This window comes from Caulobacter sp. GW822-FHT07D08 (genome assembly GCF_058798735.1).
In genome coordinates, this window is the sequence record NZ_JBXAKU010000005.1 from 283,549 (window position 1) to 371,849 (window position 88,301).

At 68.3% G+C, this 88,301-nt stretch carries 76 protein-coding genes and 1 tRNA gene (1 of these 77 running past the window's edge); 44 read left to right on the plus strand and 33 right to left on the minus strand.

The window, feature by feature from the left end:
• Nucleotides 1-657 carry the start of a cytochrome ubiquinol oxidase subunit I gene (locus tag AC1RJ9_RS12265; protein WP_492837161.1) on the minus strand. Its footprint begins 909 nt before the window's first position, so only the first 657 of its 1,566 coding nucleotides appear in the window; the start codon lies at nt 655-657; the stop codon falls past the left edge of the window.
• Nucleotides 658-780: 123 nt separating this feature from the next.
• On the opposite strand from AC1RJ9_RS12265, the gene cydD reads away from it, so the two are divergent.
• The 4 genes from cydD (at nt 781) to fixJ (ending at nt 6,424) form a co-directional block, all read left to right on the plus strand.
• Nucleotides 781-2,406: a thiol reductant ABC exporter subunit CydD gene (gene cydD / locus AC1RJ9_RS12270; RefSeq protein WP_492837162.1), complete on the plus strand. Its 1,626-nt coding sequence runs from the start codon at nt 781-783 to the stop codon at nt 2,404-2,406.
• Entirely contained in the window at nt 2,403-3,998 is a 1,596-nt protein-coding gene (locus AC1RJ9_RS12275; RefSeq protein WP_492837163.1) for an amino acid ABC transporter ATP-binding/permease protein, read from the plus strand. The genes cydD and AC1RJ9_RS12275 overlap by 4 nt, the downstream gene beginning before the upstream one ends.
• A 325-nt stretch (nt 3,999-4,323) precedes the next feature.
• On the plus strand, nt 4,324-5,802 hold the full coding sequence (locus AC1RJ9_RS12280; RefSeq protein ID WP_492837164.1) for a PAS domain S-box protein: 1,479 nt from the start codon (nt 4,324-4,326) through the stop codon (nt 5,800-5,802).
• Nucleotides 5,795-6,424, plus strand: a complete 630-nt coding sequence (gene fixJ / locus AC1RJ9_RS12285) for a response regulator FixJ (protein ID WP_492837165.1) — start codon at nt 5,795-5,797, stop codon at nt 6,422-6,424. Before AC1RJ9_RS12280 ends, fixJ begins: the two co-directional genes overlap by 8 nt.
• A gap of 65 nt (nt 6,425-6,489) precedes the next feature.
• Here the strand turns inward: fixJ and fixT are convergent, their stop codons facing one another.
• Nucleotides 6,490-6,816, minus strand: a complete 327-nt coding sequence (fixT, locus tag AC1RJ9_RS12290; protein ID WP_492837166.1) for an oxygen-responsive sensory/signaling system negative regulator FixT — start codon at nt 6,814-6,816, stop codon at nt 6,490-6,492.
• 155 nt (nt 6,817-6,971) lie between these two features.
• Between fixT and fixK the strand changes: the two genes are divergently transcribed.
• The gene (fixK, locus tag AC1RJ9_RS12295) at nt 6,972-7,616 is read left to right on the plus strand and encodes a transcriptional regulator FixK (RefSeq protein ID WP_492837167.1); all 645 of its coding nucleotides are present in this window, start codon (nt 6,972-6,974) and stop codon (nt 7,614-7,616) included.
• A gap of 37 nt (nt 7,617-7,653) precedes the next feature.
• Here fixK and AC1RJ9_RS12300 read toward each other — a convergent pair whose 3' ends face one another.
• Nucleotides 7,654-8,967: an MFS transporter gene (locus AC1RJ9_RS12300; RefSeq protein ID WP_492837168.1), complete on the minus strand. Its 1,314-nt coding sequence runs from the start codon at nt 8,965-8,967 to the stop codon at nt 7,654-7,656.
• 179 nt (nt 8,968-9,146) lie between these two features.
• Here AC1RJ9_RS12300 and motA point away from each other — a divergent pair, with 179 nt between their 5' ends.
• The 3 genes from motA to mnmC2 all read left to right on the plus strand — a co-directional run bounded on the left by motA (nt 9,147) and on the right by mnmC2 (nt 12,454).
• A complete protein-coding gene (motA, locus tag AC1RJ9_RS12305; protein WP_492837169.1) occupies nt 9,147-10,013 on the plus strand; it encodes a flagellar motor stator protein MotA in 867 nt (288 codons plus the stop codon).
• A gap of 130 nt (nt 10,014-10,143) precedes the next feature.
• The gene (locus AC1RJ9_RS12310) at nt 10,144-10,491 is read left to right on the plus strand and encodes a hypothetical protein (protein ID WP_492837170.1); all 348 of its coding nucleotides are present in this window, start codon (nt 10,144-10,146) and stop codon (nt 10,489-10,491) included.
• A 202-nt stretch (nt 10,492-10,693) separates the two neighbouring features.
• Nucleotides 10,694-12,454, plus strand: coding sequence for a tRNA (5-methylaminomethyl-2-thiouridine)(34)-methyltransferase MnmC2 (gene mnmC2 / locus AC1RJ9_RS12315; protein ID WP_492837236.1), 1,761 nt, complete (start codon nt 10,694-10,696; stop codon nt 12,452-12,454).
• Nucleotides 12,455-12,729: 275 nt separating this feature from the next.
• Here mnmC2 and AC1RJ9_RS12320 read toward each other — a convergent pair whose 3' ends face one another.
• Complete coding sequence (locus AC1RJ9_RS12320; RefSeq protein WP_492837171.1) at nt 12,730-13,944, minus strand: OmpA family protein; 1,215 nt, start codon at nt 13,942-13,944, stop codon at nt 12,730-12,732.
• A 259-nt stretch (nt 13,945-14,203) separates the two neighbouring features.
• Here AC1RJ9_RS12320 and sapA point away from each other — a divergent pair, with 259 nt between their 5' ends.
• The 6 genes from sapA to AC1RJ9_RS12350 all read left to right on the plus strand — a co-directional run bounded on the left by sapA (nt 14,204) and on the right by AC1RJ9_RS12350 (nt 18,555).
• The gene (sapA, locus tag AC1RJ9_RS12325) at nt 14,204-16,204 is read left to right on the plus strand and encodes a protease SapA (protein WP_492837172.1); all 2,001 of its coding nucleotides are present in this window, start codon (nt 14,204-14,206) and stop codon (nt 16,202-16,204) included.
• A gap of 123 nt (nt 16,205-16,327) precedes the next feature.
• Nucleotides 16,328-16,564, plus strand: a complete 237-nt coding sequence (locus AC1RJ9_RS12330; RefSeq protein ID WP_492837173.1) for a DUF5961 family protein — start codon at nt 16,328-16,330, stop codon at nt 16,562-16,564.
• 85 nt (nt 16,565-16,649) lie between these two features.
• A complete protein-coding gene (locus tag AC1RJ9_RS12335; protein WP_492837174.1) occupies nt 16,650-17,081 on the plus strand; it encodes an OsmC family protein in 432 nt (143 codons plus the stop codon).
• Between the two features lie 64 nt (nt 17,082-17,145).
• A complete protein-coding gene (locus tag AC1RJ9_RS12340; protein ID WP_492837175.1) occupies nt 17,146-17,769 on the plus strand; it encodes a pyridoxamine 5'-phosphate oxidase family protein in 624 nt (207 codons plus the stop codon).
• Between the two features lie 87 nt (nt 17,770-17,856).
• The gene (locus AC1RJ9_RS12345; RefSeq protein ID WP_125155443.1) at nt 17,857-18,048 is read left to right on the plus strand and encodes a hypothetical protein; all 192 of its coding nucleotides are present in this window, start codon (nt 17,857-17,859) and stop codon (nt 18,046-18,048) included.
• Nucleotides 18,049-18,162: 114 nt separating this feature from the next.
• Nucleotides 18,163-18,555 (plus strand): YybH family protein, encoded by a 393-nt coding sequence (locus AC1RJ9_RS12350; protein WP_492837176.1) that lies wholly within the window; start codon nt 18,163-18,165, stop codon nt 18,553-18,555.
• Nucleotides 18,556-18,650: 95 nt separating this feature from the next.
• Here the strand turns inward: AC1RJ9_RS12350 and AC1RJ9_RS12355 are convergent, their stop codons facing one another.
• Complete coding sequence (locus tag AC1RJ9_RS12355; RefSeq protein ID WP_492837177.1) at nt 18,651-19,256, minus strand: helix-turn-helix transcriptional regulator; 606 nt, start codon at nt 19,254-19,256, stop codon at nt 18,651-18,653.
• Between the two features lie 492 nt (nt 19,257-19,748).
• Here AC1RJ9_RS12355 and AC1RJ9_RS12360 point away from each other — a divergent pair, with 492 nt between their 5' ends.
• Nucleotides 19,749-21,497, plus strand: coding sequence for an ATP-binding protein (locus AC1RJ9_RS12360; RefSeq protein WP_492837178.1), 1,749 nt, complete (start codon nt 19,749-19,751; stop codon nt 21,495-21,497).
• A gap of 119 nt (nt 21,498-21,616) precedes the next feature.
• On the opposite strand, the gene AC1RJ9_RS12365 is transcribed toward AC1RJ9_RS12360, so the two are convergent.
• The 5 genes from AC1RJ9_RS12365 to AC1RJ9_RS12385 all read right to left on the minus strand — a co-directional run bounded on the left by AC1RJ9_RS12365 (nt 21,617) and on the right by AC1RJ9_RS12385 (nt 29,012).
• The gene (locus tag AC1RJ9_RS12365) at nt 21,617-23,203 is read right to left on the minus strand and encodes an alkaline phosphatase D family protein (RefSeq protein WP_492837179.1); all 1,587 of its coding nucleotides are present in this window, start codon (nt 23,201-23,203) and stop codon (nt 21,617-21,619) included.
• Between the two features lie 10 nt (nt 23,204-23,213).
• Nucleotides 23,214-26,495, minus strand: coding sequence for a TonB-dependent receptor (locus AC1RJ9_RS12370; RefSeq protein ID WP_492837180.1), 3,282 nt, complete (start codon nt 26,493-26,495; stop codon nt 23,214-23,216).
• Between the two features lie 88 nt (nt 26,496-26,583).
• Nucleotides 26,584-27,573, minus strand: a complete 990-nt coding sequence (locus tag AC1RJ9_RS12375) for a FecR family protein (protein WP_492837181.1) — start codon at nt 27,571-27,573, stop codon at nt 26,584-26,586.
• Nucleotides 27,542-28,105, minus strand: a complete 564-nt coding sequence (locus tag AC1RJ9_RS12380) for an RNA polymerase sigma factor (protein WP_492837182.1) — start codon at nt 28,103-28,105, stop codon at nt 27,542-27,544. The genes AC1RJ9_RS12375 and AC1RJ9_RS12380 overlap by 32 nt, the downstream gene beginning before the upstream one ends.
• 106 nt (nt 28,106-28,211) lie before the next feature.
• A complete protein-coding gene (locus AC1RJ9_RS12385) occupies nt 28,212-29,012 on the minus strand; it encodes a universal stress protein (protein WP_492837183.1) in 801 nt (266 codons plus the stop codon).
• A 187-nt stretch (nt 29,013-29,199) separates the two neighbouring features.
• Here AC1RJ9_RS12385 and AC1RJ9_RS12390 point away from each other — a divergent pair, with 187 nt between their 5' ends.
• Nucleotides 29,200-29,586, plus strand: a complete 387-nt coding sequence (locus tag AC1RJ9_RS12390) for a c-type cytochrome (RefSeq protein ID WP_492837184.1) — start codon at nt 29,200-29,202, stop codon at nt 29,584-29,586.
• Nucleotides 29,587-29,699: 113 nt separating this feature from the next.
• On the plus strand, nt 29,700-30,170 hold the full coding sequence (locus AC1RJ9_RS12395; RefSeq protein ID WP_492837185.1) for a pyridoxamine 5'-phosphate oxidase family protein: 471 nt from the start codon (nt 29,700-29,702) through the stop codon (nt 30,168-30,170).
• Between the two features lie 150 nt (nt 30,171-30,320).
• Here the strand turns inward: AC1RJ9_RS12395 and AC1RJ9_RS12400 are convergent.
• Nucleotides 30,321-30,395, minus strand: a tRNA-Val gene (locus AC1RJ9_RS12400).
• A gap of 121 nt (nt 30,396-30,516) precedes the next feature.
• Nucleotides 30,517-30,873 carry a cell cycle two-component system response regulator CpdR gene (gene cpdR, locus AC1RJ9_RS12405; RefSeq protein ID WP_004616083.1) on the minus strand — a complete coding sequence of 119 codons (357 nt, stop codon included), beginning with the start codon at nt 30,871-30,873 and terminating at the stop codon, nt 30,517-30,519.
• A 157-nt stretch (nt 30,874-31,030) separates the two neighbouring features.
• Between cpdR and AC1RJ9_RS12410 the strand changes: the two genes are divergently transcribed.
• From AC1RJ9_RS12410 to AC1RJ9_RS12420, 3 genes are all read left to right on the plus strand, one after another.
• Nucleotides 31,031-31,972 (plus strand): N-formylglutamate amidohydrolase, encoded by a 942-nt coding sequence (locus AC1RJ9_RS12410; RefSeq protein ID WP_492837186.1) that lies wholly within the window; start codon nt 31,031-31,033, stop codon nt 31,970-31,972.
• Between the two features lie 538 nt (nt 31,973-32,510).
• On the plus strand, nt 32,511-34,346 hold the full coding sequence (typA, locus tag AC1RJ9_RS12415) for a translational GTPase TypA (RefSeq protein ID WP_492837187.1): 1,836 nt from the start codon (nt 32,511-32,513) through the stop codon (nt 34,344-34,346).
• 225 nt (nt 34,347-34,571) lie between these two features.
• On the plus strand, nt 34,572-37,010 hold the full coding sequence (locus AC1RJ9_RS12420) for a putative bifunctional diguanylate cyclase/phosphodiesterase (RefSeq protein WP_492837188.1): 2,439 nt from the start codon (nt 34,572-34,574) through the stop codon (nt 37,008-37,010).
• 35 nt (nt 37,011-37,045) lie between these two features.
• Here the strand turns inward: AC1RJ9_RS12420 and AC1RJ9_RS12425 are convergent, their stop codons facing one another.
• Complete coding sequence (locus AC1RJ9_RS12425; RefSeq protein WP_492837237.1) at nt 37,046-37,294, minus strand: GlsB/YeaQ/YmgE family stress response membrane protein; 249 nt, start codon at nt 37,292-37,294, stop codon at nt 37,046-37,048.
• An 87-nt stretch (nt 37,295-37,381) separates the two neighbouring features.
• Between AC1RJ9_RS12425 and AC1RJ9_RS12430 the strand changes: the two genes are divergently transcribed.
• Complete coding sequence (locus AC1RJ9_RS12430) at nt 37,382-38,542, plus strand: aminotransferase (RefSeq protein ID WP_492837189.1); 1,161 nt, start codon at nt 37,382-37,384, stop codon at nt 38,540-38,542.
• A gap of 13 nt (nt 38,543-38,555) precedes the next feature.
• On the opposite strand, the gene AC1RJ9_RS12435 is transcribed toward AC1RJ9_RS12430, so the two are convergent.
• From AC1RJ9_RS12435 to AC1RJ9_RS12445, 3 genes are all read right to left on the minus strand, one after another.
• A complete protein-coding gene (locus tag AC1RJ9_RS12435; RefSeq protein WP_492837190.1) occupies nt 38,556-41,108 on the minus strand; it encodes a response regulator in 2,553 nt (850 codons plus the stop codon).
• A gap of 97 nt (nt 41,109-41,205) precedes the next feature.
• On the minus strand, nt 41,206-41,970 hold the full coding sequence (locus AC1RJ9_RS12440) for an SDR family oxidoreductase (protein ID WP_492837191.1): 765 nt from the start codon (nt 41,968-41,970) through the stop codon (nt 41,206-41,208).
• 126 nt (nt 41,971-42,096) lie between these two features.
• Nucleotides 42,097-43,017 (minus strand): alpha/beta fold hydrolase, encoded by a 921-nt coding sequence (locus AC1RJ9_RS12445; protein WP_492837192.1) that lies wholly within the window; start codon nt 43,015-43,017, stop codon nt 42,097-42,099.
• Nucleotides 43,018-43,220: 203 nt separating this feature from the next.
• Between AC1RJ9_RS12445 and AC1RJ9_RS12450 the strand changes: the two genes are divergently transcribed.
• Nucleotides 43,221-43,712 (plus strand): SRPBCC family protein, encoded by a 492-nt coding sequence (locus tag AC1RJ9_RS12450; RefSeq protein WP_492837193.1) that lies wholly within the window; start codon nt 43,221-43,223, stop codon nt 43,710-43,712.
• A 7-nt stretch (nt 43,713-43,719) separates the two neighbouring features.
• Here AC1RJ9_RS12450 and AC1RJ9_RS12455 read toward each other — a convergent pair whose 3' ends face one another.
• A complete protein-coding gene (locus AC1RJ9_RS12455; RefSeq protein WP_492837194.1) occupies nt 43,720-44,472 on the minus strand; it encodes an extensin-like domain-containing protein in 753 nt (250 codons plus the stop codon).
• 125 nt (nt 44,473-44,597) lie between these two features.
• On the opposite strand from AC1RJ9_RS12455, the gene AC1RJ9_RS12460 reads away from it, so the two are divergent.
• Nucleotides 44,598-45,974 (plus strand): MFS transporter, encoded by a 1,377-nt coding sequence (locus AC1RJ9_RS12460; protein ID WP_492837195.1) that lies wholly within the window; start codon nt 44,598-44,600, stop codon nt 45,972-45,974.
• Here AC1RJ9_RS12460 and AC1RJ9_RS12465 read toward each other — a convergent pair.
• A complete protein-coding gene (locus AC1RJ9_RS12465) occupies nt 45,971-47,959 on the minus strand; it encodes a methylmalonyl-CoA mutase family protein (RefSeq protein ID WP_492837196.1) in 1,989 nt (662 codons plus the stop codon). The genes AC1RJ9_RS12460 and AC1RJ9_RS12465 overlap by 4 nt on opposite strands.
• A gap of 203 nt (nt 47,960-48,162) precedes the next feature.
• Between AC1RJ9_RS12465 and AC1RJ9_RS12470 the strand changes: the two genes are divergently transcribed.
• Nucleotides 48,163-48,816 carry an Ltp family lipoprotein gene (locus AC1RJ9_RS12470; protein ID WP_492837197.1) on the plus strand — a complete coding sequence of 218 codons (654 nt, stop codon included), beginning with the start codon at nt 48,163-48,165 and terminating at the stop codon, nt 48,814-48,816.
• Between the two features lie 6 nt (nt 48,817-48,822).
• Here the strand turns inward: AC1RJ9_RS12470 and AC1RJ9_RS12475 are convergent, their stop codons facing one another.
• Nucleotides 48,823-49,554: an enoyl-CoA hydratase/isomerase family protein gene (locus AC1RJ9_RS12475; protein WP_492837198.1), complete on the minus strand. Its 732-nt coding sequence runs from the start codon at nt 49,552-49,554 to the stop codon at nt 48,823-48,825.
• Nucleotides 49,555-49,753: 199 nt separating this feature from the next.
• On the opposite strand from AC1RJ9_RS12475, the gene ccrA reads away from it, so the two are divergent.
• The 4 genes from ccrA to AC1RJ9_RS12495 all read left to right on the plus strand — a co-directional run bounded on the left by ccrA (nt 49,754) and on the right by AC1RJ9_RS12495 (nt 54,590).
• Complete coding sequence (ccrA, locus tag AC1RJ9_RS12480; RefSeq protein WP_492837199.1) at nt 49,754-51,040, plus strand: crotonyl-CoA carboxylase/reductase; 1,287 nt, start codon at nt 49,754-49,756, stop codon at nt 51,038-51,040.
• A 96-nt stretch (nt 51,041-51,136) separates the two neighbouring features.
• Nucleotides 51,137-52,612 (plus strand): M20 family peptidase, encoded by a 1,476-nt coding sequence (locus tag AC1RJ9_RS12485; RefSeq protein WP_492837200.1) that lies wholly within the window; start codon nt 51,137-51,139, stop codon nt 52,610-52,612.
• A 172-nt stretch (nt 52,613-52,784) separates the two neighbouring features.
• A complete protein-coding gene (locus AC1RJ9_RS12490) occupies nt 52,785-53,912 on the plus strand; it encodes a Rieske 2Fe-2S domain-containing protein (protein WP_492837201.1) in 1,128 nt (375 codons plus the stop codon).
• A gap of 165 nt (nt 53,913-54,077) precedes the next feature.
• Nucleotides 54,078-54,590 carry a CPBP family glutamic-type intramembrane protease gene (locus AC1RJ9_RS12495; protein WP_492837202.1) on the plus strand — a complete coding sequence of 171 codons (513 nt, stop codon included), beginning with the start codon at nt 54,078-54,080 and terminating at the stop codon, nt 54,588-54,590.
• 104 nt (nt 54,591-54,694) lie between these two features.
• Here AC1RJ9_RS12495 and AC1RJ9_RS12500 read toward each other — a convergent pair whose 3' ends face one another.
• Nucleotides 54,695-55,258: an SH3 domain-containing protein gene (locus AC1RJ9_RS12500; RefSeq protein WP_492837203.1), complete on the minus strand. Its 564-nt coding sequence runs from the start codon at nt 55,256-55,258 to the stop codon at nt 54,695-54,697.
• Between the two features lie 212 nt (nt 55,259-55,470).
• Between AC1RJ9_RS12500 and AC1RJ9_RS12505 the strand changes: the two genes are divergently transcribed.
• The gene (locus AC1RJ9_RS12505; protein ID WP_492837204.1) at nt 55,471-55,806 is read left to right on the plus strand and encodes a DUF2322 family protein; all 336 of its coding nucleotides are present in this window, start codon (nt 55,471-55,473) and stop codon (nt 55,804-55,806) included.
• A 6-nt stretch (nt 55,807-55,812) separates the two neighbouring features.
• Here AC1RJ9_RS12505 and AC1RJ9_RS12510 read toward each other — a convergent pair whose 3' ends face one another.
• Complete coding sequence (locus AC1RJ9_RS12510; RefSeq protein ID WP_492837205.1) at nt 55,813-56,454, minus strand: glutathione S-transferase family protein; 642 nt, start codon at nt 56,452-56,454, stop codon at nt 55,813-55,815.
• Between the two features lie 107 nt (nt 56,455-56,561).
• Here AC1RJ9_RS12510 and AC1RJ9_RS12515 point away from each other — a divergent pair, with 107 nt between their 5' ends.
• Nucleotides 56,562-58,256 carry an acyl-CoA dehydrogenase family protein gene (locus AC1RJ9_RS12515; RefSeq protein ID WP_492837206.1) on the plus strand — a complete coding sequence of 565 codons (1,695 nt, stop codon included), beginning with the start codon at nt 56,562-56,564 and terminating at the stop codon, nt 58,254-58,256.
• Between the two features lie 58 nt (nt 58,257-58,314).
• The gene (locus tag AC1RJ9_RS12520) at nt 58,315-59,952 is read left to right on the plus strand and encodes a serine hydrolase (RefSeq protein ID WP_492837207.1); all 1,638 of its coding nucleotides are present in this window, start codon (nt 58,315-58,317) and stop codon (nt 59,950-59,952) included.
• On the opposite strand, the gene AC1RJ9_RS12525 is transcribed toward AC1RJ9_RS12520, so the two are convergent.
• Nucleotides 59,949-61,436, minus strand: a complete 1,488-nt coding sequence (locus tag AC1RJ9_RS12525; protein ID WP_492837208.1) for a M56 family metallopeptidase — start codon at nt 61,434-61,436, stop codon at nt 59,949-59,951. The genes AC1RJ9_RS12520 and AC1RJ9_RS12525 overlap by 4 nt on opposite strands.
• Nucleotides 61,429-61,797 (minus strand): BlaI/MecI/CopY family transcriptional regulator, encoded by a 369-nt coding sequence (locus AC1RJ9_RS12530; RefSeq protein WP_492837209.1) that lies wholly within the window; start codon nt 61,795-61,797, stop codon nt 61,429-61,431. The genes AC1RJ9_RS12525 and AC1RJ9_RS12530 overlap by 8 nt, the downstream gene beginning before the upstream one ends.
• A gap of 105 nt (nt 61,798-61,902) precedes the next feature.
• Between AC1RJ9_RS12530 and AC1RJ9_RS12535 the strand changes: the two genes are divergently transcribed.
• Complete coding sequence (locus tag AC1RJ9_RS12535) at nt 61,903-64,074, plus strand: TonB-dependent receptor domain-containing protein (protein WP_492837210.1); 2,172 nt, start codon at nt 61,903-61,905, stop codon at nt 64,072-64,074.
• A gap of 14 nt (nt 64,075-64,088) precedes the next feature.
• On the opposite strand, the gene AC1RJ9_RS12540 is transcribed toward AC1RJ9_RS12535, so the two are convergent.
• From AC1RJ9_RS12540 to AC1RJ9_RS12555, 4 genes are all read right to left on the minus strand, one after another.
• Nucleotides 64,089-64,460: a hypothetical protein gene (locus tag AC1RJ9_RS12540; RefSeq protein ID WP_492837211.1), complete on the minus strand. Its 372-nt coding sequence runs from the start codon at nt 64,458-64,460 to the stop codon at nt 64,089-64,091.
• 79 nt (nt 64,461-64,539) lie between these two features.
• Entirely contained in the window at nt 64,540-65,148 is a 609-nt protein-coding gene (locus AC1RJ9_RS12545; RefSeq protein ID WP_492837212.1) for a TetR/AcrR family transcriptional regulator, read from the minus strand.
• A 79-nt stretch (nt 65,149-65,227) separates the two neighbouring features.
• Nucleotides 65,228-65,875, minus strand: a complete 648-nt coding sequence (locus AC1RJ9_RS12550) for a TetR family transcriptional regulator (protein ID WP_492837213.1) — start codon at nt 65,873-65,875, stop codon at nt 65,228-65,230.
• The gene (locus tag AC1RJ9_RS12555) at nt 65,872-66,102 is read right to left on the minus strand and encodes a CC0731 family SpdR-regulated protein (protein ID WP_492837214.1); all 231 of its coding nucleotides are present in this window, start codon (nt 66,100-66,102) and stop codon (nt 65,872-65,874) included. The genes AC1RJ9_RS12550 and AC1RJ9_RS12555 overlap by 4 nt, the downstream gene beginning before the upstream one ends.
• 380 nt (nt 66,103-66,482) lie before the next feature.
• Between AC1RJ9_RS12555 and AC1RJ9_RS12560 the strand changes: the two genes are divergently transcribed.
• Both AC1RJ9_RS12560 and AC1RJ9_RS12565 read left to right on the plus strand, forming a co-directional pair.
• Complete coding sequence (locus AC1RJ9_RS12560) at nt 66,483-66,689, plus strand: twin transmembrane helix small protein (RefSeq protein ID WP_125155340.1); 207 nt, start codon at nt 66,483-66,485, stop codon at nt 66,687-66,689.
• A gap of 34 nt (nt 66,690-66,723) precedes the next feature.
• Complete coding sequence (locus AC1RJ9_RS12565; protein WP_492837215.1) at nt 66,724-67,302, plus strand: cob(I)yrinic acid a,c-diamide adenosyltransferase; 579 nt, start codon at nt 66,724-66,726, stop codon at nt 67,300-67,302.
• A 3-nt stretch (nt 67,303-67,305) separates the two neighbouring features.
• Here AC1RJ9_RS12565 and AC1RJ9_RS12570 read toward each other — a convergent pair whose 3' ends face one another.
• Nucleotides 67,306-67,566: a hypothetical protein gene (locus AC1RJ9_RS12570; protein ID WP_492837216.1), complete on the minus strand. Its 261-nt coding sequence runs from the start codon at nt 67,564-67,566 to the stop codon at nt 67,306-67,308.
• A 206-nt stretch (nt 67,567-67,772) separates the two neighbouring features.
• Between AC1RJ9_RS12570 and AC1RJ9_RS12575 the strand changes: the two genes are divergently transcribed.
• The 3 genes from AC1RJ9_RS12575 to AC1RJ9_RS12585 all read left to right on the plus strand — a co-directional run bounded on the left by AC1RJ9_RS12575 (nt 67,773) and on the right by AC1RJ9_RS12585 (nt 71,368).
• Complete coding sequence (locus AC1RJ9_RS12575) at nt 67,773-68,519, plus strand: electron transfer flavoprotein subunit beta/FixA family protein (RefSeq protein WP_492837217.1); 747 nt, start codon at nt 67,773-67,775, stop codon at nt 68,517-68,519.
• The gene (locus AC1RJ9_RS12580) at nt 68,519-69,460 is read left to right on the plus strand and encodes an electron transfer flavoprotein subunit alpha/FixB family protein (RefSeq protein WP_492837218.1); all 942 of its coding nucleotides are present in this window, start codon (nt 68,519-68,521) and stop codon (nt 69,458-69,460) included. The genes AC1RJ9_RS12575 and AC1RJ9_RS12580 overlap by 1 nt, the downstream gene beginning before the upstream one ends.
• A 201-nt stretch (nt 69,461-69,661) precedes the next feature.
• A complete protein-coding gene (locus AC1RJ9_RS12585; protein ID WP_492837219.1) occupies nt 69,662-71,368 on the plus strand; it encodes an ATP-binding protein in 1,707 nt (568 codons plus the stop codon).
• Here the strand turns inward: AC1RJ9_RS12585 and AC1RJ9_RS12590 are convergent.
• A complete protein-coding gene (locus AC1RJ9_RS12590) occupies nt 71,365-72,378 on the minus strand; it encodes an NAD(P)H-binding protein (protein WP_492837220.1) in 1,014 nt (337 codons plus the stop codon). The genes AC1RJ9_RS12585 and AC1RJ9_RS12590 overlap by 4 nt on opposite strands.
• 93 nt (nt 72,379-72,471) lie before the next feature.
• Here AC1RJ9_RS12590 and AC1RJ9_RS12595 point away from each other — a divergent pair, with 93 nt between their 5' ends.
• Nucleotides 72,472-73,392: a LysR family transcriptional regulator gene (locus AC1RJ9_RS12595; RefSeq protein WP_492837221.1), complete on the plus strand. Its 921-nt coding sequence runs from the start codon at nt 72,472-72,474 to the stop codon at nt 73,390-73,392.
• 87 nt (nt 73,393-73,479) lie between these two features.
• Complete coding sequence (locus tag AC1RJ9_RS12600; RefSeq protein ID WP_492837222.1) at nt 73,480-77,502, plus strand: ice nucleation protein; 4,023 nt, start codon at nt 73,480-73,482, stop codon at nt 77,500-77,502.
• Between the two features lie 134 nt (nt 77,503-77,636).
• On the opposite strand, the gene efp is transcribed toward AC1RJ9_RS12600, so the two are convergent.
• Nucleotides 77,637-78,203, minus strand: coding sequence for an elongation factor P (efp, locus tag AC1RJ9_RS12605; RefSeq protein WP_492837223.1), 567 nt, complete (start codon nt 78,201-78,203; stop codon nt 77,637-77,639).
• A 119-nt stretch (nt 78,204-78,322) separates the two neighbouring features.
• Here efp and epmA point away from each other — a divergent pair, with 119 nt between their 5' ends.
• Entirely contained in the window at nt 78,323-79,384 is a 1,062-nt protein-coding gene (gene epmA / locus AC1RJ9_RS12610; RefSeq protein WP_492837224.1) for an EF-P lysine aminoacylase EpmA, read from the plus strand.
• Here epmA and AC1RJ9_RS12615 read toward each other — a convergent pair.
• Complete coding sequence (locus tag AC1RJ9_RS12615; RefSeq protein WP_492837225.1) at nt 79,381-80,772, minus strand: hypothetical protein; 1,392 nt, start codon at nt 80,770-80,772, stop codon at nt 79,381-79,383. The genes epmA and AC1RJ9_RS12615 overlap by 4 nt on opposite strands.
• A 97-nt stretch (nt 80,773-80,869) precedes the next feature.
• Between AC1RJ9_RS12615 and AC1RJ9_RS12620 the strand changes: the two genes are divergently transcribed.
• From AC1RJ9_RS12620 to AC1RJ9_RS12630, 3 genes are all read left to right on the plus strand, one after another.
• Nucleotides 80,870-81,934 (plus strand): lysine-2,3-aminomutase-like protein, encoded by a 1,065-nt coding sequence (locus AC1RJ9_RS12620; RefSeq protein ID WP_492837226.1) that lies wholly within the window; start codon nt 80,870-80,872, stop codon nt 81,932-81,934.
• Nucleotides 81,935-82,072: 138 nt separating this feature from the next.
• A complete protein-coding gene (locus AC1RJ9_RS12625) occupies nt 82,073-82,951 on the plus strand; it encodes a 3-hydroxybutyryl-CoA dehydrogenase (RefSeq protein WP_492837227.1) in 879 nt (292 codons plus the stop codon).
• A 270-nt stretch (nt 82,952-83,221) separates the two neighbouring features.
• A complete protein-coding gene (locus AC1RJ9_RS12630; protein WP_492837228.1) occupies nt 83,222-84,247 on the plus strand; it encodes an AraC-like ligand-binding domain-containing protein in 1,026 nt (341 codons plus the stop codon).
• 6 nt (nt 84,248-84,253) lie between these two features.
• Here AC1RJ9_RS12630 and feoB read toward each other — a convergent pair whose 3' ends face one another.
• Together feoB and AC1RJ9_RS12640 are read right to left on the minus strand one after the other, a co-directional pair.
• Nucleotides 84,254-86,155 carry a ferrous iron transport protein B gene (feoB, locus tag AC1RJ9_RS12635; RefSeq protein WP_492837229.1) on the minus strand — a complete coding sequence of 634 codons (1,902 nt, stop codon included), beginning with the start codon at nt 86,153-86,155 and terminating at the stop codon, nt 84,254-84,256.
• A gap of 21 nt (nt 86,156-86,176) precedes the next feature.
• Nucleotides 86,177-86,494 (minus strand): FeoA family protein, encoded by a 318-nt coding sequence (locus tag AC1RJ9_RS12640; protein ID WP_492837230.1) that lies wholly within the window; start codon nt 86,492-86,494, stop codon nt 86,177-86,179.
• A gap of 292 nt (nt 86,495-86,786) precedes the next feature.
• Here AC1RJ9_RS12640 and tipF point away from each other — a divergent pair, with 292 nt between their 5' ends.
• A complete protein-coding gene (gene tipF / locus AC1RJ9_RS12645) occupies nt 86,787-88,061 on the plus strand; it encodes a flagella assembly cyclic-di-GMP phosphodiesterase TipF (RefSeq protein WP_492837231.1) in 1,275 nt (424 codons plus the stop codon).
• Nucleotides 88,062-88,301 lie beyond the last annotated feature (240 nt).

The window sequence follows — 88,301 nt, forward strand, 5'->3', positions numbered from 1 at the left end:
CCGCTTGGCCACGCCGATGTACTTGCCCTTCAGGAGGTACCAGGCCGAGACGCCCAGGACGAAGACCGAGGCGATCACATAGCCGGCGCTGACCGTGTGCACGAACTTGGCCTGGGCCACCGGGTTGAACAGCACGTCGCGGAAGCTGGAGACCTCCATGCGCATGGTGTCGGGGTTGAAGGCCGCGCCGATCGGGTTCTGCATCCAGCCGTTGGCGACCAGGATCCACAGGGCCGACAGGTTGGTGCCCAGGGCGACCATGAAGGTCACGAACAGGTGGCCGACGGGCTTGAGCTTGTCCCAGCCGAAGAACATCAGCCCGACGAAGGTGGCTTCCAGGAAGAAGGCCATCAGGCCCTCGATCGCCAGCGGGGCGCCGAAGATGTCGCCGACATAGTGCGAGTAGTAGGACCAGTTCATACCGAACTGGAATTCCATCGTGATGCCGGTGGCGACGCCCAAGGCGAAGTTGATGCCGAACAGCATGCCCCAGAAGCGGGTGGTGGTCCGCCAGATCGGTCGCTTGGTCATCACATAGATGCTCTCCATGATGACCAGCATGAAGCTGAGCCCCAGGGTGAGCGGCACGAACAGGAAGTGGTATAGGGCGGTCAGCGCGAACTGAAGTCGCGATAGGTCGATGACGGCGGGGTCCATGGACAGCTCCGAGACGAACGGCCGATGATCACGCCGTTCGAGGACTCTTCCCTAGACCGCCGCGACCGCCCACTCCTTGATCGGGATCAAGGCTCGCGGACGAAACCAGCCTACACTCAACCGATGGGCGCCGACATAGTGCAGATTGATGGTTCCGTTGAACCAAGAACGTGGCTCGAACAGGCCAGCCGGCGCGGCGGGTCCGCAAGGGGCCGCGCGCGGACGTTCGTGCTGCTGGACGGCTTGGCCGCGATCGGCTTCGCCGCGGGTCTGGCGTTCAGCGTCGATGCGATAGCCAGTCAGCGCGGAACGCTGGCTCTGAGCCTATCCCTGCTGGCGATCGTGGTGGCCGGGGCCCTGCGGGGCTGGCTGGCCCGCGCGGCGGGTGAAGCGGGCGCGCAGGCCGCCGCCCAGGCCAAGGCCGCCGCGCGCGCCGACCTGGCCCGTTCCGTGTTCGCTGGCCCGCGTCGCCCGACGGGCCAGGCCGTCACCGCCCTGGTAGAGGGCGTCGAGGCGCTGGACGGCCACTTCGCCCGCTTCCTGCCCGCGCGACTGTCGGCCGCCGTGCTGCCGCTGGTGATGATCGCCGTGGCCGCGATCGCCAGCCCGATCTGCGCCGGCATTCTGCTGGCCACGCTCATTCCCTTCATCGCCGCCATGATCCTGTCCGGCACGGCCGCCGCCGCCGAGAGCCGCGCCCAGTTCCTGGCCCTGGAGCGTCTGTCGGGCCTGTTCCTCGACCGCGTTCGCGCGCTGCCGGTGGTCCTGGCCTTCCAGGCCGAGGGAACGACGACCGCCGCCCTGCGCCGCTCGGCCTCCGAGCTGGCCGAGCGCACCATTCGCGTGCTGCGCGTGGCCTTCGTCTCCTCGGCGGCGCTGGAGTTCTTCGCGGCCCTGTCGGTGGCGCTGGTGGCGGTCTATTGCGGCTTCAACCTGCTGCGCCTGCTGCCGTTCCCGGTTCCCGAGACCCTGGATCTGAAGCGCGCCTTCTTCGTCCTGGCCCTGGCGCCGGAGATCTACGCCCCGATGCGCCGCCTGGCCGCGGCCTATCACGACCGCCAGGCGGCCGAGGCGGCCTCGGCCAGTCTCGCGACATTCAAGCTCCCGGCCGCCAGACCGACCACGACGCCGCTGACCCAGGCCCCCACCATCCGCTTCGAGGGCGTCACCGTCCGCTATGCCGACACCGACGCCCCCGCGCTGGACGCCTTCGACCTCACCGCCGAGGCCGGAACCATCACCGCCCTCGTGGGTCCCAGCGGCGCGGGCAAGAGCTCGCTGCTGAACCTGCTGCTGGATCTCGCGCCCCTGACCGGCGGGAAAATCCTGATCGACGGCGCCGCGCCCCGCGCCGCCGACATCGCCTGGGCCGGCCAGTCGCCGCTGATCCTGCCCGCCTCGATCGCCGACAACATCGCCCTCTCCCGCCGTGACGCGACCCGCGCCGAGATCGAGGCGGCGGCCAGGGCCGTCGGTCTGGCCCTCGACCGCCCCGGCGGCCTCGACTTCGTGCTCGACGAGCGCGGCAGCGGTCTGTCCGGCGGCGAGCGGCGGCGCCTGTCCCTGGCCCGCGCCCTGCTCAAGCCCGCCCCGATCCTGCTGCTGGACGAGCCGACGGCCAATCTCGACGCGGTCGCGGAAGAGCAGATGCTGGCCGCCATCCGCGTGGCCGCCAAGGGCCGCACGACCCTGATCGCCACCCACTCCGAGGCCGTCGCGGCCCTCGCCGACCAAGTGATCCGCCTGTGACCAGCCCCCTCGACGACCTGATCCGCGCCCAGAAGCGCCAGCGCGCCGGCGCCCTGCGGCTGGCGATCGCCAGCGCCGTGGTCGTGGGCGGGGCCTCGACCATCCTGCTGGGGCTGTCCGGCTGGTTCATCGTCGCCAGCGCCGCCGCCGGCCTGGCGGGGCTGGCCGCGGCCCATGCCTTCAACGTGCTGATCCCCAGCGCGATGATCAGGCTGCTGGCCATCCTGCGCACCGCCGCCCGCTATGGCGAGCGCCTGAGCGGCCACGCCGCCGCCCTGCGCGCCCTGGCCGCCATCCGCCCGGCGGTGTTCGAGAGCCTGGCGGCCGCCCCGCCGTCCCAGTCGCTGACCCTGTCGCGCGGCGAGGCTTCCGCCCGCCTGGTGCAGGACGTCGACGCGATCGAGACCCGCTTCGTCCGTCTCTCCGCCCCCTGGAGCGCGGTCGCCGGCCTGGGCTCGGGCCTGGTGATGGCCGCCCTGGCCGGCTGGCTCCCGGCCGTCCTGATCCTGCTGGCCGCCGGCGCCGCGATCCTGATCGCCCGCGCCCTGGCCAAGCGCTTTTCCACGCCCGCCCGCGCCGCCATTCAAACCAAGGTCGGAGCGCTGAAGGAGACCACCGCCGCCCTCGTCGCCGCTTCGGCCGAGCTGCGCGCCTACGGCCTGGACGCCTGGGCCGGCGAGGCGTTGAACGCCAAGGCCGCCGAGCTCGACGCCGCGCGACTGGCCGCCGCCCGCGCCCAGGGCCTGATCCTGATGAGCCAGGCCACCCTGCTGGGCGTCGCGGTCGCCGCCGCCGTCGCCAGCGCCGCCCCGGCCGGCGCGCCTCTAGCCGCCCTGGCGGGCCTGGCCGCCGCCATGAGCGTCGACGCCCTGGCCGGCCTGGCCCACGCCTTCGACCAGGACGGCGCGGCGCGCGAGGCTCGGGACCGGCTGGACGCGATCCTGCGGCATCGCCCTCAGGCGATCACGCCGAAGCCGGAGACGCCGCCCAGCGTGACCATCCTCGGCCAGACCCTGCGTCCCGGCGAACGTCTGGCCGTCGTCGGCCCGTCCGGCTGCGGCAAGACCAGCGCCATCGAGGCCCTACTGGGCCTGCGCGGCCAAGCCGCCCTCCCCCGCTCGACCTTCGCCTGGCTGCCGCAGGACGCCGGCCTGGTCGCCGGCACGGTGCGCGACAACCTTCGCCTGGCCGCGCCCAAGGCGACCGACGCGCAGCTGTGGGAGGCCCTGGAAGCCGCCGTCCTCGCCGATCGCATCCGCGCCGCGCCGCGGGGTCTGGACGCCTATCTCGGTGACGACGGCGAGCGGCTGTCGGGCGGCGAGCGGCGGCGCCTGGCCCTGGCGCGGGCCTATCTGCGAGACGCGCCGTGGCTGCTGCTGGACGAGCCCACCGAGGGCCTTGATGCGGCGACCGAGATGATGGTGGTGGAGCGGCTGCGAGAGCGTCTGGACCGCACCGGCCAGGGCCTGGTGCTGGTCAGCCACCGCGCGGCGCCGGCGGCGATCTGCGGGCGGCGGCTGGAGATGAATGCAAACAAAAACCCGATCTCCCCGGCGAACGCCGGGGCCCAGATCGAACTCACCAAAGTTTGAGGATTGGACGCGAGCGCTGTCGCGAAAACCCCAAAGGCTCCGGATGAATCTGGGCCCCGGCGTTCGCCGGGGAAATCGGGCTTTGGGGGAACTCCCAGCTCGACTTGGGATCCTCTACTTCATGTTCACGCGGATGTAGGTCACGAACAGCACCACGGCGAACGCCGAGAACGCCGCGATCACCAGACCCAGGTACGCCATTTGCCCGTCAGACATTCGAACGCTCCGATTGCTTGGAACGTCCAGCCTCAGACCTACGCAATAACCGCGCCTTGACCTGGCTCAAACCCGTCCGGCTATAAGGACTTCGAGACTGAGAACACCCATGAAGCCAGCCCGGGGCCTGTCCTCGACGCTCTATAGCGATCCACATCCCACCGCCTACCTGGCCGCCCTCGCGGCGGTGATGGCGACGGCGGTGGCGCGCCTGTACCTGCCGGCGGCGTTCACCGCGCCCTCGTCATTCCTGCTGTTCGTGCCGGCGGTGCTGGTCAGCGCCGCGCTCGGCGGCCTGGGCCCTGGCGCCTTCGCCACCACCTTCGCCTGGGCCAGCGTCTGGTGGGTGACGCGCGAGATCCCGTTCAACCTGGTCAGCGGCCTGTGCGCGGCGATCTTCCTGTCGGTCGGCTTCGGCATGGCCGTGGGCGGCGGCTGGTTCCACGCCGCGCGGCGGCGCGAGGCGGCGGTCAACGACCACCTGCGTTCGATCCTCGACACCGTGCCCGACGGGGTGGTGGTCATCGACCGCGACGGCCTGATGACCTCGTTCAGCCCCGCAGCAGAGCGGATGTTCGGCTGGACCGCCGCCGAGGTTCTCGGCAAGAACGTCGGCTTGCTGATGCCCGAGCCGCATGCGGCCGCCCACGACGACCATATCCAGCGCTACCACCGCACCGGCGACAAGCGGATCATCGGCGTGGGCCGCGTCGTGGTCGGCCTGCGCAAGGACGGCTCGACCTTCCCGATGGAGCTGGCGGTCGGCGAGACCAAGGGGCCGATGCCCTCCTATACCGGCTTCATCCGCGACCTGACCCAGAGCCAGGAGACCGAGACCCGCCTGCAGGAGCTGCAGAACGAGCTGGTCCACGTCTCGCGACTGACGGCGATGGGCGAGATGGCCTCGACCCTGGCCCACGAGCTGAACCAGCCGCTGTCGGCCATCGCCAACCTCCTGACCGGCTCGCGCCGCCTGATCGACCGGGGCCGCGAGGCCGACCAGGCCAAGGTCCGCGACGCCATCGACCGCGCCGCCGCCCAGGCGCTGCGGGCCGGCGAGGTGATCCACCGCATGCGCGACTTCGTCCGCCGCGGGGCCAGCGAGCGGGTCGACGAGAGCCTGTCCAAGCTGATCGAGGAGGCTTCGGCCCTGGCCCTGATCGGCGAGCGCGACCGCCAGGTCGATGTGCGCCTCTCCCTGGATCCGGCGGCCGACGCCGTCTATGCCGACCGGGTCCAGGTGCAGCAGGTGCTGCTGAACCTGATCCGCAACGGCATCGACGCCATGCAGGAGAACGGCGCGCGGCGGAAGGCGCTGACCATCACCAGCGCCGTGACCGACCAGGGCTGGTCGCAGGTCAGCGTCGCCGACACCGGCCCGGGCATCGCGCCCGAGGTGCTGGAGCGCCTGTTCCAGCCCTTCATGACCACCAAGCCGCAGGGCATGGGGGTGGGCCTGTCGATCTCGCGTTCTATCATCGAAGCCCATGGCGGCCGCATCTGGGCCGAGGCCAATCCCGGCGGCGGGGCGCTGTTCCGCTTCACCCTGCCGCCCGCCGATCACAAGAAGGAACCCGTCGATGAGTGAGGCCCCCCTGGCGACCCCGACCGCCGTCGTGCACGTGGTCGACGACGACGAGAGCGCTCGCGAGTCTCTGGCCTTCCTGCTGGAGTCCGCCGACTTCGAGGTCGTCGCCTACGCCAGCGCCCCGGCCTTCCTCGAGGCTTTGCCAGACGCCAAGCCGGGTGTGGTGATCACCGACGTGCGCATGCCGGAGATGAGCGGCCAGGAGCTGGTCGCGCGCCTGGCGGCCCTGAAGGTCAAGATGCCGATCGTGATGATCACCGGCCACGGCGACATCCCGATGGCCGTCGAGGCCATGCGTTCGGGTGTCGTGGACTTCATCGAGAAGCCGTTCTCGGACGCCCGCATGCTGGATGCGCTCGGTCGCGCCATCAAAGCCGCCGAGGCCGCCCCGGTCACCGACGACCAGGCCGCCATCCTGCATCGCCTGGAGACCCTGTCCGAACGCGAACGCCAGGTGCTGGACGGCGTCGTCGCCGGCCACGCCAACAAGGTCATCGCCCGCGAACTGGGCATCAGCCCGCGTACGGTGGAGATCTATCGGGCCAAGCTGATGACCAAGATGCAGGCCGACAACCTGGCGGCGCTGGTGCGGATGACGCTGTCGGTGCGGGGGCAGACCTAGGGCGCTGTAGCGTTGGATGGAAGCATCCAAAGCGCAAAGGGCTCCAGATGCCCCTGTCCGCCTCGCTACGGCCGCGATAACAGGCTTTGGTTGAATTTCAGGACTTCGCTCAGCCTCACGCTCAACGCATCCCCCAGCAGCGGCTTCTCCACCAGCGACACGCCGCGCACGCCTCGCCGCAGCAGCCGCTCCGCGTCGCCGGTCAGCACGATCGTCGGGCTCTCCCCCACGGCCGGCCAGTCCTCTCGATCATCGTCGATGACCACCGCCGCCGCCGGTCGCCCATCCGGCCGCGTTCCCACCGCATAACCCTCGGTCTCCAGCGAGAAGCGTAGCGCCTCGCGCAGGGGCTCGTCCTCGACGAGCAGCAGGATGAGGGGACGATCCGACATGGCGCCATCTTGCCTGGACACCTGTCCGCGCGGGTTGATCCGCCTCAAACACTCGCCACCCGCACGCCCGCGTAAGGGGGTTTCCTTAGGCGCGGCTCCCGAATATCGCGGCGTCGGGAATAGGCGCATGACCCCACTATCAGAAGGGTCTTTCCATGCTGTCTCCGCTTCGCATCGACGCCGCTCCGGGCGCCCTCGATTCCGTGTTGGCCATTCCGGGCGCCTGCTCGCGCTTCTCGCGCGACGAGGAGATTTTCGGCGAGGGCGAGGCCGCCGACTATGTCTACCAAGTCGTCACCGGCGCGGTGCGGACCTACCGCATCCTGCGCGACGGTCGCCGCCAGATCGACGACTTCCACTTCGCTGGCGAGTATTTCGGCCTGGAGATGGCCGATGCTCACCGCATCACGGCCGAGGCCCTGACCGACGCCAGCATCCGGATGATCCGGCGCGGGGCGCTCAGCGATCTGGCCGCGACGCGCAGCGACGCCGCCCGGGCTCTGTTCCGCCTGACCGCCGAGGTCCTGCAGCGCAGCCAGGACCACGTGCTGATGCTGGGCCGTCGCTCGGCCCAGGAGCGGGTCGTCGGCCTGCTGCTGGATATCGCTGAACGCACTCACGCCCGCGCCGAGTTGAACGTGCCGATGGGCCGCCAGGACATGGCCGACTATCTGGGCCTGACGATCGAGACGGTGTCCCGGACACTGACGGCCTTGCAGGACGAGGGGTTGATCGCCCTGCCCAGCGTGCGGTGCGTGGTGCTGCAGGATCGTCGGGCGTTGGAGCGGATGGTCGACTGATCCAAATCCGCCCAGGCATAGCCTCCGTCTGGCGCGACTAGACCCCGCCTTCGTCCGTCCGCTCCAGCCCCGCGATCGTCGCCTCTTCCCGGGCGCCGCCCTTGTCGACCGCGCGCAGGGTCGCCTGGCGCAGGGCGTAGACGACCAGCGCCGCCAGGATGGCCGCGTTCAGGACGAACGGCCCCCAGCCGATGCGCTCGTAAAGCAGCACGAACAGCGGCGCGACCACGACATTGAGGCCGTTGATGGCGGCGATGGCCCCGGCCGCCCCGGCCTGGTCCTTGGCCTCGACCGACAGCGAGGCGCCGGCCGTGAAGCCCGGGCGCGCGAAGCCGTAGCCCAGGCTGGCGATGGCGTAGCCGATGGCCACGGCGGCGTAGTCCGGCGCGAAGGCGACGACGATATTGCCAACCGCCGCGCAGCCCACGCCCCAGCGCATCAGGTCGCGCGGCCCCATGCGGAACATGCGGATCAGGCCCCACTGGGCCAGCAGCGCCGCCACCGCGCCGGCGGCCATGGCCAGGGTGATGAAGCCCTGCGCCTTGATCGGCGGAAGGCCCAGCTTGTCGATGATCAGAAAGCCCAGGGTCTGGGTCTGGGCGGTCTGGCAGGCGGCGACCAGGAAGCCGAAGATCAGGAACGGCTTGAGGCGCGGATCCCGCCACAGGGCCGCATCGCCGCCGCGCCAGGACAGGCCGATCCGGCGGCGGGGCGGGGTCTCGCCGCGTCCGGGCTTGAAGGTCTCGGGCAGGCCCCGATGCACGACCACCATCATGCCCGCCGCCAGCAGGGCGAAGGCGAACATCGGCCCGGCCAGGCCCACGCCCGGCAGCACGAACAGCGGGGCCAGCAGCGGACCGACCACCGTGCCCAGGCCGAAGGCTCCGGCCAGGGTGGCCATGGTCTGGGTGCGCTCTTCGCGGCTGGTGCGCTCGGCCATATAGGCCTGGGTGGCCGGATTGGCGGCCGAGCCGAAGGTCCCGAACAGCGCCCGGCACAGCAGGAAGGCGACAAAGATGACCAGCGGCGGCGCCAGGTGATGCAGGCCGGCCGACACCACCAGGGCGCACAGCAGCATCGACACGCAGAAGCCGCCCAGGCCCAGCAGGATCAGCGGCTTGCGCCCACGCAGGTCCGACTGGCGAGCCCACAGCGGCGATGTGATGGCCCACAGCACGGCCGATAGCGAGAAGATGGCCGCGACCATGGCGTCCGGGATGCCGATCTGGCGGCCGATGGCCGGCAGCACCGACAGCATGCCGTTGTTCCCCATGGCGGTCGCCACGGACACGCCAAAGAGGATCGCGAACGGCGCCCGGTTATCCCGGGCCTCTTTGGACTCCCCAGTCATCAAACACTTGTTAGGCCCCCTCCTGTTCCGAGGGAAGCATCAGAACCGGAAAGACGCGATTTTTAGGTCGCGCGCGCGATGTGTCGCGGATCACAGACGGCTTGGATGAGCGCGTGAAAACGTTGGCTTAATCATTAATCGCGATCATGCGGCTTCATTCTCGGGGTCGGTCTTCCGCCATGTTCCAGATCATCGGCATCGTCATGCTCTTCGGCATGGTGTTTGGCAGCTACCTGATGGGTGGCGGCAAGATGGACGTGATCCTGCACGCCGCCCCGCACGAGCTGATGGCCATTCTGGGCGCGGCCGTCGCCGCCTTCCTGATCTCCAACTCGATGGTCGTCATCAAGGGCACGGCCGGCGGCTTCGGCAAGATCTTCAAGGGTCCCAAGTGGAAGCCGTCTGACTATCGCGACCTGCTGTCCTTGCTGTTCCTGCTGACCAAGACGATGAAGTCCAAGGGCGTCATCGCCCTGGAAAGCCACATCGAAAAGCCGGGCGAGAGCACGATCTTCGCCCGCTACCCGAAGATCACCCACGACCACTTCGCCGTCGACTTCATCTGCGACACCCTGCGGATGATGACCATGAACCTGGAGGACCCCCACCAGGTCGAGGACGCGATGGAAAAGCAGCTCGAGAAGCACCACCACGAGGCGCTCGAGCCGGCTCACGCTCTGCAAAACATGGCCGACGCCCTGCCCGCGCTGGGCATCGTCGCCGCCGTGCTGGGCGTCATCAAGACCATGGGCTCGATTACCGAACCGCCGGCCGTCCTCGGCGGCATGATCGGCGGCGCCCTGGTCGGCACCTTCCTCGGCGTGTTCATCGCCTATGGCATCGTCGGCCCCATGGCCACGCGTTTGCAGGCCGTCGTCAACGAGGACGGCGCCTTCTACAAGATCATCCAGGCCGTCCTGGTCGCCCACCTGCACGGCAACGCCGCTCAGATCTCGGTCGAGATCGGCCGCGGCAACGTGCCCTCGCCCGCGCAGCCCAGCTTCGCCGAACTGGAAGAGGCGCTGTCGCAAATCCCGAACGAATAGCCGCCTTCCGAAGGCCGTCGCGCGCGCGAGGTTAGCGCCTCGTAACTTGCGCCCGCTTTCGAACCGGTATTCCTTCTGCGCAAAGCCGTCGTCGACAAGGCGACGGCGTCCGCCGCTAGGGGAAATCCGCATGAACACCACGATGCTTCGCAAACTCCTCATCGCCGGCGTGGCCGTCTCGGCCCTGTCGTTGGCCGCCTGCGGCAAGCAGGAAGCCGCCGAGGGCGACAGCGCCGCCGCCAAGGCCGCCGCCGCCGACGCCAGCACCGTGACCGACGCCGCCTCGGCCAAGGACCAGGCCGCCGCCGACGCCAACAAGGCCGCCGCCGACGCGGCCGCGGCGCCGGCCGATCCGGCGGATACCGCCGCGGACGCCGCCGCCACGGGCGCCACCTCGACGCCGTCCGAGACCTCGGCCACCGCCGCGGCGGACGCGGCGACCGCCGCCAAGCCGGAAGAGAAGAAGGCGGGGCACTAGGGGTCTCGCCTAAAATTCAAGATCCGATCTCCCCGGCGAAGGCCGGGGCCCAGGTCGAGCCCAGAGCGCCCTTCGTCGAACCTCGGCGGAGGGCGCTTTCACATCTGACGCTCAGGATGAATCTGGACCCCGGCCTTCGCCGGGGAGATCGGGTTGGAGAGCGGTCTTGACGTTTGACCTCACCCAGCGCTCTAGCAGCCCCATGAGCGTCACCAACCCTCCCGCAGGTTCGCCCCTCGTCTGGCGCGAGGACGGCCTGCCGCAGTCCAGCCTGTACGGCGACGTCTATTTCTCCAGCGTCGACGGCCTGGCCGAGACGAAGGCGGTGTTCCTGACCGGCTGCGGCCTTCCCGAGCGGTTCGGGCAGCAGCCAGACTTCACGGTCGGCGAGCTTGGATTTGGCTCGGGCCTGAACATCGCCGCCCTGCTCGACCTCTGGCGGCGTGAAAAGCCGCAAGGCGGCCGCCTGCATGTCTTCTCGATCGAGGCCCACCCGCTGGCGCGCGACGAGGCCGCCCGGATCCTGGCCCACTGGCCGGAGCTGGGCGAGGCGGCCCAGGTGCTGCTGGATCACTGGCCCGGTCGCGCCCGGGGTTTCCACCGCGTCGACCTGCCCGGCTTCGACGCCGTGCTGGACCTGGCGGTCATGGACGTGATCCCGGCCCTGCAGGCCTGGGACGGCGCGGCGGACGCCTGGTTCCTGGACGGCTTCTCCCCGGCGCTGAACCCGGCCATGTGGCGCGAGGAGGTGCTGGCCGCCGTCGCCAGCCGCTCGGCCCCGGGCGCCCGGGCGGCGACCTTCACCGTGGCCGGCGCGGTAAGGCGCGGCCTGCAAGCCGCCGGCTTCGAGATCGCCAAGCGCCCCGGCTTCGGCCGCAAGCGAGAGCGGCTGGAGGCCTGGCTGCCCGGGACACCTCAGCCGCCACCGCGCCCGCTGAGCCTGGCCGTCATCGGCGGCGGCATCGCCGGCGCGTCCCTGGCGCGCGCCGCGCGCGCCGAAGGCCTCAGCGTCACCGTCGTCGATGATCCGGACCACGTCGCCGCCTCGGGCAATCCGGCCGCCCTGGTCACCCCCGCGCTCGACGCCGGCGGCGGCCCCCGCGCCGCCCTCTACGCCCAGGCCTTCGCCCGCGCGGCGGCGCTGTACGAGGCCGAGCCCGGCGCGATCATCGCCCGCGAGGTGCTGCAGCTGCCCGCCAGTGAACGCGATCCGGCCCGCTTCGCCACCGTGGCCGGACAGGACCTGTTCGAGCCAGGCGCCATGCTCCTGCGCGACGACGCCCTGGCCATGACCCGCGCGCTGGTCATCGAGCCGGCCCTGGTCACCGCCGCCTGGAGCGGCGAGATCATCCGCCGCCGCGTCGCCCGCCTGGAGCGCGCCGGCCCAGGACGCCATGGGGCCTGGCGACTCCTCGACGAGGCCGGCGACCTTATCCTGACCGCCGATCGCGTGGCCCTGGCCGCCGGCGCGGCGAGCGCTGAACTTCTCCCCCAGATCCGCCTGAAACCCGTACGCGGCCAGGCCAGCTGGACCGCAGGCGAGACGACCCAGGCGACGGCCTTCGGCGGCTATGCCGTGCCGACCCGCGATGGTGTCCTGTTTGGCGCCACCCACGACCGCGACCAGACCGCCGTGGACGTCCGTCCCGAGGACCACGCCCGCAACCTCGACATCCTGGCCAAGGGTCTACCGGACCTGGCCGCGCGCCTGGCGGGCAAGACGTTCGAAGGCCGCGCGGCCGTGCGCGCCACGACGTCGGACCGTCTGCCGCTGGCGAGCGTTCGCGACGATGGCCTGCTGGTCCTGACCGGCCTCGGCTCGCGCGGCTTTTGCCTGGCCCCGCTGCTGGCCGAGCACCTGATCGCCAGCCTCCTGGGCCATCCCTCGCCCTTGCCGCGCCAATTGTCGCACCTGACCGAGTCCGGCCGTTTCGACTCGCCTGACACGGGTATCGGCGTATAATCGAACACGGTTATCGGAGCGCGCGACGGACCCTTTGCCGCCCGTGCTTCCTATCCGCTCAAATCTACCGATGAGGCCGGCGCCCCCTTCTTGCCGGCCGCATGACGGCGGTCCTCCGCCCTCTTGGTCCGCCGGATCGGACGCTCCCGACGCCCCATCGGGAGCGTCTTTCCATTTGAGCGCCACGCGTCCCGAGCGCCGCCCATAGAAAGCGCCGCCCATAGAAAAAGGGGCCGGCCTCGCGGCCAGCCCCAATTCCACCGATCCGGACTTCCTTATTGGAAGTTGATCGAGACCGTCGAACGGCGGTTCAGCGGTTCCTTGACGCCATCGCCAGTCGCGACGGCCGGAGCGCTTTCGCCCTTCCAGTCGACCGCGACGGCGGTGGCGGCCAGGCCCTGGCTGACCAGGCCATCGGCGACGGCCTTGGCGCGGCGTTCCGAGAGCTTCTGGTTGTAGCGATCCGAGCCCGAGGTGTCGGTGTGACCCGTCACCACGACCTTGGTCGCGTTGCCGCCCTTGGCGTATTCGGCGGCCTGCTGGACCACGGCCTGAGCTTCCGGCGTCAGCACGTACTGATCGAACGGGAAGTAGACCACGAACTCGCGCGCTTCATAGGCCGGAGCGGCCGGCATCGGCGGCGGGGGCGGAGGAGGCGGCGGGGGCGGGGGCGGCGGGGGCGGCGGGGGAGGCGGCGGGGGCGGCGGGGGCGGCGGCGACCCGAAGGTGTAGCGCAGACCCAGGGTCACCGAAGCGTCCTTGTACTTGCCCGAGAAGGTGCCGACGTCAGTGATCGAACCACCGGCCGGACCCGTGTTCTGGGTCACCGAACCCCACTTGAGGTTCTTGGTTTCCAGGTAACGGCCGGTCAGGTCCATCGACCAGTTCTCGGCGAAGTTCCAGCCCACGCCCACGATGCCTTGATAGGCGAAGGCCTGGTCGACGTCGTCGAAGTTGGTGTTCTGGAAGCGAGCGCCGCCGGCCGGAACGCCCGACAGCTGGCCATAGGCCTTGTTGTGCACCCAGGCCGTACCGGCGCCGGCGCCGATGTACGGGTTGAAGGTTCCACCCGGCATCAGGTCGAAGATGACATTGGCCATCAGGGTGGTGGCCTTCAGGCTGCCGTCCAGCTCACCGCAATCCGGCGAGGCCGGCGAGCGGCCGACGCCAGGCGTGCAGAGGCCGATCGGCTGAGCGCCGGCCAGACCATTGCCGCGGACGCTCTTCAGGTCGCTGGGGCGATAGCCGTATTCGGCTTCCACGCGCCAGTTCGGCGAGAACTTGTAGCCCAGGCGGGCAAAGCCGGCCCAGTCCTTGTCGCCCGAGAAATTCCACTGATAGCCGTTCGAGGACGTAGCCTTGACGTCCCTCGGCTCGTGGTAGCCCACATCGCCCGCGACATAGAAGCCGCTCAAGGCGCTTTGAGCCGAAGCGCCCGAGGCCGCGCCGAGCGCGACCAAGGCGACGCCGGCAAGCAACCGCATATTCATCTCTAAAACCCTCTCTAGTCTCTAGTAGTATGTCGCGGGCCCGACACGGCCCCGGGACCTCAGCACGACAAACGCGCACTCAGCGGATTTAGGTGTGGCAGAAACGCCACAAAGGCCGATCAATTGTGAAATGAGCGCGGACCAACCGGTGTTCCGGCAGCGCTTAGCTTGGCCGAAAAACTGTGCGCACATGTCGCAAGTAACGGAGATTGAAGGAGAAATTCAATTTCTACATACTGCAGGCTTGGTCGGGTGGAGTATGTCCGTGAGCATTGAAGCATTTTCACAGGCCGGCCAGGAACCCGTGAGGATCACGGGTGGCGAGGCTCCGAACGCCTTCGTCAACGCCGACGCTCGCGACGGCGTCGTGGCGGGCAAGGAAAGCCTGACGGTGGCCGAGGCGGCCTCGCAGCTATTGCGCGGCGCGCCCGGCTGGGGTCCGGCCCTGCATGTCGGGGCGACGGTGACCTACGCCTATCGCGCCACCGCGCCGACCACCATGCCCAGCGACACCGGGGGCTTCTCGCAATTCAACAGCGCCCAGATCGTCCAGACCGAGAAGGCTCTGCAGGCCTGGTCGGACGTGGCCAACATCAAGTTCGTACGCGCCGGAACCGGAACCACCGGCGTGGCCGCCTACAGCGACAACGCCGCCATCCTGTTCGGCGACTACAGCACCGGCGAGTCCGGCTCGGCCGCCCTCGCCTACTATCCGGGCAACGCCCAGCCCAGCAGCGACTCGGGCGATGTCTGGGTCAATTCCAGCCTCGGCTACAACAGCAGCCCAAGCGGCTCGAACTATGGCGGCATGGTGCTGGTCCACGAGGTCGGACACGCCATCGGCCTGGCCCACCCCTCCGAATACGACGCCGGCGGCGCGGCCACCGCGATCACCTACAGCGCCGACGCCGACTACTACGAGGACAGCCGTCAGTACACGGTGATGTCCTACTTCAGCGAGTCCAACACCGGCGGCGCGTTCGGCGGCGCCTACGCCACCTCGCCTTTGCTGGACGACATCGCCGCGGCCCAACTGGCCTATGGCGCCAACATGACCACCCGCACCGGCGACACCATCTACGGCTTCAACGCCAACGCCGAGCGCGACTGGTTCTCGGCGACCTCGTCGTCGACCAAGCTGGTCTTCGCCGCCTGGGACGCCGGCGGGACCGACACCTTCGACTTCTCCGGCTACAAGGTCGCCCAGACGATCGACCTGCGCGCAGGCTTCTTCTCCAGCGTCGGCGGCCTGACCGGCAACGTCACCATCGCCATCGGCGCGGTCATCGAGAACGCCATCGGCGGCGCCGCGGCCGACACCATGACCGGCAACGCGGTGGCCAACCGCATCACCAGCGGCTCGGGCAACGACATCCTGGACGGCGGCGCGGGCCTGGACACCGCCGCCTACGCCGGCAAGTTCGCGTCCTATGCCTTCAGCGCCCTGGCCAACGGCGGCTGGCAGATCAAGGACAACGCCGGAACCGACGGCACGGACACCGCCATCAATATCGAGAACCTGCAGTTTTCGGACCGCGTGGTCGCCATGGTCGACAGCCGCGTGGCCTCGGCCATGGCCAGCGTCCTGCGCCTGCAGACCTTCAGCACCGGCGCCGACGCCATGACCAAGTCGATCGCCGGCGCCATGGCCTCCGGGACCAGCTACACGGACGCCATCGGCCTGGTCATCAAGGCGACGGTGAACACCAGCGCCGTGGCCGCCCTCTCCTACCAGTTCTTCACGGGCAAGACCCCGACCGCCGCGGGCATGGACTATCTGGTCGACCCGAACGGCGCGAACCCCAACACCCTGAACAGCGCCTACTACCAGTCGTTCGACACGGTGAACCGCTTCATCAATTTCGCCGTCAATCTGGGCAAGAACGGCGAAGGCGCCTCGGGCTTCACGGCGAGCTACGGGTCCCTGACGCTCTTCGACGCCACCAAGAAAGCCTATGCGGCCATCTTCGGCGCGACGCCGACCGACCAGAAGGTCCACGACCTGCTGGACACCACCGTCGCCGTGGGCGGCTCGACCATGACCCGCGCCAGCTACATGGCCTATTACGGTCAGGACGGGGGGAACGGTCAGGGGACCAAGGCGGCCATGGTCGGCTGGCTGCTGGCGGCGGCCGAGACCGAGCACGTCGGCGTCTACGCCAAGTCGGCCGACGTCTTCTTCGCCGACCAGGTGACGCACAACGTCTATGGCGTCGACCTGATCGGGACCTACGCCAAGCCGGAATACAATCTGATCTGAGGCCCTCTGGGCCTCCGATCCGGCGACACGACGCGGCGGCGGGCCTCACGGCTCGCCGCCGTTTTCGCGTTCGGTGAATCCGAAAGCGGCCCCGGCGCGTTTCTCCTGGCCGAGGAGACCACTATGACCTTCACCGCCCGCGCCCTGCATCTGCACGGCCACCATGCCCGCCTGATCGACGAGGCCAGCCCGGAAGCGGCGGCGATCGCCTATGTCGAGGAGTTCGCCCACGACGCCCCCGATAGCGACGCTGGCGGCGGCGACCTGGCGATCCTCGTCCGCGACGAGGACACCGGGCGCGAGCAGTGCTTCCGGGTGGACCTGGCGACCGGCGAGACCGAGCCCTGCGCCGGAGCCTGAACACAAGAAGAGCCGTTTCCTTCAAGCCGCCGCGGCCGCGCCGTGGTGGATCGTCCCGATATTCCCCTGACCTGGAGAGACCGACATGAAGATCGTCAGAAGCGGCTCGGCCGCCTGGAGCGGCGGCATCAAGGACGGCAAGGGCTCGATCTCGACCGAGAGCGGCGCCCTGCAGGACTATCCCTACGGCTTCGCCAGCCGCTTCGAGGGCCAGCCCGGCTCCAACCCCGAGGAGCTGATCGCGGCGGCCCACTCGGCCTGCTTCACCATGGCTCTGTCGCTGATCCTGGGCGAGGCGGGCCTGAAGGCCGACCGCATGGACACCTCCGCCAAGGTCTCCCTGGAACAGGTCGAGGGCGGCTACGCCATCACCGCCTCGCACCTGACCCTGAAGGCCAGCATCCCCGGCGCCGACCAGGCCCAGTTCGAGGAATTGGCCGCCAAGGCCAAGGCCGGCTGCCCGGTCTCGAAGCTGCTCAAGGCCGAGATCACCCTCGACGCCAGCCTGATCGAATAGGATCCTGCCCGGTGTCGCGCGCCTCCCCCTTTCCAGGCTGGGCGCGACGCCGGGAGATCGCGCCGTGAACCGTTACAGCTTCCTGGACCTGGCCAGCTCGCCCAGCGCGCGCGCGGTCCAGGCCGAGATGGGCGTCGACCAGCTGTGGACGCCCGGCGCGGTCGATCGCGTCTCCGAGGCCTTCACGCCCAGCGAGGTCGCCTTCATCGCCGAGCGCGACAGCTTCTACATGGCCAGCGTCTCGCAGACCGGCTGGCCCTACGTCCAGCACCGCGGCGGCCCGCCCGGCTTCCTCAAGGTGCTCGACGAGACGACCCTGGCCTTCGCCGACTACGCGGGCAATCGCCAGTACATCAGCACGGGCAATCTGGACGCCGACGACCGCGTGGCCTTGATCCTGGTCGACTATCCCCGCCGCGCCCGCCTGAAGATCCTGGCCCACGCCGAGCGCCTGGCGCTGGACGCCGAGCCCGACCTGCTGGCGCGGGTCAGCGTCCCCGGCTACCGCGCCCGCCCCGAGCGGATCTTCCGCCTGCGGCTGGCGGCCTTCGACTGGAACTGTCCGCAGCACATCGTCCCGCGCTTCACCGAGGCCGAGATCGCCCGCGCGGTCGCGCCGCTGCGCGACCGGCTCGCCGCCCTGGAGGCGGAAAACCAGCAGCTGCGCGAGCGCCTCGGCCCTTCATAGACGTTCCGTTCCGGAAGCTGACGAACTCGTGTCTTGGCGCCGCCGCCTCCGGCGCCGCACGCTTCGTCGTCACACGAGGGAGCCACCATGAGCGAACGCATCTTCCGCCAGGGCGACATGCTGCTGCGCACCGGGGTGAGCCTGCCGCATCTGGGCGTCTATTCGGGCCAAGTCTACGAGGTCGAGGACTACCATCACCACGCCGAAGGCCTTTACGTCAAAGGCGTCGACGAGGGGCTGGACCCGGCCAGCTTCCAGCCGATCAGCGAGCCCATCTAGACGTCAGCCTCGCGCTGGCCGGGACTCGCACCCTCTAAAAGAGAATATATTTTCGATACAACTTGACCGAAAGTCGCTACCAGGCGCATCGTGCCGGCGTCGGGAGGCGGCTGCATGATCACCAGGGAGCGGATCGAGCGCATCTTCAAGGAGGTGCAACCTCACTTCGTGCGCACGGGCGACGTCGAGGGCTATGCCAGCCTGTTCACCGAGGACGGGGTCTGGTGGCCCCTTGGCCGCGAGACGCGGATCGGCCGGCGGGAAATCGCCGAAGGCTTCGCGGACGTGATCAGCGGCTGCCACATCGAGCCGGTGTTCGAGGCCGTGGAGCTTGTCGTCCGCGACGACTTCGGCCTGGCGGCCCTGCACGGCACGCAGACGATACGCTTCGACAGCGGCGCCCCCACCCAGGTCGATCACTCCCGCGAGATCTGGGAGTTTCGAGACGTCGCGGGCGCCGTCAAGATCAGCCGCATGATGTGGAACCAGATCCCGGACATGACCTAGAGCCCCATGGCGACGCCGGAAGGTGGTCTCGCCGACGGAATCCTGGGAGCGCGCCCCTTGCCGCGGGCGGCTCGCGCATCCGCTAACTCGGATAGTCAGACGTCCTTCCCGAGACCCGCTCGGCCAAGCCCGCCGAACCGGACGACGGCTTCCGTGCGGTTGCGGGCGCCCGCCTCGCTCAGGATGGCCTGGACGTGCAGCTTCACGGTCGCCAGAGAGATACTGAGCGCGTCGGCGATCTGCTTGTTGGTCTTGCCGTTCAGCAAATGACCAAGCACTTCGCGTTGCCGTTTGGACAGCCGCTCCACCGACGGCCGCTCCTGCAGTTTGCCCTTGTCGACCCACGGAAAATATTCGCCGCCCGCGACGATGAACCGCAATATCGCGTGCTGCATCTCCCGGGTGATTTGCTCTCCAATAAAGCCCTGGAAACGCTGCGCATAGGCGAGCTTGGCGAGGTCCAGGTCGCATCGAGGGGCGAACAGGACACGCTGTCGCGCCCGCAAATTCGCGACCTGTGCGAAGCTGTCGGCCGGGTCGGCGGTGGCTGGCACGTCCAGGAGAAGCAAGTCGAATGTCACATCGGCCGGGAGTTGGGCGGTCTGGACGCCGATGGAAATCTCGCCTCCGATCGCTTCGGCAACCATGTTCCGCAGCATCGCCGCGCGCTCCATGTCCGAGCCTAAGATCGCCACCCTCATTGCTGACCTACGTCGATAAACTTAGTGGCGCCGCCAAATACCCCTACTGCAAATAGGGAATCTATCCTGGCGCGTCACCTAGCCCTCTGGCTAGTATTTTGACGAAATTGAACCGCAAGGAATTGATCTGCCGCAACTTACGGTACGGCGCCTAGCCATAGGGATGAGCAACGCCAGACGTCACCGTGTCACGCTCGTGTCGAGAGCCGATTCGAGGAAGTTATGGCGACAAGACCCGCTCGAAATTGCCCTGTAGGTAGCGCTAACTATACCTCTGAAGACGCGGCGAGATCGGGCGCTGTCGCGCCGATCGTCTTACAGTTCGAGAGCGCCGGAACGCTGGTTCGCTGTATAGCGGGCGACCGTGATATCCTGAACACCACGGACGCGATCGCTCTGGTAAGCCAGCGCCTGAAGGTTCCAGAGCGGACAGCGCGGACGCTCTTGCGCAGGCTCGCGCGCGCGCCCACGGGACCGGCGAACGACGCGGCGTTGACCGCATTGGGCTGGTCGGCCCTCTCCTGGCGCCAGGCCGAGGGCGACGCCGCCGCCACCCAGATCGTACTCTTTCCGCGAGAGACCCATTCCGCCGCCGAGGACCGCCTGAACGCGATCCTGGACAACGCCGCCGATGCGATCTTCGTGATCGACGTGAATGGCGTCATCGAGAACGCCAACCCCGCGGCTCACGCCCTGGGCGGCTGGCCGCCAGGTTCGCTCGTCGGCGAGCCCCTGTCGGTGCTGATGAGCTCGAACGACGCCCACACGCATCAGGTCCGTGTCGCACGCTACCTGGAGACGGGCGGCAGCGGCATTCTGAACGCGGGTCCAAGGCCCCTTAGCCTGACACGACGCGATGGCGGCCGCGTATCCATCGAGCTGTCGGTGGGTGAAGCGACGATCGGCGGCGCCCGGAAGTTCATCGGCGTCTGTCGAGACATCGACGAGCGCCTCCGGGTCGACGCCGCCCTGACGCTCGCCAATCAGCGCCTGCGCCAGCAGGTCGAAGAGCTTCGCGTCTTGGGCCAGGACCTGACGGCGCGAAAGCGTGACCTCCAGGAGCGCACGCGAGAGGCCCTGGCCGCGAGGCAGGAGGCCGAGCAAGCCAGCCAGGCCAAGTCCCGGTTCATGGCGATCATGAGTCACGAGCTGCGAACGCCGCTCAATGGGGTCCTGGCCGTCGCCGACGCCTTGGCCAAGCGTCCTCTGCCCGCCGCGGAACTCGAGATGGCCAGGCTCATCAAGTCGTCGGGAGACGCCCTTCTGTCGATCCTCAATGAAGTGCTGGACCTGGCGCGCGTCGAGTCGGGCGCCCTCTCGCTGGACCCGGCGCCGATCGACCTTGGCCAGTTGGTGCTCGCCATCACCGAGGTCTGGCGCTTCGCGGCCGAGGCCAAGGATCTGAAGCTCCACGTCGAATGCGTGGACCTGCCTGAAGCCGCTCTCGCCGACGGCCAAAGACTGCGGCAGGTGCTTTCGAACCTCCTGAGCAACGCGATCAAGTTCACGGAGCGCGGCGCCGTCAGTTTGCGCGCCGCCGGGGACAGGAATTCGGATCGCGTCACGTTCTCCGTTTCCGATAGCGGCCCCGGCATCGCGCCGTGCGAGCTTGAGCGCTTGTTCGAGCCGTTCGTGCAAGGCGACGCCAGTACGACGCGCCGTCATGGCGGCGCCGGACTGGGCCTGGCGATCTGCAGGGAGCTGGTCGCCATGATGGGCGGCGACATCCGAGCCGAGCCCGGCCTCCAGACGGGCTCGACCTTCACGGTCGACGTGATCCTTCCACGCGTCAGTCCGTCGAGCCAGACGCCCACGCCATCCGCTTCGCCCGACTCCATCGACTTCGATCCCCTGATCCTCGTGGCCGAGGATCATCCGCTCAATCGTCGCGTGATCGCGATCCTGCTGGACGAGGCGGGTCTCCGCTACGAGTTCGCCGAGGACGGCCTGTCGACGGTCGCGGCCGCCGCGTCGGGGCGGTTCGATCTGATCCTGATGGACGTTCACATGCCCCAGCTCGATGGACTGGAGGCCACCCGACGGATCAGGGCGCTCGGCGGAGAGGTCGCCGCGACCCCGATCATCGCGGTGACGGCCAACGCTTCCAGCGAAGAGATCGCCGAGTGCCTCGACGCGGGTATGGACGGCTTCGTCGGCAAGCCGATCAATGCCTGTGAATTGCTTTCCGCGGTCGCCAACACCGCCCGCGTCACCCGCTCCCGGGGTCGGCAGGAATCCTGACGATGCAAGGCCGCTCCGTCCGGGGCGACAGGAACGGCCAGCGACAGGCTAGCGTCCCGATTCCGAAGTTCGCAAGCGCCTGTGGCAAGCTCCGACGAACTTCGGAATCGATAAGAACACTACAGCCTGTGCAGCTTGGGCCGGTCCGGCATGACGGCGAACCGCGCCAGGGTGCCGAGCGCGCCGCCGGGCGACTGCACCTTGTCCAGCACCTTGACGTCGGTTCGCCACGCGTTCGGCGTGATGTCGAAGGTCTGGTAGCCGCGCTGCGCGTTGGCCAAGGCGAGATTGGGGCTGTTCTCGAGCGCGGAGCGCAGGTTCGGCGTCATCGGCGCGCCATCGCCGGCCGATGAGATCGAAGTGGCCAGGAATTCGGTCGCCGCGGCGGGCCCGCCCGGCTCTTCATCGCGTAGCGGAACCGAACCGACCGCGTGGATATGCGCGTCCCCCGTGGCGATCACCACGTTGGTCAGGCTGCGTTCGGTGATGGCGCGGACCAGTCGCGCCCGGGCCGCCGGATAGCCGTTCCAGGTGTCATTGGAGACGATACGCTCTCCGGCCGGTCCCCGCCGGACGAAGGGCATCACGAAAACCTGCTGGGCGATCAGGTTCCAGCGCGCGTCGTTGTTCAGTCCCTCGCCCAGCCAGGCTTCCTGGGCGGCGCCGAGCATGGTGGCGTCCGATCCGTCCTCGGCCCGGCAATGGGCCTGTCCCGCCCGGTCGCAGAGCTGGTCGCCGCGGTAGCTGCGCGTGTCCAGGACGTGCATCCGGAAGAGCCGCCCGTAGTCCAGCCGCCGATGCATGACGAGGCCGTCAGGACGTGGAAACTGAGCCTTGCGGACGGGCATGTGCTCGTACCAGGCCTGCATCGCCGCGTAGCGGCGCAGCAGGAACACCTCGGGCGGCGTGCCATCCTGGTCGAAGGCCGAAGCCCAGTTGTTGTCCACCTCGTGGTCGTCGAACGAGACGATGAACGCCGCGGCGGCGTGGGCCGCCTGCAGGTCCGGGTCGGTCTTGTAGAGGGCGTAGCGCCGCCGGTAGTCGTCGAGACTGTAGACCTCGCCGCCGAGGTGGTTGCGCTCGACGACGGCGCCGGCCGCGTCGGTGATCACGTAGTCGCTGCGACCGCCCTCGTAGATGTAGTCGCCGTAGTGGAAGACCGCGGCGAGATCCGGCTCGCGGCTGATGTGGCGCCAGGCGTCGTACCAGCCGTTGGGATAGGCCTGGCAACCGGCCACGGCGAGACGGATCCGCTCGGGCCGGTCGCCGGAGGCCGGCGCCGTCCAGGCCAAGCCCGCCGCGCTGGGCTCGGCGCCATCGACCCGGAAGCGATACCAGTACGGGCGGCGGGGCCGCAGCCCGTCGATCTCGACATGAACGCTGTGGGCGAGTTCGGGCCGCGCGATGGCTTCGCCCGACCGGACGATCCGCTCGAACCGTTCGTCCTCCGCCACGTCCCAGCGAACCTGGACCGCCAGGGTCGGCATCCCGCCATGCGCCTCCAGAGGCCGGGGCGCCAAGCGGGTCCAGATCACGAAGCCCTCGGGCCAGGGGTCGCCGGCGGCCACGCCGAGCGAGAACGGATAGTCGGCGAACCTCGGCGCGACCCAGGCCCGAGCATCGCGATCCGGCCCCGCGAACAGCGCAAGGCCGCCCGCCGCCGCGAGGAACTTCCGGCGATCAAGGCCGGATCTTTGCAGACGCATCGCCGCCACCTCAGAAGGTCAGCCGAAGGCCAAGCGTGGCGCTCCGGCCATAGGCGCGGTAGTCGCCGGCATGGTCGCCAATCGGACCGTTCGGCGTGTCGACGCCCGGCAGTATGATGTTCGTGTTCTCGTTCAGCAGGTTACGCATCGACAGGAAGAGGCGCACATTCTGGCGCACGGCGTAGGCTCCCGAGAAGCTCATGTCCGTACGCGGCTCGATGAACGACCCCGTCGAAACACTGTTCAGCTTGCGCCCAGTCATGACGGTGTTGAGGTTGAAGCTGAGAGGCCCTTTCTTGTAGGCCAAGGCCAGCGAACCGAAGTGGCGCGCCGACAGAGCGATCGGCGCTTCCGGATTGGTCTGGGTATAGGAGCCCTTGACCGAGAGACCGCTCAACACGCCCGGCAGATAGGCGAGCGCGTGATTGAATTCGATCTCGAAGCCATTGATGTTGATGGCGTCGCCGCCGGCGGTCCGGGTGGTCCGGAACATATAGTTCGCGTAGTCCGTGCCCGCGTAGCCGAATTCTTCCGCCGTCAGATCTTCGGTCTGGAAGAGGCCTTTGACCTTGTTGCGGTAATAGTTGATGGCCACCAGCCCGATGGGCTCGAAGTAGTGGGCGATGCGTACGGAGATGTTGTCCGACAGTTCGGGTTTCAGCCCCGGGTTCGGCGCCGTGACAATCTGCAGGTCGTCATTGACCGACCACACGCCGGCCAGCACGTTGACCTCGGGCCGGCGAATGGTGCGGCTATAGCCCAGCTGGAAATCGGTGCTGTCGTTGATGGCGACCTTCAGCGAGGCGCTGGGGAAGAAATAGTCATAGGAGCCCTCCCGGTCGATCCTGGGCCGGCTCTCGTACTGGTACTTCAGGCCGTCGATCGTCGTGGCGCGCCCGGTCGAAGCCGACACCGCGTAGCCAGCCGCCTTGACCGCGGCCGCGGTCAACGGATCGAACTCGCGCGCGCGCGTCTCGGTTTCCTCCCACCGCAGGCCGAGCCGTCCGGTGATCCTGTCGGTGATTTCCGCCGTCGCCATCAGATAGGCGGCGTTGGTGTCTTCTTCGAAATGACGGGTATTGGCGATAAAGGCGGTATAGTAGTTGTCCGCCGTCAACGCCTGCGTGAACTGGTCGGGGTGCGCGAGGAAGAACTGCCCCATCTTTATATTACTGGGGGTATAGAGCGCCGAGTCTCCCGAAACCGACGCGACTTTGATTCCGAGATCATTGAAGGATAGTTCGTTTATACTGGACGTGTCGGCGAGAAACTGCGCCACCGTCAAGGGGCCCGTATAGCGGTACTGATAGGCGCTGCGTTCATTCTTGAAATCATAGACCGCGCGTTTGGCCTTCAGACCGGTCTTGATCGTCAGTTGGGTCGAGCGGATTTTTACCGGGACGGTGAGGTTCAACGCGCCGCCGACCAGTTCGGTGCGGGCGGAACGGCCGTCCTGTGTGTTGAGGGTGATATTGGCGGCCTTGAAACTGGTCGGATCATTCCAGTCCGGGCCGTCGGTCTGGGTGATCCGCCAGTCCTGGGCCATGAGGCCGGAACGCTTCACGGCGAAATTGCCGGTCGCCGTGGGCGAGGTGACAAGGTTGAAGATGGAGCCTTCCTTGCCCAGGGGATCATAGGTCGACGTCGAGTCCGAATAGGACAGGTTGCCGTCGAGCCCGAAATGATCGCCTTGATATTCGAAGCTGGGAATGAAGGTCTTACCCTTGCCCTCCTTGGAAATAGCGTTGTTCTGAGCGGTAATCGCGGTGGCCGACGCCGCTTTTTTCGTCGTGAAATCAGTCATGGCGTCGCCGATGACGCCGCGAGTCCGCGCATCGGTGGTGAATATCCAGGTGCGCTGGCCCGACCACAGATAGGACTGATTGTAGATGCCGGCCAAGGACAGGATAAGCCGGTCCGTCGCTTTGAAATCCAGCGTCAGGGATGAAGCGAAACGCGACACCTCCTGCCCACGCATGTGGGCGTAGATGGTGTTCGGCGCCATCGGTTCCGGGCTGACCGCGGTCGGGACGTAGCTGCGCGGATAGTAGGTCTGCTCCATTTCCGTGTAGGTTCTGGACTGACTGACGCTGGCGACGACGCCCAGACGACGGTTGAAGAAGACATCCGAATATTCGATCTGGCCGCTCGGCAGGAACTTGCCGCCGCGTCGACCTTCGTCCGGGCCGGTTTCCCTGTCGTTCCACAGATCCGAATGCGTGAACGCATTGAGCTGCGCGGAGACCCGGCGGCCCTTGCGGTCGAAGGCGCGCTTGGTGCGCAGGTTGATGGCGCCCGCCGGCGCGTTGGCGTCGACATCGGCGCTAATGGTCTTGGAAATTTCGATAGAGTCGATGCTGCTCAGCGACACCTGCTCGAAACTGAACGAGCGCGAGGTGGTCGAGCCGTCATTGGCGTCAGCGGCGGCCATGCTGACCCCGTTGACGGTCACCGAGGTATATTCCGACGGCAGGCCGCGCAGGCGGACATAGCGCACCGTGTCATCGCCCTCGCCGTTCGTGTCGACGCCCGGCATGAGCTTGATGAACTCGCCGACATTGCCCTCGGCGATGTCGCCGAACGATTCGGAGGACAGGCTGTTCTTGATGTCCATCGACTGACGCTGGCTCATGATCGCCCGCGCGTCGCCGTCGCGCTGAGAGGCGATGACCACGACCTCGCCCAGCTTGGTCGCGTCGTCCACGCCGGACCGCGAGAGCCGCAGGTCGAGTTGCAGGCTCTTGCCGGCCTCGACGGTCACCGACACGCTGCTGTCGGGATAGCCGGTAAAGCTGACCGTGACCCGCGCCTCGCCGGCCGGCACGTCCGTCAGCCGGAACTCGCCCCGCTCCCCGGAAGCGGCCGCGCGATGCTCGCCGTTGCTCGTCACCATCCGGATCGTGGCGTCGCGCAGATATTCGCCGGTGGCCGGGTCGATCACCGCGCCGGAAATGGCCCCGCGTCCGGCCTGGCCGCGCGAACCGCGCGCTGTCGAGCGCAGGACGATCACCTGGCCGTTGTCCCGCGCGACCTCGAGCGGCGTGCCCTCCAGCAGGCGGGCCAGGGCCAGACGCACATCCAGCTCACCCACGACCGCCGGGGTCTGGATGCCCGCCAGGTCGCGTCCGGGCGCGATAATCTGCATCCGAGCCTGCCGGGCGAATTCGGGAAGCGCCTTGAAGGCGGGTTGCGCGGGAACGTTGAAGGTTCGTGTCTGGGCGAGCGCGGGCGACGTAATGCACAGCATCGCCCCGGCGGCGGCGCACGCCAGGAGGGCGCGTTGGGAAACCATGGTCTCTATCCCCGATGACCGCTGAAGGCGCGGTGTTCGGGGCCAGAGAGGCTCGGCGGCGCGTCGCCCCTCCATACGTCACAAAACTTTATTCTTCGCCGGAGCCTCGCTGGAGAACGACGGCGCCGTTCCTGACCTCCGCGGTGGCGCCGAACATCTCGGCGACCGCATGGCCAAAGCCGACGGGATCGTTGGCGGCGAACAGTCCGACCACCGGCTCGCGGGCCAGGGCCGGATCCGGCACCACCACGCGGACGTCGCTGTAGCGCGCGAAACTCGCCGCCGCCTGCGCCAGGGTCTCCCCCTCGAAGGCGATCTGGCCCTCCCGCCACAAGAGATCCCGCCGGACCTCATCCTGCGAGGCGCGACGCGGAACAGCCGCGGTGTTGTCCCTCGCGGTCAGCCGCATATTGGCCTCCAGCACCAAGGCGCGCTCGGCTCCGGGCGGCGCGTGGCTGGTCAGGTCGAGGCGTCCGCCGTGGACGAGCACGTCGAGCGGCTCGCCTTTCAGCTTGCGAATTCGGAACGCCCCGCTCGTGGTGCTGAATCGCCGCCCCGCGACCTCGACCACGAACGGGCGAGCCGGATCGGGCAGAACCGTGAAATAGGCTTCGCCCTCATCGAGGCTCGCGAACCGACGGTCGCGATCGTACTTCACCCGCACCAGGGTCTGGGTGTTCAGCATCATCGTCGACCCGTCCGCCAGAGGCGTCAGCCGGATCTCGCCCCGGGCCGTGGCGTAGGCTCTGGGCGCCTGCAGGCCCATGGCGACGCCGACGACGGCCGCGGACGCCAGGGCCGCGCCGCCCCAGGCCATGATCCTCCGCCGCGACGGCCTCTGCTCGCCCTCGGCGCCGCCGAAGCCGGCCGGATCGTAGTTGGCGCCCAGAGCGCGCGCGGACAGGGTGCGCATCGCCACCGCCTTGGCCCGCAAATAGGCTCCCGGCCGGCGGGGATCCCCGTCCAGCCAGACCCGCAGGGCCTGTTTGTCCTCCTCGGAAAGCGGCGCGCGATCCTCCCGCGCGACCCATGCGACCGCGACGTCGTCAATGTCCTCGTTGGTTTTTCGCGCGATCAAAGACGGCGGTCTCCGCTTTCACAGTCCTAGAGGCTCGAGACCCGGGTCTTCCGCTATCACCGAACCGCTGGATCAAGAACTTGAAGCTTCGGCCGATATGTTTTTCGACCGTACTCTCCGACAGCTTCATGCGCCTGGCGACCTCTTGTTGCGGCAAGTCATGCACGCGGCGCAGGATGAACGCCTCGCGCATTCGCCCCGGCATGGCCGCTATGGCCTCGGCCAGGCGCTGCAATTCATCGCGGTCGATCGCCGTCTGCTCGGGAGAAGCGGCCTGATCGGCGGGATCGAAGCCTTCCAGGTCGTCGGCCGCCCGGATCGAAACGATGCGGGCCCGCCGCACATGATGCACGATGATCGAGTGCGCCACCTGGAAGAGATAGGCGCGAGGATTGCGGATATCCTCGACCGTCTCGCGGGCGGCCAGGATCGTATAGGTCTCCTGGATCACGTCATCGACGTCGAAGACCGCGCTGCGCCGGCCTTGCAGCCAGGCCCGCAATCGAGGCTCGTGGGGCAGGACGTGGTTCATGAACCATCGCGTCCGCTCGTCCGAGAAATTGAACATTACGCCCGCCCTGCCAAGCCCCGCGCTGACCTAGCGGCCCTGCCTGACACATTTGTGACGGACGACGCGTCTAATGATCCAGGACCAGCGGCAGGGCGGCCGCCTCGACCATGCGCCGCGTCACGCCGCCGAACAGCGCTTCGGAGAGACGTCCCTTCCCGTACGCCCCCATCACGCAGTAGCCGGCGCGGAGATTGTCGGCCAGGTCCAGCAGCACCCGGTCCGGCGAGGCCTTGCCCCGCGCGATCGCATGAACCTGGGGCCGCACGCCATGCCGCGACAGGTAGACGGCCGCGTCCTCGGCCGAAGGCCCGCTATCCAGTTCTCCGACGGTCACCAGGTGGACCTCCGAGGCCAGGCACAGCAGCGGAATCGCCGAGCGCAGCGCGGCCGCGGCGGGCGCCGAGCCGTCCCAGGCCACGATCGCCGCCCCGCCCAGCTTGATCCCGGCCGCCGTCTCGGGCGCGGCGATGATCGGGCGTCGCGCGTGGACGGCCAGATCGCCGACAAGGCCGCGACGATGATCCGCGAGGAAGGCGTCGCGCCGACAGTTGACCACGATGAGATCGGACAGGAGCGACTGATTGGTCAGGCAGACGCCGATATCGCCGACGCTCTCGGTCCAGTTCCAGGAAACGCCTTCGCCCGCCAGGCGCGGCTCAAGGCGTTGGCGAAGCTCCACTTCGAGCTTTCGGTCCTCGTCCAGCGGCATGCCGCTCGACCATGCCATCGGATCGGCGGGATAGAGGGTCAGGGGCGTGACGTCGGCGCACTGAATGTGGCCCTCGAACGCCCGAGCGAGATCCAGCGCCACCTGCAGCCGGGCCTCCAGACCCTTGTCGCCGTGGACGAGCAAAAGAATGTTCTTCACTGCCGTTCTCCTGGGAAGCAAAGGGAGCGGGCCACCAGCGGTCCTTTTGGTCGGCGCCGTTGTGGCGCCGCGCCAGCCAGGCCGACATCCGCAGTTTCCCGTAGGCGCGTTGCTCCATGTCAAATCTCCGCCGGCCAGGCGGGCGATGATGACCGCGTCAAGGCCGTGGAGCGGCGTGGGAGGCTTCATGCGAAACTATCGAATGCTTTTCGGCGCCCTGGCGCTGGCGACCCTCGCGGGCTGCGCGGCCCTGGACCGGGTCTCTCCCGCCGAGGTCGCGCGCGGGCGCGCCGTCGATACCGGCCGCGTCCTGGCGAGCAACAAGTGCCTGACCTGCCATCAATTGGAAGGCGCATCGGCCACCGGCGCGCCGCCGACCTTCAAGGAAGTCGCGCGCCGGTACCAGGACACGCGTCTGGACTGGGAGCTCGAGACGATCTCCGCCGTCGGCCACTATCGCATGCCCCGCAAGCCCCTCTCGTCGGCCGAGATCGCGGCCCTGACGGCCTATATCAAGTCTCTGGACATCGACGAGCCGGAAGCGCCGGCGAGGCGCCGCCCGGACTCCCGCTGACACCCTGGTTGGGGCGGACCTCGTCGCCCCTCCCCCCGGTTCGCCGCGCCGTCCGACGCCACGATCAACAGGACAACGACACGCATCATCTTCCGACAGCCTTGGAGGTCACCATGGATCACGCCCTTCGACACGAGATTCTGACGGTCCTGGAGTCTGGCAGAGACCTGACCCTGGCGACCCTTCGCGACGACGGGGCGCCCCAGGCCACCACGGTGTCCTATGTCAGCGACGGACTTTCGATCTACTTCGGCTGTTCGGCCGACTCTCAGAAAGCCCACAATCTGGCGCGCGATTCGCGCGTGGCCCTCACCATCAACCTGCCTTACGGCGACTGGAGCGAGATCCGGGGCCTGTCGATGAGCGGCTCGGCCGCCAGACTGGCTGATCCCGACCAACTCATCGCCGTCGGCCGCCTCTTCCTGGCCAGGTTTCCTCAACTGGAGAGCGCCTTCGCGGTCGGCGACCAGGCGATGGCGGTGTTCTGCGTCACGCCCCTGGTGATCTCGGTGCTCGACTACCGCAAGGGCTTCGGCCACGTCGACCACGTCGACGCCGCCGAACTCGAAGCGGTCGCGCGCTGAAACACCCCCGGTCCCGAGAGCCCGGCTCCAGCGCCGGCCGTGATCGTCACCGACGGCGGGCGCGCGCGAAGGCAGAGGGGAGGCAGAGGAAGACGGTCGAGGATCGAATCCTCGATATCGCCGCAAATCACCAGTTTATCAGAAGGAGGATGGTGGACGCGACAGGGATTGAACCTGTGACCCCTACGATGTCAACGTAGTGCTCTCCCGCTGAGCTACGCGTCCGCCGAAGCGATCCGAAGCGTCTCCGTGAAGACGTCCCGGCCGGGAAGGTGTGGGGGTATAGCGGCGGCTTGGCCGGTACGCAAGCCGCCCCGAAAACTTTTAGCGAAACTTTTTGAAGGCCCTATGCGGCCATCATCTTTTCCACCTCGGCGACCAGATCGCGCAGGTGGACCGGCTTGGACAGAACCTTGGCGCCGGCCGGCGCGCGGTCTTGGGCCGAGAGGGCGACGGCGGCGAAGCCGGTGATGAACATGATGCGCAGGCTGGGGTCGCGGGCGGCGGCCTGGCGGGCCACCTCGATGCCGTCCATGCCCGGCATGACGATGTCGGTCAGCAGCAGGTCCCAGGGATGTTCCAGGTGCTGGACGGCTTCCTCGCCATCCGCGCAGGCCTGGACTTCGAAGCCGGCGCGTTCCAGCGCCCGCGCCAGGAAGCCGCGGAGGGAATCATCGTCTTCGGCGAGAAGGATGCGGGCCATGAGGTCACGTTCCAGGGAAAGTCGTCGATCGGAAGCGGTCACCTTAGCGCGATGAGCGTAAATCGGGGATGAACCTAAGTGTCGCGGGCTGTGGACGAACCGCCGTCGCGCTGTTTGTCGTTTGACCCGGCGCGGTCGGGCTTCGATGATGCGAGGCATGAGCGCTTGGCGGCCCCTCTCGGCGGACGACGTCCCAAAGGACGGGGGAATGACCGCGCCTCTTGAGACGTTCGGCGGCCCGGCGTTCGAAGTGACGCGCGCCGCCCCGGCCGGGGCCGCCCCGCCCACGGCCCTGGTGTTCGCCTCGCCCCATTCGGGCGGGATCTATCCGGAAGACATGATCGCCGCCGCCCGCCTGCCGCTCGAGACGCTGCGCGCCTCGGAGGACGCCTTCGTCGATCGGATCATCGGCGGCGCGCCGGCCCTGGGGGCCAGCGTCATCCGCGCCCGCTTCGCCCGCGCCTATGTCGATCTCAATCGCGAACCGTGGGAGCTGGACCCCTCGATGTTCGCCGAGACCCTGCCCGACTACGCCCACGGCCGCTCGGCCCGGGTGGCGGCGGGGCTGGGCACGATTCCCCGCATCGCCGGCGAGGGCCGGCCGATCTACGCCCGCAAGCTGACCTTCGCCGAGGCCAGGGCGCGGGTGGAGCTGACCCACCGCCCCTATCACGACGCCCTGGACCGCCAACTGGCGGCGGCGCGCGCGGCGCACGGGGCGGCGATCCTGATCGACTGGCACTCGATGCCGGCGGCGGCCGCGCACGGCCAGCGGGCCCGCAACGGGGGGCCGTGCGACATCGTGCTGGGCGACCGCTTCGGCGCGGCCTGCTCCCCCAAGCTGACTGGCCTGGTCGAGCGCGAGCTGGAGACCCTGGGCTACCGCGTCGTCCGCAACGCCCCCTATGCTGGCGGCTACACCACCGAGCACTACGGTCGCCCGGCCCGCCGCACCCACGCCCTGCAGATCGAGATCAACCGCGCGCTCTATATGAACGAGACAACCCGCGAGCCGACCGAGGGCCTGGCGCGACTCACGGCCGACGCCGAGTCGCTGACCAGGGCGCTGGCGCGGCTGGATCTGGCGGAGCTGCGTTAAGGCGGGAAGGGCCACGGCGTCCGACCCTCGAATTTGATCCGAACCTATCGCTCGACACGCGTTGTCATCGATCAAAGACGCCCGCGGCCGCTCGGACCAAAAAAAAGCCCGGCGAAACCGCCGGGCCAGTTCATTAGGGAGGAAACGCCCAGGAAGGGCAGAAGCGGCAGCGCCGCCTCACAGGAATGTTTATAGGGTGCGGCGCAAAAACAGGCAAGTAAAAAAGTCGGCGTTAATGTCGATTTTTTGACAGGAGTATCGCGCAACCCGTTGTGGGATAAGGATCGCGGAACGGCGCTATTTGGAACTGCCTTATTTTTGGGCATGTTGCGGCGCACAATTTGTTGCGTTTGAAACGGTCTCTGGCGAGAACACCTCGCAAACCCAAGCCTCATAAGGCTTTGTTGATGACACCGGTTACCTGCGACAAGTCTTTCCGAGCGTCAGGGGTGGATAAATCGGCCGCAGTCGCGTAAAAGCCGCGCGCCTGACGCGTAGAGCGTCATCTCCTATTCCTCCCGAAAGTCCGTCCGTTCCCATGTCCATGCGAAATATCGCCATCATCGCGCACGTCGATCATGGCAAGACCACCCTCGTCGACCAGCTGCTGGCCCAGTCGGGCGTCTTCCGCGCCAATGAAGCCACCACCGAGCGCGCCATGGACTCCAACGACCAGGAGCGCGAGCGCGGCATCACCATTCTGGCCAAGTGCACCAGCGTGCTGTGGAACGGTGAAGCGGGCGAAACCCGCATCAACATCATCGACACCCCCGGCCACGCCGACTTCGGCGGCGAAGTCGAACGTATCCTGGGCATGGTGGACGGCTGCGTCCTGCTGGTCGACGCCGAGGAAGGCGTCATGCCGCAGACCAAGTTCGTGCTGACCAAGGCGCTGAAGATGGGCCTGAAGCCGATCCTCTGCATCAATAAGGTCGACCGCGCCCACGCCGATCCGGACCGCGTCCACAACGCCGCCTTCGACCTGTTCGCCGCCATCGGCGCCACGGACGAGCAGCTGGACTTCCCGCACATCTACGCCTCGGGCCGCGCCGGCTGGGCCACGCTCGACATGAACGTGCCCAACGACAACCTGGCCCCGTTGTTCGACCTGATCGTCCGCCACGTGCCGGAGCCGAAGCAGATCGCCAAGACCGACGAGCCGTTCCAGATCCTGAACGTGCTGATCGAAAGCGACCCGTTCCTGGGCCGCCTGCTGACCGGCCGTATCGAGAGCGGCAAGGCCATCCCGGGCATGGCCATCAAGGCCCTGGATCGCAACGGCAAGGAAATCGAGCGCGGCCGCATCACCAAGGTGCTGGCCTTCCGCGGCCTGAAGCGTTCGCCGGTCGACGAAGGCGCCGAAGCCGGTGACATCGTCGCCATCGCCGGCATGTCGAAGGCCACCGTCGCCGACACCCTGTGCGCCCTGGAAGTGACCGAGGCCCTGCCGGCCCAGCCGATCGATCCGCCGACCATCTCGATGACGGTCTCGGTCAATGACAGCCCGCTGGCCGGCCGCGAAGGCGACAAGGTCCAGAGCCGCGTGATCCGCGACCGCCTGCTGAAGGAAGCCGAATCGAACGTGGCCATCAAGGTCACCGAGACGGCCGAAGGCGACGCCTATGAAGTGTCGGGCCGGGGCGAACTGCAGCTGGGCGTCCTGATCGAGAACATGCGCCGCGAAGGCTTCGAGGTGTCGATCAGCCGTCCGCGCGTCGTGTTCCAGACCGATCCGGAAACCGGCAAGCGCCTGGAGCCGATGGAAGACGTCATGATCGACGTCGACGACGAATTCTCGGGCATCGTCATCGAGAAGCTGTCGCTGCGGAAGGCCGAGCTGAAGGACATGGGCCCGTCGGGCGCGGGCAAGACCCGCATCCAGCTGGTCGCCCCCTCGCGCTCGCTGATCGGCTATCAGGGCGAGTTCCTGACCGACACGCGCGGTTCGGGCGTGCTGAACCGCGTGTTCAGCCACTACGAGCCGTACAAGGGCGCTTTCGACCAGCAGCGCAAGGGCGTGCTGATCTCGAACTCGGACGGTGAGACCGCGGCCTACGCGCTGTGGAACCTGGAAGAGCGCGGCGTGATGTTCGTCGGCGCCAACGAGAAGTGCTACCTCGGCATGATCATCGGCGAGAACGCCCGTCAGGACGACCTCGACGTCAACCCGATGAAGGCCAAGCAGCTGACCAACGTCCGCGCCTCGGGCAAGGACGAGTCGATCCGCCTGACCCCGCCGCGCCGCATGACCCTCGAACAGGCCATCGCCTATATCGAGGAAGACGAGCTGGTCGAGGTGACCCCGAAGAGCATCCGCCTGCGCAAGCAGATCCTGAACCCGTCGTTCCGCAAGCGTCGCGTCAAGGAAGAGTAGGGTTCTTCACCCTTCGAAAATTGGGCCGCCGTTCGAAAGGACGGCGGCCTTTTTCTTTGCGGTTGACGCGACGGCGTCATCTGAAGCGCCGCGCGCGAATACCGGCGCGCATGCGAATCCATCGCACGGTTTGCTCAAACGACACGTCGACTTAACCGGAGGTTTACCCGGGCGAACGATGATTTGCCCAGGGGATCTCCACTCCGGATGAGACGAGGACCGCGCGTGCGCGCCATCGCCAGCTCGAGGATCGGCCGCGGCCTGGCCGCGCTCGCCGAGCGCGTGACTCCCGCCGTGCCCGAGGCCATGGCCGGACGCGTGCGCATGGAGCAGGTGCAAAGCATCCTGCGCATGACTCCTGTGATGATGAGCGCCAACATCGTCATCGCCCTGCTGGTCAATCTGGCCGGCCTGACCGGCCCGCACCGCGTCATCCTGACGGTCTGGGCGGCGCTGGTGATGAGCTACGCGCTGCTGGGTCTGCGCGGCTGGTACGCCGCCCGGCGCCGCAAGAGCGCCAAGTCCACGGTGTCCGCGCGCGGCGTGCGCCGCATCGTCATCCAGGCGGGCCTGCTGGGCCTATTGTGGAGCGTACTGCCAGTCCTGACCATGCCCAAGGCGCAGGGCTTCTCGGACGCCATGCCGATGCTGGTCGCCTCGGTCCTGGCCGGCATGATCGGCTGCGGCGGCTTCGCCATGCTGACCCTGCCGGCCGCCGCCATCGCCTATTCGACTCCCATGGTCATCGGCGCCCTGTGGGTGCTGGCCACCAGCAACGACCCGGTCCTGTACGCCCTGGGCGGCCTGCTGATCTTCTGCCACCTGGTGGTCAGCGTCTCGTGCCTGTCACACGCCAAGATCTTCGTCGAACGCCTCGTCGCCGCCGACGAGCTGGAACAGCAGAGGCTGGTCGTGTCGCTGCTGCTCAGCGACTTCGAGGAAGGCGCCAGCGACTGGCTGTGGGAGGTCGATGCTTCCGGGGCCATGACCTATGTCTCCGACCGCATGGCCGCCGCGGCCGGCGCCGACAAGGACGCGCTGATCGGCCGGCCGATGTCCGAGCTGTGCGGCGCGGCCGAGGCCCCGAGCGGCCCGGTCGCCTCCCTCTCGGCCCTGTTCGCCGAACAGAAGACCTTCCGCGACGTGGTCGTTTCGATCGGCGTCGGTCCAAATCCCGAGTCCAGGGAGACCCACTGGTGGTCACTGTCGGCCAAACCCGTGCTCGACCTGGACGGCGCCTTCATCGGTTTCCGGGGCGTGGGCGCCGACATCACCCAGGCCCGCGAGGATCAGGCCCGCATCTCGCGCCTGGCCCACTACGACGTGTTGACCCAGCTGCCCAACCGCCTGTCGTTCCTGCAGGCCCTGGGCAAGGCCTGGACCGAGCATGGCAAGCCCAAGGCCCATGGCGGAAGCGGCAAAGGCTGCGCCGTGCTGTGCCTGGACCTCGACCATTTCAAGGGCGTCAATGACAGCCTGGGCCACCCGATCGGCGACGCCTTGCTGGTCCAGGCCGCCACCCGCCTGCGCGACTGCGTCGGGGCCCAAGGTCTGGTCTCGCGCCTCGGCGGCGACGAGTTCGCCGTGGTCATCGCCCCCTCGCCGGGCGCGGAGGCGCTGGGCGTCCTGGCCATGACCATCGTCGACGCGCTCTCGCATCCCTACGACGTGCGCGGCCACAACGTGCTGATCGGGGCCAGCGTCGGCATCGCCGTCGCGCCATTCGACGCCGACGATCCGGACGGCCTTCTGAAGAACGCCGACCTGGCCCTCTACCGCGCCAAGGGCGACGGACGCGGGGCTTATCGCTTCTTCGAGACCGCCATGGACGTCTGGGCCCAGGAGCGCCGGGCGCTGGAACTGGACCTGCGTGACGCCCTGGCCAACAACGAGCTGAAGCTGTTCTTCCAGCCGCTGATCGGCGCTCATGAGCACGAAACCACCGGCTTCGAGGCCCTGCTGCGCTGGCAGCATCCGCGCCGGGGCCTGGTGCCGCCGGACGACTTCATCGAGTCCGCCGAGCAATGGGGCCTGATCGGCAAGATCGGCGAGTGGGTGCTGCACGAGGCCTGCAGGACCGCCGCTGGCTGGCCCTCGCACCTGACCGTCGCCGTCAACCTGTCGCCCAACCAGTTCGCCTCGGGCGACCTGGTCGCCCAGGTCAAGGCCGCTCTCGCCGGGTCGGGCCTGGCGCCGGGCCGCCTGGAGCTGGAGATCACCGAGGGCCTGCTGCTGCACGACAGCGCCAAAACCCTGGAACAGCTGGCCGCCCTGAAGGCCCTGGGCGTCAAGATCGCCATGGACGACTTCGGCACCGGCTATTCCAGCCTGGCCTATCTGTGGCGGTTCCCGTTCGACAAGATCAAGATCGACCGTTCGTTCGTGGCGGAAATGCAGGACAACACGGCCATCGCCGACATCCTGCGCACCATCGCCCTGCTGGGCCAGACTCTGAACCTGGAGGTCACCGCCGAGGGTGTCGAGACCGCCGCCCAGGCGCGGCTGCTGTCCGACATGCGCTGCGACACCTTCCAGGGCTTCCTGTACGGGCGGCCGATGCCGGTGGGCGACATCCCGAGCTTCCTGCTGTCGAACCTGGCGCGGCGGATGCGGCGGGAAGGCGCGGACGACGGCGCGGAGGAAGAGGAAACGGCGGTAGGGTAGACGCCCAACCTTCCTCCCCCTCCGACGACCCCGTCCTAGTTCTTCTTCACCAGCCCCAGCAGCCACAGCAGCAGCACCGCGCCCAGGGTCGAGATCAGCAGACTGCCGACCCAGCCCCAGAAGTGAATGCCCAGCATGCCGGCCAGGAACGCGCCGATCAGCGCGCCGACCAGGCCGACGATCAGGTTGGTCAGCAGTCCGTGGTCGCGCTTCATGATCTTCTCGGCGATCCAGCCGGCGAAGATCCCGATGATGATGGCTCCGATGAAACCGACGCCGTGCATGATGATGCCCTCCTCTAAAAGCTGAGCCATGAGAATGCGCGAGCGGCCGCCGGGTTTCAGAATTCCCGCGCCGTGTTAGGCAAGGGCATGGTCCATCCCGTCTTCGACAACCTGCCCACCACGATCTTCGAGCGGATGAGCGGGCTGGCGCGCCAGCACGGCGCGATCAATCTGGGCCAGGGTTTTCCCGACGACCAGGGCCCCCTGCCCGTCCGCGAAGCCGCGGCGCGGGCGCTGATCGAGGGCTCCAACCAGTATCCGCCGATGCGCGGCCTGCCGGAGCTGCGCGCCGCCGTGGCCGGGCACTATGGCCGGACGCAAGGCCTGGAACTTGATCCAGACACGGAGATCGTCGTCACCTCCGGCGCCACGGAGGCCCTGGCGGCGGCGTTCACGGCCCTGATCTCGCCCGGCGACGAGGTGGTGCTGTTCCAGCCCCTGTACGACGCCTACCTGCCGCTGGTCCGCCGCGCGGGCGGGATTCCCCGACTGGTCCGTCTGGCCCCGCCGCACTGGCGCTTCGACCGGGCGATGCTGGAGGCGGCGTTCAGCGACAGGACCCGGATGGTGGTGTTGAACAGTCCGCTGAACCCGGCCGGGATCGTCACGCCCGCCGAGGACCTCGCCCTGCTGGCCCAGTTCTGCGTGGAGCACGACACGATCGCGGTCTGCGACGAGGTGTGGGAGGCGGTGGTGTTCGACGGACGCGAGCATCGGCCGCTGATGACCTTCCCAGGCATGCGCGAGCGGACGGTGAAGATCGGCTCGGCCGGCAAGCTGTTCGGCATGACCGGCTGGAAGGTCGGCTTCCTGATGGCCGCGCCCGCCCTGATCGGGCCTCTGGCGGCGGCCCACCAGTTCCTGACCTTCACCACGCCGCCGAACCTGCAGACCGGCGTGGCGTGGGGCCTCGACAACCACCGCGCCTGGTTCGACCAGATGCCCGCCGAGATGCAGCGCTCTCGCGACCGCCTGACCGCCGGCCTGCGCGCGGCGGGCTATGTCGTGCTGGAGAGCCAGGGGACGTATTTCCTCAACGTCGACCTGACGGCGTCGGGGATCATGGTCGACGACGTGACCTTCTGTGAACGGATCGTCGTCGAGTTCGGCGTCGCGGCGATCCCGGTGTCGGCGTTCTTCGCCGAGGCCCCGGTGCGCAACGTGGTGCGGCTATGCTTCGCCAAGGCGGACGCGACGCTGGACGCGGCGGTGGAGCGGCTGGCGAGGGCCCGGACTGCTTTCAGCTGACAAAGCCGACAGGCTACAGCGCGCTCAGTCCCGCCATCACCTCGCGCGCCACACCCCGCGCCAGGCACGTATCCATCACCGACAGCAAGTTCCGCAGGTCGATCGGCTTGGCGACGTGCGCGTCGCAGCCCGCCTCCAGGCATATCTTGATCTGCGCCGACATGACATCGGCCGTCAGCGCGATCACCGGCAGCCGCGCCAACCGCGAATCCCCGCGCAGCCGACGCGTGGCCTCCAGCCCGTCCATCACCGGCATGTTGACGTCCATCAGGATGAGATCGACCGGCTCGCGCTCCAACACGTCCAGCGCCTCCTGGCCGTTCTGGGCCTCGACCAGCTCGCACTCGAACGGCTCGAGGAAGAGACGGATGACACGGCGGTTGACCGGATGGTCGTCGACCACCAGCACGCGGCGGCCATGCAAGGCGGCGAAGCGGACATCATTCTCGCCAGCCTCGGCCTGGCTGACCGGCAGTTCGGAGGCGTCGGCCGCGTCGACCAGCATCTCGATGGTGAAGACCGAGCCCCGCCCCGCTTCGCTCTCGACGCGGATCTCGCCGCGCATCATCTCGACCAGCCGGCGGGTGATATTCAAGCCAAGGCCCGTGCCGCCGAAGTTGCGGGTGGTCGAGGCGTCGGCCTGGACGAAGGGGCGGAACAGCTTGGCGACCGTGGCCTTGTTCATGCCGATGCCAGTGTCCGCCACCCGCAGCCGCACGCGGACACGCCCCTCCTCCTCCGGATAGCAGGCCAGGGCCACCTCGACCTTGCCCTCCGTGGTGAACTTCAGGGCGTTGGAGACCAGGTTGGTCAGGCACTGGCGCACCCGCACCCCGTCGAACATCAGCGGCCCGGGCGCCTCGCTCTCCAGCTTGAAGGTCAGGGCCACGCCCTTTTCGCGCGCCGTCGGCTGGTAGCCGCCGACCAGACGGGCGCAGGTCCGGACCAGGTCGCCGACCGTGGGCGCGATCTCCAGCTTGCCGGCCTCGATCTTGGAGAGGTCGAGAATGTCGTTCAGCAGAACCAGCAACGTGTCGCCGCTGTCCATGATCAGGTCGACCTGCTCGCGCTGCTCCGGCGTCAGGGTCCCGGCGCGCAGCGCCTGGGCCAGGCCCAGCATGCCGTTCAACGGCGTACGCAGCTCGTGACTCATCACCGCCAGGAAGGCCGACTTGGCCTTGCTGGCGGCCTCGGCGTGCTCCTGGGCGCCCTTCAGGCGGCGCGAGGCGCGGCGCTGGTGGAGGGCCCAGGCGACGCCCCCGGCGACCAAGACGCCGAGCAGGAGCGCGATGACCACGGACGCCCGCGCCAGGCTGCGGCTGAGCCGCACCTCTTCGGTCAGGCGGCGGCTCTCGTCGCGCTTGGCGCGCAGCTCGCTGTCGAGGGCGGAGGATATCTCGGTCACGCTGCGCGCATGGGCCTTCTCGGTCTCCGCGCTGTTGGCGCGCCGCCAGGCGTCCAGTTCCTGGAAAGCCAGGGCGCCGCGGCCTTCGGCGTGGTCGATATAGGCCTGGACCAGGGCTTCGGCTTGGAGGTCGCGCTGGCTCAGCACCGCCGGAACGCTCTTCAGCCGCTCCAGGTCGGCGCGGGCGGCGGCGGCCATGCCTAGCTGGGCCTGCGCCTGGGCGCGCTGGCGCAACAGGATGACCTGCAGCCGGCGGTTGGGATTGTCGAGCTCGGCCTGGGCGCCGCTGAGGCACGCCAGCACCTTGCGCGGCTGGTTCAGCAGCAGGGCGATACGCGCGCACAGGTGCTGGTCCCAGGTCCGCAGGTCCTTGTCGCCGTCGGCCATGACCATCCGGTGATGCAGGTCGGCCATGCGCTGAGCCGCGCCCAGCTCGCCCAGGTCGGCGGCCGTGTAGGCGATGTCGTAGATCCGCTCGATCTTGCGGATGTGGAAAGCGTCGCGCTCGTCCAGCCTCACGGCCTGGGCCATGTGGTCCAGGGCGCCTTCCTTGTCGCCGATGTCCGACAGCGTGTAGCTGTGGACCTGATGCAGCTCGGCCAGCACCGGTTCGGCGACGCGGCCGCGCCGCTCGATATCGACCTGCAAGTCGGCGGCCAGGCGCGCGGCTTCGGCCCAGCGGCCCATCTGCCCCAGGTGCCTTACGCGCTCCACGCCGGCCATCACCCGGATGTCGGGACCGGATTGGCTCAGATACTTGCGCCAGTCGCCCTCCGTGAAGGCGCGGAAGCCGCGGGTCTCATGGCGATAGGCCAGGGCTTCCAGATCGACGAGCGTGGCGAGCTGGGTGTCGTGGTCATGGGCGGCCGCCTCGCGGGCCAGCTTGGCCCAGGCGCCAAAGCGGCCTTCGATCTGGTTGCTCTTGTAGGCGTAGAGCACCCGCCACAGGCCATAGAGCCGGGCCTCGCCGCGATCACGCAGGGCGCGGCGGCCGGCCCGTTCGATGTCTTCGTTGCCGCGGGGAGGATTGCGAACCTCGTGCGCGCCGATCTCACGAGCCAGCTGGTCCAGGCGCTGAGCCAGGGGCACGGACCCTTGCGCGTGCGCGGCGCCGGCCACGAGGGACCCGATCAGAGCAAGAAAGACGAGAAGGCGCCGCAAGTCCGGTTCCCTGGAGACTACGGCCACCCTTCGAGGCGATAGATGTAGGACCGGTTAAGCTTGTCTCCGGGATTGAACGACTTCGGGTTCGTCCCGCTCAAATGGTCGCCCCGCCGTCCACCACCAGCGCCTGTCCGGTCATGAAGCTGCCGGCCTTGGAGGCGAGATAGACCGCCGCCCCGGCCAGCTCGTCCGGCTCGCCGATCCGGCGTAGCGGGACGGCGGTCGTGGCGCGCTTCAGGGTCTCGGGGTTCTCCCAAAGCGCCCGGGCGAAGTCGGTCTTGATCAGGCCCGGCGCGATGCAGTTGACCCGCACGTTGTCCGGCCCGAACTCGTGCGCCAGGTTGCGGGCCAGCTGGAAGTCGGCGGCCTTGGAGATGTTGTAGGCCCCGATGATGGCGTTGCCGCGCAGGCCGCCGATCGACGAGACGATGATGATCGCGCCGTCTTTCCGTTCCCGCATCTCCGGCGCGACCATGCCGATCAGCCAGTGATTGCTGATGATGTTGTTGTCCAGGATCTTGCGGAACTGGTCATCGCTGATCCCGGCCAGCGGACCATAGTAGGGATTGCTGGCGGCGTTGCAGACGCAGATGTCGACCTGGCCGAAGACCTTGCGAGTCTGGTCGACGAGGTGCTGGAGATCCTCTTTCGAGGCGATATTGGCCGGAACCGCGATGGCCGTCCCCGGTCCGTGTTTGGCGTTGAGCGCGGCGGCGACCTCCTCGCACGGTTCCAGCTTGCGCGAGGAGATCACCACCTTGGCCCCGTGCTCGGCCATCCGCTCGGCGATCGCCTTGCCGATGCCGCGCGAGGACCCGGTGATGACCGCCACCTTGCCGGTCAGGTCGAAGAGGTTCATCGCGCCACCCTAAACGTTTGTTTGAATTTGACATCAAACTGGCGGCAAGGCGGCGATGGGTCAAGCACTCCTGTTATCCCGGCTCTGGGGCGGCGCCGCGGCCGGGAAGACAGGGAACGGGCGATCCTAGTCCAGGAACCCCGTGATGATCGCCGTGGTCGCGGCGGGTTGTTCCTCCATCACCCAGTGCCCGGAGTCGGGCAGCACCTTGGCCGTTACGTCGCTGGCCACGAAGCGCAGCACCTCGGCCTGGCGCTCGCCGAACGAGTGGTCGGCGCCGACCGCCAGCACCGGCATGGGCAGCTTGCCCTTGGCGGCGAAGGCCTGGTTGTCGACGGCGTCCTGAGTGAAGGCCTTGAACTGCTCGAAGGCCGAATGCATCGCGCCGGGGCGGGCGTAGAGCGCCGCATAGTGCTGGCGGGTTCCTTCCGTGATCGAGGCCGGCTTGAACGACAGCTCGTTGTAGAAACGGTCCAGATAGATGCGCTCGCGGCCGGCGACCAGACGCTCCATGTCCGGACCGCGGAAGTTGAAGTGCCACAGCATCGGCAGCTTCAGGATCTCGTCCCAGGGGCCGATGCCCGGCAGCGGAGCGTCGATCACCACCCACCTGGTGATGCGGTCGGGATGCTCGGCGGCCAGGGCGTAGCCGACCATGTTGCCGATGTCGTGGGTGACCAGCTGGGCCTTCTGGACCTTCAGGGCGTCCATCACCGCGGCGATGTCCTCGCCTTGCGTCTTCTTGTCGTAGCCGCCTTCCGGATGGGCCGACAGACCCATGCCGCGCAGGTCGGGCACGATGACCGTGTGGGTCTTGGCCAGCTCCCTGGCCGCCGGCGCCCACATGTCGCCGGTGTCGGCGAAGCCGTGCAGCAGCACCACCGCCGGACCCGTTCCGCCGACGCGGACGTGCAGGGTCGTGCCGTTGGCGGCGATGTCGCTGGCCTTGAAGCCGGCGGGGAACGGCTCGACCGCGTGGGCCGAGGTCGTGGCGAACAGGGTCGAGACAGTCAGGGCGGCGAGCGCGCCCGCGAGCTTGCGGGTCATGGTCTTATCCTTGGCGGGTCGGACCGTCCGACCGTCGAAGGCAAGCATCCGTCTTTCGGACCCGCGCCTCTGTGCTGGAGCCGCCGGGATTTGGCGAATTCAACCACGGAACATCGTTCTTTGGAATTTTTAGCGACCGATGTCGGGACGCCTGGATCGCGCCCGTCCTTGCGGCGAGACTTCGGATCAACAGGAGACGCTCAATGCCGCTCGACACCGCCCACGCCGCCGACTTCCCCGCTGACCGCGAACTCGTCCTTGAACGGATCATCGATGCGCCGCGCGAGAAGCTCTACGCGTGCTGGACCACGCCGGAGCTGATGCCGCGGTGGTTCTGCCCCAAGCCCTGGACCGTCTCCAATGTGCGCATGGATGTCCGCACCGGCGGCAACACCTATCTGGAGATGAACGGGCCGAACGGCGAGGTCGTGCCGCAGCCGGGCGTCTATCTGGAAGTGATCCCCAACGAGAAGATCGTCTTCACCGACGCCTTCACCGAAACCTGGAAGCCCTCGACCAAGCCGTTCATGGTGGCCACCGTCACCTTCGAGGACCTGGGCGACGGCAAGACCCGCTACCGCGCCGTGGCCCGCCACTGGACCGCCGAGGATAAGGCCGCCCACGAGCAGATGGGTTTCCACGAAGGCTGGGGGATCGTGGCGGATCAGCTGGCGGCACTGGCGGCGACGCTCTGACGCCCTGTCACGAGCACTTCGTCCACCCGCTCATATCCAGGTGGAAGTGGTCGCGGTGCTCGGCGTTGTAGTCCGGGCTCAGCGTGGTCAGGAACACCCGGCAGGCGCCGTCGCGCACCCGCCGCAGGAACTGGCCGCGCGGGCCCGGATCGGTCCAGTCCGACGCCACGCTGACGACCTGGCCGTCGGTCAGCCTAAAACCGGCGATGTCGATGGCGGCGGCGCGGGCGTGCTCGCTGACCGGCCCATCCTTCTGGCCGTACATCCGCCGGCAGGCATAGCTGCCATAGTGCTCGATGCCGGCCACACCCTGGCCCAGCAGTTCGTCGGCGGCCGGCTGCACCACCTGGCGCTCCCAGATGGTCAGGGCCAGGGCTTCCTTACAGACCAGCGGCGCCTCGGCCGGCTCCAGCCTGGCCAGGCCCGACCGCAACAGGACCGCGTCGCGCAGTTCGCAGAACTCGCCCTCGGTGCGTTCGGGGACCTCGGCATAGACAACCCCGGCCTTGGCGATGATCCCGCGACACAGCTTGGGGTCGGCCCCGGCCCGCGCCGCCTTGACCCGGGTGGCCAGGCCCACGGGGTCGACGACGCTGAGCGGCTTCCACGGCAGGTGCTGGTCGGGAATCTTCCGCTCGGCCACGAAGGTCATCAGCAGCACGATCAGCCACAGGATGACGAGGCCGGCGTAACGGGCCAGGCGCGCCCGATGACGGACCTCGTGCTCGATGCGCGGATTGTGCGGAACGCGATAGCGCATGGAACTGGGAAAGCGCCCCGAAGGAAAAGGTTAACGCCGGTCACCAAGCACGACCAAGGCGACGGGTTCAACCGTCGAGGTTCTCCGGACTTGGCTATGACGCGGAAAAAGGCCATGTGCCCGGCATGAACACGCCCGCCTCTTCCGGGCGCCTGGTCGACAAGACCCTGGCGCCGCGCTTCGCCCTGCTGTGCCTGGGCATCTGGCTGAACGCCGCCGACACCCTGGTGACGGCGACGATCATGCCCAGCGTCGCCAACGAGATCGGCGGCTACCAGTATTTCGGCTGGTCGGTGGCGGCCTATCTGACCGGCTCGATCGTCGCCGGGGCCTGTTCGGGCAAGCTTTCCATGGCGCTGGGCCTGCGCACCGCCACGGCCTTGACGGGCCTCGTCTACGCCATCGGCTGCGCGATGAGCGCCCTGGCGCCGGAGTTCGTCACCTTCATTCTGGGCCGCCTGATCCAGGGCCTGGGCGCGGGCGCGGTCGTGGCCCTCTGCTACGTCGCCATCACCGCCCTTTTCCCCGAAAGCCTGTGGCCGCGGGTCTATGGCGCGGTGGCGGGGATCTGGGGCGCGGCGACCCTGCTGGGCCCGCTGCTGGGCGGCCTGTTCGCCGCCGCCGGCTTCTGGCGTGGAGCGTTCTGGCTGTTCGTGGTCCAGGCGATCATCTTCGTCGGCGCGGTGATGGTCATGCTGCCGGCCGACAAGAACGAAAAGGGTCAGAGCCGCATTCCCAGCCTGCAGCTCTTCCTGCTGGTGGTCGGCGTCAGCCTGATCGGCGCGGCCGGCGTCGTGGCCTCGCCGCGATGGGCGATCGGCCTGGCGATCGGCGGCGTCCTTGGCATGGCCGCCATGCTGGCCGCCAACGCCAGGACCCACCACCGCCTGCTGCCCCGCACGGCGGCCGACCTGCGCACCGCCACGGGCCTCGGCTTGCTGACCATCTTCGCCTGCGAGGCGGCGGTGATCGGCTTCACGGTCTATGGCCCGGCTTTCATCCAGGTCATCCACCACGCCTCGCCCCTGACGGCGGGCTACGTCACCGGCGCGATCGCGGCCGGCTGGACCCTCTGCGCCATGCTGGTCGGCCACACCCCGGCCGAGAAGGACGGTCGCCTGGTCCGCCTCGGGGCTGGGGTAATCCTGCTCGGCGCCGCCCTCTCGGCCTGGGCCGTGCCGCGCGGAACCTTGATGGAGATCGCCGCCGCCTTTTGCGTTCTCGGCGCCGGCTTTGGCCTCTGCCACGCCTTCATCGCCCGCCGCGCCATCGCCGCCGTCCCGGCCGAGGAACAGGCCACGGCTTCCGGCGCCGTCCCCACCGCCCAGCTGATCGGCGGCGCCGTCGGCTCAGCCGGCGCCGGCGCTATCGCCAATGTTCTCGGCTTCAGCCACGGCGTGGATCTGGCTCTGGCCCCGACCAACGGCCTGGTGCTGTTCGGCGCATTCCTGCCGCTGGCCGTGGTCGGGTTTGTCGCGGCCTGGCGGCTGGGGCGGAGCTAAACCCGCTCCAGCGCCGTCGCTTCCACCAACCGCACCACATCGCCCATGATCTCGGTGATCTTGAAGTCCTTGGGCGTGTAGATCCGCGCCACGCCCATCTGCTTGAGGATCAGGGCGTCGGCGTCGGGGATGATGCCGCCGACCACGACGGGGATATCGCCCAGGCCCTCGGCGCGCATCACGCGGATGACCTCCTGCACCAGGTCCAGGTGCGAGCCCGACAGGATCGACAGGCCGACCACGTGAGCGCGGCTTTCCTTGGCGCGGCGGACGATCTCTTCGGGCGTCGAGCGGATGCCATCATAGACCACCTCCATGCCGCAGGCGCGGGCGCGGGTGGCGATCTGCTCGGCGCCATTGGAGTGGCCGTCCAGGCCCGGCTTGCCGACCAGGTAGGTGAGCGTGCGGCCCAGCAGTTGCGAGACGCGCTCGACCTCGGCCTTCACCGCCTCGACATCCTCGGCCTCGCCGGTCGAGACCACCACCGCCACGCCGGTCGGGCCGCGATATTCGCCGAACACTTCACGAAGAGCCCCGGCCCACTCGCCGGTGGTGACGCCGGCCTTGGCGGCGACGATCGAGGGCTCCATGACGTTGCGGCCGTCGCGGGCGGCGGCCTGCAGGTCGGCCAGCGCCGCTTGCACGGCGCCGTCATCGCGGGCCTCGCGCCAGGCCTTGAGGCGGGCGACCACATCGGCCTCCAGGCGCGGGTCGACCGTCTCGATCGAGCTCTCCCCGGCCGACAGCGGCGAGACCTCGGTGTCCGTCCAGCGGTTGACGCCCACGACGGTCAGGTCGCCGGTCTCGACCGAGCGCACCCGCCTGGCGTTCGACCCGACCAGCTCGGTCTTCATGTAGTCGATCGCGCTCGCAGCCCCGCCCATCGCGTCGATCAGGGCCAGCTGCTCCAGCGCCCCCTTCGACAGCTCGGCGACCTTGGCCTCGACCACGTGTGAGCCGTCGAACAGGTCCTCGTATTCCAGCAGGTCGGTCTCGTAGGCCAGCACCTGTTGCAGCCGCAGCGACCACTGCTGGTCGAACGGGCGCGGCAGGCCCAGGGCCTCGTTCCAGGCCGGCAGCTGCAGGGCCCGGCAACGGGCGTCCTTGCTGAGCGTGACGGCCAGGGCCTCGATCAGGATGCGGTAGACGTTGTTCTCGGGCTGCTGCTCGGTCAGGCCCAGACTGTTGACCTGCACCCCGTAGCGGAAGCGGCGGGCCTTCTTGTCCTGCACGCCGTAGCGTTCCAGCAGGATCTGGTCCCAGAGCTTGGTGAAGCTGCGCATCTTGCACAGCTCGGTGACGAACCGCACGCCGGCGTTGACGAAGAAGCTGATCCGCGAGGCGACGATCTCGAAGTCCTCGTCGGGCACCTGGCCGCCGGCCTTGACCGTGTCGAGCACCGAAATGGCGGTGGCCAGGGCGAAGGCCAGCTCCTGCTCCGGCGTCGCGCCCGCCTCCTGCAGGTGGTAGCTGCAGACGTTCATCGGGTTCCACTTGGGAACCTCGCGATAGCACCAGGCGATCATGTCGCCGATCAGCCGCAGGCTCGGGCCTGGCGGGAAGATGTAGGTGCCGCGCGACAGATACTCCTTGATCAGATCATTCTGCGTCGTGCCCTGCAGCAGGGCCCGATCCGCCCCCTGCTCGTCGGCCAGCGCCACGTACATCGCCAGCAGCCAGGCGGCCGGGGCGTTGATGGTCATGGAGGTGTTCATCTTCTCCAGCGGGATTTCGCTGAAGAGCTGGCGCATGTCGCCCAGATGGCTGATCGGCACGCCGACCTTGCCGACCTCGCCCCGCGCCAGGATGTGGTCGGGGTCGTAGCCGGTCTGGGTGGGCAGGTCGAAGGCCACCGACAGCCCCGTCTGGCCGCGCGCCAGATTGGCCCGATAGAGCGCGTTGGACTTCTCCGCCGTCGAGTGACCGGCATAGGTGCGGAAGATCCACGGCGGATCGGGCGCATGCTGGTACGGCGTCGAGGACATGGCGGGCTCCCGGGGACGGCTCTGGCGGCCTTACTTACCGGTGATCATGAGCCGGGATTTGCTGCGACGCAATATGGCGTTCGCGGGTGCGAACCAAGAGCTTCGAGATCAACCTTAAGGCGTTCATCAACGACCCCACCTACCAAACACCTTGTCGTCCGTTAGGCTTAGCCCTAGCATCCGACGTCGTAGGGGAGCGTAGAATGACTGAAGTGTCTGTCGGTAACGATCCGCGCAATGGCGTCAAACGTAAGGTTGGCGCTGCTCTGGGGATCGGGATATTCTTACTGCCTTGGATTTTCGCGTGGTTTCTTCTACGCAGAGGCTACAGTATCGTCGCCAGGGTGATTTCCTTTGGCTGGATGGCGATCATCATCCTTTTCATCATTGGCAGCAGTCATCCTGCTCCAGCGACAACAGCCGACGCTCCGCCAGCGGCCGCGACGGCGGAACGGCCCACGACCGCAAAGCAGGCGACCAGGAAATCGGCCGCAGCATCACCGGCTAAGGCAACGGAGACCGCGCCCGAAGCGACGTCCAGACTGACCTCCGCGCAAAGGAATGCCGTCCGATCCGCAAACCAGTACCTCAGGATGACCGGTTTCTCGCGGGAAGGCCTGATCGAGCAGCTCTCATCAAGCGCCGGCGAGGGTTATGATCTCGCCGACGCTACCGTGGCCGTGGATAGCCTCGACGTCGATTGGAATGAGAACGCGGTTAGATCCGCCAAGCAATACCTCAGTATGTCCGGGTTTTCCTGCAAGGGCCTGATCGAGCAACTGTCCTCTTCCGCAGGGGAAAAATACACAGTGAGCCAGGCCACTTTCGGCGCGCGGCAGGCCGGGGCCTGCTCGTGACGAAGTTCAGCGGCCACTGAACACCGCAGGCCGCTTGCCCATGAACGCCGATCGCGCCTCCGCGTGATCGGCGGACGCCGCCAACCCCGGAATCTCGGCCTCCGTCGTCGACACACCCGACGCCACCCGCTTGGTCGCCTGCACGGCCAGCGGCGCGCGGGAGGCGATGACCCCCGCCATCGCCAGCGCCGCGTCCAGCAACCCCTCCGCCGGATGGATCTCCGCCGCCACCCCGTCCGCCAGCGCCCGCGCGGCGTCGAAGGGCGCGCCGGTCAGCAGGTGGGGCTTGGCGCGGCTTTCGCCGATCAGGCGCGTCAGGCGCTCGGCCGAGGCGGTCAGCCCCATCCGCACCGCCGAGCAGGCGAAGCTGGCGCGGTCGCTGGCCAGGCGGATGTCGGCGGCCAGGGCCAGCTCCAGCCCGCCGCCGATGCACCAGCCATCCACCGCCGCGATCACCGGGACGCGGCAGGCGAGGACGCGGTCGCACATGGCCAGGAAGTGCAGGATCGCGGCGCTCTGCGTCGGGACGTCGCGCGACAGCGACTCGGCCAGATCGTCTCCGGTGCAGAACGCGCCGTTGCGGCCGGTCAGCACCACGACGCGCACCGCCCGGTCGGCCTCGATGGCGGCGAAGGCCTCCAGCAGCCGCGCCCGCTCGGCCATGGCCAGGACGTTGGCCGGCGCGGTGTCCAGCTCGACGAGGGCGATCGCGGGGTACGGATGCGACAGGTGGATCATGCCGCCACCGTGGCCCGGCGCGCCGGAGCCGGCAACCTTCCCCAACGCGATGCTGCGACGCACAAGATTCCGCTTGCCAGTTTCAAACAGTTGTCTCAGCCTTGCTCGGGAGACCCGAAAACAAGCGGGCGCGCATAGCCGAGTTTGGCCCTCATGCGTTGTTGCAGCGCGAAAGACGGCCAAGGAATGGGGAGTGGAGATGACGACCGCGACGCTCGAGACGTCTGAAACGCCGGTCCTGAAGGACCTCTACGAGATCGGCGAGATCCCGCCGGCCTTCCATGTCCCGAAGACCATGTACGCCTGGAGCATCCGCAAGGAGCGCCACGGCAAGCCGACCCAGGCCATGCAGGTCGAGGTCGTGCCCACGTGGGAGATCGGCGAGGACGAGGTGCTGGTCCTCGTGATGGCCGCCGGCGTCAACTACAACGGCGTCTGGGCCGCCCTGGGCGAGCCGATCAGCGTGCTGGACGCCCACAAGCAGCCCTATCACATCGCCGGCTCCGACGCCTCGGGCATCGTCTGGGCGGTGGGCAAGAAGGTCAAGCGCTGGAAGCTGGGCGATGAGGTCGTCATCCACTGCAACCAGGACGACGGCGACGACGAGGAGTGCAACGGCGGCGACCCGATGTTCTCGCCCAGCCAGCGCATCTGGGGCTACGAGACGCCGGACGGCAGCTTCGCCCAGTTCTGCCGGGTGCAGTCGCGCCAGCTGATGCCGCGCCCCAAGCACCTGACCTGGGAAGAGAGCGCCTGCTACACCCTGACCCTGGCCACCGCCTACCGCATGCTGTTCGGCCACAAGCCGCATGAGCTGAAACCCGGCCAGAACGTGCTGGTCTGGGGCGCGTCGGGCGGGCTGGGCGTCTTCGCCGTGCAGCTGGCCGCCGTGGCCGGCGCCAACGCCATCGGAGTGGTCTCGTCCGAGGACAAGCGCGAGTTCGTGCTGTCGATGGGCGCCAAGGCGGTGCTGAACCGCAACGAGTTCAACTGCTGGGGCCAGCTGCCCAAGGTCAACGGCCCCGAGTTCACCGACTACATGAAGGAGAGCCGCAAGTTCGGGAAGGCGATCTGGCAGATCACCGGCAACCGCGACGTGGACCTGGTGTTCGAGCACCCGGGCGAGGCGACGTTCCCGGTCTCGGTGTTCGTGGTCAAGCGCGGCGGCATGGTCGCCATCTGCGCCGGCACCAGCGGCTTCAACCTGACCATGGACGCCCGCTTCCTGTGGATGCGCCAGAAGCGCGTGCAGGGCAGCCACTTCGCCAACCTGATGCAGGCCTCGGCGGCCAACCAGCTGGTCATCGACCGCCGCGTCGACCCGTGCCTGTCGGAGGTCTTCCCCTGGAACGACATCCCCGCCGCCCACGAGAAGATGCTGGCCAACCAGCACCTGCCGGGGAACATGGCCGTGCTGGTCTGCGCGCAGCGGCCGGGCCTGCGGACGTTCGAAGAGGTGCAGGAGCTGAGCGAAGGGGCGGCCTGACCTCAAGGCTCCCCAACGGCGCCATTGCCAGCCGCGCCCGCCCGACGCACAGTCGCCTCCAACAAGTGTTCGGCCAAAGCGCCTGGGGAGTGACGAATGGGTGTCGGGGGTAAGGTCGCGCTGACGGCCGTGGGTCTGGTCCTGGCCGTGACGGCCGTGGTCGCGGTGCGGACCGCCACCTTCAAGGCGCCGGCCGTGGTGGATCCCGCCAGCGTCAAGCTGGCCGCCGCGCGTCCGGTGGACGTCAACAAGGTCGCCGGCCACCTGGCGCAGGCCGTCCGCTTCCAGACCATCAGCCACCAGGACAGGGCCGAGGACCAGCCGGCCGAGTGGGACAAGCTGCACGCCTGGCTGCAGGCGACCTATCCGGAGGCCCACAAGGTCATGACCCGCGAGGTCGTGGCCGAGCACACCCTGGTCTACACCTGGCCCGGCTCGAACCCGGCCTTGCCGCCGATCGTGCTGATGGCCCACCAGGACGTGGTGCCGGTCACCCCGGGCAGCGAGGGCGCCTGGACCCATCCGCCGTTCGACGGCGTGGTGGCCGACGGCGCGGTCTGGGGCCGGGGCTCGATCGACGACAAGGGCTCTCTGGTCACCCTGTTCGAGGCGATCGACGCGGTGGCCGCCAGCGGCTTCAAGCCCATGCGCACCGTCATCGTGGTCAGCGGCCATGACGAGGAGGTGCGCGGGGTCGGGGCCCGCGCCGCCGCGGCGCTGCTGAAGTCGCGCAACATCAAGGCCCAGTTCGTGCTGGACGAGGGCATGGCCGTGGTCGCCGACCATCCTGTCACCGGCAAGCCCGCCGCCATCATCGGCACGGCCGAGAAGGGCTATGGCACCATGAAGGTCGTGGCCCCCGCGGTCGGCGGCCACTCCTCGGCCCCGCCGGCCGACGGCGGCGGCGTCGTCACCCTGGCCAAGGCGGTGCAGGCGATCGACGAGCACCAGGCCCCGATGAAGTTCCAGGGCCCCGGCGCCGACATGCTGAAGGCCATCGCCCCGCACGCTTCGCCCGTGGTCAAGGTCTTCGCGGCCAACACCTGGCTGTTCGCGCCGCTGCTGGTGAAGGTCACGGCCAAGACGCCCGCGGGCGCGGCCATGCTGCACACCACCATCGCCCCGACCATGCTGAAGGGCTCGCCCAAGGAAAACGTCCTGCCGCAGGACGCCACCGCCTGGATCAACTACCGCATCGCGCCGGGCGACAGCTCGGCCAAGGTGATGGCGCGGGCCAAGGACGCCGTGGGCAAGCTGCCGGTCGAGCTCAGCTGGACCAAGACCGACGAGCCCTCGCCGATCTCCTCGACCAGCTCCGACGCCTGGAAGACCCTGGCGGGCCTAGCCGCCGACGAGAGCAAGGCTCCGGTGGTGCCGGGCCTGGTCACCGCCGGCACCGACAGCCGCTACCTGACCGGCGTGGCCAGCGACGTCTACCGCTTCCAGCCGCTGGTGCTGAAGGTCGACGAGACCAAGATCATCCACGGCACCGACGAACACATCAGCCTGGACAATGTCGGGCGAATGGTGCGCTTCTATCAGCGCCTGGTGGAGACCGCCGCGTCGCGGTGAGCCCGTCGGGCGGGGCGTGAGTTCGGGGGAATTCGGTTGGGCGCGCCTGGCGGTGGGAGACCGTCCAGGCTTCTGGCTGACGCTTTTCTGAGTCCAAGCACGGATGTCGCAATCGGCTGCGACACTGCGCCTCAAGTTACAGCGTTCACCCAAGCCCGCTAGAAGCCCTCGCATGCCCGACGACGTTCCGCTCCTGAAGGCCAAGCCCGGCGCCAGTCCAGCCAAGCAGCCCCTTGGCGACAAGTTCGGCGAAGGCTTCGTCTGGGACGCCTGGTACGTCGCCGCCCTGTCGCCCGACCTCAAGCCGGGCAGGATGGAGAAGCGGGAGTATCTGGCCGAGCCGGTGCTGCTGGGCCGCACCCGGGCGGGCGAAGTCTACGCCATTCGCGACATCTGTCCCCATCGCGCCGCTGCTCTCTCAGCGGGCCGCGTCCACCGCGAGGCCGACGGGACCGACAGCGTCGAGTGCCCCTATCACGGCTGGCGCTTCGGGCCGGACGGCGCGTGCAAGTCGATCCCCTCCCTGACCGCCGACAGCGACTTCGACATCTCCAAGGTGCGGGTGCGCAAGTATCCGACCGTCGAGCAGCAGGGCATGGTCTGGATCTGGATGTCGTCGGACCCCCGCTTCGACGGAACGCCGCCGGAGCCGCCGCCGACCATCCCCGGGATCGTGGGCGGCAAGCCCAAGCTGGTCGACCATCTGGACTACGACATCCATATCGACCACGCCGTGCTGGGCCTGATCGACCCGGCCCATGGCCCGTTCGTCCATCAGCAATGGTGGTGGCGGACCAAGACCAGCCAGCACGAGAAGAAGAAGACCTTCAGCCCGTCCGAGGCCGGCTTCACCATGGTGCGGCATGAGCCGTCCAAGAACTCCAAGGCCTACGCCATCCTGGGCGGCGAGCCGCTGACCGAGATCACCTTCCGCCTGCCGGGGTTGCGCTGGGAGCATGTAACGGTCGGCGACAAGCAGGTGCTGGCCCTGTCGGCCATGACGCCGATCAACGCCGGCCAGACCCGGATGAACCAGATCATGTGGTCGGATCACTGGGCCTTCACGGCGCTCTATCCGATCATCCGCGTGGCCGCCCGCGCCTTCCTGCGCCAGGACGGCGCCATCGTCGCGGCTCAGACGCCGGGGCTGCGACAGAACCCGCCGCTGATGTGGGTGGGCGACGCCGACCAGCAGGCCCGCTGGTACCACCAGTGCAAGCGCGAGTGGGCCGCCAGCCGGAAAGAGGGCCGGGCGTTCGTCAATCCGGTGAAGGATCAGACGCTGCGGTGGCGGACGTAGCCTACCCCGCCCGCCCCTAAACCCCCGTTTCCCCGGCGAAGGCCGGGGCCCAGATACAGCCTGAGCGTCTGGGTGATCGCGCCAACGGCCTCATGTATCCCTCGCTTACTCGTGGGTTCGATCTGGGCCCCGGCCTTCGCCGGGGAAACGGAGATGGGGAGTGCGATGAGTCTGACGATCTACCGCCACCGCCTCCTCACCAGCCTCCGCACCCTGCCGTCCCCGCGCGGCTGGCTGTTCTGCCTCGCCGTCTCCGCCGCCACCCTGGCGATGATGATGGTCATCGGCTTCGTCACCGGCCTCTACCGGCTCCAGCCGACCGAACCGGGCCTCGCCCTGCGGATGCTGGTGGTGTTCCTCGTCCCCGCCCTCGGCGAGGAGATCCCCTTCCGGGGTATGCTGACCCCCGGCCCCAACGAAAGCGCCCGGCCGAGGCTGGAGATCGCCGTTTCCACCAGCCTCTACACGCTCTGGCACGTGGTCGAGGCGGTCACCTTCCTGAAGTCCGCCGCCCCGATCTTCCTTCGCCCCGACTTCCTGCTGTGCTGCGCCGTGCTGGGTCTGGGCTGCGCGATCATGCGCCACAGGACCGGCTCGATCTGGCCAGCGGTGATCCTGCACTGGGCGCTGGTGGTAGCTTGGCAGACCTGGCTGGGCGGGGTCAGCGCCCTCTCGTAGCGCGCACGAAAAAGCCCGTCCGGTCATGGGGGCGACCGAACGGGCTCTCCTCGAAGGCGCGGCCAGAGGGACGGAGCGGACGCGCCCCGAAACGCTAGGCCTGGTTAGGCGCGGTAGACGTAGGCGCTGGAGACGTAGCCGACGCCGACGCCGTTCTGGCCAACCAGGATCCACTTGCCGTCGCCGGTGCGGCCCAGGGCCTGGAAGGTCTCACCCGAGGCGACCGCGCCCAGGCGTTCACCGCGGGTCGAGGCGGCGGCGCGCAGGTTCAGGGTCGAACGGGCGACGTACTTGCCCTTGGTCGCGATCAGCGGAGCGGCCTGGACGGTCTGGGCGTAGCGATAGCCGCCCGACTTGTAGATGCCGCCGACCTCCTGGGCCGCGTCCTTCTTCTGCATGCCGCAGCCGACCGCCGAACCGGCGCCCGCGCCGACCACGGCGCCGATGGCCGTGCCCGTGCCGCGATCGCCCTTGCCGGCGATCTTGTTGCCGGCGACCGCGCCCAGCAGGCCGCCCAGCACCGCGCCGACCTCCTGCTTGGAGCCCGAGGCCTTGCAGCCGACGACGCCGGCGCTGGCTTGCGGGGCGGCGGCCAGCGACAGAGCGGTGGCGGCGGCACCCAGGGTCAGGGCGATGGTCTTGATCGTCTTTTGGGTGGTGATGGTCATGGTCTCATGTCCCTTTGAAGGTGTCTGGGGTCAGCAACCCCGTGAGACAGACCATGACAGGGCGAAGCTGAACGGTTGCGCGGACGGCTTCAGCAGATTTCGTTCATGTTGAAAAATGTTCCGGGAGGGGGCTTCGGGCCGCCATGGCGGAGGTCCGCCAGGGGTGCTACAGGCCCGCCCGCGATGGCTCAGGCAGTTGAGAAAAGCGGGCGATGATTCAACCGGGCGCGACGTTCAAGGACAACCTTCGGCGATTGCCGCCCATCGACGGCGTACGGCGCATCGACCTCGTCGACGCCAACGGCGCCGTGGTCGCCAGCATCGAGAACCGACCGGGCCAGCAAGGCTCCCTGGCCGTCTATCAGTATCTGAAGCAGCGCTTCGGCGCCCTGGACGCGCGGGCGGCCGAACAGGGCCTGATCGTGTTCGCCGAGCACACGGCGGATGCGCGCGAGCGCCCGGGCGCGCACCCGAATGTCGACCGCCTGCTGGCGATCGCCGCCGGCGGCGCTCCGCTGGATATCGACGTCATCGCCGTCGGCGGCTGAACGGGCTTACACCCCCAGCGCGTACGGCCCGCTCTTGTCCAGCGCCGCCGTCCAGGCCGGGCGAGCGTGCATCCGCTCGATCCAGGCGGCCATGTGCGGGTATTCCGGAAGCTTGCCCATGGCCTTGGCGACCTCCGGTACGAAGCTCATCTGGATGTCGGCGCCGGTCAGGGTCTCGCCGACGAAATATTCGCGCGCCGCCAGGTGGTCGTTGACGAACGCCAGGTGGTTGGCGATCTCGCCCTGGATGCGCGGGTGCAGCGGCGCGCCGGCCTCGCCCAGGCGGCCGACATACATGTTGAGCATCAGCGGCAGCATGGCCGAGCCCTCGGCATAATGCAGCCACTGCTGGTAGCGGTCGTAGTCGGCGCTGGCCGGATCGGGGGCCAGGCGCCCCTCGGCATGACGGCGGATGACGTAGTCGATGATCGCGCCGGACTCGATGATCGTGAGATCCCCCCCATTTGCTTGATTGGCAACGATCACCGGCGACTTGCCCAGCGGATGGATATCCGTCAGCGACGGCGGCGCCAGGCGGGTCTTGGGGTCACGGGTGTGGAAGACGATCTCGTAAGGGAGGTTCAACTCCTCAAGCAGCCACAGGATCCGCTGCGAGCGCGACTCGTTCAGGTGGTGGACCGTCAGCATGGTTTCTTCCCCGTTTTTTGAACCGCATGTTGCGCTGCGGCATTGCTCGCAGATGCGAAAGGCGTCAGGGTGAAAGAAAACAACTGTTTGGCGCAGGGGAGCAAGCCATGACCGATACGGTCAGCCGGAACACGACTGATACCTTGATCCTGCCGGGCCTGATCGGCCTGCTGCGCGAGGCCGCCGACGCGGCCCAGCTGTTCGTGGCCGAGGCCAAGCCGCAGGTGCTGGCCCACATCGCGCCCGACGGCGGGAAAATCGACCGCAGGCTGGCCGACGTCCACCAGCACCGAGTCCATGGCTATGGCTGGTACGCCGCCTATGCCGAGCTTCTGAACCAGGTCGCCGGCTGGGCCGAGCGCCTCCAGGATGAAGGCCGGTTCGGCGAGATCGAGGCCCTGCTGGCCCAACTGCTGTTCAGCGAATATTGCGCCCAACTGGTCGGCGGCGTGCCGATGAACCAGGGCGAGATCGTCCGCCCGGCCCATCTGGTCGAAGACCGGGCCGTGCTGAACCGGCTCTACTCCAACGGCCTGATGAAGCTGATGGTCGAGGGCGGCACGCAGGCCGTGAAGACCCGTATCGCCCAGCGCCTGGCCGAGGCGCGCGGCCGCCCGACGCTGGAGCATACCGGTCTCGAAGAGACCTTCGAGATGATCCGCGACCAGTTCCACGCCTTCGCCGAGGAAAAGGTCACCCCCTTCGCCCACGAATGGCACCTGAAGGACCAGCTGATCCCGATCGAGCTGGTGGAAGAGCTGGGCGCCCTGGGCGTGTTCGGCCTGACCATCCCCGAGGAATATGGCGGCTCGGGCATGGGCAAGACCGCCATGTGCGTGGTCTCCGAGGAACTGTCGCGCGCCTGGATCGGCGTCGGCTCGCTGGCCACCCGCTCGGAGATCGCCGGCGAGCTGATCCTGACCGGCGGCACGGAAGAGCAGAAGCAGTACTGGCTGCCCCGCATCGCCAGCGCCGAGATCCTGCCGACCGCCGTCTTCACCGAGCCGAACACCGGCTCGGATCTCGGGTCCCTGCGCACCCGCGCGACGCTGGATGGCGAGAACTACGTCGTGACCGGGAACAAGACCTGGATCACCCACGCCGCCCGCGCCGACGTCATGACCCTGCTGGTCCGCACCGACCCAGCCACCACCGACTATCGCGGCCTCTCCATGCTGCTGGCCCCCAAGCCGCGGGGCGTCGAGGGCGACGACTTCCCCGCCCAGGGCATGAGCGGCGGCGAGATCGGGGTGATCGGCTATCGCGGCATGAAGGAATATGAGCTCGCCTTCGACGGCTTCACCGTCCCGGCCGAGAACCTGCTCGGCGGCGTCCCGGGCCAGGGCTTCAAGCAGCTGATGGCGACGTTCGAGAGCGCCCGCATCCAGACCGCCGCCCGCGCCGTCGGCGTCGCGCAGGCGGCGCTGGAGACCGGCCTCGGCTATGCGCTCGACCGCCAGCAGTTCGGCCAGGCGATCTTCGAGTTTCCGCGCGTGGCCAACAAGCTGGCCATGATGGCGGCCGAGATCATGGGCGTGCGCCAGCTGACCTACTACGCCGCCCGCCAGAAGGACGAAGGCAAGCGTTGCGACCTCGAGGCCGGCATGGCCAAGCTGATCGCCGCCCGCGTGGCCTGGGCGGCGGCGGATAACGCCCTGCAGATCCACGGCGGCAACGGCTTCGCCATGGAATATGCGGCGAGCCGCCTGCTGGCCGATGCCCGGATCCTCAACATCTTCGAGGGCGCGGGCGAGATTCAGGCCCAGGTGATCGCGCGACGGCTTCTGGATGGCGGGAACTGAGGCTTGTCCATAGGCCGAGGCTCAGCTTAGCCTCGCGCCCTCAAACAAGGACGTCTCCATGATCGCCACGACACGACGCACCGCCCTCGTCTCCGCGCTCGCGACCGGGGGTCTGGCGGCGTTCGGGAACCGGGCCCTTGCCCAAGGAATTGGCGCCCAGGACACCGGCGCGGTCGGCGCGGCGGTCGACAAGTTCGCCCAGGAGGTCATGGCCGCCTTCCCCGATCAGCCGGGCCTGGGCGTCACGGTGGTGGAGAACGGCAAGGTCACCCTGGCCAAGGGCTATGGCGTCAAGCGCCTGGGGGCCCGGGACAAGGTCGGCGAGAACACCGCCTTCGGCATCGCCTCCAACACCAAGGCCATGACCGCCGCCTTGATCGCCATGCTGGTCGAGGAAGGCAAGCTGGAGTGGGACGCGCCGGTCACCAAATACATGCCGTCGTTCCAGATGAGCGACCCGGTGGTCACCAAGCTGATGACCGTCCGCGACCTTCTGGTCCACCGCAGCGGGCTTACGCTGGGGGCCGGCGACCTGATGATCTGGCCCTCGCCTACCCACACCCGCGCCGACATCGTGGCGGGGCTGAAGTACCTGCCGATCGGCGGCCAGTTCCGGGGCGGCTACGCCTATGACAACGTGCTGTATGTGGCCGCCGGCGTGCTGATCGAGACCGTCACCGGCCAGAAGTGGGAAGAGGTCATCAAGACCCGGATCTTCCAGCCGCTGGCCATGAACGACACCGTCTCGAGCCCGGCCCTGGTCGACCGCGCCCGCCGCGCCGAGCCGCACTGCCGCCTGGGCCCGCCCGTGCGGGGCCTGGGGCCGCAGACCGTGCTGCCGTTCGACGGCAGCTTCGACGCGGCGGGTCCGGCCGGCGGGGTCAATTCCACGCCCAAGGACATCGCCCAGTGGCTGATGGTCCAGCTGGGCCTTGGCCTCTCGCCCAACGGCAAGCGCCTGTGGAGCGAGGCTTCGGCCAGGGAGATGTGGAAGCCGCAGACCATCACCACTTCGACCGATGGTCCGATCACGGAGAACCCGGTCCGTCCGTCGATCCAAGCCTACGCCCTGGGCTGGTTCGTGCAGGATCATCGCGGCGAGCGCCTGTTGTGGCACACCGGCGGCCTGGCCGGCTTCATCTCCTACACGGGCCTGCTGCCGGGCCGGAAATCCGGCATCATGGTCATGACCAACGCCGAGGAGAACCCGGTCCTGCGCTCCATGCGCTACGGCGGGCCGGACCGCCTGCAGGGCCGTGACGACTTTGACTGGATCGCCTCGTCCAAGCGTGTCCAGGCCCAGGCCGACGCCGATACGATCAAGGACGCGGCCAAGGCCACGACGCCATCGTCCGGCGCCAAGCCCAGCCTGCCGCTGGCCGCCTACGCCGGGATCTATCGCGACCCTTGGTACGGCACGGTGACGATTACGGTGGTCGGCCCAACCAAGGGAAAAGGGGGCAAGAAGCAGGGCCTGCACGTCGCCTTCGACAAGACCCCGCTCCTGAAGGGCAAGCTGGAGGTGTTCGACGGCGAGACCTTTAAGACGGTCTTCGACGACCGCACCCAGGAGGACGCCTTCCTCACCTTCGACCTCAAGGACGGCAAGGTGGTCTCGGCCCTGGTCAAGGCGGTCTCGCCGCTGGCCGACTTCAGCTTCGACTACCAGGACCTGCGGCTGACCAAGGAAGGCTAACCCCGTTCAGGGCGCCGCATCCCTTCGAACATCGCCTGGTAGGCCGTCAGCTGGCGGCCTTCCTCGATCTCGTCCGGGGTCTCCGCGCGGATGCTGGTTGTCACGACGATATCCTGGCCGGTCGGCAGACGCACCACGCCGGTCTGGTTGGGCAGGAGTTCGATCGAGCCAGTCTGGTCGGGCCGGAAGCCCCGGCCCAGGCTGACCGTGACCAGCAGGCGCTCGCCCTGCTGGACGACGCTGGTGAACAGCGAATAGCGGCTGCCGCCCCGCTCATAAGCGCCCTTGCGATAGAGCCGCTGCGAGCCGAAGGCGGTGAAGTCGGCCCACAGGTGGGCGCCGTCCGGCGCGACGCCGCTGGCCACCACCCGCACCGCCGAGCCGGGCTGCACCTGCGAACGGTCGGCCACGGCGCGGATGATCCGTACACGACGCATCCGCATCGGCGGTTCGATCGCGATCGGCGACGGCTCGGCCACCGGCTCCAGGATCGGCTCGGTGACAGCGACTTGCGCGGGGCGCGCGACGGGACGATGCGGCGCGGCCTTGGGCGCGGGCGGCGCGACCGGAGCGCTGACCGGACGGGGCGCTCGCGGCGGAGCCTCGACGACGCGCGGCGGGTCGAAGGCCATCACCACCTCCGGCGGCCGCGAGGCCCAGACGGCCGCGGCGGCACCCGCGACCAGCAGGGCGATACACGAAAGGCCCGCCAGGCGGCGGAAGCGCGTGGGCGTCGGGCGCGACAGCAGCCGTACGCGCTGGGCCAGCGGATGGGTCGCCCAGTGGCAACCCAGCGGCAGCGGCCGGGCGGCCAGCTGGGTCTTCAGCATCGCCTCGGCATAGGCGCGGCGCGCCTTCGGATAGGCGGCGACCACGCCGGCGTCACAGGCCAGTTCCTGGTCGATGCGCAGCCAGCGGCCCATCACATGGACGGCCGGGTTGAACCAGTTGATGCAGGTCGCCAGCGCCACCAGGGCGTTGACCGGCGGGTCGCGGCGCTGGAGGTGGGCGTGCTCGTGGGCCAGCACCACCTCGCGCTCGCGCGGGGTGTAGCGGCCCTCGAAGTCGTCGGGAACCACCACGCGCGGCCGCAGCACGCCGATCACCGCCGGCCCGGCCTTCCCCGCCTTCGCCGCGCGGGTGAACTGGAGCTGGTTCCAGGCCAGCCAGGCCAGGCTGGCGATCACGCCCAGCAGCCACAGCCCCGCCAGATAGGGTCGGATGTCGACCGGAGCATTGGCCAAGGTCATTCCGGACATGACCGAGGTCTGCCCCGCCTCGACCGACGCCGCCGGAACCCGGACCGTCAGCACCCGCGCGGGGAGCAGCATGGCCAGCACGGCCAACACCGGCAGGCTCCACAGACCATACGCCACTCGCGCCCCGAACAGCCGCCGCGCCGGCAGGCGCAGGACCATCACCGCCGCGACCGCGACGGCCAGGGCGAGGTTCATGTCCAGCAGGTCGGCGAACAGCTCAGCCATCGTCCTCGATGTCCGCGATCAGGTCCTTCAGCAGCTTGACGTCCTTAGCCGTCAACGCCCGGTGCTGCGCGAAGTGTGCGACCAAGGGCGCTACCTCGCCGCCGAAAAGCCGGTCGACCAGGTTCTGGCTCTCGGACTGCACGTAGTCATCGCGCGACACCAGCGGCCGATAGAGATAGCCGCCCGCCTCACGCGCCCCGGCGATCGCGCCCTTCTTCAGGAGGCGGGTGATCAGGGTCTTTACCGTGCCCGGCGCCCAGTCGTGGGCCACGCCCACTTCGGCGACGACGCCCTCGGGCGTCAACGGACCGCGGCGCCACAGCGCCTCCATGATCTGGCTCTCGGCGCCCGAAATCCGCATGCGCCCAACTCCATTACCGAAAGTACATTTGTATTCTACGGCAAAATACAGCTGTATCCTAGCCAAGTCCGTCGCTGACGCCAACGACCTAAGGGGAAATTTCAAGTGCCTACCGTCTGGATCGCGCTCGCCGCCCAAGCCGCCGCCGCGGCCTCTCCCGCCGCGCAACCGCCCGTTTCCCAGGCGCCGGCCGCGAAGTCCCCCGCCGCCGAGGCCGCCAACGGCGTCAGCGCCGTGACCATCACCGCCGACGCTCCGGCGGTGCGCACATCGATCGATCGCCGCAGCTACAGCGTCTCGGGCGATCTGGCCGCCCAGTCCGGCGGCATCGCCGACGCCCTGCGCAACGTCCCCTCGGTCGAGGTCGACGTGCAGGGCAATGTGAGCATGCGCGGCGATCCCAACGTCACCATCCTGATCGACGGCAAGCCCTCGGGCCTGTTCCAGGGCGACGGTCGCGGCCAGGCGCTGCAGCAGATGCCGGCCGAGCGCATCGACCGCGTCGAGGTGATCACCAACCCCTCGGCCGAGTTCCGCGCCGACGGCACGGGCGGGGTCATCAATCTGATCACCAAGAAGGCCAAGGGCGCGGGCCGGACCAGCTCGATCCGCCTCACGGGCGGCGACCACGGCCGCAACGGCCTTTCGGGGAATATCGGTTACAACAGCGGCAAGCTGTCGGCCGCCGGCGACATCAACTATCGCCGCGACGTCTTCGACCAGGTCGACTACGAGCGCCGCCAGCAGGCCAATCTCGACAGCGAAACCCAGGGGACCACCGACTTCGACATCGACGGCGTCACCGGCCAGGCCACGGTCGACTACGACGTCTCCGACAAGCTGCGGATCGGCGGCGAGGCGCGGCTGTCGCGCTTCAACCTGGCGCTCGACAGCGCCGCCGACACCACGCGCGAGGACGCCAATGGAGCGCTCATCCAGGCCTATCGGCGCGATATGACGCTCCGCCAGCGCCGCGACAACGCCGCGATCGTCGGCAGTCTGCGCCGCAAGTTCGACGGCGAGGGCCACGAGCTGTCGCTGAGGCTCAGCTACGACGTCACCGACGACAACCGCACGCGCACGGGCCACACCTCGGCGACCGCGCCGGCGGCGTCCAGCGCCTACGACCAGCAGCGGCTGGGCTACGACACCCGCCAGACCGACCTCAAGGGCGACTATGTCCGGCCGATGGGTCCGGGCCAGACGCTGAAGCTGGGCTTTGATCTGCAGTTCGACGACAACGTCTATGACAATGTCGGCCTGCGCGGCGGCGCGCTGAGCGGCCTCGCGATCGATCCCGGCCTGACCAACACGTTCTTCTACGAACAGCAGCTGAGCCAGGCCTATGTCACTTACGAGCGCCCGCTCGGCGACCTGACGATGCTGGCCGGCCTGCGCTACGAGCAGTCGAAGCTGGATCTGACCTCGACCGGCCGCAAGGACGACAACGACACCACCCGGCTGATGCCCAGCCTGCACCTGTCGTACAAGCTGAACGACCAGCAGAAGCTGACCGCCAGCTACAGCGAGCGGCTGCAGCGTCCCGGTCCGTTCGACCTCAATCCCGCGCCGTTCCTGCTGGACCCACTGAACTACCGGATCGGCAATCCGAACCTGAAGCCCCAGCAGACCCACTCGTTCGAGCTTGGCTGGCAATACCGCAAGGCGCCGATGATGGCCCTGGCGACTTTGTTCTACCGCGAGAACGACAAGGTGGTCACCGACGTGGTCACCGACCGGGGCGGCGGCGTCTTCGTCACCACCAAGGCCAATGTCGCCCAGACCCGCAACGGCGGCCTTGAGCTGGTCCTGAACGGCAAGCTGACGCCCAAGCTGACCTATAACCTCAGCAGCACCCTGTTCTGGGCGCAGTTGGACGGCTCGAACCTGGGTTTCACCGACAAACGCACCGGCACGACGGCCCAGGGCCGCGCCAGCCTGAGCTGGCAGGCCACGCCCAAGGATCTTCTGCAGGTCAACGGCTTCCTGGTCGGCAAGCGCCTGACGCCGCAAGGCTACGCCAAGCCGTTCGCGGGCATAGACCTCGGCTACCGCCGCAAGATCAGCGAGCAGCTGTCGCTTCTGGTCTCCGTCCAGGACGCCCTCGGCCTCTACCGCGACAAGCAGGTGATCGACACCCCGTCGCTGAAGAGCCTGGTGGTCCGCGATCCCGACGCCCGCAATATCCGCATCACCCTGGCCTGGACCTTCGGAACGGGCAAGGGACGCAAGGATCCCGGCTTCGAGTTCCAGAACCCGGGGGCGGGACCGCAGTAGGAAAAAAGGAGTGTTCAGCGCCAGCTGAGCGCGGCCTGTTGCACGGTCGGCGTCTGGGCCAGGCTCACGACGTCGGCGCCGTCGAGGCGGCAGTGGCCCCGGCCCTCGGCGCCCATCACGCACTCCACCCGTCGGGCGAAGACCGCGGCCATCAGGACCTTGCGGTCGATCGATGCGCCGCCGCCCAGGCGCACCAGCACCCAGTCCGACGGCTCGGGGCCCAAGGCCACGCAGATTACGCCAGCGGCGGGAACCTCGAGCACCGGCCCGGCGATGGTGTCTCCCGCCGCCGCCCGCGCCGAACAAGCCAGGGCCGGCGTCGCGGCCAGAACCGCGACCATCAGCGGAAGGGCGAAAGAGACGGCGGACGAGATCGGGACACGCATGCCGACGCTCCTGGGTGGCGCGTTAACAATTCCCAGACGGACGCCCTGTTCCGGATGATCTGGATCAAAAAAACGCCCTTTACCGTGGCTTCCACCCCTCGGCGATCACCGCGATCTGCTTGTCCATGACCGCCGACATCTCGGCCGCCGGCATGTTCCCGCCAGCCGCGGCGGCCATGCGGTAGTTCCAGGCGTACGAGGCCTTCAGGGTGTCGATGATCAGGCGCAGATCCAGGTCGCCCCGCACCTCGCCCTTGCGCACGCCCTCTTCCAGGACGTCGAGCAGCATCTGGGACAGGCGCGGATTGCGGCCGTAGGGCGTGACGCCCGGATCGTTGTTCGGATTGTACGAGGCGGCGATGTGAGCCAGGAACAGCTTCACCCGCCGGGTCTCGAACTCGTAGTGGATAGCGAAGATCGAGCACAGCTTGTCGGCGGTGCCGCCGCGCAGGAGCGGCGCCACGCGGTCGAGCTCGGCATAGAGCTCGGCCAGCCGGTGGTTCATCACATGGCTCAGCACCTCGGCCTTGGAGGCGAAGGTGGTGAACACGCTCCCGACGGAGACCCCCGCGCGCTCAGCAATGGCGCGGATCGTCGTCTCATCGTAGCCGACCTCATTGAAGAGGTCCCTGGCGGCCTCAAGCACCCGTTCCCGGGTCGCCGCCTTCTGATCATCTCTTACGCCCACGCACGTCCCCCTCGAACACGCTAGCGTCGCTGTGACAAAGGCGCTCCGTTCCCCCGAACGGAGCGCCCAGTTTCGTTCGTCAGGCGCGAGCGCCCGCGAAGATCACCTTCAGTTGATCCGAAAGCCGCGCCAGCAGAGCTTCCACCGACCAACCGTCGTAGACGGCGCGACGATAGTTGGCGACATACACGTCCCAGCTCATTTCAGCCAAGAGTTTGACGTCGATATCTTTCTTCAACTGGCCCTGATCGATGGCCCGTTGCAGAGCGTCGGCGATCAGATGGAACAGGTGCTTGATATCGCCGCGCGCGCGACGCTCGGCGGCTTCCGACCGGGTCCAGGACACCGCGATGCTGGCGCGCAGCAGCGGCAGTTGCTCGACGTGGAAGCCGTAGGCGACGCCGAACAGGCCCAGCAGGGCTTCGTCGACCGTCTTGGCGTTGCGCGAGGCCTGGATCATCTGGGCGTAGATGACCTCGTAGTCGGCGGTCAGGATCTCTTCGAACAGCTCCGACTTGTCGGCGAAGCTGGCGAACACGGCGCCGGTCGACATGCCGGCGACCTGGGCGATATCCCTGATCGTCGCGCCTTCATAGCCGCGCTCGCTGAACAGACTCCGGGCGGCGGCCAGGACGCGTTCGCGGGTCCGCTGCTTGGCCAGGGCCCGGCGGGTCAGCTTCACCGGAGAGTCGGTGGCGGACTCGATATTAACGGACACAAAGCTCATGCGGCGGCCTCCAGGCGGGCGAGAGCGGCTTCAGCGCGCTTCTCGAACTCAATGCAGTACTCATCGACGACGTTCTGAAGGACGTCGGCGTAACGGCGGGCCAGCTGACGGCCATCCTGCGCGGCGTCGCGCAGGTCGGTGATCAGTTGGCGGACTTCGGCCATGGCTTCTTCGCGATCGGACGCGGAGAGCGCAGCGTTGGTCGAGAGCAGAGCGCTCTGGGCCATTGCAGGTAACTCCTACCCCCGCTGGGGTGAGTGAAAGGCGTTGAACGATCCGCGGTGGGGGAGGTTGATCATGTTCAACGAACGCACACTGAAAAATAGGAAGCGGGCGCAATAACGCTAGGGGGAGGCTATTGCAACCGCAAAAGCGAACTCAAATCGCCGGACAAAGGCGTATGGTATAGATATGGGAGCGCTCTCAGAGCGTCACTGCGACAAATTCGCTCACCGAACAGGTTCGGCGAATTGGCTCAACGGACGACAGTCATCGAACCAAAGTCCTCGCCCTGGGAGCGGGTGAACGCGCGACGCCTCGCTAAGGACGCCCTTACGGCTCCGGCCTCTATGGCGCGACTTGACGCGACGCCTTATTCTCCGAGCCCATGAGCCACCTGTTCGATTTCCTCGTTCCCGCCGCCCTGCTGGCGGTCCTGATCGCTCTGGCCGCCGGGCTTTACGCCCTGTTCCGCGGCGGCGACTTCGGCCGCTCCTATTCGAACAAGCTGATGCGCCTGCGCGTGCTGCTGCAGTTCATCGCCATCATCGTGCTGGTCGCCGCCGCATTCTGGTGGCGGCGTGGCGGCGCGTAGGTAACCTGCTTCGTCGAACCGGAGTCCGCGACCTATGGTCACGCTCAATCGCATCTATACCCGCACGGGCGACGGCGGCTCGACGCGGCTGGCCACGGGCGCGCCGGTCAGCAAGGCCTCCGCGCGGGTGGAAGCCTATGGCGGGGTGGACGAGACCAACGCCACGATCGGGATGGCTCGCCAGCACACGGCGAACGATCCCGAGCTCGACGCCATGCTGGAGCGCATCCAGAACGACCTTTTCGACCTGGGCGCGGATCTGGCCACGCCCGAGCAGCACGGCAAGCCGGATTGGGAGCCCCTGCGCATCCTCGACGGCCAGGTCGAACGTCTGGAGCGCGAGATCGACCTGCTGAACGGCGAGATGGCGCCTTTGACGTCGTTCGTGCTTCCCGCTGGGTCGCCGGCGGCGGCGGCCCTGCACGTGGCGCGCACCGTCTGCCGCCGAGCCGAGCGGACCTGCGTGGCGTTGTCGGAGATGGAGGGCGAGATCGTGGGCAAGCCGGCGATCAAGTATCTGAACCGGCTGTCGGACCTGCTGTTCGTCGCGGCGCGGTGGAGCAACGATCAGGGGCGCGCCGACGTCCTGTGGAAGCCGGGCGCGACGCGGTAGAGCCTACTTCTTTTCCGGAGCAGCCGCGGGAGCCGGAACCGCCGCCTCGCCATTGATCGGCGGCACGTTCAACGGGCGGCGCGTCAGGGTCTCGATCGAATAGACCCGCCCGCACTTCATCCACTTGCCCGCCCAGGGGCGCCCCTGCTTCTCGCACTTCTCCTTCGGCCATACCCACACGACGTGGTAGGTCAGGGCGGCGCCGCTCAGCAGCACGAACAGGCCCAGGAAGATGTACTTCAGGCGCGTGAAAGTCTTGTTCATGGGCGCCCCTTACCGTCTTTCCGCGCGTAAGGGAATTGGCGGCGGCGGCGTCATCGGGCAGCGAAGCGCCGGAAATCGTACAACCGTTTGAACCCTGCGCGACCTAATGCATTACGCTTACGCAAAGGGAAACTTGCATTGCGGCGCCGAAACGGTAAGTCGGAGGCCAAGCAGGATAAAAAGCAGCCTGGAGGCGGTGGAAACCGATGAAGGTCCTAGTCCCGGTCAAACGGGTTATCGATTACAACGTCAAGGCCCGCGTAAAGGCGGACCAGACCGGTGTCGACCTTGCGAACGTCAAGATGTCGATGAATCCCTTCTGCGAGATCGCGGTCGAAGAAGCCGTGCGTCTCAAGGAGAAGGGCGTGGCGACCGAGGTCGTCATCGTCAGCATCGGTCCGGCGCAAGCCCAGGAGACGATCCGCACGGCCCTGGCCATGGGCGGCGACCGCGGAATTCTGATCACCACCGACGCCGATCCCGAGCCGCTGGCCGTGGCCAAGCTGCTGGCGGCCGTCGTGGCTGAAGAGAACCCCAACCTGGTCCTGATGGGCAAGCAGGCGATCGACGGCGACAACAACGCCGTCGGCCAGATGCTGTCGGCCCTGCTGGGCTGGCCGCAGGCGACCTACGCCTCGGCGGTGGAAGTCTCGGGCTCGACCGCCAAGGTCACCCGCGAAGTCGACGGCGGCCTGCAGGTCCTCGACGTCGACCTGCCGGCGATCATCACCGCCGACCTTCGCCTGAACGAGCCGCGCTATGCGTCTCTGCCCAACATCATGAAGGCCAAGAAGAAGGAGATCGTCAGCAAGACGGTCGCCGACTACGGCGTCGACATCGCGCCGCGCCTGAAGGTGATCAAGGTCGCCGAGCCGGCCAAGCGCTCGGCCGGCATCAAGGTCGAGACCGCCGCCGATCTGGTTTCCAAGCTTAACACCGCGGGGGTGCTGTAATGGCTGTTCTCGTCGTCGCCGATAACGACAACGCGCACCTGCGCGACGCCACCCACAAGACCGTCACCGCCGCCCTGAAGATCTCGGGCGACGTCGACGTCCTGGTCCTGGGCAAGGGCGCCAAGGGCGTGGCCGACCAAGCGGCCAAGATCGCCGGCGTCCGCAAGGTGCTGCTGGCCGAGAGCGACGCCCTCGGTCACGGCATCGCCGAAGCCCAGGCCGACGCCGTCCTGGCGCTGGCCGGCAATTATGACGCGATCCTGGTTCCGGCCACCTCGGGCGGCAAGAACTTCGCCCCGCGCGTCGCGGCCAAGCTGGACGTGGCCCCGATCTCGGACATCGTCGAGGTCGTCTCGGCCGACACCTTCACGCGCCCGATCTACGCCGGCAACGCGCTGGAGACCGTCCAGTCGTCGGACGCCAAGAAGGTCATCACCGTCCGTCCGACCGCCTTCGCGGCGGCGGCGGAAGGCGGCAGCGCCTCGGTCGAAACGGTTGGCGGCGCCGATGCGGCCAAGACCCGCTTCGTCAGCGAAGAGATGGTCAAGTCGGACCGTCCGGAACTGGCCGCGGCCAAGATCGTCGTCTCGGGCGGTCGCGCCATGGGTTCGGCCGAGGAGTTCCAGCGCGTGATCGAGCCGTTGGCCGACAAGCTAGGCGCCGCCGTCGGCGCCTCGCGCGCGGCCGTCGACGCCGGCTACGCCCCGAACGACTACCAGGTCGGCCAGACCGGCAAGGTCGTGGCCCCGCAGCTCTATGTCGCCATCGGCATCTCGGGCGCCATCCAGCACCTGGCCGGCATGAAGGACTCCAAGGTGATCGTCGCGATCAACAAGGACGCCGACGCGCCGATCTTCCAGGTGGCCGACTTTGGCCTGGTCGCCGACTACAAGACGGCCGTCCCGGAACTGATGGACGCCCTGACGGCGGCGGGCAAGTAAGCCCAGCCTCCACGGGCTCAAGAATAGCGGAAAGGCCCGGAGGAGACTCCGGGCCTTTCTTATTGGGCAGTGATGCGGGGCCCGCTGAGCGAAACACCCGATCTCGGTTCCCGCCCCCGGCGTCGTCTGTTGCGTCACGCCGCGACCGGGTGCGAAAGCTTGACCGTATCCGAGGGGCGCGGGCAGCGAGGAGAAACGATCGTGCCGGGCTGGTCGAAATGGGTCGATGAAGGCGTCACCACGGTCACGGTGCGCAGCCTGCCGACGCTGGGCCTGCGCTTGGCCATCGGGGCGCTTAGCGCGACGTGCTACGCTCTGTTCGTCGATCCGCTTGCAGGTCTGCTTTGGGGCCTGGCCTTCGCCAGCGCCGAGGCCGCGGTCTGGGTCGCCAGCAAACCCCAGCGCGCCGACCAGACGACCACCGCCCGACAGCGCCAGGCCTATGTCGCGGCCGTCGTCTGGATGAACCTGGTCTGGTGGGCGCTGGTCGTTCTGCTGTGGACCCTGGACCAGGAGGTCATGCGCCTGGCGGCTGTGTGCCTGCTGTCGGCCCTGCTGGTCCACGCCCAGGCGTTCACGGCGCGATCCAAGCTCCTGCTGCTGATCGTCGGCGGCGGCGCGGCCCTGCTGCTGCTGGCCCTGACCGCGGTCTTCAACCCGTTCCCGCCGGGCCAGCGGCTGGTGCTGTTCCTCGCCGCGCTGATGCTGACCGCCTACACCGCCCAGGCCTCCCTGACCAGCATGCGCAACGGTCGCGCTCTTGAGGAGGCCAAGGCTCGGGCCGAGATCGCCAGCCAGGCCAAGTCCGAGTTCCTGGCCCTGATGAGCCACGAGTTGCGCACCCCGCTGAACGGCATGCTCGGCCTCTCCCAGGCCCTGAAGCTGGAGCCTCTGGAGCCCGGCGAGCGCGAGCAGGTGGAACTGCTGGAAGAGTCCGGCCGCACCCTGCTGGCCCTTCTCAACGACGTGCTGGACTTCGCCAAGATCGAGGCCGGCAAGCTGGAGATCGCTCCGATCGTCGGCGACCTGGCCCAGTTGGCCGACCGCGTGGTGCGACTGAACCAGTCGCAGGCCCGCGAGAAGGGTTCGAGCATCATCCTGCAGGTCGACGACGCCGTGCCCGCGGCCCTGACTTTCGACCCGCTGCGGGTGCGCCAGTGCCTGACCAACCTGATCTCCAACGCCGTGAAGTTCACACCCTTCGGACAAATCCTGGTGCGGGTCGGCTGCGCGCCCGCGCCCGAGGTGGGTCGCCTAAGGGTGAAGATCACCGTCTCCGACACGGGCGTCGGCATCCGCCCCGAGGTGCTGGAGCGGCTGTTCATGCCCTTTGTCCAGGCCGATCCGACCACGGCGCGACGCACGGGCGGCACGGGCCTGGGCCTGAACATAACGCGCCGCCTGGCGCAGATGATGGGCGGCGCGGTCACGGCCCGAAGCGAAGTCGGCAAGGGCTCGACCTTCGTCCTGACCTTCCTGTGCGACCCGCCCGCCGCCGTGGTCGAGCACGGCGGGCCGCCCGCGGGGCCGCCGTTGCGGCTGCTGGTCGTCGACGACTATCCGGTCAATCGCAAGGTCATCGGCATGATGCTGGCTCCTCTGGGCTGCGTGATCGTCGAGGCCGGCGACGGCCAGGCCGCGATCGACGCCTTGGGCAAGGCCGACTTCGACATCGTGCTGATCGACTTCAACATGCCCAGGATGGGCGGGCTGGAAGCCACCCGCCGCATCCGCGCCGAGCCCCGCTGGGAGCGACTGCCGATCATCTGCCTGACAGCCGGCGTCATGGACGACGAGCGCTCCGAAGCCCTCTCGGCCGGCATGAACGCCTTCATCGAGAAGCCGATCGAGATGGCGACCCTGGTCTCGACCATCGGACAGTTCGACCGGCGGCTCGCGCGGGCCTAGGCGACCCGCGCCAGCCGCGACGGCGCGCCCTGCTCCACCACCGGCACGTCCAGGCCGCGCATGGTCGCCGCCACGGCCACGTCCAGCGAGGTGCGCGGCTCCTCGCCGAGGAAGGCGACGAGGCGGCGGTTGTCGAGGCGGACAGGTTCGCGCCAGAACGGCCTCATCTCGAGGAGTTCGCGCAGGGTTTCGTTGAACGGCGCGGCCAAGGACAGCAGCCCCCAGGGCAGGCGGCGGACGTTCGGGCGTTCGTCGCCGGCGGCGCGGGCGATGGCGCGGACCATGGCGGTCCCGTCGGCGTCCCAGACCCCGTCGAAGTGGAAGCGGGCGAAGGCCGGCAGCTCGGCCTCGCGATCGGCCAGCCGCGCGAAGGCCTCGCCGACGTCGGGCAGATAGGCCCAGGCGTGACCGACACCCTTGTCACCGGGATAGAGGATAGTCTTCACCGGCTTGCCGGGCGTGACCAGGCCCGAGGCGAACCAGCTGTTCGTCGTCGAGCGCGGCCCGAAATAGTCGCCGGCCCGCAGGATCAACGAGCGCACCCCGCCATTTTCGCTCCCTGGGGCGGCGGCCGCTTCCAGGCGCGCCTCCATCTGGACGCGGATCTTGCCCTTGCGGGTGAAGGCGCGCTGCGGCGTGGTCTCGTCGATCAGCGCGTGGGCGGCGGGATCGTAGTTGTAGATCGTGCCCGGCAGCAGGATCCGCGCGCCGCTGACGCGGGCGGCGGCGATGCTGTTGTCGATCATCGGCAGGACGAGCTTCTTCCAGCCGCGATAGCCGGGCGGATTGACGGCGTGGACGATGATCGACGCGCCTTTCGCGGCGGCGACCACGGCGGCGCGGTCGAGGGCGTCGCCCTGGATGTAGTCGAAGCCCGGACGGGCGGTCTTGGCCAGGTCGCGGACCAGGGCGCGGATGGTCCAGCCGTGGCGGACAAGGGCGGCGGCGGTCTCTCCGCCCACGCCGCCATTGGCGCCGAGGACGAGAGCGATGCGGTTGGAGGGGGTCATCGGGGGTCTCCGTGAAAGTCGATGACCGGAAGATGCGCCGCGCATACCTCGATAGAAATTGCTAAGAATGATTGATTGGCTTATCAAAAATGAATGAGCCTCGAGCCGCCCATCGCCGTAGACTGGGAGCGCCAGCGCGCCTTCCTGGCCGTGATCGACACCGGCAGCCTGTCGGCCGCCGCCCGCCAGCTAGGCGCGGCTCAGCCCACGGTGCGGCGACGGATCGAGGACCTGGAGGCCCAGCTGGGCGTGGCCCTCTTCACCCGCTCGCCCTCGGGCCTGACGCCGACGGCGCTGGGCAAGGACCTGGCGCAGCACGCCCGGGCCATGGCGCTGGCCGCCGCCTCCCTGGCCCGCGCCGCCTCGGCCGAGGCGGGGGCGGCCTCGGGCGTGGTGCGGATCACCGCCAGTGAGGTAGTCGGCATGGAGGTGCTGCCGGCGATGCTGGCGGAGCTGCGCGAGACCCATCCAGGCCTGGTCTTCGAGCTGGCCCTGACCAACCGCAGCGAGGACCTGCTGCGCCGCGAGGCCGACATCGCCGTACGGATGGTGCGGCCGACTCAAGAGGCCCTGGTCGCCAAGCGGATCGGCAATATCAGCCTCGGCATGTTCGCCCACAAGCGCGTGCTGGACGCCTGGGGCCGGCCGACGACGATGGAAGACGCTCGCCGCATGCCGCTGATCGGCTACGAGAGCGAGACGATCGGCGTGCGGGCGGTCAAGGCCATGGGCCTGGGTCTCGACCTGCGGGTCGAGGACTTTTCCTTCCGCACCGACAACGACCTGGCCCAGCTGGCGGCGATCCGCGCCGGCCTGGGGCTGGGCATCTGCCAGGTCGGCCTGGCCGCGCGCGATCCGATGCTGGAGCGTGTAATGGCCGATCTGTTCGCCATCGACCTGGAGACCTTCGTGGTCACCCATGAGGACCTGAAGGACGTTCGCCGGGTCCGCCTGGTCTTCGACGCCCTGGTCGAAGGCTTGACCCGCTACGCGCGAATTGGAAATATAGTTTAAACTGTACGAATTTCCACCTAAAGTGGATTTGCGATTCGTGCGATCGTGCTGGCGGCGCCTCTGGCGCGCGGAGTGGGTGGAGTAGAGATGGTCGCCGGCGTTTCCGATACCTCGGCCCTGTCCAGCCTGCCCGCCGCCCGCATCGCCACGCTGAGCGCCGCGGCGCTGGCCGAGGCGCCGCCGTCCGAATTCGCCAAGCTGACCAAGGCCCAGGTCGCGGCGATCTCGGCCACGGCGATCAGCGGCCTGACCGCCGAGCAGTTCGCCAGGTTCAACAAGACCCAGCTGTCGGCCCTGACCACCGCCCAGCTGCCGCGCCTGTCGTCGGCCGTGGCCTTCAGCGCCGATCAGCTGAAGCTGCTGAACGCCGTCCAGGTGCAGGCCCTGTCGGGCACGACGATCGCGCAGCTCAGCACCACCACCCTGGACAGCCTGGCCCTGACCCAGATCGTCGCCCTGTCGTCGTCGGCGGTCTCGGCCCTGTCGCGCGACCAGGTCCAGAGCCTGTCCCTGGCCCAGGTGCGGTCCCTGACCCCGACCCAGCTGCGACAGCTGCCCGCATCCGACATCCGCGAGTTCAGCAACCAGCAGCTGTCGGCCCTCACCGCCGCCCAGATCGGCGGCCTGACCCAGACCCAGTTCGCCGGCCTGTCGGCCGATCAGGTCGGGGTGCTCAGTCCCGCCCAATTCGCCGGCCTGTCGGCGTCGACCCTCAAGGGCCTGGGCGCCGACGCCATCGCTCTGACGACCCCCGAACAGTGGGCCGGCGCCAGCGCCCTACAGATGTCGGCCCTCAGCGCCAGCCAGTTGAAGGCCCTGGGTCCCGAGCGGATCGCCGCGCTGAAGCCGACCCAGATCCGCAGCCTACCCGCCGTCGAGATCGGCCGCGCCGGCGCCGATTTCCTCAACCAGCTGACGCCGACCCAGATCGCCGGGCTGTCCGGCAACCACACGGGCGGCCTGTCGGTGACGGCGGTCGACGCCATCAGACCGGAACTGCTGGCCGCCATGGACCCGGTGGCGATCGGTGGGCTGTCGGTCACCGCCTTCTCCAGCCTCGACGCCACCCATGTGGCCGCGCTCAGCGCCAGTCAGATCGCCCGCCTGCGGCCCGATCAGTTGAAGGGCTTGAACGGCGACGACTTCAACGAGTTCACCCGCGCCCAGCTGAAGGCCTTCACCGCCGCCCAGATCCGCGAGCTCCCGCCAGAGCGGCTGGCGGGGATGTCGGACGAGGACTTCGCCGCGTTCACGCCCACCCAGATCAAGGCCCTGTTGCCGCTGCAGGTGAAGGCCCTGTCGACCAGCGACCTGGCCGCCCTGACGACCGAGCAGGTCGGGGCCCTGACCTTCGAACAGATCGGCGCCCTGTCGGGGACCCAGTTCGCGACGCTGCGCGGCGTCGCCTCGCTCACCAGCCTGCAGCTGAAGGGGGTCACGGCCACGCAGATGAAGGTGCTGACGCCCACCGACATCGGCCGGCTGACCGCCACCGAGGTGGCCGCGCTGAGCGCCACGCAGATCGGCGGCCTGACGCCCGAGTCGCTGTCGGCCCTGGACGCGACCCAGACGGCCCGGCTCAACGTCGTGCAGATGCGCGGCCTGACGACCACCCAGCTGAAGGGCCTGACCGACGACGATGTCGACGAGTTGAACAGCGCCCAGATCGGCGCCCTGACCGGGACCCAGGTGGGCGTCCTGGTTCCGCACCTGTCGACCACGGCCGTGAGCCTGCTGGGCAGCACCCAGATCAGCAAGATGTCGACCGCGGCGCTGGACAGCCTCAGCGCCGCCCAGATCGCGGCCCTGGGCGCCGGCCAGCTTCGCGGCCTCACCACCGAACAGATGGCTGGCCTGCCGTCCGACATCGCCACGAACCTGAGCGCCACCCAGCTGGGCAGCCTCAACGCCAGTCAGCTCGGCGCGCTGTCGGTGACCAATCTGGGCCGCCTGAGCCCCGAAAGCCTGCGGCAGCTGACCGCCTCTCAGTTGCGCGGCCTGACATCGACGCAGCTGAAGGGCTTCGCCACGACGATGTTTGGCGTTCTGGCCCCCACCCAGATCGCGGCCCTGACCGGCATGCAGCTGGGCGCCCTGTCGCCGGAGACGATCGGCAATCTCAACGCCACCCAGTGGGCGGGCCTGGCGGTCACCCAGGTGCAGGGTCTCACCGCCACCCAGCTGAGCGGCCTGGACGCGACCGACCTCACCTATCTCAACACCACCCAGTGGACCGGCCTGCGCGCCAGCCAATTGGCCGGCCTGACCAGCACGGCGGTGGCGGCGATCGAGACCGCGCGCCTCACCGCGCTGAGCCCCGCCCAGATCGGCGGCCTGTCGGCGACCGCCTTCTCGGCGCTGGACGCCGCCCGAGTCGCGGCCCTGACGACCACCCAGATCGGCGGTTTGAACGCCGCCCAGCTGCGCGGCCTGACGCCCGAGGACATGGGCGAGCTGAGCACGACCCAGGTGGGCGCGATCGCCGCGTCGCAGTTGGGCGGCCTCTCGGCCACCGACGTGGCGGCCCTCAAGCCGGAGCAACTGGCCGCCCTGAGCACCGCCCAGGTCCGCGCGCTCGTCCCGTCGCAGATCTCGGCCCTGCAATCGACCCAGGTTGGCGGGCTGTCGGCGACCCAGCTGGCGGCGCTCAGCTCGATCCAGGTCGGGGCCCTGGCCAGCGACGCCCTGCCGGCGTTGAGCGCCACCCAGGTGGCGGGGTTCACCTCCGCCCAGTTGGCCGGCCTGTCGACCACCCAGGCCGGATCCATGACCGGCGACCAGCTGTCCGCCCTGGCCGTCACCCAGGTCGGCAGCCTCTCGAGCGCGTTCCTTTCGGCCCTGACGCCGACGGCCTTCTCCGCCCTGACCGCCACCCAGGTCGCCCGCCTGTCGGCGGCGCAGGTGCAGAGCCTGAGCACCACCCAGATCGCCAGCCTGTCGACCACCGACTTCGCCGAGCTGTCCGCGACCCAGGTCGACGGCCTGACCCCCTCGCAACTGGGCGCGCTGTCGACGACCAATATCGGCGGCCTGTCGACCACCGCCATCGCGGACCTCACGGCCGCCCAGTTCGCCGGCCTGTCGCCCACCCAGCTGGCGGTGCTGCCCGATAGCGTCTTCAAGGGCCGGCTGCCCACGCTCAGCGCCACCCAGATGGCGGGCCTGTCCGGCACGTTCATCGCCAACCTCACCTCGACCGAGGTGGCCAACCTGAACCCGACCCAGCTGGGCGCCCTGTCGCCCACGGCCTTCGCGGCCCTCGGGACCTCGCGCCTGACCAGCCTGACCACCAGCCAGATCACGGGCCTGTCGACGACCCAGGTGGCCAGCCTCGACGCCACCGCCTTCGGAGCGCTGAGCACCACCCAGGTGGCCGTGCTGTCCGGGACCCAGATCGGCGCGGTCAGCGGCGACATTCTCTCGGCCCTGGACGCCACCCAGTTCGCCCGCCTGACCACCGCCCAGGTGCGCGGCCTGACGACCAGCCAGATCGAGCGGTTCAGCAGCGCCGACATCGGCGAGTTCACCGCCAGCCAGATCGGCGCCCTGGGCGCCGGCCAGCTGGAAGGCTTCTCGGCCGCCGACATCTCGGCCCTGAACGTCACCCAGGTGGCGGCGCTCTCGGCCGGCCAGATCTCGGCGCTGACACCCGTGCAGGTGCGCGGCCTCACGCCCGCCGACATTGGCGAGCTCAACCGCACCCAGGTCGCGGCCCTGACCAACAGCCAGATCAGCGCGCTGTCGCTGGCGGCGGTGAACGGCATGAGCAACGAACAGTTCGGCAGCCTGTCGGCGACCCAGGTGCGCGGCTTCTCGGGAGAGCAGCTGACGGCGTTCGGAGCCGAGGGCCTGGCGCGGCTGTCCGGCGCGCAGCTCGGGGCCCTGACCACCACCCAGGTCGGCCAGCTGCCGGCCGTGGCGATCCGCAGCCTCACCGGCGCGCAGATCGGCCAGATCATGCCCAGCCAGATCTCGGGCTTCACCGGCGAGCAGATCGCCGCCTTCAGTCCCAACCAACTGAGCGGCCTGTCGCGCGCCCAGGTCAACAAGCTCACCGCGGCCCAGCTGGACGCCATGAGCGTCGCGCAGCTGGAGGCCATCGGCCTCTAGCTTGAGCGACCGGGACGCCCCGGGAGGCCGCTCCCCTGGGCCTATGAGACGGATCCGCCCGGCCGAAGCCCGCAAACAAAAAGGCCCGGCGGTTTCCCGTCGGGCCTTTCGCGTCTCAAGCCTCCGAAGGACGCTTAGTCCTTGGCGCGTTCCTGATACGAATTGTCTTCCGTCAGGATCACGACGCGGGTGCCGACCGTGATGTACGGCGGGACGGTCGTCTTGACGCCGTTGCTCAGCAGGGCCGGCTTGTAGGACGACGAAGCGGTCTGCCCCTTCACCGACGGTTCGGTGTCGACGATCTCGAGGATCATGGTGCGCGGCAGTTCGATGGCGATCGGCACGTCGTTGTGGGTCGACAGCTGGACCGTCATGTTCTCCTGCAGGTACGGCGCGGCGTCGCCGATCACGTCCTCGGTGGCCACGACCTGGTCGAAGCTTTCCGGGTTCATGAAGTGATAGCCGTCGCCATCCTGGTACAGGAAGGTGTGGTCACGCTGGTCGACGAAGGCGCGCTCGACCTGCTCGGTCGTGCGGTAGCGTTCCGAAACCTTCACGCCGTCCGAGATGCGGCGCATGTTCAGCTGGGTCACCGGGGTGCCCTTGCCGGGGTGGATGTTGTCGACCGTCAGGACGACGTAGAGCTTGCCGTCCATGTCGACGACGGCGCCTTTGCGGAGCGAGCTGGCTGCGACCTTCACTTAAATTTCGTCCTCGGTAGAAAGCGCGCGCGAGGCCGCGGGCGCGATCATGCTATTGATCCGTGCCCGCCCTCCTATAGCGAACGGGGCGAAATCTCCAGCTTCTTCGGTTTCTGTCCTTGTCCCAGAGCTCTTCCCCCCCAGGCGCCACCTGGTGGCGCAGCGACGTCCACGCCGACCGCCGTCCGTTCCTGCTGGCCCGCAACCGGATCACCAAGGCGTTCCGCGCCTGGTTCGAGACCGAAGGGTTCGAGGAGGTGGAGGCCGCCGCCCTGCAGATGTCCCCTGGCAACGAGGCGCATCTGCACGCCTTCGCCACGCAAGCCCTGACGATCGCGGGCGAGGCCAGCCCGCTCTACCTGCACACCTCGCCGGAATTCGCCTGCAAGAAGCTGCTGGCGGCGGGCGAGGAGAAGATCTTCAGCCTGGGCAAGGTGTGGCGCAACCGGGAGCGCGGGCCGCTGCATCATCCGGAATTCACCATGCTGGAGTGGTATCGGGCCGGCGCGCCCTACCAGACCCTGATGGACGATTGCGCGACCTTGCTGGCCCTGGCGGCCGAGACGGCGGGCGCGAAGCGCTTCGACTTCCGGGGCATGGCCTGCGATCCCTTCGCCGAGCCCGAGCGGCTGTCGGTGGCCGAGGCCTTCGACCGCCACGCCGGCGTCGATCTTCTGGCCAGCGTCGCCGCCGATGGCTCGACCGACCGGGACGCCCTGGCCGCCGCCGCCCGCGCCGCCGGGATCCGGGTGGCCGATGACGACGGCTGGGCCGACGTCTTCAGCCGCGTCATCGTCGAGAAGGTCGAGCCTCGCCTGGGCGAAGGCCGCGCCACGGTGCTGTGCGAATATCCGATCTCGGAAGCGGCCCTGGCCCGTCCCAAGGACGCCGACCCGCGGGTGGCCGAGCGGTTCGAGCTCTATGCCTGCGGGGTCGAGCTGGCCAACGCGTTCGGCGAGCTCACCGACCCGGCCGAGCAGCGCCGCCGGTTCATGATCGAGATGGACGAGAAGGCCCGCATCTACGGCGAGCGCTATCCGCTCGACGAGGACTTCCTGGCCGCCCTGGAGCACATGCCCGAAGCGTCGGGGTCAGCGCTCGGCTTCGACCGCCTGGTCCTCCTGGCCACGGGCGCCCGGCGGATCGAGGACGTGATCTGGACGCCGGTGGCGGAAGCCTAGTTCACCCGCCGGTGGACCACCGCATAGGGGTCCGCATGGATCCGACGCCAGGCCGGATCCTTGTCCAGCAGCGCCACCACCGGATCGTCCGGCGTGAAGATCGTCCAGGCCACGCGGTAGTCGGCCAGCAGCTTGCGCAGGGCGACAGAGTCGGGCTCGACGGCTGTGAAATAGCGCGCGCTGAACGCGTCGCCATACATGTCGGCGCGGCCGTCGATGAAGGGCTTCACGCCCTTGTAGATCAGGTAGCCGCCCAGGCCGTAGCCGTTGAGCACCGGTTGACTCCGCAACTCGGCGGGCACGCTGTCCAGGGCCGTGACCGGGCTGTTGAGGCCGTCGACCCGTTGCAGCGGCCAGGCCAGACGCACGCCCAGCAGCAGGATACAGGCCACGCCGAAGCCGGCCAGCAAAGTCCGTGAGGGCTTGGGCTTGGCCGGCTCATGGCCCAGCGCTTCGGCCAACGGCCCGGCCAGCAGCAGCGGCGCGACGGCGGCCAGGACCAGTTGATGGCGGATGTGCTGCAAGCTCATCAACAGCAGAGCCAGCAACAGCAGAAGCCGGAAGGTGGGGACCTTCACGCCACGGCCCAGGCAGACGAACAGGGTCGCCAGCAGCGCCATCGCGAAGGGCGAGAGGTGCGAGAAGTCCTCGGCCCGCCACTCGGTGATGTGCGGCAGCACCGCCATGCTGGTCACCTGGAACGGGAACAGCAGCGCCGCCGGCCCGTGGGGGGTGATCGCGGCGCAGACCAGGCTGGCCAAACCGAAGAGGCCCCAGCCGCGCAGCACCTTCAGCTTGTCGGCGTTCGGCTCGGCCAGCGCCTCCAGCCCGAAGGCCCCGGCGACCACCAGGCCAAACACCCAGCTGCCGTGCAGATTGGCCCACAGGATCATCAGCAGGGCGAACCGAAGGCGCGGCGCCCGATGTTCGTCGCGGGCCGTCAGCATCTCGATCGTCCAGGCGATCAACATCGGCAGCATGAACAGGTGCGGTCGCGCCAGCAGGCTGCCGCTCATGCAGGCCAGGGCCAGCACGGTCGTCGTGATCAGGGTCAGGCCGCCCAGTTGCAAGGACAGCCGGCGGACCAGCATCCAGGCCGCCCCGCCGACGGCGATCGCGAACAGCGCCGTCACCCCGGCCCAGCCGGCCAGCCGCGCGGCCAGGGCCATCAGCGTCTCGGACAGCCACTCGTGCGCCACCCACGGCCGGCCGGCCTGGGTGTAGGAGAAGACGTCGTGGTCGGGGACGCGGCCGTGAGCCAGGATCCATTCGCCCGTGGCCATGTGCCAGTAGGTGTCGCCGTCGTTCAGCACCTGGGGCAGGAACAGGAAGACCATCGCCATGACCAGGGCCGCCGCGAGCGGGACGATGTTGCGTTCCTGGGTCACGATGGTCCTCTCCCCTTCCGAAACAGGGTTAAGGGCCAGAGTTGAACAGACCCGTAATTTGCCTCCGGCCGGGAAATCCCGCATATCCCCGCGCCTCATGCCGCCCCCCTTTTCGCCCCCGGGGAAAACCCTCCGCGACGTCCGGTCCCTGACCGAGGCCGGACTGGTCCCGTCCGAGCGCCTGCCGGCGCTGGAGGCGGTGGCGGCGCGCTATGCCGTGGCGATCACCCCGGCCATGGCCGAGCTGATCGATCCCGCCGACGCCGACGACCCGATCGCCCGCCAATTCATCCCCTCGCCCGAGGAACTGGTCGCCAGCCCCGGCGAGGACGGCGACCCGATCGGTGATGCCGTCCACAGCCCCGTCGAGGGGATCGTCCACCGCTATCGCGACCGGGTGCTGCTGAAGCCGACCCACACCTGCGCGGTCTATTGCCGGTTCTGCTTCCGCCGCGAGATGGTCGGCCCCGAGGGCCTGGCGAACCTGACCCCGGCCCAGTTGGACGCCGCCTTCGCCTATATCGCCTCAAGGCCGGAGATCTGGGAGGTCATCATCACGGGCGGCGACCCCTTCGTGCTGTCGCCCCGCCGCCTGGCCGACCTGATGGACCGGCTGGAGGCGATCCCCCACGTCAGGATCGTCCGCTTCCACACCCGCGTCCCGGCCGTCGATCCCGAGGCCGTCACCGATGATCTGGTCGCGGTCCTCAAGCGCACCACCAAGACCGTCTATGTCGCCCTGCACGCCAACCATGTCCGCGAGCTGACCCCGGCCGCCCGCGCCGCCTGCGCCCGGATCGTCGACGCCGGGATTCCGATGGTCAGTCAGACGGTGCTGCTGCGAGGCGTCAACGACGACGCCGAGGTGCTGGCCGAGCTGATGCGGGCCTTCGTCGAGACGCGGATCCGCCCCTACTACCTGCACCATGGTGACCACGCTCCGGGCACCGCCCACCTGCGCACGACGCTGGCCGAGGGTCAGGCGATCATGAAAGCCCTGCGCGGAACGGTCTCGGGCCTGGCCCAGCCGACCTATGTCCTCGACATCCCCGGCGGCCACGGCAAGGTCCCGGTCGGACCGAACCATGTCACGCATGGACCCGGAGGGGACGCGGTCGAGGACCCGAACGGCGCGGTCCGCGCCTATCCGCCCACGGCGTGATCTCCGCCTGACAACCAAGCTCACGTTGCATCGCAGCAAAGCCTTGGCGGCGCCACGGTTTCTCGTGCTAGAAAAGTCGGCACATCCAGGGCGCGGACACGCAGGTCCGGCGCTAATTCAAGCGAAGGCTTGGCTTTTATGAGTGAAATCAAGACGGTCGGCGTCATCGGCGCCGGCCAGATGGGGTCCGGCATCGCCCATGTCGCCGCCCTCGCCGGCTACGATGTGCGTCTCCATGACGTCTCGCGCGAGCGGATCGACGCCGGTCTGGCCCTGATCGAGAAGAACATGGCCCGTCAGGTCGGCCGCGGCATCATCGACGACGCCGCGATGAAGTCGGCCCTGGCCCGCATCTCGGCGGCCGAGAACCTGGAGGCCATCGGCGCGACCGACCTGGCCATCGAGGCGGCCACCGAGAACGAGGAGGTCAAGAAGTCGATCTTCCGCAGCCTGCAGCCGCATCTGAAGCCCGACACGCTGCTGGCCTCGAACACCTCGTCGATCTCGATCACGCGCCTGGCCTCGGCCACGGATCGTCCCGAGCGCTTCATCGGCCTGCACTTCATGAATCCGGTGCCGCTGATGAAGCTGGTGGAGATCATCCGCGGCATCGCCACCGACGTGCCGACCTACGAGACGGCCGTGGCCTTCGCCAAGTCGCTGGGCAAGATCACCAGCAACGCCGAGGACTTCCCCGCCTTCATCGTCAACCGCGTGCTGGTGCCGATGATCAATGAGGCGATCTACACCCTGTATGAAGGGGTCGGCACGGTGGACGCCATCGACACGGCGATGAAGCTGGGCGCCAACCATCCGATGGGCCCGCTGGAACTGGGCGACTTCATCGGCCTGGACACCGTGCTGAGCATCATGAACGTGCTCCACGAAGGCCTGGCGGACAGCAAGTACCGCCCCTGCCCGCTGCTGGTGAAGTATGTCGAGGCCGGCTGGCTGGGCAAGAAGACCGGTCGCGGCTTCTACGACTATCGCGGCGAAGTCCCGGTTCCGACCCGCTAGGGCCACCAAGGCCAAACCCGCCAAGGCTTGACCCTACAGGGTCCAGCGTTTCGTCGGCGCGATCAGTATGCGCGCCGACGAACCGCCCCACCGCCTCCTAGGTTCCGCGAAGGAGGAGGCTCTGGGCATGGCGCGCCTGTACCCCACCGGCGCGCGACATGCCCCTCGTTCTCGCGCGGCGTCGTGGCTCTGTCATTGACCGACGGTCCACATTCTATTGCTCTGGGATTTTCGCCGGGATGAGTCTCGGCCGTTCGTCGAGGCCTTTGCGTGAATGAGCGTCTGAGTCGGGATCTATGGGTGCTGGACGCCCGCGAGCAGCCCGACGCCGTCGAACTGTACCGCAAGGCCTGCGCGCATCTGTTCGACATCACCCTGCTGTCGCCCGAGGCCGACTTCCACAACCGGCTGGAAGGCTACCAGCTTGGCCATGTCGTCTTCGCGCGATGCGTCGGCGTTCCCCAGCGGTTCGAGCGCAAGCTCACCCACATCATGGCCGACGCGACGGACACCGTCATGGCCGTGCTGGATCTGGGGAAGAACGTCTGGCGCGCCGACTATGATGGCCGCGAGGCCAGCAGCGACATGGGCGCGATCCGGCTGGTGGACATGGCGCGGCCCTACCGCTCGACGATCCAGAGCCCCTACGTCACGCTTTACCTCATGATGCCACGCAGCCTGCTGGACCCGCGGGCCGCCGGCCTCGACTTCCACGGCCGGGTGGTTTCGGAGGCCACCCCGGCGGGGAGGATGCTGGCCTCGCATCTGCGCGCCCTGTGGGAATCCATCGAGACGATGACGCCGGCTGAAACGCCGATGGCCGCCAAGGCCACGACCGCCTTGGTGAGCGGCGCGATACTCGCCTGCGGTGAACCGATGGGCGCCGATCCGCGGCCGCTGGAGAAGGTGCTGCTGATCGCTGGCCAGCAGTTCGTCGAGCAGCGGCTGGACGATCCCGACCTGTCGCCGGAGACGGTGCGGGAGCACCTGGGCGTGTCCCGTAGCCAGCTCTACAAGGTGTTCGAACCCGCCGGCGGCGTCAGCGCCTTCATCCAGCGGCGGCGGCTGGACCAGGCCTTCGACGTGATCCTTCAGGATCGCGCCGAGCAGATGACGCTGGCCGAGGTCGCCTATCGCCATGGCTTCCGGTCGGACGCCCACTTCAGCCGCGCCTTCCGGGCCCGGTTCGGCGTCACGCCCGGCCGACTGCGCAAGCTGGGCGAGGCGGCGCGCCAGGAGGGCCTGTCGGCCCAGGAGCGGCCCGACGATGTCTTCGTCTGGCTAAAGGGCCTGTAGCAGACCTCAGCCCGCGCCCATCGCCACGGCGACGTGGTAGGTCACGAACGAGGCCAGATAGGCCAGGCTGGTCATGTAGACGAACATCACCGTCGGCCAGGTCCACCCGTTGGTCTCGCGCTTGACCACGCCCAGGGTCGCCGCGCACTGCGGAGCGAAGACGTACCAGGCCAGGAACGACAGGGCGCTGGCCAGCGACCACTGGTGGGACAGCAGCGAGCCCAGGGTCGTGGCGGCCGCGTCGCCGTCGCCGCCCACCGCATAGACCGTGCCCAGCGCCGCCACCGCGACCTCGCGGGCCGCGAAGCCCGGGATCAGGGCCACCGTCATCTGCCAGTTGAAGCCGATCGGGGCCATGACGGGCGCGATGAAGTTACCGATGCGACCGGCGAAGCTGTAGTCGATGGCCGGCCCCGTCGCGCCTTCCGGCGGATAGGGGAAGGTCGACAGGACCCAGACCAGCACCATCAGCGGCAGGATGATCCGGCCGGCGCGGCTCATGAAGATCCGGGCGCGGGTCCACAGGTTCATCAGCACGTTGCGCGGCTCGGGCCAGCGATAGGTCGGCAGCTCCATCATGAAGGGCTCGACCGCGCCGCGCCAGAACACGCGACGGATGACGAACGAGACCAGCAGGGCGCTGACGATGCCGCCGGCATAGAGGCCGAACATGACCAGGCCTTGCAGCGACAGCACGCCCCAGACGGTCTGCTTGGGAATGAAGGCGCCGATGATCAGGGTGTAGACCGGGATCCGCGCCGAGCAGGTCATCAGCGGGGCGACCAGGATGGTGGTCAGCCGGTCTTCCTTGTTGTCGATCACCCGCGTCGACATGATGCCGGGAATGGCGCAGGCGAAACTGGACAGCAGCGGGATGAACGCCCGGCCATGCAGGCCCGCCCCGCCCATGATCTTGTCCATCAGGAAGGCCGCGCGGGCCATGTAGCCGCTGTCTTCCAGCAGCAGGATGAAGAAGAACAGGATCAGGATCTGCGGCAGGAACACCAGCACACTGCCGACGCCGGCGATCAGGCCGTCGGAGATGAAACTGGTCACCAGGCCCGCCGGCAGGTGGGCGCTGGTCCAGCCGGCGATGGCCGCGAAGGCCCCATCGATACCGTCCATGACCGGCGTGGCCCAGGTGAACACCGCCTGGAACATCACGAACAGCAGGGTCATCAGGATCAGGACGCCGGCGACGGGGTGCAGCAGCACGTCGTCGATCTTGCCGGTGACGGTGTCCGGACGCTCGGGCGGCTTCACGCAGGCCTTGAAGATGCGCTGGGCCTCGGCGTGAGCGGCGCGGATCTCCCCGGCGGCCGGCTCGTGCCAGACGTTCTCGGTCTCGACCTTGCGGGCCGCGACCAGGCCCTCGACCTTTTCCAGGAGCTCGGGCAGGCCGCGCTTGCGGGTCGCCACCGTGGTGACGATCGGCGCGCCCAGTTCCCGGGACAGGCGCTCCAGGTCGATACGCAAGCCCTGGCGTTGGGCGATGTCGTACATATTGAGGGCCAGCACGAACGGCCGACCCACCTGCTTCAGTTCGAGAGCCAGGCGCAGAACGAGGCGCAGGTTGGTGGCGTCGGCCACGCAGATCAGCACCTCGGGAGCCAGTTCGCCCTCCAGCTTGCCGATCACCGCGTCGCGGGTGACGACCTCGTCCGGGCTGCGGGCCCGCAGGGAATAGGTGCCGGGCAGGTCGAGCACGCGCATCTGTCGGCCGGAGGGCGTGGTCAGCACGCCTTCCTTCCGCTCGACCGTGACGCCGGCATAGTTGGCCACCTTCTGGCGGCTGCCGGTCAGGGCGTTGAACAGCGCGGTCTTGCCGGAGTTGGGGTTGCCGACCAGGGCGACCAGGGCGGGCTCGGCGGCGGCGTCGGAAACAGCCGCGCCAGGATCCTGGCTCAAGGAGGTGTCTAGGGCCAAGGTCTAGAGTCCGTCGAATTTCACGGTGACGGCGCCGGCTTCGCGGCGGCGCAGGGCCACCCGGGTGTCGTCGACGCGCACAGCGATCGGGTCGCGGCCGAACAGGCCCTCGTGCAGCACCTCAATGGCCGCGCCCTCGACGAAGCCCATCTCCAGCAGGCGTCGCTCAAGCTCCTCCGCCGCCACGGACTCGGCCGCGCCGGACACGCCGGCGACCTTGACGATCACCCCGCGATCGCCCCGCCCGGCCGTGGCCAGGGGACGCACGTCGAGAGTATCGGCTGGGTTGAATTGAGGGGACAACGCGAACGCTTCGGACATAATGGCTCCGATTAGATTGCGAACGATTATCAGTCGAAGAGACCAATGTCGATTCAGCGATCCGCGCGTCTTGGGTTATGATCGTCCTTAAGGGTCTTCCGCCGAAGTTTGCGGTTCGGCGGTCGGAAGATCCGTAACCGAGAAGAGCTCGCCTGCTTATCCGGCTCGGATGAAACATCCGATCCGGGCAGGCTAGCGGGCTTTGGGACCGAATGGCGCAGGGTCGTTAATAGATTCGACTCTTCGACCGTGGGCCGGTCTGATTACGTCTTACGATTCGTGTGGGCGAGTGATGCGTAGGCTGATGCTGGGGCTCCTGACGGGGGCTTATCTTTGTCTGGCTCTGATCGTCTCCCTCTTCCTCTGGAGGATGGGCGCGACCCCGGCTGTCGGCGTCTCGGCGTTCATCGGCGCGCTGGGCCTGTGTTTCGCCTTCCACGGCCTGCTGGGCCAGACGTTCCTGGCCGCCGCCCTGCGCGGCGACATCGACACCGTGCGCGAGGCTCACGCCATCCTGCTGGACCAGATCGAGAAGGTCGACGCCCGCGTGTCGGATCTCGTGGAATCGGTCGCCGCCGACGCCCAGCGCCGTACGGAAGAGCTGTCGACCGAGGTCCATCAGCTGGAAGACCTGATCGGACAGATGAACGACCGGCTGGAGCACCAGCTCAGCCACCAGGTCGCCGCCGCCTCGGCCCGTAGCCACAATCTGGGCCGCGAGCGCGCGCCGCAGGCCAGTCACATGCTTCAGGTCGTGCAGGACGCCCTGGCCGAGAACCGCGTCGACCTCTACCTGCAGCCGATCGTCAGCCTGCCCCAGCGCCGCACCGTCTTCTACGAAAGCTTCTCGCGCCTGCGCGACGAGACCGGCCGCGTGATGATGCCGGCCGAGTACCTGGCCGTGGCCGAGCCCGAAGGCCTGATGACGGCCATCGACAACCTGCTGCTGTTCCGCTGCGTGCAGATCGTCCGTCGCCTGGCCAAGCAGGACCGCAAGGTCGGCATCTTCTGCAACATCTCGCTGGCCAGCCTGGGCGACGAGAGCTTCTTCCCGCAGTTCCTCGAATTCATGCAGGCCAACAAGGACCTGGCCGGCGCGGTGATCTTCGAGCTGGGCCAGGCGGCGTTCGATCGCCGGGGTCCGGTCGAGGCCCGTCACATGGCCCGTCTGGCCGGCCTGGGCTTCAGCTTCAGCCTCGACAAGGTCAGCGACCTGGACCTGGACTTCCAGGATCTGGCCCGCGCCGACGTCCGTTACCTGAAGGTCGGCGCCCAGATGATGCTGGACCAGCTGGAAGAGCAGGACGGCAAGCTGGTCATCGCCTCGCTGCCCGACCTGAACGCCGCCGACTTCGCCGCCCTGACCCGCCGCTATGGCATCGAGGTCATCGTCGAGAAGGTCGAGGCCGAGAAGCAGATCGTCGACATCCTCGACTTGGACATCGGCTACGGCCAGGGCCACCTGTTCGGCGAACCGCGCGCCATCCGCGACGCGGTGCTGGCCGAGGCCGAACCGCCGCAGGACTTCATCCGTGGCGCCCTGCGCCGTCGCGCCGTCGGCTGGTAGGCCCCTAGTGTGCTGGATTTGAAGTTCGCCCGTACTTGGATCAGGCTCTGAGCGAACTTCAAATCCAAAAAAGCACACTAGAAACATAAACTTACTAGTGTCCTTATCGATTCCGAAGTTCGTCGGAGCTTGCCACAAACGCTTGCGAACTTCGGAATCGGGACACTAGGCCACAGACCCATAAACGGGATTCCCAAAAAGTGGCGGGGCTGATTCAAACCTTCTGAGACGGGAGGTTTG

What these genes read in the sequence shown, in the direction of transcription:
- cydD (WP_492837162.1), top strand. Translation starts at nt 781, where the DNA reads ATGGGCGCCGACATAGTGCAGATTGATGGTTCCGTTGAACCAAGAACG.
- AC1RJ9_RS12280 (WP_492837164.1), top strand. Translation starts at nt 4,324, where the DNA reads ATGAAGCCAGCCCGGGGCCTGTCCTCGACGCTCTATAGCGATCCACAT.
- fixJ (WP_492837165.1), top strand. Translation starts at nt 5,795, where the DNA reads ATGAGTGAGGCCCCCCTGGCGACCCCGACCGCCGTCGTGCACGTGGTC.
- fixT (WP_492837166.1), bottom strand. Translation starts at nt 6,816, where the DNA reads ATGTCGGATCGTCCCCTCATCCTGCTGCTCGTCGAGGACGAGCCCCTG.
- fixK (WP_492837167.1), top strand. Translation starts at nt 6,972, where the DNA reads ATGCTGTCTCCGCTTCGCATCGACGCCGCTCCGGGCGCCCTCGATTCC.
- AC1RJ9_RS12300 (WP_492837168.1), bottom strand. Translation starts at nt 8,967, where the DNA reads ATGACTGGGGAGTCCAAAGAGGCCCGGGATAACCGGGCGCCGTTCGCG.
- motA (WP_492837169.1), top strand. Translation starts at nt 9,147, where the DNA reads ATGTTCCAGATCATCGGCATCGTCATGCTCTTCGGCATGGTGTTTGGC.
- AC1RJ9_RS12310 (WP_492837170.1), top strand. Translation starts at nt 10,144, where the DNA reads ATGAACACCACGATGCTTCGCAAACTCCTCATCGCCGGCGTGGCCGTC.
- mnmC2 (WP_492837236.1), top strand. Translation starts at nt 10,694, where the DNA reads ATGAGCGTCACCAACCCTCCCGCAGGTTCGCCCCTCGTCTGGCGCGAG.
- AC1RJ9_RS12320 (WP_492837171.1), bottom strand. Translation starts at nt 13,944, where the DNA reads ATGAATATGCGGTTGCTTGCCGGCGTCGCCTTGGTCGCGCTCGGCGCG.
- sapA (WP_492837172.1), top strand. Translation starts at nt 14,204, where the DNA reads ATGTCCGTGAGCATTGAAGCATTTTCACAGGCCGGCCAGGAACCCGTG.
- AC1RJ9_RS12330 (WP_492837173.1), top strand. Translation starts at nt 16,328, where the DNA reads ATGACCTTCACCGCCCGCGCCCTGCATCTGCACGGCCACCATGCCCGC.
- AC1RJ9_RS12335 (WP_492837174.1), top strand. Translation starts at nt 16,650, where the DNA reads ATGAAGATCGTCAGAAGCGGCTCGGCCGCCTGGAGCGGCGGCATCAAG.
- AC1RJ9_RS12345 (WP_125155443.1), top strand. Translation starts at nt 17,857, where the DNA reads ATGAGCGAACGCATCTTCCGCCAGGGCGACATGCTGCTGCGCACCGGG.
- AC1RJ9_RS12350 (WP_492837176.1), top strand. Translation starts at nt 18,163, where the DNA reads ATGATCACCAGGGAGCGGATCGAGCGCATCTTCAAGGAGGTGCAACCT.
- AC1RJ9_RS12355 (WP_492837177.1), bottom strand. Translation starts at nt 19,256, where the DNA reads ATGAGGGTGGCGATCTTAGGCTCGGACATGGAGCGCGCGGCGATGCTG.
- AC1RJ9_RS12365 (WP_492837179.1), bottom strand. Translation starts at nt 23,203, where the DNA reads ATGCGTCTGCAAAGATCCGGCCTTGATCGCCGGAAGTTCCTCGCGGCG.
- AC1RJ9_RS12370 (WP_492837180.1), bottom strand. Translation starts at nt 26,495, where the DNA reads ATGGTTTCCCAACGCGCCCTCCTGGCGTGCGCCGCCGCCGGGGCGATG.
- AC1RJ9_RS12380 (WP_492837182.1), bottom strand. Translation starts at nt 28,105, where the DNA reads ATGAACCACGTCCTGCCCCACGAGCCTCGATTGCGGGCCTGGCTGCAA.
- AC1RJ9_RS12390 (WP_492837184.1), top strand. Translation starts at nt 29,200, where the DNA reads ATGCGAAACTATCGAATGCTTTTCGGCGCCCTGGCGCTGGCGACCCTC.
- AC1RJ9_RS12395 (WP_492837185.1), top strand. Translation starts at nt 29,700, where the DNA reads ATGGATCACGCCCTTCGACACGAGATTCTGACGGTCCTGGAGTCTGGC.
- cpdR (WP_004616083.1), bottom strand. Translation starts at nt 30,873, where the DNA reads ATGGCCCGCATCCTTCTCGCCGAAGACGATGATTCCCTCCGCGGCTTC.
- AC1RJ9_RS12410 (WP_492837186.1), top strand. Translation starts at nt 31,031, where the DNA reads ATGAGCGCTTGGCGGCCCCTCTCGGCGGACGACGTCCCAAAGGACGGG.
- typA (WP_492837187.1), top strand. Translation starts at nt 32,511, where the DNA reads ATGTCCATGCGAAATATCGCCATCATCGCGCACGTCGATCATGGCAAG.
- AC1RJ9_RS12425 (WP_492837237.1), bottom strand. Translation starts at nt 37,294, where the DNA reads ATGCACGGCGTCGGTTTCATCGGAGCCATCATCATCGGGATCTTCGCC.
- AC1RJ9_RS12430 (WP_492837189.1), top strand. Translation starts at nt 37,382, where the DNA reads ATGGTCCATCCCGTCTTCGACAACCTGCCCACCACGATCTTCGAGCGG.
- AC1RJ9_RS12440 (WP_492837191.1), bottom strand. Translation starts at nt 41,970, where the DNA reads ATGAACCTCTTCGACCTGACCGGCAAGGTGGCGGTCATCACCGGGTCC.
- AC1RJ9_RS12445 (WP_492837192.1), bottom strand. Translation starts at nt 43,017, where the DNA reads ATGACCCGCAAGCTCGCGGGCGCGCTCGCCGCCCTGACTGTCTCGACC.
- AC1RJ9_RS12450 (WP_492837193.1), top strand. Translation starts at nt 43,221, where the DNA reads ATGCCGCTCGACACCGCCCACGCCGCCGACTTCCCCGCTGACCGCGAA.
- AC1RJ9_RS12455 (WP_492837194.1), bottom strand. Translation starts at nt 44,472, where the DNA reads ATGCGCTATCGCGTTCCGCACAATCCGCGCATCGAGCACGAGGTCCGT.
- AC1RJ9_RS12460 (WP_492837195.1), top strand. Translation starts at nt 44,598, where the DNA reads ATGAACACGCCCGCCTCTTCCGGGCGCCTGGTCGACAAGACCCTGGCG.
- AC1RJ9_RS12465 (WP_492837196.1), bottom strand. Translation starts at nt 47,959, where the DNA reads ATGTCCTCGACGCCGTACCAGCATGCGCCCGATCCGCCGTGGATCTTC.
- AC1RJ9_RS12470 (WP_492837197.1), top strand. Translation starts at nt 48,163, where the DNA reads ATGACTGAAGTGTCTGTCGGTAACGATCCGCGCAATGGCGTCAAACGT.
- AC1RJ9_RS12475 (WP_492837198.1), bottom strand. Translation starts at nt 49,554, where the DNA reads ATGATCCACCTGTCGCATCCGTACCCCGCGATCGCCCTCGTCGAGCTG.
- ccrA (WP_492837199.1), top strand. Translation starts at nt 49,754, where the DNA reads ATGACGACCGCGACGCTCGAGACGTCTGAAACGCCGGTCCTGAAGGAC.
- AC1RJ9_RS12485 (WP_492837200.1), top strand. Translation starts at nt 51,137, where the DNA reads ATGGGTGTCGGGGGTAAGGTCGCGCTGACGGCCGTGGGTCTGGTCCTG.
- AC1RJ9_RS12490 (WP_492837201.1), top strand. Translation starts at nt 52,785, where the DNA reads ATGCCCGACGACGTTCCGCTCCTGAAGGCCAAGCCCGGCGCCAGTCCA.
- AC1RJ9_RS12495 (WP_492837202.1), top strand. Translation starts at nt 54,078, where the DNA reads ATGAGTCTGACGATCTACCGCCACCGCCTCCTCACCAGCCTCCGCACC.
- AC1RJ9_RS12500 (WP_492837203.1), bottom strand. Translation starts at nt 55,258, where the DNA reads ATGACCATCACCACCCAAAAGACGATCAAGACCATCGCCCTGACCCTG.
- AC1RJ9_RS12505 (WP_492837204.1), top strand. Translation starts at nt 55,471, where the DNA reads ATGATTCAACCGGGCGCGACGTTCAAGGACAACCTTCGGCGATTGCCG.
- AC1RJ9_RS12510 (WP_492837205.1), bottom strand. Translation starts at nt 56,454, where the DNA reads ATGCTGACGGTCCACCACCTGAACGAGTCGCGCTCGCAGCGGATCCTG.
- AC1RJ9_RS12515 (WP_492837206.1), top strand. Translation starts at nt 56,562, where the DNA reads ATGACCGATACGGTCAGCCGGAACACGACTGATACCTTGATCCTGCCG.
- AC1RJ9_RS12520 (WP_492837207.1), top strand. Translation starts at nt 58,315, where the DNA reads ATGATCGCCACGACACGACGCACCGCCCTCGTCTCCGCGCTCGCGACC.
- AC1RJ9_RS12525 (WP_492837208.1), bottom strand. Translation starts at nt 61,436, where the DNA reads ATGGCTGAGCTGTTCGCCGACCTGCTGGACATGAACCTCGCCCTGGCC.
- AC1RJ9_RS12530 (WP_492837209.1), bottom strand. Translation starts at nt 61,797, where the DNA reads ATGCGGATTTCGGGCGCCGAGAGCCAGATCATGGAGGCGCTGTGGCGC.
- AC1RJ9_RS12540 (WP_492837211.1), bottom strand. Translation starts at nt 64,460, where the DNA reads ATGCGTGTCCCGATCTCGTCCGCCGTCTCTTTCGCCCTTCCGCTGATG.
- AC1RJ9_RS12550 (WP_492837213.1), bottom strand. Translation starts at nt 65,875, where the DNA reads ATGAGCTTTGTGTCCGTTAATATCGAGTCCGCCACCGACTCTCCGGTG.
- AC1RJ9_RS12555 (WP_492837214.1), bottom strand. Translation starts at nt 66,102, where the DNA reads ATGGCCCAGAGCGCTCTGCTCTCGACCAACGCTGCGCTCTCCGCGTCC.
- AC1RJ9_RS12560 (WP_125155340.1), top strand. Translation starts at nt 66,483, where the DNA reads ATGAGCCACCTGTTCGATTTCCTCGTTCCCGCCGCCCTGCTGGCGGTC.
- AC1RJ9_RS12565 (WP_492837215.1), top strand. Translation starts at nt 66,724, where the DNA reads ATGGTCACGCTCAATCGCATCTATACCCGCACGGGCGACGGCGGCTCG.
- AC1RJ9_RS12570 (WP_492837216.1), bottom strand. Translation starts at nt 67,566, where the DNA reads ATGAACAAGACTTTCACGCGCCTGAAGTACATCTTCCTGGGCCTGTTC.
- AC1RJ9_RS12575 (WP_492837217.1), top strand. Translation starts at nt 67,773, where the DNA reads ATGAAGGTCCTAGTCCCGGTCAAACGGGTTATCGATTACAACGTCAAG.
- AC1RJ9_RS12580 (WP_492837218.1), top strand. Translation starts at nt 68,519, where the DNA reads ATGGCTGTTCTCGTCGTCGCCGATAACGACAACGCGCACCTGCGCGAC.
- AC1RJ9_RS12590 (WP_492837220.1), bottom strand. Translation starts at nt 72,378, where the DNA reads ATGACCCCCTCCAACCGCATCGCTCTCGTCCTCGGCGCCAATGGCGGC.
- AC1RJ9_RS12595 (WP_492837221.1), top strand. Translation starts at nt 72,472, where the DNA reads ATGAGCCTCGAGCCGCCCATCGCCGTAGACTGGGAGCGCCAGCGCGCC.
- AC1RJ9_RS12600 (WP_492837222.1), top strand. Translation starts at nt 73,480, where the DNA reads ATGGTCGCCGGCGTTTCCGATACCTCGGCCCTGTCCAGCCTGCCCGCC.
- AC1RJ9_RS12620 (WP_492837226.1), top strand. Translation starts at nt 80,870, where the DNA reads ATGCCGCCCCCCTTTTCGCCCCCGGGGAAAACCCTCCGCGACGTCCGG.
- AC1RJ9_RS12625 (WP_492837227.1), top strand. Translation starts at nt 82,073, where the DNA reads ATGAGTGAAATCAAGACGGTCGGCGTCATCGGCGCCGGCCAGATGGGG.
- AC1RJ9_RS12640 (WP_492837230.1), bottom strand. Translation starts at nt 86,494, where the DNA reads ATGTCCGAAGCGTTCGCGTTGTCCCCTCAATTCAACCCAGCCGATACT.
- tipF (WP_492837231.1), top strand. Translation starts at nt 86,787, where the DNA reads ATGCGTAGGCTGATGCTGGGGCTCCTGACGGGGGCTTATCTTTGTCTG.